General features: G+C 39.5%; 97 protein-coding genes, 1 tRNA gene and 2 pseudogenes (1 of these 100 running past the window's edge). 38 read left to right on the forward strand and 62 right to left on the reverse strand.

The genetic code is table 11. The features are described from left to right. Positions 1-15 precede the first annotated feature (15 nt). Complete coding sequence (locus J8L73_RS06915; RefSeq protein ID WP_247659595.1) at positions 16-2,166, reverse strand: cellulase family glycosylhydrolase; 2,151 nt, start codon at positions 2,164-2,166, stop codon at positions 16-18. A 980-nt stretch (positions 2,167-3,146) separates the two neighbouring features. On the opposite strand from J8L73_RS06915, the gene J8L73_RS06920 reads away from it, so the two are divergent. Further along, positions 3,147-4,349 carry an RICIN domain-containing protein gene (locus J8L73_RS06920; protein ID WP_211015670.1) on the forward strand — a complete coding sequence of 401 codons (1,203 nt, stop codon included), beginning with the start codon at positions 3,147-3,149 and terminating at the stop codon, positions 4,347-4,349. A 554-nt stretch (positions 4,350-4,903) separates the two neighbouring features. After that, positions 4,904-6,853 (forward strand): putative glycoside hydrolase, encoded by a 1,950-nt coding sequence (locus J8L73_RS06925; RefSeq protein WP_211015672.1) that lies wholly within the window; start codon positions 4,904-4,906, stop codon positions 6,851-6,853. 113 nt (positions 6,854-6,966) lie between these two features. Here J8L73_RS06925 and J8L73_RS19485 read toward each other — a convergent pair. The 4 genes and pseudogenes from J8L73_RS19485 to J8L73_RS06940 form a co-directional block, all read right to left on the reverse strand. Then, a pseudogene (locus J8L73_RS19485) lies at positions 6,967-7,123 on the reverse strand (transposase); the annotation flags it as partial. A 27-nt stretch (positions 7,124-7,150) separates the two neighbouring features. After that, positions 7,151-7,711, reverse strand: coding sequence for a transposase (locus J8L73_RS06930; RefSeq protein WP_247659596.1), 561 nt, complete (start codon positions 7,709-7,711; stop codon positions 7,151-7,153). Between the two features lie 313 nt (positions 7,712-8,024). Continuing rightward, positions 8,025-8,852 carry a helix-turn-helix domain-containing protein gene (locus tag J8L73_RS06935; RefSeq protein WP_247655192.1) on the reverse strand — a complete coding sequence of 276 codons (828 nt, stop codon included), beginning with the start codon at positions 8,850-8,852 and terminating at the stop codon, positions 8,025-8,027. Beyond that, positions 8,782-9,243: a carboxymuconolactone decarboxylase family protein gene (locus J8L73_RS06940; protein ID WP_211015674.1), complete on the reverse strand. Its 462-nt coding sequence runs from the start codon at positions 9,241-9,243 to the stop codon at positions 8,782-8,784. The genes J8L73_RS06935 and J8L73_RS06940 overlap by 71 nt, the downstream gene beginning before the upstream one ends. Before the next feature lie 217 nt (positions 9,244-9,460). On the opposite strand from J8L73_RS06940, the pseudogene J8L73_RS06945 reads away from it, so the two are divergent. After that, positions 9,461-10,617, forward strand: a pseudogene (locus tag J8L73_RS06945) (IS110 family transposase). A gap of 473 nt (positions 10,618-11,090) precedes the next feature. Here the strand turns inward: J8L73_RS06945 and J8L73_RS06950 are convergent. The 4 genes from J8L73_RS06950 to J8L73_RS06965 form a co-directional block, all read right to left on the reverse strand. Beyond that, positions 11,091-11,813, reverse strand: coding sequence for a hypothetical protein (locus J8L73_RS06950; protein ID WP_211015676.1), 723 nt, complete (start codon positions 11,811-11,813; stop codon positions 11,091-11,093). A 116-nt stretch (positions 11,814-11,929) separates the two neighbouring features. Beyond that, positions 11,930-12,436, reverse strand: a complete 507-nt coding sequence (locus J8L73_RS06955) for an AAA family ATPase (RefSeq protein ID WP_211015678.1) — start codon at positions 12,434-12,436, stop codon at positions 11,930-11,932. Positions 12,437-12,558: 122 nt separating this feature from the next. Then, complete coding sequence (locus J8L73_RS06960) at positions 12,559-13,011, reverse strand: hypothetical protein (protein ID WP_211015680.1); 453 nt, start codon at positions 13,009-13,011, stop codon at positions 12,559-12,561. Positions 13,012-13,085: 74 nt separating this feature from the next. Then, positions 13,086-13,964, reverse strand: coding sequence for a hypothetical protein (locus J8L73_RS06965; RefSeq protein WP_211015682.1), 879 nt, complete (start codon positions 13,962-13,964; stop codon positions 13,086-13,088). Positions 13,965-14,163: 199 nt separating this feature from the next. Here J8L73_RS06965 and J8L73_RS06970 point away from each other — a divergent pair, with 199 nt between their 5' ends. Then, positions 14,164-14,709 (forward strand): phage integrase N-terminal SAM-like domain-containing protein, encoded by a 546-nt coding sequence (locus tag J8L73_RS06970; protein ID WP_211015684.1) that lies wholly within the window; start codon positions 14,164-14,166, stop codon positions 14,707-14,709. Between the two features lie 329 nt (positions 14,710-15,038). On the opposite strand, the gene J8L73_RS06975 is transcribed toward J8L73_RS06970, so the two are convergent. The 7 genes from J8L73_RS06975 to J8L73_RS07005 form a co-directional block, all read right to left on the reverse strand. Next, a complete protein-coding gene (locus J8L73_RS06975; protein ID WP_138613437.1) occupies positions 15,039-15,809 on the reverse strand; it encodes an SDR family oxidoreductase in 771 nt (256 codons plus the stop codon). 9 nt (positions 15,810-15,818) lie between these two features. Continuing rightward, a complete protein-coding gene (gene mmsB, locus J8L73_RS06980) occupies positions 15,819-16,718 on the reverse strand; it encodes a 3-hydroxyisobutyrate dehydrogenase (protein ID WP_211015686.1) in 900 nt (299 codons plus the stop codon). A gap of 10 nt (positions 16,719-16,728) precedes the next feature. After that, the gene (locus J8L73_RS06985; protein ID WP_211015688.1) at positions 16,729-17,880 is read right to left on the reverse strand and encodes an enoyl-CoA hydratase/isomerase family protein; all 1,152 of its coding nucleotides are present in this window, start codon (positions 17,878-17,880) and stop codon (positions 16,729-16,731) included. Then, positions 17,880-18,665: an enoyl-CoA hydratase gene (locus tag J8L73_RS06990; protein ID WP_211015690.1), complete on the reverse strand. Its 786-nt coding sequence runs from the start codon at positions 18,663-18,665 to the stop codon at positions 17,880-17,882. Before J8L73_RS06990 ends, J8L73_RS06985 begins: the two co-directional genes overlap by 1 nt. 10 nt (positions 18,666-18,675) lie before the next feature. Continuing rightward, on the reverse strand, positions 18,676-19,833 hold the full coding sequence (locus J8L73_RS06995) for an acyl-CoA dehydrogenase family protein (protein WP_211015692.1): 1,158 nt from the start codon (positions 19,831-19,833) through the stop codon (positions 18,676-18,678). A gap of 141 nt (positions 19,834-19,974) precedes the next feature. Continuing rightward, entirely contained in the window at positions 19,975-21,465 is a 1,491-nt protein-coding gene (locus J8L73_RS07000; RefSeq protein WP_211015694.1) for a CoA-acylating methylmalonate-semialdehyde dehydrogenase, read from the reverse strand. Between the two features lie 103 nt (positions 21,466-21,568). Next, positions 21,569-22,750, reverse strand: a complete 1,182-nt coding sequence (locus J8L73_RS07005) for an acetyl-CoA C-acyltransferase (RefSeq protein WP_211015695.1) — start codon at positions 22,748-22,750, stop codon at positions 21,569-21,571. 330 nt (positions 22,751-23,080) lie between these two features. Between J8L73_RS07005 and J8L73_RS07010 the strand changes: the two genes are divergently transcribed. The 9 genes from J8L73_RS07010 to J8L73_RS07050 all read left to right on the forward strand — a co-directional run bounded on the left by J8L73_RS07010 (position 23,081) and on the right by J8L73_RS07050 (position 32,693). Beyond that, the gene (locus J8L73_RS07010; RefSeq protein ID WP_089347611.1) at positions 23,081-23,515 is read left to right on the forward strand and encodes a MerR family DNA-binding transcriptional regulator; all 435 of its coding nucleotides are present in this window, start codon (positions 23,081-23,083) and stop codon (positions 23,513-23,515) included. Positions 23,516-23,569: 54 nt separating this feature from the next. Continuing rightward, entirely contained in the window at positions 23,570-24,745 is a 1,176-nt protein-coding gene (locus tag J8L73_RS07015) for an isovaleryl-CoA dehydrogenase (protein WP_211015698.1), read from the forward strand. A 10-nt stretch (positions 24,746-24,755) separates the two neighbouring features. After that, entirely contained in the window at positions 24,756-26,375 is a 1,620-nt protein-coding gene (locus J8L73_RS07020; RefSeq protein WP_211015700.1) for a carboxyl transferase domain-containing protein, read from the forward strand. A gap of 13 nt (positions 26,376-26,388) precedes the next feature. Continuing rightward, complete coding sequence (locus J8L73_RS07025; RefSeq protein ID WP_211015702.1) at positions 26,389-27,159, forward strand: enoyl-CoA hydratase/isomerase family protein; 771 nt, start codon at positions 26,389-26,391, stop codon at positions 27,157-27,159. Positions 27,160-27,167: 8 nt separating this feature from the next. Further along, positions 27,168-29,159: an acetyl/propionyl/methylcrotonyl-CoA carboxylase subunit alpha gene (locus J8L73_RS07030; RefSeq protein ID WP_211015704.1), complete on the forward strand. Its 1,992-nt coding sequence runs from the start codon at positions 27,168-27,170 to the stop codon at positions 29,157-29,159. Next, the gene (locus J8L73_RS07035; protein ID WP_211015706.1) at positions 29,159-30,061 is read left to right on the forward strand and encodes a hydroxymethylglutaryl-CoA lyase; all 903 of its coding nucleotides are present in this window, start codon (positions 29,159-29,161) and stop codon (positions 30,059-30,061) included. The genes J8L73_RS07030 and J8L73_RS07035 overlap by 1 nt, the downstream gene beginning before the upstream one ends. Before the next feature lie 45 nt (positions 30,062-30,106). Continuing rightward, the gene (locus tag J8L73_RS07040) at positions 30,107-30,805 is read left to right on the forward strand and encodes a CoA transferase subunit A (protein ID WP_211015708.1); all 699 of its coding nucleotides are present in this window, start codon (positions 30,107-30,109) and stop codon (positions 30,803-30,805) included. 14 nt (positions 30,806-30,819) lie between these two features. Further along, on the forward strand, positions 30,820-31,476 hold the full coding sequence (locus J8L73_RS07045) for a CoA transferase subunit B (protein ID WP_211015710.1): 657 nt from the start codon (positions 30,820-30,822) through the stop codon (positions 31,474-31,476). 335 nt (positions 31,477-31,811) lie between these two features. Further along, positions 31,812-32,693 (forward strand): LysR family transcriptional regulator, encoded by an 882-nt coding sequence (locus tag J8L73_RS07050; protein WP_211000117.1) that lies wholly within the window; start codon positions 31,812-31,814, stop codon positions 32,691-32,693. Positions 32,694-33,246: 553 nt separating this feature from the next. On the opposite strand, the gene J8L73_RS07055 is transcribed toward J8L73_RS07050, so the two are convergent. Both J8L73_RS07055 and msrA read right to left on the reverse strand, forming a co-directional pair. Further along, positions 33,247-33,981 (reverse strand): amino acid ABC transporter substrate-binding protein, encoded by a 735-nt coding sequence (locus tag J8L73_RS07055; RefSeq protein WP_211015712.1) that lies wholly within the window; start codon positions 33,979-33,981, stop codon positions 33,247-33,249. 241 nt (positions 33,982-34,222) lie between these two features. Continuing rightward, complete coding sequence (msrA, locus tag J8L73_RS07060) at positions 34,223-35,512, reverse strand: peptide-methionine (S)-S-oxide reductase MsrA (RefSeq protein WP_211015714.1); 1,290 nt, start codon at positions 35,510-35,512, stop codon at positions 34,223-34,225. A 195-nt stretch (positions 35,513-35,707) separates the two neighbouring features. Here msrA and pxpB point away from each other — a divergent pair, with 195 nt between their 5' ends. The 4 genes from pxpB to J8L73_RS07080 all read left to right on the forward strand — a co-directional run bounded on the left by pxpB (position 35,708) and on the right by J8L73_RS07080 (position 40,348). Then, entirely contained in the window at positions 35,708-36,376 is a 669-nt protein-coding gene (pxpB, locus tag J8L73_RS07065) for a 5-oxoprolinase subunit PxpB (RefSeq protein ID WP_211015716.1), read from the forward strand. Continuing rightward, the gene (locus J8L73_RS07070) at positions 36,369-37,301 is read left to right on the forward strand and encodes a biotin-dependent carboxyltransferase family protein (protein WP_211015718.1); all 933 of its coding nucleotides are present in this window, start codon (positions 36,369-36,371) and stop codon (positions 37,299-37,301) included. The genes pxpB and J8L73_RS07070 overlap by 8 nt, the downstream gene beginning before the upstream one ends. Before the next feature lie 550 nt (positions 37,302-37,851). Beyond that, the gene (gene asnB / locus J8L73_RS07075; RefSeq protein ID WP_211000122.1) at positions 37,852-39,525 is read left to right on the forward strand and encodes an asparagine synthase B; all 1,674 of its coding nucleotides are present in this window, start codon (positions 37,852-37,854) and stop codon (positions 39,523-39,525) included. A 37-nt stretch (positions 39,526-39,562) separates the two neighbouring features. Beyond that, the gene (locus J8L73_RS07080; protein ID WP_348771968.1) at positions 39,563-40,348 is read left to right on the forward strand and encodes a PhzF family phenazine biosynthesis protein; all 786 of its coding nucleotides are present in this window, start codon (positions 39,563-39,565) and stop codon (positions 40,346-40,348) included. A 6-nt stretch (positions 40,349-40,354) separates the two neighbouring features. Here the strand turns inward: J8L73_RS07080 and egtD are convergent, their stop codons facing one another. Continuing rightward, on the reverse strand, positions 40,355-41,329 hold the full coding sequence (egtD, locus tag J8L73_RS07085) for an L-histidine N(alpha)-methyltransferase (RefSeq protein ID WP_211015722.1): 975 nt from the start codon (positions 41,327-41,329) through the stop codon (positions 40,355-40,357). Next, positions 41,326-42,597 carry an ergothioneine biosynthesis protein EgtB gene (gene egtB / locus J8L73_RS07090; protein ID WP_211015724.1) on the reverse strand — a complete coding sequence of 424 codons (1,272 nt, stop codon included), beginning with the start codon at positions 42,595-42,597 and terminating at the stop codon, positions 41,326-41,328. Before egtB ends, egtD begins: the two co-directional genes overlap by 4 nt. 463 nt (positions 42,598-43,060) lie before the next feature. Here egtB and J8L73_RS07095 point away from each other — a divergent pair, with 463 nt between their 5' ends. Next, positions 43,061-44,644, forward strand: coding sequence for a BCCT family transporter (locus tag J8L73_RS07095; RefSeq protein ID WP_211000126.1), 1,584 nt, complete (start codon positions 43,061-43,063; stop codon positions 44,642-44,644). Positions 44,645-44,833: 189 nt separating this feature from the next. On the opposite strand, the gene J8L73_RS07100 is transcribed toward J8L73_RS07095, so the two are convergent. The 5 genes from J8L73_RS07100 to J8L73_RS07120 form a co-directional block, all read right to left on the reverse strand. Continuing rightward, a complete protein-coding gene (locus J8L73_RS07100) occupies positions 44,834-45,544 on the reverse strand; it encodes a 3'-5' exonuclease (protein ID WP_211015726.1) in 711 nt (236 codons plus the stop codon). Next, positions 45,544-47,442, reverse strand: a complete 1,899-nt coding sequence (locus J8L73_RS07105) for a DUF294 nucleotidyltransferase-like domain-containing protein (protein WP_211000128.1) — start codon at positions 47,440-47,442, stop codon at positions 45,544-45,546. Before J8L73_RS07105 ends, J8L73_RS07100 begins: the two co-directional genes overlap by 1 nt. A gap of 142 nt (positions 47,443-47,584) precedes the next feature. Then, positions 47,585-50,665, reverse strand: coding sequence for an efflux RND transporter permease subunit (locus J8L73_RS07110; protein ID WP_211015728.1), 3,081 nt, complete (start codon positions 50,663-50,665; stop codon positions 47,585-47,587). A 2-nt stretch (positions 50,666-50,667) separates the two neighbouring features. After that, positions 50,668-51,678, reverse strand: coding sequence for an efflux RND transporter periplasmic adaptor subunit (locus J8L73_RS07115; RefSeq protein WP_211015729.1), 1,011 nt, complete (start codon positions 51,676-51,678; stop codon positions 50,668-50,670). Between the two features lie 214 nt (positions 51,679-51,892). Continuing rightward, positions 51,893-52,900, reverse strand: coding sequence for a rhodanese-related sulfurtransferase (locus J8L73_RS07120; RefSeq protein WP_211000131.1), 1,008 nt, complete (start codon positions 52,898-52,900; stop codon positions 51,893-51,895). A 199-nt stretch (positions 52,901-53,099) separates the two neighbouring features. Here J8L73_RS07120 and J8L73_RS07125 point away from each other — a divergent pair, with 199 nt between their 5' ends. After that, positions 53,100-54,422, forward strand: a complete 1,323-nt coding sequence (locus J8L73_RS07125) for a DEAD/DEAH box helicase (protein WP_211015731.1) — start codon at positions 53,100-53,102, stop codon at positions 54,420-54,422. A gap of 2 nt (positions 54,423-54,424) precedes the next feature. Further along, positions 54,425-55,258, forward strand: coding sequence for a S1-like domain-containing RNA-binding protein (locus J8L73_RS07130; protein WP_211000133.1), 834 nt, complete (start codon positions 54,425-54,427; stop codon positions 55,256-55,258). A 26-nt stretch (positions 55,259-55,284) separates the two neighbouring features. On the opposite strand, the gene J8L73_RS07135 is transcribed toward J8L73_RS07130, so the two are convergent. From J8L73_RS07135 to gyrA, 10 genes are all read right to left on the reverse strand, one after another. Further along, positions 55,285-55,659: a hypothetical protein gene (locus J8L73_RS07135; protein ID WP_211015733.1), complete on the reverse strand. Its 375-nt coding sequence runs from the start codon at positions 55,657-55,659 to the stop codon at positions 55,285-55,287. 90 nt (positions 55,660-55,749) lie between these two features. Beyond that, entirely contained in the window at positions 55,750-56,454 is a 705-nt protein-coding gene (pyrF, locus tag J8L73_RS07140; RefSeq protein WP_211015735.1) for an orotidine-5'-phosphate decarboxylase, read from the reverse strand. 46 nt (positions 56,455-56,500) lie between these two features. Further along, a complete protein-coding gene (gene lapB, locus J8L73_RS07145) occupies positions 56,501-57,637 on the reverse strand; it encodes a lipopolysaccharide assembly protein LapB (protein WP_211000136.1) in 1,137 nt (378 codons plus the stop codon). A 2-nt stretch (positions 57,638-57,639) separates the two neighbouring features. After that, the gene (locus J8L73_RS07150; protein ID WP_211000137.1) at positions 57,640-57,921 is read right to left on the reverse strand and encodes a LapA family protein; all 282 of its coding nucleotides are present in this window, start codon (positions 57,919-57,921) and stop codon (positions 57,640-57,642) included. A 22-nt stretch (positions 57,922-57,943) separates the two neighbouring features. Then, entirely contained in the window at positions 57,944-58,231 is a 288-nt protein-coding gene (gene ihfB, locus J8L73_RS07155; RefSeq protein ID WP_007583054.1) for an integration host factor subunit beta, read from the reverse strand. A 66-nt stretch (positions 58,232-58,297) separates the two neighbouring features. Continuing rightward, positions 58,298-59,965: a 30S ribosomal protein S1 gene (rpsA, locus tag J8L73_RS07160; protein ID WP_058549119.1), complete on the reverse strand. Its 1,668-nt coding sequence runs from the start codon at positions 59,963-59,965 to the stop codon at positions 58,298-58,300. 95 nt (positions 59,966-60,060) lie between these two features. Further along, complete coding sequence (gene cmk / locus J8L73_RS07165) at positions 60,061-60,771, reverse strand: (d)CMP kinase (RefSeq protein WP_211015737.1); 711 nt, start codon at positions 60,769-60,771, stop codon at positions 60,061-60,063. A gap of 107 nt (positions 60,772-60,878) precedes the next feature. Further along, positions 60,879-62,156, reverse strand: a complete 1,278-nt coding sequence (aroA, locus tag J8L73_RS07170) for a 3-phosphoshikimate 1-carboxyvinyltransferase (RefSeq protein WP_211015739.1) — start codon at positions 62,154-62,156, stop codon at positions 60,879-60,881. Continuing rightward, positions 62,156-63,238, reverse strand: coding sequence for a 3-phosphoserine/phosphohydroxythreonine transaminase (gene serC / locus J8L73_RS07175; RefSeq protein ID WP_211015741.1), 1,083 nt, complete (start codon positions 63,236-63,238; stop codon positions 62,156-62,158). Before serC ends, aroA begins: the two co-directional genes overlap by 1 nt. Positions 63,239-63,352: 114 nt before the next feature. Continuing rightward, positions 63,353-66,052 (reverse strand): DNA topoisomerase (ATP-hydrolyzing) subunit A, encoded by a 2,700-nt coding sequence (gene gyrA, locus J8L73_RS07180; protein WP_211015743.1) that lies wholly within the window; start codon positions 66,050-66,052, stop codon positions 63,353-63,355. Between the two features lie 178 nt (positions 66,053-66,230). On the opposite strand from gyrA, the gene ubiG reads away from it, so the two are divergent. From ubiG to yfaE, 5 genes are all read left to right on the forward strand, one after another. Continuing rightward, a complete protein-coding gene (ubiG, locus tag J8L73_RS07185; protein ID WP_211000142.1) occupies positions 66,231-66,941 on the forward strand; it encodes a bifunctional 2-polyprenyl-6-hydroxyphenol methylase/3-demethylubiquinol 3-O-methyltransferase UbiG in 711 nt (236 codons plus the stop codon). Then, positions 66,941-67,621, forward strand: coding sequence for an HAD-IA family hydrolase (locus tag J8L73_RS07190; protein ID WP_211000143.1), 681 nt, complete (start codon positions 66,941-66,943; stop codon positions 67,619-67,621). The genes ubiG and J8L73_RS07190 overlap by 1 nt, the downstream gene beginning before the upstream one ends. Before the next feature lie 1,064 nt (positions 67,622-68,685). Beyond that, on the forward strand, positions 68,686-70,968 hold the full coding sequence (gene nrdA, locus J8L73_RS07195; RefSeq protein WP_211000144.1) for a class 1a ribonucleoside-diphosphate reductase subunit alpha: 2,283 nt from the start codon (positions 68,686-68,688) through the stop codon (positions 70,966-70,968). A 66-nt stretch (positions 70,969-71,034) separates the two neighbouring features. Next, positions 71,035-72,165 carry a class Ia ribonucleoside-diphosphate reductase subunit beta gene (gene nrdB, locus J8L73_RS07200; RefSeq protein ID WP_211000145.1) on the forward strand — a complete coding sequence of 377 codons (1,131 nt, stop codon included), beginning with the start codon at positions 71,035-71,037 and terminating at the stop codon, positions 72,163-72,165. Beyond that, positions 72,165-72,437: a class I ribonucleotide reductase maintenance protein YfaE gene (gene yfaE, locus J8L73_RS07205; RefSeq protein WP_211015745.1), complete on the forward strand. Its 273-nt coding sequence runs from the start codon at positions 72,165-72,167 to the stop codon at positions 72,435-72,437. Before nrdB ends, yfaE begins: the two co-directional genes overlap by 1 nt. A 66-nt stretch (positions 72,438-72,503) precedes the next feature. Here yfaE and J8L73_RS07210 read toward each other — a convergent pair whose 3' ends face one another. Then, a complete protein-coding gene (locus J8L73_RS07210; RefSeq protein WP_211015747.1) occupies positions 72,504-73,094 on the reverse strand; it encodes a DUF1287 domain-containing protein in 591 nt (196 codons plus the stop codon). Between the two features lie 551 nt (positions 73,095-73,645). On the opposite strand from J8L73_RS07210, the gene J8L73_RS07215 reads away from it, so the two are divergent. Continuing rightward, positions 73,646-74,656, forward strand: a complete 1,011-nt coding sequence (locus J8L73_RS07215; RefSeq protein WP_211015749.1) for an alpha/beta hydrolase — start codon at positions 73,646-73,648, stop codon at positions 74,654-74,656. A 96-nt stretch (positions 74,657-74,752) separates the two neighbouring features. Here J8L73_RS07215 and J8L73_RS07220 read toward each other — a convergent pair whose 3' ends face one another. Next, the gene (locus J8L73_RS07220; protein ID WP_211015751.1) at positions 74,753-75,181 is read right to left on the reverse strand and encodes a tetratricopeptide repeat protein; all 429 of its coding nucleotides are present in this window, start codon (positions 75,179-75,181) and stop codon (positions 74,753-74,755) included. A 230-nt stretch (positions 75,182-75,411) separates the two neighbouring features. On the opposite strand from J8L73_RS07220, the gene J8L73_RS07225 reads away from it, so the two are divergent. Both J8L73_RS07225 and J8L73_RS07230 read left to right on the forward strand, forming a co-directional pair. After that, on the forward strand, positions 75,412-75,798 hold the full coding sequence (locus J8L73_RS07225; protein WP_211000149.1) for a YkgJ family cysteine cluster protein: 387 nt from the start codon (positions 75,412-75,414) through the stop codon (positions 75,796-75,798). 178 nt (positions 75,799-75,976) lie between these two features. Next, entirely contained in the window at positions 75,977-78,358 is a 2,382-nt protein-coding gene (locus J8L73_RS07230) for a TonB-dependent receptor (protein ID WP_211015753.1), read from the forward strand. Positions 78,359-78,578: 220 nt separating this feature from the next. On the opposite strand, the gene J8L73_RS07235 is transcribed toward J8L73_RS07230, so the two are convergent. The 7 genes from J8L73_RS07235 to J8L73_RS07265 all read right to left on the reverse strand — a co-directional run bounded on the left by J8L73_RS07235 (position 78,579) and on the right by J8L73_RS07265 (position 84,046). Continuing rightward, complete coding sequence (locus J8L73_RS07235; RefSeq protein WP_089347571.1) at positions 78,579-79,199, reverse strand: FKBP-type peptidyl-prolyl cis-trans isomerase; 621 nt, start codon at positions 79,197-79,199, stop codon at positions 78,579-78,581. A gap of 69 nt (positions 79,200-79,268) precedes the next feature. Further along, positions 79,269-79,655, reverse strand: coding sequence for a hypothetical protein (locus J8L73_RS07240; RefSeq protein WP_211015755.1), 387 nt, complete (start codon positions 79,653-79,655; stop codon positions 79,269-79,271). A gap of 52 nt (positions 79,656-79,707) precedes the next feature. Next, a tRNA-Ser gene (locus tag J8L73_RS07245) sits at positions 79,708-79,798 on the reverse strand. Between the two features lie 148 nt (positions 79,799-79,946). Next, the gene (locus J8L73_RS07250; RefSeq protein ID WP_211000152.1) at positions 79,947-80,324 is read right to left on the reverse strand and encodes a hypothetical protein; all 378 of its coding nucleotides are present in this window, start codon (positions 80,322-80,324) and stop codon (positions 79,947-79,949) included. Positions 80,325-80,522: 198 nt separating this feature from the next. Then, positions 80,523-81,071, reverse strand: a complete 549-nt coding sequence (locus J8L73_RS07255) for an NAD(P)H nitroreductase (protein WP_211015757.1) — start codon at positions 81,069-81,071, stop codon at positions 80,523-80,525. Between the two features lie 237 nt (positions 81,072-81,308). Then, positions 81,309-81,992 carry a DoxX family protein gene (locus J8L73_RS07260; RefSeq protein ID WP_211015759.1) on the reverse strand — a complete coding sequence of 228 codons (684 nt, stop codon included), beginning with the start codon at positions 81,990-81,992 and terminating at the stop codon, positions 81,309-81,311. Positions 81,993-82,084: 92 nt separating this feature from the next. After that, positions 82,085-84,046 (reverse strand): NADPH-dependent 2,4-dienoyl-CoA reductase, encoded by a 1,962-nt coding sequence (locus J8L73_RS07265; RefSeq protein WP_211015761.1) that lies wholly within the window; start codon positions 84,044-84,046, stop codon positions 82,085-82,087. A gap of 219 nt (positions 84,047-84,265) precedes the next feature. On the opposite strand from J8L73_RS07265, the gene sppA reads away from it, so the two are divergent. Together sppA and ansA are read left to right on the forward strand one after the other, a co-directional pair. Continuing rightward, positions 84,266-86,131, forward strand: a complete 1,866-nt coding sequence (sppA, locus tag J8L73_RS07270) for a signal peptide peptidase SppA (protein WP_211015763.1) — start codon at positions 84,266-84,268, stop codon at positions 86,129-86,131. Between the two features lie 81 nt (positions 86,132-86,212). Next, positions 86,213-87,223, forward strand: a complete 1,011-nt coding sequence (ansA, locus tag J8L73_RS07275; RefSeq protein ID WP_138683616.1) for an asparaginase — start codon at positions 86,213-86,215, stop codon at positions 87,221-87,223. 81 nt (positions 87,224-87,304) lie between these two features. Here ansA and gndA read toward each other — a convergent pair whose 3' ends face one another. Beyond that, positions 87,305-88,678 carry an NADP-dependent phosphogluconate dehydrogenase gene (gene gndA, locus J8L73_RS07280; protein WP_211015765.1) on the reverse strand — a complete coding sequence of 458 codons (1,374 nt, stop codon included), beginning with the start codon at positions 88,676-88,678 and terminating at the stop codon, positions 87,305-87,307. A 378-nt stretch (positions 88,679-89,056) separates the two neighbouring features. On the opposite strand from gndA, the gene pyk reads away from it, so the two are divergent. Beyond that, entirely contained in the window at positions 89,057-90,493 is a 1,437-nt protein-coding gene (gene pyk / locus J8L73_RS07285; RefSeq protein WP_211015767.1) for a pyruvate kinase, read from the forward strand. 62 nt (positions 90,494-90,555) lie between these two features. Here pyk and J8L73_RS07290 read toward each other — a convergent pair whose 3' ends face one another. The 10 genes from J8L73_RS07290 to thrS all read right to left on the reverse strand — a co-directional run bounded on the left by J8L73_RS07290 (position 90,556) and on the right by thrS (position 101,092). Then, on the reverse strand, positions 90,556-91,380 hold the full coding sequence (locus J8L73_RS07290) for a LytTR family DNA-binding domain-containing protein (RefSeq protein WP_211000159.1): 825 nt from the start codon (positions 91,378-91,380) through the stop codon (positions 90,556-90,558). Beyond that, positions 91,377-92,450, reverse strand: coding sequence for a histidine kinase (locus J8L73_RS07295; RefSeq protein ID WP_058549093.1), 1,074 nt, complete (start codon positions 92,448-92,450; stop codon positions 91,377-91,379). The genes J8L73_RS07290 and J8L73_RS07295 overlap by 4 nt, the downstream gene beginning before the upstream one ends. A 231-nt stretch (positions 92,451-92,681) precedes the next feature. Next, on the reverse strand, positions 92,682-94,238 hold the full coding sequence (locus J8L73_RS07300) for a SulP family inorganic anion transporter (RefSeq protein ID WP_211000160.1): 1,557 nt from the start codon (positions 94,236-94,238) through the stop codon (positions 92,682-92,684). A 117-nt stretch (positions 94,239-94,355) separates the two neighbouring features. Continuing rightward, positions 94,356-94,814 carry an Lrp/AsnC family transcriptional regulator gene (locus J8L73_RS07305; protein WP_002960703.1) on the reverse strand — a complete coding sequence of 153 codons (459 nt, stop codon included), beginning with the start codon at positions 94,812-94,814 and terminating at the stop codon, positions 94,356-94,358. A gap of 108 nt (positions 94,815-94,922) precedes the next feature. Next, the gene (locus tag J8L73_RS07310) at positions 94,923-95,564 is read right to left on the reverse strand and encodes an MBL fold metallo-hydrolase (RefSeq protein ID WP_211015769.1); all 642 of its coding nucleotides are present in this window, start codon (positions 95,562-95,564) and stop codon (positions 94,923-94,925) included. A 1-nt stretch (position 95,565) separates the two neighbouring features. Further along, positions 95,566-97,383: a M14 family metallopeptidase gene (locus J8L73_RS07315; protein WP_211015770.1), complete on the reverse strand. Its 1,818-nt coding sequence runs from the start codon at positions 97,381-97,383 to the stop codon at positions 95,566-95,568. A gap of 385 nt (positions 97,384-97,768) precedes the next feature. Continuing rightward, positions 97,769-98,131, reverse strand: a complete 363-nt coding sequence (gene rplT, locus J8L73_RS07320; RefSeq protein ID WP_004587841.1) for a 50S ribosomal protein L20 — start codon at positions 98,129-98,131, stop codon at positions 97,769-97,771. Positions 98,132-98,146: 15 nt separating this feature from the next. Further along, complete coding sequence (rpmI, locus tag J8L73_RS07325) at positions 98,147-98,347, reverse strand: 50S ribosomal protein L35 (protein ID WP_002960713.1); 201 nt, start codon at positions 98,345-98,347, stop codon at positions 98,147-98,149. 211 nt (positions 98,348-98,558) lie between these two features. Then, positions 98,559-99,119 (reverse strand): translation initiation factor IF-3, encoded by a 561-nt coding sequence (gene infC / locus J8L73_RS07330; RefSeq protein ID WP_008466946.1) that lies wholly within the window; start codon positions 99,117-99,119, stop codon positions 98,559-98,561. 62 nt (positions 99,120-99,181) lie between these two features. Continuing rightward, positions 99,182-101,092, reverse strand: coding sequence for a threonine--tRNA ligase (thrS, locus tag J8L73_RS07335; protein ID WP_211015772.1), 1,911 nt, complete (start codon positions 101,090-101,092; stop codon positions 99,182-99,184). A gap of 380 nt (positions 101,093-101,472) precedes the next feature. Between thrS and J8L73_RS07340 the strand changes: the two genes are divergently transcribed. Both J8L73_RS07340 and J8L73_RS07345 read left to right on the forward strand, forming a co-directional pair. Beyond that, positions 101,473-101,919, forward strand: coding sequence for a DUF3010 family protein (locus J8L73_RS07340; protein ID WP_058403926.1), 447 nt, complete (start codon positions 101,473-101,475; stop codon positions 101,917-101,919). Positions 101,920-102,105: 186 nt separating this feature from the next. Further along, positions 102,106-103,839 carry an AMP-binding protein gene (locus tag J8L73_RS07345; protein WP_211015774.1) on the forward strand — a complete coding sequence of 578 codons (1,734 nt, stop codon included), beginning with the start codon at positions 102,106-102,108 and terminating at the stop codon, positions 103,837-103,839. A gap of 59 nt (positions 103,840-103,898) precedes the next feature. Here the strand turns inward: J8L73_RS07345 and J8L73_RS07350 are convergent, their stop codons facing one another. From J8L73_RS07350 to J8L73_RS07370, 5 genes are all read right to left on the reverse strand, one after another. Continuing rightward, on the reverse strand, positions 103,899-104,363 hold the full coding sequence (locus tag J8L73_RS07350; protein WP_211000165.1) for a DUF1456 family protein: 465 nt from the start codon (positions 104,361-104,363) through the stop codon (positions 103,899-103,901). Positions 104,364-104,469: 106 nt separating this feature from the next. Further along, entirely contained in the window at positions 104,470-105,714 is a 1,245-nt protein-coding gene (locus J8L73_RS07355) for a lipoprotein-releasing ABC transporter permease subunit (protein ID WP_211015776.1), read from the reverse strand. Beyond that, on the reverse strand, positions 105,704-106,402 hold the full coding sequence (gene lolD, locus J8L73_RS07360; RefSeq protein ID WP_211015778.1) for a lipoprotein-releasing ABC transporter ATP-binding protein LolD: 699 nt from the start codon (positions 106,400-106,402) through the stop codon (positions 105,704-105,706). The genes J8L73_RS07355 and lolD overlap by 11 nt, the downstream gene beginning before the upstream one ends. Beyond that, on the reverse strand, positions 106,395-107,612 hold the full coding sequence (locus tag J8L73_RS07365; protein WP_211015780.1) for a lipoprotein-releasing ABC transporter permease subunit: 1,218 nt from the start codon (positions 107,610-107,612) through the stop codon (positions 106,395-106,397). The genes lolD and J8L73_RS07365 overlap by 8 nt, the downstream gene beginning before the upstream one ends. 137 nt (positions 107,613-107,749) lie before the next feature. Next, positions 107,750-108,622 (reverse strand): LysR family transcriptional regulator, encoded by an 873-nt coding sequence (locus J8L73_RS07370; RefSeq protein ID WP_211015782.1) that lies wholly within the window; start codon positions 108,620-108,622, stop codon positions 107,750-107,752. Between the two features lie 131 nt (positions 108,623-108,753). Between J8L73_RS07370 and J8L73_RS07375 the strand changes: the two genes are divergently transcribed. Continuing rightward, positions 108,754-109,875, forward strand: a complete 1,122-nt coding sequence (locus J8L73_RS07375; RefSeq protein ID WP_211000170.1) for an S-(hydroxymethyl)glutathione dehydrogenase/class III alcohol dehydrogenase — start codon at positions 108,754-108,756, stop codon at positions 109,873-109,875. A 64-nt stretch (positions 109,876-109,939) separates the two neighbouring features. Further along, positions 109,940-110,782 carry an S-formylglutathione hydrolase gene (gene fghA / locus J8L73_RS07380; RefSeq protein WP_211015783.1) on the forward strand — a complete coding sequence of 281 codons (843 nt, stop codon included), beginning with the start codon at positions 109,940-109,942 and terminating at the stop codon, positions 110,780-110,782. On the opposite strand, the gene J8L73_RS07385 is transcribed toward fghA, so the two are convergent. Then, a complete protein-coding gene (locus tag J8L73_RS07385; protein WP_211015785.1) occupies positions 110,736-111,110 on the reverse strand; it encodes a hypothetical protein in 375 nt (124 codons plus the stop codon). The genes fghA and J8L73_RS07385 overlap by 47 nt on opposite strands. Positions 111,111-111,431: 321 nt before the next feature. Between J8L73_RS07385 and J8L73_RS07390 the strand changes: the two genes are divergently transcribed. After that, positions 111,432-111,848: an MgtC/SapB family protein gene (locus tag J8L73_RS07390; RefSeq protein ID WP_211000173.1), complete on the forward strand. Its 417-nt coding sequence runs from the start codon at positions 111,432-111,434 to the stop codon at positions 111,846-111,848. Positions 111,849-111,992: 144 nt separating this feature from the next. Further along, complete coding sequence (locus tag J8L73_RS07395; RefSeq protein ID WP_211015787.1) at positions 111,993-113,177, forward strand: heparan-alpha-glucosaminide N-acetyltransferase domain-containing protein; 1,185 nt, start codon at positions 111,993-111,995, stop codon at positions 113,175-113,177. 77 nt (positions 113,178-113,254) lie between these two features. On the opposite strand, the gene J8L73_RS07400 is transcribed toward J8L73_RS07395, so the two are convergent. Continuing rightward, complete coding sequence (locus J8L73_RS07400; protein ID WP_211015789.1) at positions 113,255-115,162, reverse strand: beta-ketoacyl synthase; 1,908 nt, start codon at positions 115,160-115,162, stop codon at positions 113,255-113,257. A gap of 124 nt (positions 115,163-115,286) precedes the next feature. Here J8L73_RS07400 and J8L73_RS07405 point away from each other — a divergent pair, with 124 nt between their 5' ends. Continuing rightward, positions 115,287-115,343, forward strand: the beginning of a protein-coding gene (locus J8L73_RS07405) for a helix-turn-helix domain-containing protein (RefSeq protein ID WP_211015791.1). The gene runs 954 nt beyond the window's last position; the window shows 57 of its 1,011 coding nt (coding positions 1-57); the start codon lies at positions 115,287-115,289; the stop codon falls past the right edge of the window.

Genomic DNA, 115,343 nt, shown 5'->3' on the forward strand with positions numbered 1-115,343 from the left:
TACAAACGAAGTATTTTAGTTTACTGTACAGGTTGGTGCTAACAATTCACCACTGTAACTTGCTTGCATACCAAAGATAGTTGTTTGACCTGCAGCCAACATACCGTTGTAATCTAAGTTTGTAACTGTAAACGTGCTATTCGCACCTTCAAAGTGACCGCTCCAGCCAGAAACGAAATCTACAGCACTGTTAAATTTCAATTCAACAGACCATGTATTTACGGCTTCACTACCGTTATTTTTTACAGCAATATTGCTAATAGTAAAGCCAGAGTCCCACGCGTTAATTTCACCAACAGAACATGTTAATTCACTAGGCTCGATAACAGGTGCCGTTACAATTAAGTCAATAGAGTCGCTGGCATTAAGTGGTTTGTTACTCTTATCAAGAGCAGTAACAGTAAGAGTATATACACCAGGCTCAGTTGGCGCTGTAATAACACCTGTGCTACCAGAGAATAAACTCGTTAAACCATTAAAGGTCACTTCAAATCCAGTGGCATCAGTTAAATCAACACTTACATTAATTTCACTGTTAGTTTCAACACTGGAATCGCTTAATGGCGCTGATACCGAAATTTTTGGTTCAAGTACGATTTCATTAACTGCCGTGAGTGTAATTTCGTCCGTGATAGCCAGTTCATTACCTGTTTCATCAACACCAACAAGGTTAACTACAAAGTCACCTTCTTCTATTGGCGCTTTAAAAACAGCAGTACCCGACGTTTCAGCTTGTTGCTCAACAAGTACACTATTAACGTACACGTTTACTGAGTTTATTTGGCTTAATGAATAAAATAAGTTTATATCACTGCCTGTAAGTACAACTGAACCTTCAACTGGTGACGTTATGTTAACCGAGGGCGTTAAATCAGCAAAGTATTCGTTAAGGCTAACACCGGTTTCGTCACTACCTAAGGCTACTTGGTGATCTAAACTAACGAACTTACCTTCATTATTTGTCCAAAGTGAAGGTTTGAATAAGTCGTATTTTTCTTCATCCCACGTAACCCAATCATTATTTAACAAACCACCGGTATCACCTGAGTTAGGATTTATGCACCAAAAAGTGTGGTGTAATTTATTTTCAGTGATCAGGTCTCGTATTGCATACATCCATGCTTCATTATCACCACCATCCATAAATCCACCCCACTCGCCAATAAGTAAAGGTGAAATATTTTCTTCATGAATGAACATCCAATTGTCTTTCCAAACATCTTTATAAAGCGTTTCTTTATCGAACCCTTCATAAAACCAACCCTGGGCAAATACTAAAGGACCGTAATCATGTGGTGAATACATAAACTGTGATTGGCGCTCACCTAAATCAATAGGAAAATCTTTAACACCACGTAAGTTACCGCCCCACCAGTTATTGTGGTAATCGTTTTTATCTTTGCTTGTCCAAGTAATACCATCAACAGGGAAGGACTCGATACCTTCACACGTAATTAGCATATTAGGGTTTGCATCTAAAACTCGGTTAGCAGCTGTTTCACATGCATATTTCCAGTTATTTTCGTCTGTAGAATTATCCCACTTTGCAAAATCGTTGTCTGCCCATGGCTTACCATGTGGTTCGTTTTCTAAGTCAAATGCAATAATCGTATCGTCATTTGCATAACGAGCTGCAACCCACTCCCAGGCAGAATAAAAGTCTTCTGAAGTTATATCACCTTTGTACCACATTTTTTCGATATGACCTGAGTTATCAGCCTCAGCACTGTGTACGTCAAGTAATACTTTAATACCTATTTTTTTTGAGTGCGCTAAAAAGGCATCAAACACTTCAAGCGAAGTAGCCCCCACTAAATCTGGGTTGGCAGCAGTATTTACACTAACACGTTTGTAAATACCATTTTGCCATTCTTTAAGTAGCTCTGTTGAAATAGGAACACGCAGAATATTAATACCGCGAGCTGCAATGCTATCAAGTGTTGACTCTAAATTAACAGACCATAAACCATGAAAAACACGCTCTGTAGCATTAAAACCAAACCAATTAGCACCGGTTAACCATACTGAATTCCCATTAGTATCAACTATTTGATTACCTTCAACGTGTAACCAGTCATCGTTATTTAAAGGAGTGCCAGCGACACTAAGTGTGCTTAATGTCGACATTACTGTTGCAATTAACGTCTTTTTAAACTTCAGTTTCATTTTACGCTTATATACGTTCATATTTTCTATATCACTCTCATAGTAATTAAATTTAAAAGAGGCTAAGCGCTCTACCATATAAGCAAACATCAACACAAAGACTCAAACTAAGAACATTAATCATTCTATTAGCTAACCGCTGAGTTGGTTTTCAATTAACTTATAGAGCAACATTTATGCTCTTACCTAGTTAAAATATTTAGCTTTTAACAAATCTTAAACAACTGCAGATTTATTAAGCGAAAGAGGATAGCGGAGTTCCTATAATAGGTCAATTATTACTAGTGAATTAGATTTTTATAGTTATATAGCATTGGTTTTTAGCGAGTAATATAAAAAATAATGCATCCAGTTACTACTAATTAACAATTAGTATTGTAAAAAAACTTAATACTCTTTACTAAAGTGAAAAATATTAGTATTAAAAATCCTAATTTATACTTTGTTCGTCATTTTTATTTATTAAAGGCTAGATCAAATTTGCGACTCGGTATCTCAATAGTTGACAGATATTAAAAACAGTTCAAAATCCTTTTTTAGTTTCTGTAATCGGGATTTGTAAATTGTTAATCTTACTAAGTAACACCAATTGATTTACAAAATAAAACCCATAACCACAAACTATTAACAAATCCTTAGTTTGTTTTAGTGCTATTAGTCTTTAGTTTCTGTCTTTTGATTAGACAATCACATCAGACTCTAACTATCAGTTTTATAGTAAATTTAAATCCCTCTATGGATAATAAAAACAAGTTACCGCCTAGCTATAAGCGACCTATTTATACAGCTCATCACTAAGCGGTTTGTAACCACAACTTAAAAAGTCGTCAAAATTCAATTTGTTTATATAACGCTATGATTAAAATTAATTTAATCTCATTAAATATAAAAAGGCTTTTAATTCATATTCTTGACGCTTTGCGGCAAAGATTAAATGTAACGATAACCTATTGAATTGGAATATAAAAAAAGGAAAAGCAATGTCATTTTTAACTTTCAAAATAAAAATAATTATTTTAGGTTTATTTGTATTTAACAATGTGTATGCAAATGATTCACTCAGCCACGATTTTAACGACGGAACACTAGGATCTTATTTTGAATGCACCTCAAAAGCGCCTAATTTCACTCGAGTTGAGAGCGGCCGCGTAATTACTCATTGGTATGAAAAGGGCTATGATGGAACAAGGACCTCAAAAGGAACTGAAGCTTGTGCTCCCTTAGATGACTTTAAATCCACCAAAGAAACATGGCTTGGATTCACAATAAATATTGAAGAAAATCATACTACTGATACTGAATCAGGTATCGCTCAAATTTTTCAGTTTGTGGACAATTCAGACATATTTACATGGGCAGGTATGCTTAAATATGAACAAGGAGACCTGACTTTTGTTCGCCGTAGTGCCAATAACACAAGTTCACAAGTCCAAAGAGTTGTTGAAGCGAATTTTACAAAAGGGGAAGATCACCAAATCATTATTCATTACATTTTGTCTGCTAATAATACCGGTAAGATTGAGATATGGGTTGATAACGTACTAAAGTACGGACATTACAATATCAATTTTGGCTTTGGTAACTTTAATCATAATGATAGTCAATATGACGACACATATGTTGAGTTAAAGTTTGGTCAATATAACTACGCTGTTGACGAATATAGAAATAATGAAGAACGGATCATCTATTATGACAACATGACCTGGTACAACGGCACTGACGGTTATTCGGTAGTTGATCCTTCCCCTTCTAAATTGTTCCATATTACAAAGTTTAATGCCTCTGAATTTGCTATTGACGGAAACAACGACTCTGAAAATGGTCAAAATGTATACCTTTGGTCTAGCCGAACTACAAATAACAACCAAAAATGGTACGAAATTGATCGCGGTAATGGCTACTATTCATACCAAAAATATAAAACTGGCTATTGCCTAGATGGAGGTAATGGAGCAGACAATGGACAAAACATCTATTTATGGCAGTGCGAAGACAACAACCAGAATCAGCATTGGAAAAAAGTATATGTAAAAGCAAATACATACCACCTAACTAAGCGAAACGCCCCTCTTTATGCTATTGACGGAAACAATACTGGCAATGATGGCCAAAACATTTATTTATGGAAAGCGAGAGATACAAATCAAAACCAACAATGGGTATTTAAAGAACTAGATTAAAGTTTAAATTATCGTATTAATTGATAATAAAAATTAACAAGTGTGAGTGATTGTGAAGTTGCTTACACTTGATATTTGATAGTAGTAGATCCCGTTCAATTGTGGTTTGGTCAAAAGTATGTGTATAGCCATCACTACGCTAAAAAGTTGACTTATATCTATAAATTTTGAATTACTGTCTATGCCAAACCTTACAGTAAACACCATTATTTAAGAGCAAATTTATTATAGAAAAGTGGCTTTTTGTTTAAGTCTTCACTCTAACAAGTGAATACAAGTAGTCTACTTCGCTATACCTTTTCATTACCTTAATCAGGTCCAAAGTAAGGAATAAAAACCATCTCTACGTTAAAAAAATAGTACTAAGCAAATATAAAAATAGTTATTTACTCCTTCCCGTTATCGGCTATTCAAATGAAAGGCTTAGATTATTTCACTGTGAAAAATAGGGTTGAGAGCACTTTAAATATTATTTTTATGTATCAAAGCTGCGAATGTAAACATTTTTACAAGATAAGAAAAGTAAGAGTTAAAATTTCAAAAAGGATAATACAATGAAGCTACAAACACGCTTTTGCAGGTTATTAATGCTGCTGAGCGCCATCACAACTTGGAATAATCATGCCATAACGCCAAACAAAGAAAATAACAACAGTTATCAAAGTGAAGCATGGTTTTCTTTTAGTGCACAAGCTTGTCATGGTGGTAATCACCAAGCATTAAAGATTAATAACGGCAGTATTATAGCTAATCAAAGTATGAGTGAGCTTAGTTGCTCTATTACTCGCATTGATCACACACTTGTTTATAGCATTCAATGGACAGGCGATGACTTCGACCATGACGGCATAAATGACACGTTATCGTTTAATGTGAATGTTGAAGGGTTTAGTGACAGTACCTTTACTAACAGTAGTACTAATGTTGAAGCGTCGATGACGCGTTTAGGTACTTCCGATGAAGTTAATGTTTGGATTAATCCTGATAATACAGAGCAAAGCGTATGGGATATCGCCAATGATAGCAGCGAAGGACAAGGTGAAGGCCAAAGTTTGCGAGTTACAATTAGTAATCTCGAAGTAAAGGTAGATGACTACCAAGCACATTTTAATGGTTTTAACTTCGTACAGCTTTTAGAAACAAATGGTGGTTACGCCCACCAATATATGCTAGGAAAAGGCACTGGGCTCAATCCGCAATCTTTTAATACGCCTACATCAGATATTCATTTTGATACCGTTGACGAGTTTGTTATCACCGGTGCAGGCGATGCATTCGATAGCCGCTCCTGGGGTGTTGCAGAAATGCAATTTTCACTTTCTATCAATAACCCTACAAGTACTCCGGTATGGGAAGCGTCAGATTTATCTTTGCATGGGACTGGGCCTACATACAGTGAAGTTTATCCCGCTGAAAAAAAATCCCGACAAGCATTATTCCCTAATTTCTCGTGGGACACCGTACCGCGTTGGTTAGCTGTACGTAATCATGCGCCTTATACCGATGAACAAATTGCATCGATTGCCGATCATTACCAACTAGTTATGTTAGAAAAAGCAAATAAGGCAGGATTTAATAGTGTTGACGAAGGCATAAAAGATACAGCCGCACGCTTAAAGCAACTTAATCCTAATATCAAAACCTTATTTTATTGGAACACGCAAATTCATTACACTGGTTATAGTAGTGATAATAACTATGAAGAAAATAAACTATCTTGGAGTAAATTATTAGAAAATAGTGAGCTTTACCTATTTAAAGATCTCTATTATTGGTATGACGAAAACAATAAAGAGCTAAGAGATTGGTGGGTTAATTTTCCTGTTGAAGTTGCTTCAGATGACAACATTGATGGTGTTTTTATTGATAAAATGCCAAAAGCAGCTGTGGATACACTGTTTGTAAACAAAGAGCCAGTAAGTGATTATGTGCGTATGATCAGTCAACTTTGGGAAAGTTTGCCTGAAGACAAAATATTAATTGGCAATAACTTGCGTGGTGAACGTCATAATGCAAGCCGAGCTTTTATGGAAATTCTCGATGGCTCGTATTTAGAGCGCTGGGACTATACACTAGACTATGACTTCCCGTCGCAAACCACCGCAGACGCTATTAGTTTATCCATGCAACTAATGCGTGAAGCATTGGCACAAGGAAAGATTATTAATTTCCAAACCAACCCAGATACCGATGAACCAGTACCTGACACTTATGAAGAAAAGCAAAAATATATGGCAAAACATGTAGATTTCCCATTAGCTATCTTCTTGATTATTGCAGAAGAGAATGCCTTCTTTAGTTATCAGCTTGGTGTTAATGCCACTCCTGCAGCGGAAAATATATGGGACACAAGTTATATTCCTGAATTTAACCGACCTCTTGGAGAGCCTTTAGGAGCGCCCGTAAAAAACAATTATATATTTACTCGTTCCTATGAATATGTTGATGTGTGGGTGGATGTTAAATCTCAAAAAGCCGTTTTAACATGGCGTGATGCACTGTAAAATATAGCATAGGGATTTCTTGCCTCAATAGCGATATTTCATCGGTATTGAGGCGAAGCTGTTTTAAGCTACAACTAACACTTTATTAAAATATTAAACGAATTGAAATCGAACAAGCTTTCACGGTATTGATTGAGGAAGATGATTTCAACTTTACTTAACTTCTCACCTTGTACAGAGTATGTGCCAGATAATAACTATCACTATATCATTAAGCCTGTTTACTATTTTATCATCTATGTACAGCACTGAATGGGTGTGATTACCCATCACGGCGTTGCTAAGAATACGGTGATTTTATCTGCCTTTTATCGAGCTTGGACTTCCCAGCTTTCCTTTTTGTCTTAAATCGTGTGTTATAAGCTCTTTGCTCAGGCTATCGTGTGATTGGTGGCGTGCAATAATGCGTTTACTTGCACGTTCTAGTTTTGCTTTTTTACGGACTAACTCATCGAATGTGCCGCTCCACTCTTTACTCGCATTGGACTTTAATTTACACCCATCAATGGCAAACATATTGCGGCCTATCAAGCCTTCTTCATCACATATCATCAGCACTTGCGTAAAAAGTGGTTCAATCTGTTCATGCATTTTAGCCACGAAGCCCGCTATTGATGTGTAATGCGGCTGGATATTACCCGACACACTCATAAATAAAATATTACGCTCGCAAGCTTTTGCAATCCGACGGCTACTGATAAACCCATGTGCATAGCCCAGTAAAATAATCTTTAACATTACCGAGGGCGGATACGCCGCCGCACCCGTTTTGTCATTGTTGTACCACGCGTCAAATCCCGATAAATCGAGTTTATTTTCGCCGATATAGCAAAGGGCATACTCAAAAGTGCCTCGCAAAATTTGCTCAGCGAAATTAATAGGAATTAATTTATTTTGACCGGATAAGTCAGGCTTGACTTCTCAGCCAAAGAAAGTGCTATGACAGTTTACCGAGCGAACGAATGGGTTCAAGGTTAAAAAGCAATCAACCAAAAATAGTTGAATAAGTACCTAAAAAGTAACTCTACAGCCTCAACGCCTCAAACACCGGCGCAGCTTTTATGCGGCCGAGTGCTTTGACTTGTTAAATGAGCCTTGGCTCGGGCTTAAGTTTATTAGGCTAACTACAGAACGTTTATCGATTGAACTAATATCCGAAAGCCAGTGATTCTTATACTTCCCCTGGTGTTATACATGCAATAGTACGAAACTCTCGTGTCATATGAGCTTGATCACTGAATCCGAATTGTTGAGAAACATCCGCCAGATTTACGTTTGTATGCAACCTTAAAAAACGGATTGCATTTTTAACCCTTAAAATGCGCTGATAATGTTTGGGTGTCATTCCCAGCCAATGTTTAAAAATTCGCTCGATTTGTCGCTGGCTCAACTCAATACTTTCGCTGAGTTGCCCCGGTGCTTCGTCTTGCGCTATACAATCCAATGCTTTTTCCAGAGAGTCTGGGATCACATTGGTAAAACCCAGATTAGTTTCTGCCCACATATACAGAGCTTCAACCTGCCCTTCCTTGTTTTTTTGCATCCGAAGGTCAGAATAAATCTGGTAGAGGCTATACAGTTGATCTTGTTCTGGAATTAATAACGTTGGCTTATCATAGTGCTGCCCCAATACACCATAACCCATTGCCGGATGGAAGCGGATGCCTGCAAGTTGCGCCCCAGAAGCCAGAACAATGTTTTCCGTCTGTTTATTTATCGGAAGCATGATGACACCTTCCGGCAGCACTTCATTCCCAATCTTCACGTCACCAACAAGATTAAAAATAATGCCACTGCCCGCATCAGAATACAGTGGCCTCATTACCGAATCCGATTTAAGTACAGATGCTGACCATATTCCTTGTACAAACGCAGACAGTTGTCCCGATGGTTGAGACAGCAGAAAGTTGAATGCTTGTTTAAGTGATTTATTGTGGTTTATAGCTGCCCACCTCTGGTTTAAATGTTTTGGCAATTCGGTTCCAGCTGTTGATTGCATTAATTGCAATGGTTAAATCAACAACGGTTTGTTCACCTAATACCTGTACCACTTTCTTATAGTTTTCATCGTCCGCTGGTTTACCTGCGGTCAAATACTCTGCCCAATCTAGTGCTACGAGTTCTATCTCTGAGTACAGGGGCATATCACGCCATGCGCTTAAGCCAAGTATACGTTCCAGAGTTTCACCCTGACTCAGCGCATCTTTGCTGTGCATATCGATACAGAAAGCACACTGGTTGATCTGGGACACTCTCAGTTTAACCAATTCCCAAACCTGAGTTGTCACTGTTTCTGAAACGCTAAATTGCTCACGTAAATAGCTTTCCTGATTCATGAGAATCTGCATTGCTTTGGATGCGAGATCCAAGTAGTTTGCACGTAAAGTCATATCTTATCTCCTCAATAGTTATTGGAGCAAAGATAGCTTATGTCTTAAGCCTAGTATTGAATATTTTCGACACGTATTCAGCTCAAATTGGGACTGATTGAGGCCATTTAGACATAATGACTCCCACACGGTGTTAGCCTCCGCTTTTCGTGGGTTAGCTTAATTCTAAGCCAGAGCCATACTTAGTTTGTCAATTAGCTAAACAGCAGAGGCTAAAATGAATAAACATAGCATACTTTTTATCGGTCTTGATACACATAAAGAATTCAATGAAGTCGCCTATATTGAAGAACATAGAGGTGCGAAACCCGTTCATCTTGGCCGAGTTTCGTCTTCCAAAGTGGCCGTTCAAAAGCTTGTTCGTCAGTTTGAATCTAAAGACCCTGGCGCAACGCTACACTGTGTTTATGAAGCTGGCCCATGTGGTTATTGGATTTACCGATTAATCACAAGCCTTGGCCATTGCTGTTATGTGGTTGCACCGTCTCTTATTCCTAAAAAACCAGGCGAGAAGATTAAAACCGATAAACGTGATGCCCTTAAGCTTGCTAAATTACTTAAGTCTGAAGATTTAACACCTATCTATGTTCCCGAGCCTGAAGATGAAGCCGTACGCGATTTATCTCGTGCGCGCGAAGTGGCAATGAAGGATTTAAAAGATGCTAAATATCAATTAAATGGCACTGCTGCTTCGCAATAATATTAATTAAAGAGGCACTGCAAATTGGTCACAAAAACATTTACGTTGGCTCACTGAGCTTGTGTTGCCACATCCCGCGCAGCACATCGTCTTACAAGAGTTTTTACACACAATTAATGAACGAATAAGCCGACTTGAACGGCTAGACAATGAGCTAACACACCATGTTCACCAGTGGCGTTATTATCCTGTAGTAAAAGCAATACAAGCTATGCGTGGCGTTCGTTTGTTGGTCGCCACCGGCGTTGTTGCTGAGCTTGGCGATTTATCGCGCTTCGACCCCCCCCCGCAAATTAATGAGTTATCTTGGACTTGTACCTAGTAAGCACTCGAGTGGTGGCAAACGCCATATTGGCGCCATCACAAAATTCGGAAACGGCCTAGCGAGGCGCCTTCTAGTTGAAGGCACACACACTTATCGGTATGCGGCAAATATATCGACAGATATGCAAAAACGACAAGAAGGTTTACCAAAGGACATTATTGATATTGCGTGGAAAGCACAACTTAGGCTCTGCAAGTGCTATAAAAAAATGATAGCCAAAGGGAAACATTACAACCTGGTTGTCACCGCCATTGCCCGAGAAATGATTGCATACATATGGGCAATTGCAAAAGAAGTGGTACTAACGCCAGTAAATACAAAACTTAGATTGGCAAGAGTACCTGCATGATAAACGAATTAGAGTTAATGCATAGGATCAAGCATCGGGAGTGGCACAACCACCGACGGCGTTAGGATGGCAATGCAGCTAACGCTTCATTGAACCACGAACATAGACTGAAGACAGGTGCCATCGGTGAACGCCACGGGGCGAACTAAGTAAGGTCGCTCTGTTACTAGAAATAGTAATAACCAACGACAAAATTGTCAGGAACAATTTTGAACAGCGTAGCTGATTCACGAAAGGCAGGACGCCTGTAGTCATATCAGCAAGATAACCGACGACATTACTTGCTTCATCCTATGTATTAACTCGCTCTAATTCGAGCCAAAGTAATTATGGCTTAAAAAGTGAAGCAAGGATCAGTGTGCTTAACTTGATAGTGGGAGTCATACCAACGCCTAAATAAGAGGCTAAATATAGTGGGCTAAAATGGAGCGAAGCGGACAGCCCGCTGTATTTAATCCTGCTTAATTCTCTTGTTATGCGTACTCTTCGAGTATGCCATATAAACCTGCAAACCTAATATTCAAAGTATCGTTGTGTTTTAATACGACTTTGAGTTCATTTTGATCATACATAATAGGATTTGCTTGAATAGAGCCAGTCCAAGATTTCATTAACAAAATTTCCGAAGTTGGAACATCTATTCCCCACCAATTCTCTACGAGTTTATTTAAAAAATTAACAAGAGACTTTAATGCAATTAGAGAATCTTCTGGGCAGTAATTCGATGAGTTCAGCGACATTTTTGTAATCTTACACTTTTCAGTAGAATCAGAGTCATCTGCTTTATGGTAATAAGCGACAGCATCATCACCTGGCGAGGTTACTACATCTTGTTTTATTACTTTTACTTTTGGGTGTACTAATTGATTACGTTGCTCAATTAACTTTTTTACTATTTGTGTTTCACTATCACCTCGCGGCAAAGAAATACCTTTGTGCCACTGAAGAATAAAATCAAATTTATCTAGTGTTGAAAATCTATCCACTTGAGCACTAATTTTGGAGTTTATATCAATAGATTTTAGAAAAGAATTTGCAGCAGCGTCCAATGCATAATTTACAGACAAAATGGAAGATGTAGATAAAGTTCTACGAACATGCTCATTACTTTCCGATGAAGCAAGATCATAAAGTAAAACAGCATCGGAAAATATTGAAAAAAAACTATTGTCCGTAATTTCGACTGAACGCTTCATAACACTCCTTGTACGCATAACTTTTCAATAACGGGCGCAGGCACGTAGGGCATAATGGCAAAGCCGCCCTGCGTGTATGTGTCCCAGCGAACGAAGTAAGTGAGTTTATTGAGTTGTTATGTTTCATTGCTTCTACGAAGAAACTCACTCAGCTCTTTTTTACTTTGTTCCGGCGTTTTTCCCGCTGTATCGATGACAATACGTACTGTTTTCCACAAATGATAATCCCTTGAAGTCACACTTTCCCACGACGGAAGTAAAAGGTTAGGAATATCCGTTTGCCTTTTTTCGACGCGCTCTCTGTGTTCATTTTCATTAGAGCAGATGACTTCGATTTCTGTGAAGGGCGATGAGGCTTTATTTGCAACGCTTATCCACGCTTCACGAGATTCTAAAACTGGATTGGTTGAGTCTGCCACTACAGAAAGGCCGTTTTTTAGGTTCTCTAGCGCGAGAGCAAAAGCAATCTTATAACCCTCGTCATATAACTTGTTAAATCCACAGCTTTTCAATTCTTGTTCGATAGTGTCGATGCGAATATGGACTGCACCCAATGAGGAAGATAAATACTTTGAAAGTTCAGTTTTGCCTGTCGCGGGCAGACCGCCAAGTATATACAACATAAGAGTTTATTGATTCCTACTCGAAACATAACGCCTAAATAACAGGCTAAGTAATGGTTGGCTAAAATTGTGTAGCGAAGCGAAACGTAGCCAACTGTTACGTGTCCTTGTTGATTTTCTTGTTATGTTGATGTTTGTAAACACATCCGAACTAAATGCCAAGAGATATAAACTAATGCGCCAAGCAATAAAGTATACATTTGTAACCTCCCCCAAAATCCCATGCGGGTTTGATGTATTTCAAACGATTCATTAAATTTTGTGTGTGTTAGACTTTCTAGTTCTTTAGCCTCAGTTTCCTCGAAGTTTTTCAGCTCATTAAGGCTCCTAACATATGCCACGTTTTTAAATTTAACACTGTTACCGTTCATAGTAAGTCTGATTCCAGCCCAAAAACTAACCGACCAAACCAAGACAGCAAAAAGCCAAATTAAATGATGTAAAACTAAAGCTTCCGTTTTAGTTTGTGATATGGCAAAGCCTATACCAGAAGCAGCAGCCGCCATTAAAAAGTATGTAATCTTATCTTGCGCCGCATTAGATATTTTTACTAATTCAAATTCACGATTTGACACGGATACTCCTAATCAACATAACGCCGCATTAAGCGGACTAAAATAGTGGGTTAAAATGTGTAGCGAAGCGAAACCTAACCCACTGTTTTAGTTCCGTTTAAATGCCTTGTTATGGTACTTGCCGTATCGTCATCGAAGTCATTTAATTTTATTTTTCCACCACTTAAAGATGCAATGAACCCATTTTTTTTTTGAACTTTTTTAGCATCCATATATACATGTAAATAACCAAGATACACACCCAACACAGATACTGATACTAGTAATCGGTCACTTTCGTAAGAAGGAATAAATGCAATTGTTGTTTCATCCGGAAAGTGATCATGTATGACAGACATAAAATGTATTAAAAATGAGTTATTATTCAAAACGAGCGTTTCGAACTTCACTGAAAAAACATCATCAAAGCTCCAATCATTGAGGTTGTCATGTAGCAACATATACCTCAACTGGTCGCACGAAACAGCATCTTCGAAATCGTCAGACCAAAAATAATATCCCGCTGACAAAGTAACTTTAGCAATAAACTTAATATCCAATGTAGCGTCCTTTTTGGCCGATAACGTTACGCTTTCAGGATATACATCAGCCTTTAACCTGGGATCATATATATGGAGTTGATTGTTCGGAAAAGATAATGATATAGGGTTATTATTACCTTCAATTGTGGCTTTAGTTATTTTAGGCACTACTGGTTTGCCACTATGCCCTTTTGCCTTTAACCTGCCCCTAGCAAGTTGGATTATGAAATCATTACTCAGTTTTCCATCAATCTGAGATCCTATAATCTTGTTGATTTCAGCATCCACTGGAATTTCGAAACCATTAACTCCTCCAAGTGACAACGGAATTATATGTTCACTAGAACAATTATCTTCATGTACTTTTTTGCCAAGATAAGGACAAAAGTGCATATTTACTCCTAGTACCATAACAACTTTATCAGAGGACACTTTCCTCTTTTTATGAGTAATGTATGTCCTCTTAATTACTTTTAATATAAATAACAAATCCTGTAACACATTGCCAGCTTTAAACTTTAAGTCGGCTGTTCTTTTTTTAAAATGAAGAAAAGAGGAAAACGTCCTCATTTCTTGACTTAGGAGGAAAAACACCAACACTGTATATAAATACAGGTGAATAGGGTTTGAAATGAAAACTAAGTCCGCTTTCCTTAATAGTATTATCAACTATATGTATAGCCATCATTATGCTAAAAAATCCATTGAAACTTATGTCTTTTGGATTACTGCCTATATCCATTTTCATAATAAGCGACACCCTACCAGTATGGGCAATAATGAAGTAGAAGTATTTTTAAATCACTTAACAGTTACTAAAAAAGTGGCAGCGAGAACACAAGCAACCGCTTTAAATGCACTTGCTTTTTTATATAAACATATTATCAAGAATGAGCTTTCATTCGATTTAAATTTCATTAAAAGTAGCCGCCAACAGAAACTTCCTGTCGTACTTACACAAACTGAGGTATCGCTACTTTTTAGAAATATAAATAAGCGACATTATTTGATAGCAAGCCTGCTATATGGAAGTGGTTTACGGCTGATGGAAGCAGTAAAAATAAGAGTTCAAGATATTGACTTCGACTATAAAAACATACGCATTTGGAACAGTAAGGGTAATAAAGCTACGCACTTGCTGCAAAGCGGCGCTGATATACGCACAGTACAAACTTAGTTAGACTACAGTGACATACGTACTATGCACATAATTCCCGCTGTATTGAATTAGTGAACAATTATAGCGATAGATAAATAGCTCAGTAACAAGGCAAATACTTAGTTATATAGTTTATCTATATGAGAAGTTTTTAACGCAGTTAATGAGTTATTTAGAACGCTAAAATGTTCAACGTTTTAATTCAGCGGGTATCCTACGCATGTTTTACAACAAGGTGCTAACGGGGTTGTTAGCCCTTTTTCAAGATTATAAACCTCCCCTATTTAAAACAAAAAAGCACAACTCGCTTGAGCTGTGCTTTTAATAATTAAATGAGAGCTGACAAGTTACAAACGAATACCGCCGTCTATTTCTACCACGCGGCCGGTAAAAAAGTCGTTTTCGATTATGTACTGTGCAGTATGGGCAATTTCGTCGCTTTCGCCTAAGCGCCCTACGGGCGTTACAGCGAGCATACGTTGTTTGGCTTCGGGTTTCATGGCATCGGTCATGGCGGTGCTTATTACACCTGGTGCAATAGCGCCTACGCGTATACCAAAGCGGCCAAGCTCTTTAGCCCATGTGGTGGTAAGTGCCACTACGCCAGCTTTTGATGCTGCGTAGTTTGTTTGGCCTATGTTACCTGCGCGCGCTACGCTTGACATATTCACAATTACACCGCCTTTGCCTGATTCAATCATGTGGCTTGCAGCTTCTCGCCCTGCTAAAAATACGCCAGTAAGGTTTACATCAATCACCGATTGAAATTGCTCAAGGGACATTTTTTTAACCACTTTGCCGTCTTTAGCTTTAATAAACATGCCATCGCGTAAAATGCCGGCGTTGTTTATAAGCACACCAATGTGGCCAAAATCGCTATTAATGGTATTAAATACGTTTTCTACTTCGCTCTCAACAGTTACGTTTGCAGCGTAACCTTTAATAGTGCCTGATACACCTTCAAGCTGTGTTAGTTGCTCGCACGCTGTGTTTAATAACTCTTGCGCCATATCTATAAGTGCAATGTTAGCGCCCATAAGGGCAAACTTTTGTGCCATTGCAAAGCCTAAACCTTGTGCACCACCGGTTATTACTACCGTGTTATTTTTAATTTCCACGCCTTGCTCCTACTTAGAAAAAAGTTTAAAAATGGCACTAAAATCATCACTGCCTGCACCTTGGTGTTGTAGCATAGTGTATAAATTTTTAGCCATTGACCCCATTGGGGTTGATGAATTACTTTGCTGCGCGGATTCCATGGCAAGGCCTAAATCTTTAGCCATTAAATCGACCATAAAGCCTGGTTTGTAATCGTTACTTGCAGGGGCTGTATCCATTACGCCTGGGCATGGGTTGTAAAGTTCAAGCGTCCAGTTACGGCCAGAGCTTGCTGTCATAATGTCGCTAAGTACTTTAGGGTCTAAGCCATTATTAATACCCATTTGCAGTGCTTCGCTGGTACCTGCCATTAAAATGCTAAGTAGCATGTTGTTACATATTTTTGCAACTTGCCCTGCGCCAATGTCGCCTGCATGGAATATGTTTTTACCCATATCATTAAGCACAGGTTGTGCGGTATTAAACGCAGCTTTACTACCCCCTACAATAAACGTAAGCGTGCCAGCTGCTGCGCCCGCAACGCCGCCCGATACCGGTGCATCTACAAAGCTAATACCCTGCTCGCCAAGTGCGCTGCCAACCACACGCGCCGATTCGGCATCTATTGTTGAGCAATCTATCACTAAGGTGTTTTTGCTCAGCACATTAATTAGGCCGCTGTCGTCGTTATTACTTAAATAAAGCGATTTAACATGTTTGCCTGCTGGCAACATACTAATAAGTATATCGGCATTGGTTGCACATGTTTTTGCATTTTCAGCTGCGTGTGCACCTTTGCTTGCAAGTTCATTTAAGACCGACTGGTTTAAATCGAATGCCGTAACACTGTGGCCGGCTTTAATTAAGTTAGCCGCCATTGGGCCGCCCATATTACCTAAGCCGATAAAACCAATGTTGAGTTTAGTCATCGTCTTTCCTTTATGTGTGTGATGGCGTGTGTAAGCCATTGAGTGGGTGATTTTCGCCAAAGCGATTAGCAAAAAAGCTATCTATTATTGTTTGTGGTACATCGCTCAGTGTTTTGTATTGCCAATTAGGCGCGCCGTCTTTATCTATTAATAGTGCTCTTACGCCTTCTTGAAATTCACCTACTTCGCCAGCGCGTACCGACATACCCAGCTCCATTTTAAAACACGTTAATAAGCTTTTGCCTTTACTGGCTTTTAATTGCTCACTTACAAGTGCACAACTTAGTGGGCAGCCATGCTTGAGTGACTTTTGGGCGCGTTGCAGCCATTTATCGTCAGTAGTTAGGCCTAAAATATAATCAACTTGTTCTTGTAGCGTATTAAATTCAGCTAATTTTTGAATGGTTGCTAAGTTAGCTTTAATATTACCTTTTGGCATACGCGCAGATTGGTTATCTAAATCGGTTAATAATTTAGTTAAACGCTCATGATTTAAGCTTGCAGTTTTGCCCCACTTAGCAGCTAAAATTTGCGCTAGCATGTCATCATATTTAGTGCTGTCGATAAAGTGATCGGCAAGCGATACAAAGCATGCATCTTCACAATTAATAGAAGCCGACGTTAGCCCTAAAAATAGCCCCACACCTTGTGGCATTTTATGTAAAAAGTAACTGCCGCCTACATCTGGGTATAAGCCAATGGTTTGCTCTGGCATAGCAATGCGCGATGTTTCGGTTACTACCCGGTGGCTAGCACCGGCCATTAGGCCTAAACCGCCACCCATTACTATGCCGTTACCCCAAACTAGAATTGGTTTATCAAAGGTATGAATAAGGTAATCAAGCTGGTACTCAAGAGTAAAAAACTCTTCAACAAGGCTTGTGGGTTTACCTTGCGCCATTGCATGATGCAGGCTAACTACATCGCCACCAGCGCAAAAGGCTTTATCGCCTGCGCCTTTTAAAATAACCATTGCAATTGCATCATCGTCTTGCCAAGCGCGCAGGTGCGGCTCTAATAATTTGATCATGTCAAAATTGAGTGCGTTTAATGCTTTTGGTACGTTAAGTGTAATAAGCCCAATTAAGCTGCCGTTTGCTGCGGTTGCCGTTTCAAATAGCACGGGGTCGTCTGCATTATTTAATAACGTTAAATTACTCATTAGCCGTTTACCCAGTTAGCGCGGCGTTTTTCTAAAAAGGCACTTACACCCTCTTGTTGATCTTGTGTATCAAACAAACCAACAAACAATTCACGCTCAAGTGGTAATACACTTGCCATAGGTTGATGGCGGCCTTTTTGTATAAGCGTTTTACATGCAGCTACCGAGCTTGGGCTTTGTTCGCTTACTTGATTGGCAAGTTTTAACGCCGCTGCAAAGCTTTCACCTTGTGGGACTACTTCTTCTACTAAGCCAATTTGCAAGGCTTTATCGGCTTTTAAGCGCTCGCCGCATAAAATCATGCGTTTTGCCCAGCCTTCACCTACAAGCCATGCTAAATTTTGTGTGCCACCCGCGCACGGTAATAAACCCACTTTTGCCTCTGGCAGTGCCATTTGTGCTTGCTCTTCTGCTATGCGTATATCACACGCAAGCGCCACTTCTAGCCCGCCGCCCATGGCATAACCATTAATGGCCGCAACCGACACCCCTGTAAAATTAGTCAGTGCTTCAAATGCTTCGCCAAATACACGCGACATATCAGCGGCAACGCCTTTATCGCCACTGGCAAATACGTTCAAATCGGCACCGGCGCTAAAAAATTTCTCGCCTTCGCCGGTAAGTACTAAGGCATAAATATTTTTGTTGTTATTAAGCTCGTTAACTTTGTTTTTTAAGTCAATTAAGGTGTCTTTTGTCCAGGTATTAGCTGGCGGGTTACACATAGTTAAAATAGCAACATGGCCTTCGGTTGTTAATTCAATACACGGCTTTGATTGTGACATAACTTGCTCCTTATAAAACGTCGCTTGCAGATTCAGCTAAAATACGGCGCGCTATTATTACGCGCATAATTTCGTTTGTGCCTTCTAAAATTTGATGAACGCGCACATCACGTACATGGCGCTCAAGCGGGTATTCTTTTATGTAACCGTAACCACCATGAATTTGCAGTGCATCGTTACACACGTTAAAGCCAACATCGGTCGCAAAGCGTTTAGCCATGGCGCAGTAGGTTGTTTTTTCAGCGTCGTTATTATCAAGTTTAAATGCCGCAAGCCTTACCATTTGGCGTGCTGCTACAAGTTCGGTATTCATATCTGCAATTTTAAATTGTAGTGCTTGAAACGCAGCCAGTGGCTTACCAAATTGAGTGCGCTCTTTTAAGTACCTTTTTGCCGTGTTTAGCGCGGCTTGTGCTGTACCAATTGAGCACGTTGCAATATTAATGCGCCCGCCATCTAAGCCTTGCATTGCAAATTTAAAGCCTTCACCTTCTTTACCTAATAAGTTGTGCGCAGGTATACGCACATCTTCAAAACTAATTAAGCGTGTTGGTTGTGCATTCCAACCCATTTTTTCTTCTGCTTTTCCGTATTCAACACCTTTAGCATCGGCCGGTACTACAAATGCCGAAATACCCGCTGCGCCTTCACCACCAGTGCGCGCCATTACCACTAATACTTCGGTTTCGCCCGCGCCCGATATAAACATTTTTGAGCCGTCAATAACGTACTCATTACCCTCAAGTACGGCTTTTGTTTTTAGTGATGCCGCATCTGAGCCTGAGCCTGGCTCTGTTAAACAATAAGAGGCAAGTAGCTCGCCCATTACTAATTGTTCTACGTATGTGTCTTTAACTGCGTCGGTACCAAAACTTGCCACCATCCAGGTCGCCATATTATGTATGGTTAACATGGCCGTTGTTGCAGTACAGCCCATAGCAAGCTGCTCAAATATAATGCTTGAATCTAAACGAGATAACCCAAGGCCGCCGGCTTCCTCTGGCGTGTATAAACCACAAAAACCAAGCTCGCCTGCGGCTTTAATCGACTCTTTAGGAAAAATATGCTCGCGATCCCACTTTGCTGCATGTGGGGCAAGCTCTGATTCGGCAAATTGGCGTGCTGTTTCTGCAAAGGCGTGTTGATCTTCTGATAAGTTAAAGTCCATGTTAGACCTCTTTAATTGTGTGTTGTTAGTGTGCCCTATTGGGATAGGTGTGAAGAGCGGCAAAGGCTGATGTGTGTGTTCTAGTTGCTTGTCAGCGAGTTTAGCCTTTGCGCTCTTCTTTATTATTATTTTTGAGTGTGTTTATTTTAAATTAATGCTCATGTTTGGACCTGAAGCAATGTCGTCTTCAAACCAACGTGAGGTAATGGTTTTAGTTTCTGTGTAAAAACGTATACCTTGCTTCCCGTAGGTGTGAGTATCGCCATAAAACGAGCCTTTCCAACCTGTAAACGAGAAAAACGGCAGCGGCACCGGAATAGGCACATTAATACCCACTTGCCCTACTTCTATTTCGTGTTGAAATTTACGAGCAACAGCACCACTTGAAGTAAATAGTGATGTACCGTTACCGTATGGGCTTTCGTTAATAAGGGCAATTGCCTCATCTAGCGTATCTACAAACATACAGGCAAGCACAGGACCAAAAATTTCTTCTTTGTATAAATCCATCTCTTTGGTTACATCGGTAAATAGTGTTGGGCCAACCCAGTTTCCTTGCTCAAAGCCTTCTACAGTAAAGTGTGAACCATCTATTAAACAAGTTGCGCCTTGCTCTTTACCGCTTGCTATAAGCGATAAAATACGCTCTTTTGCGGCTTTTGATGTTTGTGGGCCGTAGGCTGCGTTTTTATCATCCCATACGCCTGGGCGTACGTTTTCAAAGCCTGCTTTTATTTCATCTACCCACTCGCTTGCTTGGCCTACAAACACAGCAACCGAAATACCCATACAGCGCTGGCCTGCGGCACCAACTGAGGCGCCAACTAGGTTATTTACAACATGTGACTTACTCGCATCTGGCATAATAACCATGTGGTTTTTAGCACCCACACACGCTTGCACGCGCTTAAGGTTTTGTGTGCCTTTAGAATAAATATAAGCACCTACGCCACACGAACCTACAAACGAAATTGCACGCACGGCTTTATCTTCTAGTAGGCGGTCTACTTGTGGTTTTGTACCGTGAACAATTTGTAATACGCCTTTTGGTGCGCCGGCTTCAATAAATAGCTCAGCTAAACGCATGGGAGTGAGCGGGTCTTGCTCAGAGGGTTTTAAAATAAAGGTGTTACCACACACAATAGCTAGCGGAAACATCCAAAGTGGGATCATCGCCGGAAAGTTAAACGGAGTAATGCCTGCACAAACGCCTAGAGGCTGCATGTAAGAATAGGTATCTATTTTACGGGCAACGTTTTCCATTGTTTCGCCCATCATTAATGACGGTGCGTTAGCTGCTTGTTCTACTACTTCAATACCGCGCCATACATCGCCTTTAGCATCTTCAAACGTTTTACCTAGTTCGTGGCAAATAATAGTTGCAAGCTCATCGTGGTGCTCTTTTAATAGCGCCGCGTATTTCATCATAATGCGGGCACGCTCGGTAATTGGCACGTTTTTCCACGTTTTAAATGTTTCTGAGGCCGAGGCAATAGCTGCATCCATTTCTGAGTCGGTAGTACATGGAACTTGTGCAAGTACTTCTTGATTTGCGGGGTTAATTACATCAATAAGCTCTTTAGAAGCCGACTGAACAAATTCGCCATTTATAAGTAGTGGAACTTGGTGCATGTGTAAATCCTGTTGTTAGTGTGTTCTTTTAAAAAATGGCACCGTTTTGTTATTAGTATAAGTACGGTGCATTTTAGTTGCTGTTAGTTAATTAACTGCTTTGTTAGTAAGCCTCTACAGCCATGGCTACGGCTTCGCCGCCACCAATACATAAAGACGCAATGCCTTTTTTAAGGCCACGGTTTTTAAGTGCGTGAATAAGCGTGACTAAAATTCGCGCGCCGCTGGCACCAATTGGGTGGCCAAGTGCACACGCGCCACCATTTACGTTTACTATGCTCTCATCAAGCTTTAATTCGTTAATAGCAAGCATGGTAACCATTGCAAAGGCTTCGTTAATTTCCCACAGGTCTACATCAGCGGTAGTCCAACCTGCTTTTTCAAGCACGCTGTTCATTGCGCCCACAGGTGCTACTGTAAATTCACTTGGTTTTTGAGAGTGCGTGCTGTGCGCTACAATTTTACAAAGCGGTGTTAAGCCTTGCGCTTTTGCTTTTGATTCGCTCATTAATATAAGCGCTGCGCCACCATCAGAAATTGACGATGAATTAGCCGCCGTAATGGTGCCGTCTTTTTTAAAGGCAGCACGCAGGCTTGGTATTTTTTCTGGGCGGGCATTACCGGGTTGCTCATCAACCGATACGGTTACATCGCCTTTACGGGTTTTGATGGTGTGCGGCGCAATTTCGTTCTCAAAGCTGCCGTTTTCAATTGCTGTATTAGCTTTACTTAACGAGCCCAGGGCAAACTCATCCATTTGCTCACGGCCAATGCCGTACTCATCGGCGATGTATTGTGCAAAACAGCCCATTGCTTTGTTATCGTAAGCATCTTCTAGGCCGTCGCTCATCATGTGATCTTTAATTTCACCGTGGCCCATTCGCATACCACCACGCGCCTTAGGTATAAAGTAAGGTGCATTACTCATGCTTTCCATACCGCCGGCAATTGCGCTGCTAATTGAGCCCGCTTTAATTAAGTCGTTTGCTAGCATGGCTGCTTTTAAACCAGAACCACATACTTTATTAATGGTAGTGGCACCGGTACCCAGAGCAAGGCCTGCTTTTAACATGGCTTGGCGAGCAGGCGCTTGTCCAAGGCCTGCTGGCAAAACACAGCCCATAATTACTTCATCTATTGCATCATTAGCTAAACCAGTTTGTGCCAGTGCACTTGCAATGGCGGTAGCGCCAAGCTCGGTAGATTGTGCATCGGTTAATGCGCCCATAAAGCCGCCCATAGGCGTACGCTTAGCTGCTACAATTACCACTGATTCTAAAGTCATAACTAACTCCGTTGTATTTCTATGCAAATAGTTGTTAGAATATTTGCTCTATTAATTTAGTATTCATTTATTATTTAATACCCATACACAATACTAACGTTTACGCTAACGTCAACTAAAAAGCGCTTAATTTTTAGTTTTAAAAGTGTAAGGTTTATTTTCCAGTAGTACGGTTAATCAATGCAAATAAAAATAAACCACTGAATATTAATAATTAAATTTAACATTTCACGCCAACACTCCTTTATAAATAGTTTCATACCACACTGAGCTTTACCTTTACGTAAACTTCACTTATATTGGAGTTATTCGAATGAGGTAAACACAACTATGAAACCAGATAACCAAACAAACTTCGCAAGTTCAGCCAACGTACCTGGCAGTAACGAACAAACCTTTAGCATTAGCGATTTAGCTAAAGAGTTTGATATTACTACCCGCTCTATTCGTTTTTACGAAGACCAAGGCTTAGTAAGCCCAGAGCGTAACGGCCAAACCCGTATTTATTCAAAGCGCGACAAAGTTCGCTTAAAACTTATATTACGCGGTAAACGCTTAGGCTTTACGCTTGCTGAAACAGGCCGTTTGTTTGAACTGTACGACGCCGATAAATCAAGCGCTAAACAGCTGGTGACTATGCTCGACTTAATAGCTGAGAAAAAAGCCGACCTTTCTCAACAAATGGACGATATAAAAGTTGTGCTTATGGAATTAGTGACAGCGGAGCGCCGCTGCAGAGACACACTCAATAAAATAGACGAGTAGCCTATTTTAATAATAAAAACACACTGACAACACACACTCACACAGGAATGAATCATGAGCACTATTTCACTTTATAAAGAGATGAACTTTGGCCTAGGCGAAACCGCCGATATGATCCGCGACCATGTAAATAGCTTTGCAAGCCAAGAAATAGCACCGCTTGCAGAACAAACCGATATGGAAAACGCGTTTCCTAATCAGCTTTGGCCGCAAATGGGCGAAATGGGTGTACTGGGCATGACCGTTTCTGAAGACTTTGGCGGTGCAGGCTTAGGTTACTTAGAGCATGTAATTGCAATGGAAGAAATTAGCCGTGCTAGTGCCTCAATTGGCTTAAGCTATGGTGCGCATTCAAACTTGTGTGTAAATCAAATTAACCGTAACGGTAATCAAGCACAAAAAGAAAAATACCTACCTAAGCTTATTAGCGGCGAACATATTGGTGCCCTTGCCATGAGCGAGCCTAATGCAGGCTCTGACGTGGTATCGATGAAACTTAAAGCCGAAAAAAAAGGCGATAAGTACATTTTAAATGGTAATAAAATGTGGATCACCAATGGCCCCGACGCACACACATTTGTTATTTACGCAAAAACAGATTTAAACGCCGGCGCTAAAGGCATTACCGCTTTTATTGTACAAAGCAGCTTTGCTGGGTTTTCTACTGCGCAAAAGCTCGACAAACTTGGCATGCGTGGCTCTAACACCTGTGAACTGGTGTTTGAAAACTGCGAAGTACCCGAAGAAAACATTTTAGGTAACTTAAACGAAGGCGTTAAGGTACTAATGAGCGGCCTTGATTACGAGCGTGTGGTACTTGCTGCAGGCCCACTTGGCATTATGCAAGCGTGTATGGATATAGTTGTGCCGTACATTCATGAGCGTAAACAGTTTGACACCCCTATTGGGCAATTTCAGTTAATTCAAGGCAAAGTAGCCGACATGTATACGCAAATGAATGCAGCGCGCTCATACGTTTATACGGTTGCAAAAGCCTGCGACCGCGGGGAAACCACTCGTAAAGATGCCGCTGGTGCTATTTTATATGCCGCTGAGCTTGCCACCAAAATGGCGCTAGATGCCATTCAAATTTTAGGTGGTAACGGCTACATAAACGAATACGCCACAGGGCGCTTACTACGTGATGCCAAATTATACGAAATTGGCGCTGGTACATCAGAAATTCGCCGCATGCTAATTGGCCGCGAACTATTCACTGAAAGCCGTTAAGGATTAAGTTATGACGATATTAAAATCGAGCGTTAATCCTCACGATCCTACTTTTGTGCAAAATCACAAAAATATGGCGGCTTTAGTTGATGATTTACATAATAAAGTGGCCACTATTAGCTTAGGCGGTGGTGCTGCATTAAAGGAGCGCCACGAAGGCCGGGGTAAATTATTTGTACGCGACCGCATTAGTACTTTATTAGATGAAGGCTCACCGTTTTTAGAAATTTCGCAATTTGCAGCCTTTGGTGTGTACGAACAAGAAATTGCCTGTGCAGGTGTAGTGGCAGGTATTGGCCGAGTTAAAGGCATTGAGTGCATGATCATCGCAAACGATGCCACTGTAAAAGGCGGTACGTACTTTCCACTTACTGTTAAAAAGCATTTACGCGCACAAGACATAGCTGAGCGCTGCCACTTACCGTGTATTTATTTGGTTGACTCGGGCGGTGCTAACCTGCCTGAGCAAGACGATGTATTTCCTGATAAATCGCATTTTGGCCGCATTTTTTACAATCAAGCACGTATGTCGGGTAAAGGTATTCCTCAAATTGCTGTGGTAATGGGTTTATGTACCGCTGGTGGCGCATACGTACCCGCAATGGCCGATGAAAGCATAATTGTAAAAGAGCAAGGCACTATATTTTTAGCAGGCCCGCCGCTTGTAAAAGCAGCCACAGGTGAAGTAGTAAGCGCTGAAGAATTAGGCGGTGCGGATGTGCATTGTAAAATATCAGGGGTTGCTGATCACTTTGCTGAAAACGACGTGCATGCGCTGTCTATTGCGCGCCAATGTATTGAGCGTATTAACTACACGCGCCCTACAGCGCCGTTACTTAAACAAGAGCTAGAGGATATTAAACCGCCACGTTACGATATAAACGAGCTTTACGGCATTGTAGGCACCGACCTTAAAAAGCCGTTTGATGTACGCGAAGTAATAGCGCGCACAGTGGACGACTCATCATTTGATGAATTTAAACGTTACTTTGGTGAAACGCTCGTCACCGGTTTTGCCAGCATTTATGGCAACCCGGTTGGCATAGTGGCTAATAACGGCATTTTATTTAGTGAGTCGGCGCAAAAAGGCGCGCACTTTATTCAGCTGTGTGCTCAGCGCAATATTCCTTTAGTGTTTTTACAAAATATTACCGGCTTTATGGTGGGTAAAAAATACGAAGCTGAAGGCATAGCAAAGCACGGCGCTAAAATGGTGATGGCGGTTTCGTGTGCCGATGTGCCTAAATTTACGGTGCTAATTGGTGGCTCTTACGGCGCGGGTAACTACGGTATGTGTGGCCGCGCATTTGAACCAACCATGATGTGGATGTGGCCCAATGCCCGTATTTCAGTAATGGGCGGTGAGCAAGCCGCAGGTGTAATGGCGCAAGTTAAGCAAGATGGTTTAGCACGTAAAGGCCATAGCATGAGCGAGCAAGAAGTTAGCGATTTTAAAAAGCCAATTATTGATCAATACGAAGAGCAAGGCCATCCGTATTACGCAAGTGCGCGCTTGTGGGACGACGGCATTATTGACCCTGCCGATACGCGTAACGTATTAGGCCTTGCCTTAAGTGCAGCTAAAAATGCACCCGAGCAAGACTCTAAGTTTGGCGTATTTAGAATGTAACCGGAGCGCAAAAATGTCAGTAACACTACAAATAACAAAATCTAATGTGGCTGTACTTGTTTTAAGCCGAGTTGAAAAACGTAACGCATTTAATAGTGAAGTAATACACGAGCTGATTCAGTGCATAGAGCATGCAAATACGCTCGATATTCGCGCTTTGGTTTTAAAAACTGAAGGAAAGCATTTTTCTGCAGGTGCCGATTTAGCCTGGATGAAATCAATGGCTGATAACAATTACGACGATAATCTTGCCGACTCTATGCAGCTCGCTAAATTAATGCAGGTGTTAGCGACCTCCCCTCATCCAACCATATGTGCTGTACAAGGCGCTGCGTTTGGCGGAGCGTTAGGCTTAATTGCATGTTGCGATATTGCCCTAAGTAAAGATGATGCCCAGTTTTGCTTAAGTGAAGTAAAGCTGGGGCTTATTCCTGCGGTAATTAGCCCCTATGTAATTAAAGCCATTGGTGAGCGCGCTGCGCGTCGCTACTTTTTAACCGCCGAGGTGTTTGATGCCCACACAGCAAAACAACTTGGTTTGGTTCATCAGGTAACCGGTAATTTAGATTGTGCGCTTGATAACATGCTGCAAACATTAATCGATAACGGCCCTGTCGCTGTAAAAGCCGCTAAGTCATTAATTAATGATGTAGCAAATAAGCCAATTAACGATGAACTTATTGAGCTCACGGCCGAACGTATTGCAAAAATTCGTGTATCTGATGAAGGCCAGGAAGGGCTAAGTGCCTTTTTTGATAAACGCCCTCCCGCTTGGCAACTGTAGGATTAACTATGAACACACACAATTTAAAAAAGATATTAATTGCCAACCGTGGTGAAATTGCATGCCGTATAATGCGAAGTGCAAAACAAATGGGCCTAACGACGGTGGCTGTTTATTCTGACGCCGACAAACATGCACAACATGTAAAAATCGCTGATGAGGCCTACCACATTGGCCCAGCACCCAGTAAAGACTCATACCTAGTCGCCGACAAAATTTTGCAAGTAGCTAAAAATGCAGGCGCTGACTGTATTCACCCAGGTTATGGGTTTTTATCTGAAAACAGCGAATTTGCTAAATCCTGTGAAGCTAACAATATTGCGTTTATTGGCCCACTTGCAAGCAGCATAGAGGCTATGGGCTCTAAAACCCGCGCTAAAGAAATAATGGCCGCTGCCAATGTGCCGCTAGTGCCTGGGTATTATGGTGATAATCAAGACCCTGCTTTTTTACAATCTGAGGCTGAAAAAATTGGCTACCCCGTGCTAATTAAAGCGGCCTTTGGTGGTGGCGGTAAAGGCATGCGCGTTGTTGAGCAAGCCAAAGACTTTATAACTGCACTTGAGGGCGCACAGCGTGAAGCAATAGCTGGTTTTGGTAACGACTTAGTACTGCTTGAACGCTACGTTAACCAGCCTCGCCATGTAGAAGTGCAAGTATTTGCCGATAACCACGGTAACTGTGTGTATTTAGGTGATCGGGATTGTTCCCTGCAGCGCCGTCATCAAAAAGTAATTGAAGAAGCCCCTGCGCCTGGTTTAAGCGATGAACTACGCAAAGAAATGGGTGAAGCCGCAGTACGCTGTGCCCTGGCAATAAATTACAGAGGTGCAGGTACGGTTGAGTTTTTGCTGTGCGGAGATGAGTTTTTCTTTATGGAAATGAACACGCGCCTGCAAGTAGAACACCCAGTAACCGAAATGGTAACTGGTGTAGATTTAGTTAATTGGCAAATTAATATTGCCGCTGGGCAAACGCTGCCACTAACACAAAGTGATATTCAATTACTGGGTCATAGTTTTGAAGCGCGTATTTATGCAGAAGATCCAAGTAACGACTTTATTCCCTGCTCTGGCACAATAGAAGCGTTAAGCACACCACTTAATAGTGAATTTGTACGTATTGATACCGGTATTGCACAAGGCGATGAAATAAGCCCGTTTTACGACCCTATGATTGCAAAGCTGATTGTGCATGATGATAACCGAGAACAAGCATTATCGCGTTTACGCCAAGCACTTGAGCAATTTCACTTAGCGGGTTTTAGCACTAACATTGGCTTTTTACATAACTTAGCAAGCCACCCTACGTTTGCTCAAGGTGCGCCAAGTACCCACTTTATCGCTGAGCAAGGTGAAGCATTAGTGAGTGTTGATAGTATCGAACTTGAAAAAGCACACGTAATTGCAGCCTTTGCTTACCTTGAATCGCTTAGCGCTAAAAACGAAGCAAAGCAAAGTGCAAGCCCTTGGCAACAATTAAGTGGTTTTACGCTTAATGCACCGCAAAAAGTGGATGTTCCATTTACAGATTTACCTATAAACGCCGTTAAAACTAAAGCGGGTTATGTCATTAACCATAATGAAAAACCGTTTGAGGTAACGGGTGAAATAATCCAAAACGTATACAGCGTGTTTATTAATGGCGAAAAATTTACCGCCCATGTAAGCCATGTTGATAACAGTATTAGCGTGATGTTTGGTGCGCTGCAAATCAAGCTTGCTTTAAATACTAAACATTACATTAGCAGCCATGAAAATGACGCACTGCCACTTGCTGCGCCACTTAATGGCACAGTCGTTAAGCATTTAGTTGAAGTAGGAAGCACTTTAACCAAAGGCGATGCGGTTGTTATTATTGAAGCCATGAAAATGGAATACACACTGAGCGCTCCACACGATGGTATTTTACAAAGTTATTGTTTTGCCGAGGGCGAACTTGTAACCCATGGTGCCCTACTTGCAATTGTAGAAGATACCACGGCGCAGGAGGCATCGTAATGTCCGCCTTTCCTAAAAAAGTGCGTATTGTAGAAATGGGTGCCCGCGATGGTCTGCAAAACGAAAAAGCGGTGTCTTCAAAAGATAAAATCACCTTAATTAATGCACTCAGTGATGCAGGCTTAAAAGATATAGAAGCAGGCGCATTTGTATCACCTAAATGGGTGCCACAAATGGCCGACTCAGCCGACGTGATAAAAGCACTTGATTTACCCCATGTAAATTTAAGTGCCCTTACGCCTAATTTAAAAGGTGCTCAAGCTGCCCTAGATGCAGGTGTTAGAGAATTTGCTATTTTTACTGCTGCAAGCGAATCGTTTTGCCAAAAAAACATAAACTGCAGCATTGATGAGAGTATTGAGCGCTTTAGTGAAGTAATGGCGTTTGCAAAAGCCAATAACATACGCGTGCGTGGTTATGTAAGCTGCATTGCTGGTTGCCCGTATGAAGGTGACATAGCGCCACAAAAAGTGCTTGAAGTAACACAAAAGCTACTTGCACTTGGCTGTTATGAGGTAAGCCTTGGCGATACCGTAGGAGTTGGTACCGCCAATAAAATTACCGAGGTGTTATCTTTATTATTACAACACATAGATAAAGCTAAATTAGCGGTTCACTTTCATGATACTTATGGCCAAGCGCTCACTAATATTTACGCAGCACTTAGCTTAGGAATAGCAACGGTTGATGCCGCTGTTGCAGGCCTTGGCGGCTGCCCTTATGCAAAGGGTGCGTCAGGAAATGTTGCCACTGAAGATGTTGTTTACTTACTCAATGGGCTTGGCATTGAACATGGAATTGATTTACAAAGGTTAAGTAACGCAGGTTGGCAAATTACGCAAGCACTTGGCAAAGCCCCTGTAAGCAAAGTGGCAATTGCAATGCACAACACACAAAAATAATAGTTTGACTCGCCAAATGGCAGTTAACACAATGAGGAGAGTCTCATGGCCGGTTTTGATAAAGTGGTTTCTAGTTACGAAGCTGCAATGGCAGGTTTAAAAGATGGCGATACCGTAATTGCTGGTGGTTTTGGCTTATGCGGCATTCCTGAGGGCTTAATTAAACACATTAAGCACATGAAAACTAAAGAGCTAACGGTAGTGTCTAATAACTGCGGTGTAGATGACTTTGGGTTGGGTATTTTACTCAAAGACAAACAAATAAAAAAAGTGATTGCCTCATACGTTGGCGAAAATGCCCTATTTGAGGAACAACTTCTTAGTGGCGAAATTGATGTAGAGCTTACCCCGCAAGGCACGCTTGCTGAAAAAATGCGTGCAGGCGGTGCAGGTATCCCGGCGTTTTATACCGCTACAGGTTACGGTACCCCTGTTGCTGAGGGTAAAGAGGTTAAAGAGTTTGACGGTCGCCCTTATATTTTAGAAGAGTCTATAACGGGTGAGTTTGCCATTGTAAAAGCATGGAAAGCCGACCGATACGGTAATTTAGTGTTTAGACACACCGCTATGAACTTTAACCCTATGGCGGCAACAGCAGGTAAAATTACCGTTGCCGAAGTAGAGGAAATTGTAGAACCCGGTGAGCTTGAGCCCAGCCAAATTCATACCCCAGGTATTTTTGTAAATCGCGTTATTAAGGGTAACTTTGAAAAACGCATTGAACGTGTAACAACACGAGATTAAGCAGGAGCACAGTTATGGCATTATCACGTGAACAAGTTGCAATGCGCGTTGCACAAGAACTACAAGACGGCTACTACGTCAATTTAGGCATAGGAATTCCGACACTCGTCGCAAACTATGTACCTGATGGCATAGAAGTTATGTTACAGTCCGAAAATGGTCTGTTAGGCATGGGACCATACCCTACTAAAGAAGAATTAGACGCCGATATGATCAACGCGGGTAAAGAAACCGTGACAGCTGCAACAGGCGCAGCCATATTTAATAGTGCAGATAGTTTTGCCATGATACGGGGTGGTCATGTAGACTTAACCGTTCTGGGTGCATTTGAAGTAGACCAGAACGGCAACATTGCGTCGTGGATGATCCCTAAAAAGCTGATTAAAGGCATGGGTGGCGCGATGGACTTAGTCGCTGGCGCGAAAAATATTGTTGTTACTATGACCCATGCAAGTAAGCATGGTGACTCTAAATTGCTAGAAAACTGCTCTTTACCGCTTACAGGCGTTAATTGCGTTAAAAAAATAGTAACAGATTTAGCCGTATTAGAAGTTAAAGACGGCGCATTTCATTTATTAGAACGTGCTCCTGGCGTATCAGTTGATGAAATCATTAGTAAAACAGCAGGTAAACTACTTGTTGACGGTGAAGTACCAGAAATGGTTTTTTAAATAATGTTGCTGATCATAAAATTTAAATAGCTTTACCATGTACCGACCTCATTCCCAGTGCCAATGGCGCTGAGTTACCCAAAATCCCTCGCAAGAGGGATTTTTTTTGCCTATTACTGTCTTATTCATACATCTGTAGTAAATTTATATCTATAATAGCGTTATAAATAAAATGTAAGCGCTTAGATTAATTGCACTAATTTGTAGATAGTCTGCACCTTTTTTGTGAACTAGCGCCAGTTTTATTTTTAACTATATGATATTATTATATTAAATAGTTGGTTCGATTTTTGCCTTACATAGGCGTCTTAATAAATTAAATAATACTGGAAAACATGCAAACTCCTATACGTGGCCTCCGCTCTTTTTGCTTTGCAGCAAGAAGTTTAAGTTTTAAGCATGCAGCCAATGAGCTGTATTTAACGCCGTCTGCGGTAAGCCATCAAATAAAACAACTTGAGGAACAACTTGGAATAGAGCTATTCCAACGTAAAACACGCTCTATTAGTTTAACTACAGCAGGTAAAAACTTTTTTGATGCTATATCGCCCATTATTAGCACTCTAGAGGGCACTATTAATGAATTTAGCCAAATGCAACAAAATACTAATTTAACAATTACGTTGCCTGAATTTTTTGCTAGCGAATTGCTCATGCCAAAGCTAAGTGAGTGGACATCAGAGCATCCTAATATAAACTTGCAAATGGATACGCTAAAGACTCGCAAAGAGTTAACCCGTCATAGCGATTTATCTATTGTTTTATCATCGAGTAAACCCACCGAAGGCTTAGCTACAGAGCTATTTAATCTTGAATATATACCTGCTTGTAATGAAAAGCTTTTAAAGCAATGGAAAGATGATCATTGCCAAGCGCTTAATCAAGTACCACTTATTCTGCATAAAGCACGCCCATGGGCATGGCATCAATGGGCAGAAAAAGCAGGGATTGATGACTTCTCGCCTTCACAAATCATTCAAATAGACAGCATGTTTGGTGTTGCCCGTGCAGCGCAGCAAGGTATCGGTATTTCACTTATTCCATTACCCATTAGCCAAAGCTGGCTTGATGAACAATGGTTATATAAATTATTTGAACGACCACTTACCACTAAAGATAAATATTACTTAGTACAGCATGAAACTAACACACCTAATCCTGCGCTAGATCTGTTTGCTAAATGGGTGGTATCTACATTTCGAAAAATCCAAAATTAACTTATACAGGGCGGCGAGCGCTTAAAATACGCAATACTACTTTTTAGTTATTTTAAAATAGTTGCCTAATCTTCGCCCTTCTCTCCTCGTTAAATAAACTTTTATTATACTTATAAAAATCATCACTATAGCCTCGCGAGTTAGACTAAAGTCTATAGCTTAATTTTTTTCACTTATTAGTTTTATTTTTATCGTTTGTCGAGCTGCTACGTTTATTTTAAAGTTAATTTATCGAAAGCAAATAATTAAATACTTTAATTTTATTTATTGTTTTGCTCCAAATAAATGCAACCTTTTTGGATGTGATAGCTCTAACTAGGTAAGAAAAGAATCTTATATTGTGTGTGTAAGATGTTGTCAGTGTGAAAAAGCAGTTCAGGTCAGGTGGTGACTTGGTTTGGACTGTTTTTTATTCCACCAGCACCATGCAATAAATAAATTAGCTACTGTGTAGCAAACCAAATCTTATATTGTGTGTGTAAGATGTTGTCAGTGTGAAAGACGGTTCATATGGGGTGGTGACCTTATATGGGCCGTTTTTATTTTTGGCTTATTATTCCATCATTATGTGGTGTCGACGTTTTAATTCATTAATCTCTTCTGTATTTTCTTTTAAAAAAATATCAAATTTGTGAACTACTTCAGGGTAATTAACACTCGATAGCTTATAAGCTTGCTTAGCTATAGGTAGATGATGCTGAAAATACACAGGATCAACCACGTCAAAAAATTCTTTGATGTTGTAGGTAAGCACGTTATGTGAAATATAGATGCAATTAATACGCTTTTTATAAAGTAAATAAATCATATCAAGTACACTTTCAGACTCTACAATACGCACATTAGCTTTATTAGTTAAACTAGGGATACCTTGTAAGGTAAACCCCCTCACTTTGCCAATAATTTTGCAATCGCCTAAGCTGATATTTTCTTTTAATGAAGCAATGCCAGTATGCGGAACAATTAAATCCTGTGAATAATTGATACTAACCTGCTGTTTTAATTTATAAGATTTTTGCCAGTTAGGATTATCAGGATATTTAAAATCTACACGTTGGTGTTCAACAAATTCTTTGTAAAGCCTTGGGATAGGTAACGTATAAAACTCAAACTGTATATTGTTTTGTTTAGCAAACAACTCTAAAAGTGCACGACTAAAACCCGTATATACTTGCATGGTGGTCATACTGCCATCATAAAATGGCAGATACTCGATATTCTCCACACCAACCACATATTTCTTTTTAGGCTCTGCAATAGTATTACCGCAAGCTAGTATAGTGGTCATAGAAAGTAAAAACGTGAGTGTTTTAATAATTCACCATTATCGAAGATTTTATATTAGTTTAGGTTTACTTACCGTTACCTGCCAACTTGAATAACTAAATTTATTAACTCATATGTAATTATAGGTATTTGACATCATTTAACAGCTTCTAGTTTATTACAGATTGTAAAATCACCATTTGATCACGGTAATAAAGAGCTTGGTATTAGCATGAGTAAATACCAAGCTCTTTTACAATTACTTAAGAATTATCACGAGGGACAAATTCTAGCACTGTCGCATTTATACAGTAACGGTCTGTGCCTCTTGGCCCCTCTCCAGGGAATAAATGCCCAAGGTGAATACCTGTGCTTTTAGATTTGAGTTCTATGCGCTGCATACCCCAACTACTATCATCATGCTGAGTGACACTATTTTTTACTGGATGTTTAAATGATAACCAACCTGTACCTGAGTTAAATCTATCTCGTGTATCAAATAATGGCTCTCCACTTAACTTATCTACAAATACACCATCCGGCGTATTTTTAAACGCTTTATATTCCTTGCAGTAAGGTCGATCCGTTCTTGCATTAAATGCCACTCTATATGCATCACTTTTACCCAGTTTGAAAGCACCTAGCGCTTTATAAAACTCTTCTGGGCTTGCATAACCTTGACGGCTATATACTTCTTCACCATTTTCTAAAAAAAGTATCGTAGGCGTAGCCCACGTCGCCGATTTAATCTTTAAACCTTCAAGCTGATCTGCATGACGAAACGACATAGGCACTGTGCCTTTATAATCATTAGCCACTGTATTTTTAAACTTTTCACAGTATGGGCAGTACTCTCGTGAATCAAGAACAACAATTTGCTTGCCTGTTAATAACATAGCGTTATCAACTTTTTCGGTTGGTTTTTTATTAAAAACAACACCGGTAGAATGATCGGGGCAATAACCATTTGGGTTCTTTTCAAGGTAATTTTGGTGATACTCTTCAGCTGATACAAACCCTTCAAGCGGTTTAATTTGTGTGGTAATTTTGCCATAACTAGCGTCTGTTAATAGTTGCTGATACTGCGACTTAACTTGCTTAGCAATTTCGGCTTGTTTATCTGAAGTAGTTAAAATAATTGAGCGATACTGTGTACCTACGTCGTTACCTTGACGATTTTTTTGCGTTGGGTCGTGACTTTCAAAGTAAGTTTTAAGTAAATCCTCTGATGAAATAATATTGCTGTTATACATAACTTGTACAACTTCAGCGTAATTATTTTCGTCAAACCGTCGTGATTGATCAGTTATGTTTTTATACGTTGCTTTAAAGCCATTTCCATCGGCATAACCCGACTCTGCATTAATAACACCATTTAGCGCTTCGTAACGCTTTTCAGCCCCCCAAAAACACCCTGAGCCTAGTACTATGGTTTCAACATGCGTTGTGGCTTCTAAATTACTGTGTTCTACTTTTTCCATCGATAAAGCAAAACTGCCTGCGCTAAATATAATAGCAGCGCCTGATAAATATAATAAATGCTGGTGTTTCATAAAATGCCTCTTAAACATGTACGTGCTAAGTAAGACCTCCTTATCGTGTTTTTAATTTCATCTATACGTTTATAAGTACACAGAGTTCAGGTTAGCTTGCAAGATTTATTTATGCCTATTCATTCATCGCAACACTATGAACTAATTAATTTATCTGTGTTAGCGTTAGAATATGTTGTTTTTATCAGGTTATTTATGAGTCAGATCCCTTCCCTTTTTGCATTAAGTAACAGCTCATTACTCTTTGATGCATCGCATTTAGAACCAAATAACGTACTCTCTATCCAAAAAAAAATTTGGACACTAGCAGAATATTGCAAGCAAAGCGGCGATTTTACTGATTTAGTACCCGCGATGAATTCTCTTACTTTGTATTTAAAAAACGCCCAAAATTTAAATAAATGGCAAAAAACACTATTAACTATTTGGGATGACGTAAAAAGCACATCTTTTAAATCCCAGCATCATAAAATTAATACTGTTTATAACGGCGAAGATTTAGCCTACGTCGCACAATATAATAATTTAACCACTGAAGATGTTGTCAACATCCATAGTAAAACCCATTACCACGTTTTATTTTTAGGTTTTCAACCCGGATTTGCTTACTTACATGGCCTTGATGAACGTTTACACACGCCTAGGCGCAAAGAGCCCCGCACAAAGGTGCCAAAAGGTTCTGTAGCCATTGGAGCTGACAAAACAGCTATTTACCCTGCCGACACTCCTGGTGGTTGGCATATTATTGGCCAAACTAGCACTCAATTATTCGACCACACTTTACAAACACCTTGTTTAATTAATCCCGGTGATACGCTTGAGTTTGTTCCGTGTAGTTTAAGTGAGGATATTACCCATGATTAAAGTGATAAAGCCAGGCGTGCAATTAAGCATACAAGATCTTGGTCGAACAGGTTATAGGCACTTAGGGGTAAGTAAAACAGGCAGTTTAGATCCCTACGCACAAGTGATTGCTAATCGTTTGATAAATAATAACGACAATGACGCAGTACTTGAGATTACTGTTGGCTTATGCGAGTTGGCGTTTTTATGCAGCACCGAAATAGCACTTCATGGTGCCGACTTACAAGCAAGCATAGATGGTAAACCAATTTACCCAGGCTGGAGTTATAAAGTTAGGGCCAACCAAACTATATGCTTTAATACAGGACGCGCAGGATTGAGAGCCTATTTAGCGGTTAAAGGTGGTATTAAAACACCGGTAATTATGGATTCGCGCGCTACTGATTTAAATGCTTCTTTTGGCGGGCTTAATGGCAAAGCGCTAAGCGCAGGCGTTATTTTACCAATAGACGAATACATTAATAATAACTTTAAACAAACAGGTGCGTTAGCCCCCCCTAAACGACAAATAATTAGAGTTTACGCAAGCCCACATACCCACATTCTTGGGAATGTTATTGCGGATGTTTTTATAAATACACGCTTTAAGGTGTCTTATAATAGCAACCGCATGGGAGTCAAGCTGGAAAATGCAGTCAACTCACTGACACATACTCACTCACTACCATCAATTGGCGTTAGCCCAGGTAGCATACAATTACCACCAAATGGTGATCCTATTGTATTACTAAATGACGCTCAAACTACTGGTGGCTATCCTTTACTTGGGACTGTGATAGAAGCAGATCTTCATCAATTTGCACAATTTAGACCGGGTGATTTAGTAAAGTTTGAATACGTTACTATTGAAGATGCAGCTAAAGCGAAGCACAAATTGAGTGGCCATTTAGAACAATTAAAAATTGCACTAAAAAATAAAAAGTAACTTGTCTTGAAAGTGCCTCATGTTTAATTTGAGTTATTGGCTGCTTAATAACATATATTTTGTAATTGGCTTTACAAAATATATGTTTGAACTATATAACCAAGGCACTTTTAATTAAAGGTCACAGCATAAGCCTTGCCCATTAAGTGGTATTTGGAATGCACAGCGAATACTAGAACCCATAAATAGCTCCTTGTAAGTAAGCTTTAATATTATTAATGCACACTTTTTAGATTTAAATTTGATGGTTAATTTGTATTTGCCTTCTATACATCATGCACCACAATGGTGCTGAAATTATGTGTAAATATCCCATATAAACACGCTCAAGCTCACGATAGCTCAAGCTTTGAACAGCAATAATGGTGTAAAAACAATCATTGCAACCACGTTTTAACCTTTTTGGTGCACTCAACTCTGCCTTGGTGCATAAATTATTCTCAATTAATTGTAAAAGCAGTGTGACTTGAGTAATTATTTCTGATAAAACAAGGTTTCGCAGCATCGCAAAGTTGCCTTGCCGCACACATAATAGGAATGAGGAGTTACTATGTGTTCAATTTTTGGTGTATTAGATATTAAATCTAACGCCGCTCAGTTGCGAACCCAAGCAATTGAAATGTCAAAGCTACTTAGGCATCGAGGCCCTGATTGGTCTGGTGTTTATTCATCTGAAAAAGCGATTTTAGTGCATGAACGCTTAGCCATTGTTGGCGTATCAAGCGGCGCACAGCCTTTATACAACCCAGAAAAAACAAATATTTTAGCGGTTAACGGCGAAATTTATAATCACAAAGAACTGGCAGCAGAATTAGAGGTTGATTTTAAATTTCAGACTCAATCAGACTGTGAAGTTATTTTAGCGTTATATAAACAAAAAGGTCCTGAGTTTTTAGATGATCTAAATGGTATTTTTGCATTTTGTTTATACGATGAAGAAAATGATGCTTACTTAATTGGCCGTGACCACATTGGTATTATTCCACTTTACACAGGCCACGATGAGCACGGTAACTTTTATGTTGCCTCTGAGCTTAAAGCACTTTCGCCAATCTGTAAGCACATTGAAGAATTCCCTCCTGGTCATTACCTTTACAGCAAAGATGGTGAGCTTAAACCTTATTACAAACGTGACTGGGAAACTTTCGACGCAGTTAAAGATAACAGCGCAGAAGCTCAAGATGTTAAAGAAGCATTAGAAGCGGCAGTTAAACGCCAGCTAATGTGTGATGTACCATACGGTGTATTGCTTTCTGGTGGTTTAGACTCATCTGTTATTTCGGCTATTACACAGCGATTTGCTGCAAAACGTATTGAAGATAATGATGAAAGCGATGCATGGTGGCCTAAGCTTCATTCATTCTCTGTTGGTCTTGAAGGTTCACCTGATTTGGCGGCTGCACAAAAAGTGGCTGATATGATCGGTACTGTTCACCACCCTATCATTTTTACTATTCAAGAAGGTATTGACGCACTACGTGAAGTTATTTACCACATTGAAACGTACGATGTAACCACTATTCGCGCATCAACCCCTATGTATTTAATGGCTCGTCAAATTAAAGCAATGGGTATTAAAATGGTGCTTTCGGGTGAAGGCGCAGATGAACTATTTGGCGGTTACTTGTACTTCCATAAAGCGCCAAACGCACAAGAGTTTCATGAAGAGTTAAACCGCAAAGTGTCAAAACTACATATGTTTGACTGTTTACGTGCTAATAAATCAATGGCGGCATGGGGCGTTGAAGCACGTGTACCGTTCCTTGATAAAGAATTTGTTGATGTAGCAATGCGCATTAACCCTGAAGCTAAAATGTGTAAAGATGGCAAGATCGAAAAAGACATTTTACGTGCAGGCTTTGACGGCTACCTACCAGAAGAAGTGTTATGGCGCCAAAAAGAGCAGTTTTCAGATGGTGTTGGCTACAGCTGGATTGATACATTAAAAGAGTTTGTAAACGAGCAAGTAAGTGACCAAGAGCTTGCAAATGCTAAGTTTAAATACCCTATTAATACACCAGACTCAAAAGAAGCGTACTACTACCGTACAATTTTTGAAGAGCATTTCCCAGGTGATGCATCAGCTAAGTGTGTACCTCATGGTAAGTCAGTGGCGTGTTCTACCCCTGAAGCACTTGCATGGGATGCATCATTTCAAAATAATGCAGATCCTTCTGGTCGAGCTGCTGGCGTTCATAACGACGCATATGCAAGCAAAGGCTAATCGCACTTGTTTAACGCAGCATAGGCCCTTTTGGCTTATGCTGCGCTTTATTAAACACACCTTCACCGAATCTGTTTTTTATAGCCATAAACATAACTTATTAGGCTCAAGCGCCTTAATCGTTATTTATAAAAATGGGCTTACCTCTAAAATGATGCAGCTCATAGCATCAAAGTCTAAACACCCAGCCACCGTATTTTTAAACTTAAATGAAATAACCAAACCTAGGTGTAAAATTCGCTGGTTTAATCAAACAAACGAAATTAAACGTTGCGGTCACGGGTCGTTAGCAGCCGCTAAATGCTTAACAAGTCACTTCAATTACTGCCCTAATGTATTTGTGTCATCCTCAGATGAAGAATTTAATATAAATATTAAAAGGCAAAAAGCACATCTCAAACTACAAACACTCAGGATGTATAAAACAAATTATAAAAAAGAACTAGCCGCTCTGTTTTCTCTTCCTATTAAAGCGACGTACAGTAGTGCAAACGAAAATGGTTATACGATTTTGCTGTTTGACTCAAAAGAAAATTTAGAAAGCTTACAGGTTGATTTTGACAGCTTAGCTAAAGCTCATAACAATGCAGTTATTGCACTGTGCATCCCCCGTTATAACAGCGATAAAGCAGTAGCGCATTTTAGGTATTTTGCACCGCAATTTGGCGTAAATGAAGATGCAGCCACAGGCTCTGCGGTATCAGTTATTGCGCCAATTTTATTTAAACTAACTGGTTTAAATAAAGTTCAGTTAGAACAAAAATCAAGTAATGGCGCGTTGTTAGAGTTTATATATAACCACGGCCATGTTGAAGTGAGTTAAATAAGCTTATTGCGGCCTTAATAAGCAAAGTGCAAAGTAGTTGTTATCATCCTGCCATGTTTGCTCTAAGTTTAAGTTAGCCTGCCCTGCAAGTTGTTTAAACGACTCAAGAGTATACTTATGTGAATTTTCAGTATGGATGCTTTCACCTTTTATAAAATCTACTTGTTGGTTATTTATAACCACACTTTGGTCGCACTTACTCACTAAGTGCATTTCTATACGACTATGATGTTCGTTAAAGCGTGATTCGTGACTAAAGTTATCCAAATCAAAAGTACCGTTAAGCTCGTTATTAATTCTTTGTAGTAAGTTTTTATTAAACGCAGCGGTGATACCTGCGCCGTCGTCGTAAGCATCGAGCAATACTTGACGCTCTTTTACTAAATCGATGCCAATTAATACATAACCATTTACACCACATAAGCGATGAAAGTTATTCATAATTTCAATGGCTTTTACGGGTGCAAAATTCCCAAGTGTAGAGCCTGGGAAATAAACTAAGTTTGTTTGGCTATCTAGGGATGTATCTTTTGTTAACTGCTTTACCATTTGGCTATGAGTGAAATCGCCAAGTAGCGGCGAAATAGATAACTCAGGAAATAGCGGCGATAAATGCGCCAGTGAGTAGTTAAGCATTTCTGAGGATATTTCAAAAGGAACAAACGTTTTAACATTGCTCATGTGAGCGAGTAAATACGCTACCTTTTTACCCGACCCACAGCCTGGCTCTATAATTGATAGGTTTTCAGGAAGCATATTTGCAATTGCTTTTGAATAATCTTCTAAAATTGCCAGTTCTGTACGTGTCACGTAATACTCTTTTAGTGACGTTATTTGCTCAAATAATGCAGCGCCTTTGTCATCATAAAAATACTTACATGGCAGTGTTTTTTGTTGTTGGGCGAGCCCGCTTAATACATCGTTTAAAAACTCGGTATCGGTTATGCTGCACTGCTTTATTGCTGTTAGTTGGCTCATAGTATGTCCTTTGCTAGTCGAATTCCGCTGCACATCCACGCTTGGTGTGGGTAATAAAAATTTCGGTAGGTTTGTCGCAGGTGATTATTTGGGGTAAGTACACACCCGCCACGCAACACCATTTGATTGTTCATGAACTTGCCATTGTATTCACCTGCCACCCCTTCAATAGGTTTGAAGCCGGGATAAGGTAAATACGCGCTATTAGTCCATTGCCAACATGCATCACTTAATTGTTCTATGTTTGCCTCACCTTTTGCTGGCGCCGGCATTGAGTTGTCATCAATCGTTTTATTTGTCGCACTATTTTGAGCCGCATATTCCCATTCAAACTCAGTTGGCAAACGTGCTTTTACAAAATTAGCGTAAGCACTGGCCTCAAAATAACTAATATGGCAAATGGGTGCATTTAAATTAAGTGGCTGTAGGCCATAATGTGTAAATTCATACCACTGTCCATTAATACACTGCCAATATAGCGGTTGCGTTAACTCATTCGCTTGAATATTTGCCCAGCCATCACTTAGCCAATAATCGGCGGTGTTATAACCGCCCGCATTAATAAAGGCCAAATATTCGCCATTGGTAACTAACCTGTTTGCAAAGCTAAATGGATGAATGAGTACTTGATGCTTTGGCTGTTCGTTATCATATGCAAATTCAGTTTCTGCATTTGTGCCTATATTAATAATTGCTTGATCAAACTCTATAAACTCCATAGCTTCAATATCGGCTTGTTTGTCTGTGTAGAGCTGTGATGGACTAAGGTACTGTGGATATAAAGGGTTAACAGAAAAATTATATTTAATGTCCATGAGCATCAGTTCTTGATGTTGTTGCTCATGATTTAAGCCAAGTTCAATGATGTTTTTAATATCATCACTAAGCGAGGTATTTAGTAATTGAGTCACATGCTTATCTACGTAGTCTCTATAAGCTATTACTTCATCAAGCGCTGGCCTTGATAAACTTGCGCGGTTTGCGCGCTTAAACTGCTCCCCTATGCCGTTATAGTAAGAGTTAAATAACATTTTAAAATGCGGATTAAATACACTGTACTGCTCATCGTGAGCACTTAATAAAAAAGTTTCGAAAAACCATGTAGTGTGCGCTAAATGCCATTTAGTGGGGCTTGCATCTGCCATCGCTTGTAACTGGCAGTCTTCAGCACTCAAAGAAGCAATAATATTTAAACTGTTGCTTCTTATACCTATAAAACGTTTAACCAGCTCATTGTTATGGGAGGTGCTTACAGCGCTCTGACTCATAATAGTATTAATCCTTTGCCTATTTACTTAAAATATAGTCTAGACCTTGAGTAGTGTTAAATCATATTCATATTACAACTTGATTAAAGCAAAACATCAGCCTATAAAATAATGACTACTCTCACTAGTCAGTATTAAATAATCAAAAAAATATGATCTTTATTTGTTTAATCAAGTACCATAATGCTTTTAATACCAAACTAATTTTTAACGCTAACTGAACTTATCGATTTTTACTCAAACATTGCTAAATCATAATTTTGGCCATATAAACAGCGTTTTAAATACAAATTCATTTACATTTAATATTTAACTCATACACTAGTAGCTGTATGATCACTCTTCAAATTAGTTAGTCTTCAAATAATTACAGTATTACTTTTTACTTGATATTTAAAGGCCAATGTAATTCGATATAACGCCGATTTATTTCGGTTTGTTAGGACAACAATAGAGGTATTGCATGAAGGAAAATCATGACAAATATAGTATCGACAACACGGACTACACCGTAGGTCAGGATAATGTACAAAAATGGGGCTTTGATATACATAACCCTGTTTTTGGTATCAGTGCAGGCCTGATTGTCGTTTTTTTAATCGCCATTTTAGTTACTGAGCCGCAAACTGCAAAAGCCGCACTCGACGGCGTTAAGCTCGATATTATTAATAATTTTGATGCTTTATTTATGTGGGCAGCAAACTTTTTTGTATTATTTTGCTTGGCATTAATTGTATCTCCTTACGGTAACATCCGCTTAGGTGGCGATGATGCTAAACCATCACATTCTCGTATCTCTTGGCTCGCTATGTTATTTGCTGCTGGCATGGGTATTGGTCTTATGTTTTGGGGCGTTGCAGAACCTGTAGCCTATTTTACTGGCTGGTATGAAACACCACTTAACGTAACGGCTAATACACCTGAGGCTGCAAAGCTTGCTATGGGTGCAACCATGTTCCATTGGGGATTACACCCATGGGCAATTTACGCAGTAGTTGCGCTTTCTTTAGCATTTTTTACCTACAATAAAGGGTTACCTCTTTCAATCCGTTCTATTTTCTACCCAATATTGGGCGACAAAGCTTGGGGTTGGCCTGGTCACGTAATTGATATTTTAGCCGTGCTTGCCACCTTGTTTGGTCTAGCAACCTCATTAGGTTTAGGTGCTCAACAAGCATCTGCTGGTATTAACCATGTGTTTGGAACAGATGGTGGTGTTGGCTCTCAAATATTAGTAATAGTGGGTGTAACCCTGCTAGCTATTATTTCTGTTGTGCGTGGAATTGATGGTGGCGTAAAACTTTTAAGTAACATTAATATGCTAATTGCTTTTGCCTTATTAGTGTTTGTTTGCTTAGTAGGTTTTGCTGTTGCTATGGGTAATGTTCCTAATACGATTATGGGTTATGTAGAAAACATAATTCCGCTCAGCAACCCTCATGGTCGTGAAGACGAAACATGGATGCACGGCTGGACTGTATTTTACTGGGCTTGGTGGATTTCGTGGTCACCGTTTGTAGGTATGTTTATAGCACGCGTATCACGTGGTCGTACAATTCGTGAATTTTTGGTAGCGGTATTATTAATTCCTACATTAGTCACTGTTTTATGGATGTCGATTTACGGCGGTATTGCGATAGACCAAGTAGTTCAGGGGGTTGGTAGCTTAGGCACTAACGGTTTAACTGATGTACCTTTAGCCATGTTCCAAATGTTTGACGAGCTACCTATGGCTAATATTCTATCGTTTATTGCTATTGTGTTAGTGCTGGTCTTTTTTATTACTTCGTCAGACTCTGGCTCGCTTGTAATAGACTCTATTACAGCAGGCGGTAAAATTGATGCACCCGTGCCACAGCGTATTTTTTGGGCATCGGTAGAGGGTGCAATAGCAGCAGCTCTACTTTGGATTGGTGGCACAGAGGCTATTCAGGCACTTCAAGCTGGTGCGGTATCAACTGGCTTACCATTCACCATTGTATTATTACTAATGTGTGTAAGCTTATTATTAGGTTTACGTACTGAGCCACGCTCACTAAGTAAATAAGTAATATATTTTAAACGTTAAAACGCCGCATAATTGCGGCGTTTTTTATGTTTGAAGTTAAGCCCTGTTGGCTCTTGTAAATTAAAACTTGTTTATAAGAGAGTAACCGCATTACTTAAAACCAGTTGTACATAAGTGCTTAACGTAATGCTAAAAATTCAAAATCAAAATGTATCTCTTTTTAAGCCGTTAGCTTAAAATTTCACTAAGCGGCGTATCGCTTCTGTAGTGATATTGAATCTGCGCCATTAACAGCTCTGCCGTTGCTAATGCGTCAATTAACGCATTGTGATTATGATAAGCCGGCAGTGAATAGCGTTTTCTACAATCATTTAACCTTACTGAGCCCAACTTACTCTTAAATAACCGCCCTAGTAAGCCTTGTCTTGCATGTAGTGCTTTTCGTTCTATTTCCATGGTATCGACTAATGCAAACTCAATACCTTCGCTTATACGTGCTAATAAAGCATTATTTAAAAAATGACGTTCAATGGCTGCATAATGCACAACAACAATTTTACCACTAAGTGCATTTAACAGAGGCCCTAAAATAGAGGCTAAATCGGGTGCTTCATCTACTTCTGAGTGTGTAATACCATGAATAACAATAGACTCTTCACTTAAGCTCTTTCGAGGTTGTACAACCCAGTGTTTACTTTGCTTGCAGTACACTCGCTCTAAACTAAATGGTACTAAACCAACACTCACAATATCATCCACTTCGCTATTTAGACCGGTCGTCTCAAAATCTAACGCTACAAAAGGAACATCTTTTAGAGGAGTTTTAATATCACTAAACGCATGAGTATAAAAATGCCTTAAAAAAGTATTTTTAGTTTTAGAGGCATTTTGCTTGTATTTTTTTTCCCAATTAGCGTTATAGTACGAGCACTTACCCATCAGTGTTTTACACCAACATTGGCAGAGTAACTAAACTTTAAGTAGCTTTGTGCTTTTTCAAGTATTGCAAACGCCTCTTTTAAATTGCGCTGCTCAAACGGCGATAATAGATGTGGGTCTAGATCATTATCTGGCTCTTCGCCTTGCTCGATTTGCCACGCCTGATGACGTATCCGCATCATGGCGATGTACTCTAGTGAATCTCGTAAATCTTGTGCTTTTCCCTCAGGTAGTAACTTGGCCTCTATAATATCCTCTAAGCGCTCAAACGAGTTTTGCTTACGTGAGCCAATGGCTAATGCATGGACTCTTATTACATCTGAAAGAGGTGCTGTTCCTCTACGCTTTAGGTTCATAGAGCGTTTGTGTTGGCCATTATGCTCAAGCACAAACCCTTTAAAAAAGCCCAGAGGTGGTGTTCTATTACGTGCGTTTGAAGCCATGTTTGCTAAAAACACCCTATTCGTTTTACTTTGCTTAGCAATAAATTTTTTAAGCTCTTCAGCCCACTTGGTTTTGCCCCATACGCCATCTAAATCAAAAAATATTGAGCTATTTAATAACGCTTGCGGCTTAGGCTGCTCAATCCACTGTGTAAATTGATCAAACCACTGTGAGCGTGTTTTACGCCATTTTTTAAATGACGCCATAATTTCACCATCACAATAGGTATAGCCACATTGCGCTAAGCCATCACAGACAAAATCAGAAATATTTTGGAAGTAATCATCGTGTTTATCGTCATCGTAACTGTCATCTAAAATAAGCGCGTTATCTTGATCGGTTACAATTAGCTGCTCGTCGCGTGCCATTGAGCCAAGGGCTATAAAGCAATACGGTACAGGTGGCGGGCCAAATTTTTCTTCGGCTAAGACTAATAAACGTTGCTTAAATGTGCGCCCTATTACGGCCATAGCCGTGCCGACCATATGCGAATTGGCATCTTCATTTACCATACGTACAAATACGTTGGGTAATTGGCGCGCATAGTGCGCTAAATCTTCAATTGTTTGTTGCGCTAATATTCCACGTACTAGCAATAAGCTACTTTGCGACTCGTAGCGTAAAATATCAGAAAGAGAAATAACCCCAATTGGGCGGCGTTTTTGTACTACAGGCAAATGGTGTAAGTTGTCGCGAAGCATGGCTAGTACCGCTTCAAACACGTATGCGTTTGCATCTAGCAATACCAAATTAGTTGACATAATTTGCTCCGCTTTTACGTTAAGCGCTAAGCCCTGTGCAACTACTTTAGTTCTGAGGTCTCTGTCGGTAATAATGCCTGCAATTTGGCCGTCATCTTCTTCTGGGTCATCACTTATTGGCTTATTAGCGTCGGTAACTAATACTGACGATACAGCTTCTTCTGTCATGATTTTAGCTACATCTTGTACCGTGGTTTGTGTATCAACAGTCACCACATCACGATGAATTAAGGATTTTACTTTTGCAGTGGTTAAGTCGTTCCCGTCTGCTTGCTCAACAATTGCTTGGCGAAGGCGTACATTACCATCTTCTTCAAAGTAATCTGCAAACGAGTCAAATTCATCACAATAGCGATTAAATATGTCAACGTTAATACAATAAACAAGCGTGTCTTCTAATGCTTTAGCAGGAAAACGCACTTTGCGATTCATTAGCAGGCCCATTTGACCAAATATCCCGCCAACCTCTAATCGATTATAGAGTTCGTTATTACGACGGTATATTTCGACAGAGCCACTTCTAATAACAAATAGATCTGCTATATCTTGGCCAAGCGTTAAAATATCGGTTTGTGATCGGTAATAAGCGACTTCAACTTGTTGAGCAAGCTCGTTTAGGGCGTTAGTTGGTAAATCATCAAATGGTGGGTGCTGCGCCAAAAACTGCGCTATTTCAACTTGTTCAGCTTGCATTGGGGATTCCTTGTGAGCACTCAATAAGGCATGTATATGCTTAAGTGGCTATCTTAACAAACAAATATAGCCAAGCAAGATTTAACTAATAGCCTCACCATTTTAAAAATAAAAGTGGTGAGGCTATAACTATAATTGCACTTTAAGTTAGCTTTTCAAGTTCTTGTTCTAGCTCTTTAGATTCGTCCCCTCGAGGGGTTGTAAAGCGTGCTAAGCCTAAGTAAATAACAGGCGTTAAATAAAGCGTAAATAATACAGCCAGTGCGAGACCGCCAAACACCACCCAGCCAATAGCATTACGTGCTTCAGCACCTGCCCCTGTAGACAAAATTAATGGTAACGCACCTAACAAGGTTGATATAAGGGTCATGGTAATTGGTCTTAAACGCACTAATGCGGCTTTCTCTACTGCATTTCTTACTGATAACCCTTGGTCGCGTAATTGATCTGCAAATTCAACCAGTAGTATGGCGTTTTTAGCGATTAAGCCAATTAGCATAACTAGGCCAATTTGAGAGTAAATGTTTAACGATGTTCCCGTTAAATAAAGCGCTAAAATTGCAGAAGTAATCCCAAAAGGAACTGTTATCATAACTACAATCGCGCTGTTTACATTTTCAAACTGCGCAGCCAGCACTAAAAATACAATCAAAAAAGCCAGTACATAAGTAATAAGTACTTCGCTGGATGTTTCTTCATAGGTCAGTGCTTCACCTTTAAACGCAAGGGCGATACCAGGCGCTAAAGAGTCTTCAGACACTTGCTTAATTTGCTCAACCAACGATGCAATCGTTAATCCTTCAGGCAGTTCCATACTAAGCTCTATAGAGCGGCGCTGCGCATGTCGCTCTAGTTCAGCTGCTACGCCTTCTTCAGAAATATATGCCACGCTACTCAAAGGTACTAAACTATTATTACCTGCCCTTATGTATAAATTGGCTAAATCGCTTGGATCGTTTATTGTTTGATTTTGCGCTTGCAACATTATGGGAACCGACTGATCACCTATGTTTAAATCTTCAATATCGTCGCCGTTAATGGCCGCTCTTAGTGTAATAGCAATGTCGCTGAGCGCAACACCAAGCTCTTGAGCGCGTCGCCTGTCTATATTGACTCTAAGCTGTGGTTGCGAAGGCTGATAAGAAATACGCACGGGAGCAACTTCGGGTACTGCTTTTTCAAGGGCTGCTGAAAACTGTTGAGCGGCTTTAAATATTTGCAGGTAATCTTGCCCTAGTAAGGCAATCTCCACACCACCGCCTTGTCCTCGTAAATTTAAACTATTGGCACCGCCTGGAAATGCAGGAGCACCGGGAATATTGCCCAAAGGCTCGCGAATTTTATTAATTATTTCTTGTTGGCTAAAGTGCCTTTCATCCCAGTGCTTTAATGGCACAGTAATAAATACAATATTTGGATCCCACTGGCCAACTACGGTGTAAATTGATTCTATTTCGCCACTATCAATAAAGGGTAATAAAATATCTTCCATTTTTATGGCTTGTCTATCCATAAAATTAAGCCCTACACCATCGGGTCCCCGTGCAAATATGCGTATTTTCCCGCGATCTTCACTCGGCAATAATTCACTGTCTAAACTCGTATATAAAGCGCCAGACCCACCTGCAACTAATAAACAAGCTATAAACGTAAGCCATGCATGATCAAGCACCTTATAAATTGATTTTGTATAAATACCACCAAGCCAGTGGCCTAGCTTTGCAAATGGATGAAAACCACCCTGCTTTAACTTTAATTTAGAAGTAAGTGCAGGCACTAAAGATAGCGCTACAAAACTAGATATAATAACCGCGCCTGCAAGTACACCACCAAATTCTCTAAATAATCGCCCTGCAGTGGACGGTAAAAATGCAATAGGTATAAATACTGCAGCCAACACAGCTGTAGTTGCCACTACTGCAAAAAACACTTCTCGAGTGCCTATTACTGCAGCAGCACGTCTACCTAGCCCTAAACCTCGTTGTCGCTGAATGTTTTCGCTTACTACAATGGCGTCATCAACAATTAAGCCAGTAGCAAGTACAAGGGCGAGTAATGTTAAAATATTAATCGAAAATCCAAGTGCCCAAATAAGTGCTAGCGAGCCAATTAAGGCCACTGGAATTGCAAAAGCCGGTACGAGTGTGGCGCGCCAAGAGCCGATAAAAACCCACAGTGTAATCACTACTAATAGTACGGTAAGCACTAAAGAGTAAATGACCTCATCAACTGAGCTTCTTATAAACTGTGCATCATCAGAGGTAAGGGTAAACTCCATTTCAGGAAAACGTGTTTGCATACTGTTGATGAGCTTTAACACTTCGTCAGATATTTCAATTGTATTTGATTGTGCTTGGCGAATTATTTCCATACCTATAACAGGTTTACCGTTGAGTCTTACCATAGAGCGCGGATCGGCAGGTCCAAAGTAAATAGCCGCAACATCGCTAATACGAGTATCGCCTTGAATTATTATATCGCCCACTTGCTCAGGGGTTATTGATGTAGCATCAGCTCGCACAATTATTTGCTGATCGTTTGCCTTTAAACTACCAGCTGGCACGTCAAACGGCGCTTGGCTAAGTACTTGTGCTACATCTGGAATAGTTAAATTAAAGCTGCTTAATTTAAGCGGGTCGATTCGTACTCGAAGTACTCGCGCTCTATCACCATTTAAACGTACATCAGCAACACCCGGTATAGTTAAAAATTGTGGTGCTAAATCAACATCAACTCGCTCAGTTAGTACCTCAAGCGATAAACTATCGCTAGCGACTGTTAATGAGACAACGGCTTCTGCATCATTATCGGCTTTTATAATTGATACTCGCTCAACTTCTTCAGGGAGATCGCGTTGAACGCGCGCTACCGATTCTCGCGTTTCATTTGCGGCATCGTCTAAATTAATACCTGGTCTAAACTCAACGACAATACGCGAGTTTCCTTCTTCACTTTGCGCTCGTATAGATTTAACACCACTTACGCGAGCTACTGCACCTTCTAATTTGCTGGTTACTTCCGTGTCTACCGTTTCTGGGGAGCCACCGGGAAATGGAGCGGAAACGGTAATACGCGGCCTATCTACATCAGGAAGCTCTCTAACCTCAACCCCTGCAATAGCTGCAATGCCAGCAATAATAATAAGTAAGTTAAGTACAACAATGAGTACTGGGCGGCGAATCGCCATTGAAGGTAAGTCTTGCATCATAGGTTGCAGTTTCATACTTACTCCTGCGTATCTGCAGTGGTGAAGCTTAGAACTTGCTGAGCACGCAAGCGCTGTACGCCTTCAATAACTAAAATATCACCCTTTTTTAATGAGCCTGATACTAATAAACGTCCCGAAAGACGCTGCTCTATTTTTACATCAACCCGTGTCGCTTTGTTATCAACACTTGTCCACACGTACGGCCCTGTTGCTCCCCACAGTAATGCGGCTTCTGGTATTGCGGCATAATTATTACCTAACACTTCAATATGAACTCTAAAGCTCATACCCGGTAAAAACTGCTGATTGGCGTTGTTTAGCTTTGCCTTAACTCGTAAAGTGCGAGTTTGCGGGTTAATTCGAGAGTCTAAGTAAGCAATTTCAGCCTTAATTGGGTTTTCTGATTGCCACGGGAATACTGTTATATTGCTCTTATTACGGAGCATGGATATCGCTGACTCTGGCGCATTAAAATTAATATATAAATCACTGGTGTCATCAATACTCGCTATTTCAGTAAGCTCAGAAATTCTATCACCAACCTCAACATCTGTAAGACCCATAATTCCACTTATAGGTGCGATAACTTTCCTATCTTCAAGCTCAGTTTGTGCTTGAGTTAAAGTAACTTTTGCAAGTTCAACAACGGTTTTAGCATCATCTACATCACTTTTTGGCACAGCCCCTTTAGCTTGGCTTTGCTGTAATCGTTCTAAAATTCGTTGCGTATCGGCAAGTTTAATTTTAGCCTCACTAAGTGCGGCTTTTTGTCTACGTGAATCAAGTTCGAGTAAAATATCGCCCTTTTTTACTTTATCGCCAGGTTTAAAGTATACAGCGGTTACCCTATCACCCACCGCTGGGTATAACATAACCGAATGAATCGCTTCTGTATTACCAACAGCTTGAACTTGTTGCTTAGCACGCTCTAATGTTATTTTTTGCGCGACAACGTTTGCGCTCAATACTGGTAATGTCACAAATACTAAAGCAGTTAATATGCTTGTTAAAAAAATATGCGATTTCAAAGTAACACCTTAATTAATTATTATTTACATTACCTTACGAAGTTTAACAGCTGTGTGATCAATAAGAAGGTTAGAACGATAAATTGGCAGAACAATGAGATGAAATAGCACTTGTAATACCAATTTAATCATAATATAAACCAGTGTACTTATGTGGTAGCTAAAACAAAAAAGCCCAGCAAAAGCTGGGCTAATAAAACGTAATATATAAATATTATTTACCGCGCTGAGCATCCTTTTGCGCTTTTTTAGCCTCTTTACGTTGCTGTAAAACAGCTTGGGCTTCATTGCCAATGTGGCCTTCGCCACGGGCTTGTGCAAGCTCTATTTGCTTTTGGCGCTCAGCAAAACGAGCGCGTTGCTCATCAGTAACATCATCAATACAGTGGTGACAAGATACACCTTCCATATACTCTGGTTTTTGCTTTTCTTCTTCAGTGATTGGCATACGGCACGCATGACACTGATCGTATGAACCTTTTTGTAAATCATGATTTACCGCAACACGGTTATCAAATACAAAACATTCGCCTTCCCACATGGTTTCTTCTTTTGGGACTTCTTCTAGGTATTTTAAAATACCCCCTTCTAAGTGATAAACCTCGTCAAAACCTTGCTCTTTCATGTAGGCAGTCGATTTTTCGCAGCGAATACCACCGGTACAAAACATAGCCACTTTTTTGTGTTTTTCGGGGTCTAAATTTTCTTTAGCCCACTGCGGGAACTCACGGAAAGTTTTTGTGTTAGGGTCGACTGCATTTTGAAAAGTCCCAATTTCTATTTCGTAATCGTTACGTGTATCAATTAGGATAACTTCAGGGTCAGAAATAAGGTCGTTCCATTCATTAGGCTTTACATAACTCCCTACCACTTTAAGAGGATCGACACCTTCAACACCCATAGTAACAATTTCGTTTTTAAGCTTTACTTTTGTGCGGTAAAACGGGCATTCGTCATCGTATGATTCTTTAGTAACTATATTTTTTAGGTTGTCTTGGGTATCTAACCACGCGAGTAAATTATCTATACCTTCGCGTTTTGCCGACACAGTACCGTTAATACCTTCAGCTGCAAGTAATAAAGTGCCACGTACTTCGTTAGCTTCCATTACTTCTAGAAGTGGTTTACGCAGTGCTTCAAAATTTGGTAAGCCTACAAACTTGTACATTGCACATACAACAAAGTGCTCGTTTGTTACATTATCTTTATGAACGACAGTCATTTTTATTTCCTATTTTGCTTTGATAGCCTTAAGTGGCGTTTACCGAATCGTAAATCCGGCGCATATGGGGCGCGTATTTTACGCTTTTTATAATTAATTGCAAAAAATAGCGCGTTAGAATGGTTTTTACTGTCGGCATAACCCTTGTGTGGGCTATAATGCGGCCATTAATTTAAGTTGCACATTGGAGAACACGACTTTGCACTTTACTGATCTTGGGATTGATACTCGCCTTGAAACACAATTAGCTCATCAAGGGATCACCCAGCCCACAGATATTCAAGCACATGCAGTGCCTACCGCACTTGCAGGGCATGACATTTTTGCTCAGTCTAAAACTGGGTCGGGCAAAACATTAGCGTTTTTATTACCTGCTGTTCAGCGAGTTATGAAGCAAAAAGCGCTCAGTAAACGCGATCCTCGTGTACTTATCGTTGCACCTACCCGTGAGCTTGCAACGCAAGTATTTACTCAATTACGCTTATTAATTGCCGGCACAAATATCAAAGCTGTAAAAATATTAGGCGGTGAGAACTTTAATGATCAAATTAAAGCGCTTCGTAACGACCCTCACTTTGTTGTTGCGACACCTGGGCGTTTGGCCGATCACATCACAAAACGCTCATTACAATTAAGTGGTTTAGAGCTATTAATTTTTGATGAAGCCGACCGCATCCTAGATTTAGGTTTTACTGAACAGCTTAAAATGATTAATGAGCAAGCAAACCACCGTTTGCGTCAAACATTATTGTTTTCGGCTACACTCGATCATGCACAAGTAGATGCTCTTTCGCGTAACTTATTAAAAAAACCAAAACAGATTACGCTTAGCGCAGCAAACGAGCAGCACAGTGATATTAAACAAACGCTTTATCTAGCTGATCACCTTGATCACAAAGAAGCGTTACTTGAACACTTTTTAAAGCAAGACGATGTTGGTCAATGTATTATTTTTACAGCAACCCGTGCCGATACCAGTCGTTTAAGTGAAGCTTTAAATGAAAAAGGGTTTAAATCGGTCGCGCTCGCTGGCGATTTAACACAAAGTAAGCGCCTTGAGATCATGGACTCGTTTAGCCGTGAAAACTTTAAAATACTAATTACCACTGATGTTGCTTCACGCGGCTTAGATTTATTAAGTGTAACGCACGTAATTAACTTTGATTTACCAAAACACGCAGAAGAATATGTACACCGTATAGGCCGTACAGGCCGCGCTGGTTTTAAAGGTAACGCGTTATCACTTGTGGGCCCTAAAGACTGGGCTAGCTATTTAGCAATAAAATCGTTTTTGAACGATGAGCTTGTATTTGCAAGTGTTGAAGGTTTAAAAGCCAAATTTAAAGGTATTAAAGAGAAAAAACCTGCTGTAGTTGTAAAAACTAAAAAAGTAACGCAGGTCAAAAAGCCACTCGTTAAACGCAAAGCAAAACCTAAAAAGCCAGTGGCACCAATTAAAGCCCCTATGAATATCGATGGCGATTCACCAATGCGCCGCAAAAAAAAGCCTGAGCAGGAATAATTATGAGTTACCTAGGAACAACACAAACCCTATTTGTAAAAGAAGTAAGTAACGAAGGTGCTTACCTTGACGGCCATGACTTAGGTGAAGTTTTTTTACCAAAACAAGAAATTAAACATGAGCTCGAAGCGGGTGATAGCATTAGTGTATTTATTTATTTAGATAATGCTAACTTACCTACTGCGACCATAAAAAAGCCGTATGCTCAAGTAGGAGAATATGCCCTTCTTCGTGTTAAAGAAATAAATAGCATTGGTGCCTTTATAGATTGGGGGCTTGATAAAGACGTACTCGTTCCGTTTAATGAACAAAAGCCACGTATGCAAGAAGGCCATTCGTACCTTGTGCGTTTATATCTAGATAATGCAAGTCAGCGTATATGCGCATCGAATAACTTTAATCGCTTTTTATCAAAAGAAGAACCTAATTATTCGCATCTTCAAGAAGTTGATTTAATAGTTGCGGGTAAAACAGACATTGGATACAAAGTTTTAATTGAAGAATCTCACTTTGGTGTTGTGTTTTATAACATGGTATTCAAAAATTTATTTGTTGGGCAAAAACTTAAAGGGTTTGTTCAAAAGGTACGTGAAGATGGTAAAATTGACGTTGTACTTGAAAAGCCTGGCATGGGTAAAGTAAGTGATCTTAGTGAAAAGATTTTAGAGAAACTCAAGCAAGAAGGTGGAATACTTGCCATTGGTGATAAGTCAGACCCTGAGCTTATCAAAAAGGTTTTCTCAACGAGTAAGGCTAACTACAAAAAAGCAATTGGTGGGTTATTTAAACAAGAGTTGATAGAAATTGAAGCTAAATCTATTCGTTTAAAATCTTAATATAAAATATACCCACTGAGTTAGTTCTAACCTAAAATATATTTATAAGGCAATGTACATTTCGTGTATTGCCTTGAATAATCTAACACTTCAACTTCAGTTTCTAGATTAAGTGGTGCTAAGCGGAACACTTTCTTCTCACACTCTAGCTTTTTATTTTCATACTGCGACAAGCACTCCTTAACAGTGACATTTTGCGTATTAAGCGTTGCCTCATTTTTATAGCACAAGTGATGTGCATAACCTTCCATTGCTTTTTTAAAATCAAATATATTAACAGGATAAACAGAAATAACATCTGTAACTGCAGTCACGCCATCGTATGCTCTACTAGAAAACACATACTTATTAATTGAAAAACCAGCAGCGATAATTAATATAGAACCTAAAAGTAACTTCAAAATAAACCCCTACACATTCAGATTTTAGTAATGTAACACAAAATGTACATAAGATAAGGGTTTAGTACTAAATAACTGGCTTTTGTTAAATCAAGCTATTGATCTGTTAACATTTTCCAATACTTTTACTGGATTGTCAGCTTTAGTAATTGGCCTGCCAACAACTAGATAATCACTACCGGCATCAACAGCCTGTTTAGGCGTCATAATCCGTTTTTGATCGCCAGCATCACTGCCTTCAGGCCTTATACCTGGAGTAACTAATTTAAAGTTATTACCTAGTTCAGCTTTTAAAATTTTAGCTTCTTGGGCTGAGCAAACAACACCATCAAGTCCTGCCTCTTTTGCTAACTTAGCAAGGTGCATAACTTGTTGTTGTGCTGTTTTTTCTATACCTAAACGTTGTAGCTCCACTTCATCCATACTTGTTAGTACCGTTACAGCAATTAACAGTGGCGCTTTATCACCAAATTTTTCGAGTGCTTGTTTGGCCCTATTCATCATTTCAAAACCGCCAGATGCATGCACATTTACCATCCACACACCCATATTTGCCGCTGCAGTAACTGCTTTAGCAACCGTGTTAGGGATATCATGAAATTTTAAATCTAAAAATACATCAAAGCCTAAATCAATTAACTCTTTTACAAATGCAGGCCCAAAATAAGTAAACATCTCTTTGCCTACTTTTAGTCGGCAAGTATCAGGAGAGAGTTGCTTTACAAAACTAAGGGCGGCTTCTTGAGAGTCATAATCTAGGGCAATAAGAATTTTTTTTGAATGTTCGAAAGACATAGCTATCCTAATGAATGGCAGTAAAGTTATAAATAGTTAGGGGTTATTAAAATCCGTCTAAGCCTCTACTTGGTACAATGGTTTCCCAATGTTTACAAGATGGGCAGTTCCAATAAATTGTGTGACTGGTAAATCCACAGTGCTGACATTGAAAATCAGGTTTTGTGGCTATATACGAGGTTACAAGCTTATCAATTTCATTGAGTACTTCTTTTGTATCTTTATTTTGATTACCCATAAGTTGCAGTAAAAAGCTAAAGCCACGAATAGTAGGTTGGCGCTTTAAACTATCAGTTAAAAAATCAAATGCTTGCTTAGTATGTCCCTGCTCTAATAAAGCTTGGCAATGTTTTATTTTTATTAGCACACCACCCTTATCTAAAAGGTCGTTTAATAAATCATGAAATTGATGCGTTAAGTTCAATTGTTTATAACTATGTGCTAGCTCATCAATAAATAGAGGGGCAAACAACGTAAACTGGCAAACAAGCTCTCGCCAGTAATAAATAGCTTTAACGTAATCCTCGCTTGTATAAGCTGTTAAACCTAATTCGTAAAGCGGACGGATAGCTTTATAGTTTAAACCAATCGCTTTACGCATTAATTGAGGGTTATCATCGCTCAGTGCCAATTCACAATAAAAGTTAGCAATGGCTTTAAAATGCTGCTCTTTAGAAAATAGCTCGCTATGGGCTTCAAACATATTGATGCCCTTTTCCCACTCTCGCGTTTGCGAATAAAGAGTAATAATGGGATCGAGTGCCTCGGATTCTCCTGCTTTAACAAGCCACACTAAATGCTCTTCAGCACTGTCAAGTAACCCGGCCATAATGTAATCTTCGGCAAGTTCTAAACGTGTTGTTGCGGATTCTTTTTCGCTTAAGCTAGGATGCTTTAATAGGAGTTCGTGAATTTTTATAGCGCGGTCTAGTTCACCTCGTCGGCGAAACATAGTAGCTAAAGTAGAATAATGTTCAACAGAGTCAGCGGCCACTTCGAGTAAGTTGATTAAATGCTCTAGGCCCTGATCTTCTTCTCTATCAAGTAAAAATTTTAAACCTTTACTGTATTCAGAAGTAATTTGTCTGTTAAGTTGATGAGCTTGGTTTTTAGCACTATTTTTACCCATTATCCAGCCGTAACCAGCAGCTACAGGCAGTAGTAAAAACAAAAGCTCAATCATAATTAGGCGTCTTTATTAGCAGCAAGCTTGTTTTTTTCTTTTTCAGGCGCTAATTGTTTTTTTAAACGGTAATTTTGCCACTTTAACTTTGAAAATATTTTAAAGCTTATAAAGCAACCAATTACAACACCTATTAAAAAGCAGATACTTATTATTACAGCTAAAGGTAATGTATTACTGGCAATAATATAATTAATTTGTACTAATTGTGGATTTTGAGAACCCAATACAAATGCGCATATAAGTAAAAACGCAACCAGAATAATTTTTAATACCTTAAACAAGTAACTACTCCAATGAGTTTAACTAGGCGATACTCTCGTTTACGCGGTCGCGTAACTCTTTGCCTGGTTTAAAATGAGGTACATGCTTTCCTTCAAGCTCTACTGTATCACCAGTCTTAGGATTACGACCTGTGCGAGGAGCGCGGAAATGCAAAGAGAAACTACCAAAACCTCTGATCTCAATACGATCTGAAGTAGATAATGAGCCGGCCATTTGTTCAAGAATTTCTTTTACTGCATTTTCAACATCTTTCACTGGAACGTGTGCGTGTTGTTCCGCAAGTGTTTCTATCAATTCTGACTTAGTCATAGCGTTTCCTTAATAAGAGATATAGGAAGGGCAAAAATGCCCTTCCAACTAAAAACTAATTATATATTAGTCTTTTTGTGCATTTGCGAAAGCAGCTGCCATTGCGTTTTCAAACACTGGCTCTTCTTTCTTAAGCTTCTCAAGTACTTCTTTCTCTTCTGCTTCGAAAAGAGCTTTAACTGATAAGCTTAAAGTGCGGTTCTTACGATCAACACCAACGTATTTAACTTCAATCTCGTCGCCAACAGAAACAACAGTAGTTGCATCTTCAACGCGCTCTTGAGCGATATCAGCTACACGGATGTAACCTTCAACGCCTTCGATAAGTTCAACAGTTGCGCCTTTCGCATCAACTTCAGTCACTTTACCTTTAACAATAGCACCTTTCTTGTTTGCATCAAGGTAGTTATTGAACGGGTCAGCTTCGATTTGCTTAACACCTAGAGAGATACGTTCACGCTCTGGGTCAACTTGCAATACGATAGCAGTGATTTCGTCGCCTTTCTTGAATTCACGTACAGCTTCTTCGCCAGGTGTATTCCAAGAAATGTCTGAAAGGTGTACAAGACCATCAATACCACCGTCAAGACCGATAAAGATACCGAAGTCAGTGATTGATTTGATCTTACCAGTAACTTGGTCGCCTTTGTTTTGAAGACGAGCAAATTCCTGCCAAGGATTAGCAATACATTGCTTAAGACCAAGAGAAATACGACGACGTTCTTCGTCGATTTCAAGAACCATAACTTCAACGTTGTCGCCAAGGCTTACAACTTTAGAAGGATGGATGTTCTTGTTAGTCCAATCCATTTCAGAAACGTGTACTAGACCTTCAACGCCTTCTTCGATTTCTACGAAGCAACCGTAATCAGTAAGGTTAGTTACACGACCAGAAAGTTTAGAACCTTCTGGGTAACGACCAGCGATAGCTGCCCATGGATCTTCGCCAAGCTGTTTAAGGCCTAGAGATACACGAGTTTTATCTTTGTCGAATTTAAGAACTTTAACTGCGATTTCGTCACCAACATTAACGATCTCTGAAGGGTGCTTAACACGCTTCCAAGCCATATCTGTAATGTGTAGTAGACCATCAACACCACCAAGGTCAACGAACGCACCGTAGTCAGTAAGGTTCTTAACGATACCTTTAACTTCTTGGCCTTCAACAAGGTTAGCAAGAAGCTCTTCACGTTCTTGTGAGTTTTCAGATTCGATAACTGCACGACGTGAAACAACAACGTTGTTACGTTTTTGGTCAAGCTTGATTACTTTAAATTCAAGCTCTTTGCCTTCAAGGTGAGTTGTGTCACGTACTGGACGAACATCAACAAGTGAACCAGGTAGGAAAGCACGGATTGAATCAACTTCAACTGTGAAACCGCCTTTAACTTTACCGTTGATAACACCAGTAACAGTTTCTTGCTCTTCACATGCTTTCTCAAGACGGATCCACGCTTCGTGACGCTTCGCTTTCTCACGAGAAAGGATAGTTTCACCGAAACCGTCTTCAATTGCATCTAGTGCAACATCTACTTCGTCGCCTACAGCAACTTCTAGTTCACCAGCAGCATTTTTGAACTGCTCTGCAGGGATAGCACTTTCTGATTTAAGACCAGCATCTACAAGTACAATGTTATTCTCGATAGAGATTACTGTACCTTTAACAATAGAGCCTTGCTCTGCTTCAAAACCCTTTAAGCTTTCTTCAAATAACTGCGCAAAATTTTCTGACATACGAATATACGTCTCATATATTAATACCAATAAGCAACCATGCTGCATGGGGTTGTTAAAATAGCACTGGCATCCTGCTGGCGCATAAAATGTGTTTAGCTTCGTTTAGGAAGCTTTCCTTCAGATATTGCAATATCAACTAAAGTTATAACTTTATCAAACACTTGCTGAGCATTAAGCTCGCTAGTGTCTATCTCGATAGCATCTCCTGCAGGTACAAGCGGAGCAACGGCACGATTCATATCGCGCTCATCACGAGCTTGAATATCCTGTAATAGACCACTTAGTGTAACATCATGGCCACGCTCATTCAACTCAACAAAGCGTCTACGAGCGCGTTCTTCTGCACTAGCCGTTAAATATATTTTTAATGGCGCATCTTGAAATACCACAGTGCCCATATCTCTGCCATCGGCGATTAAGCCATTTTCAGTGCGAAACGCACGCTGACGACGTAATAGAGCTTCACGAACGCGAGGTAAAGCAGCCACTTTTGATGCTGCGGCTCCCACTTCTTCATTACGAATAGTGGTTGTTACGTCTTCGCCTTCTAAAATAACTTTTCCTGCATTAGTTTGGCTATCTACCAAAAACTGCACATCTAAGTTTGCAGCAAGCGGGACTAACCCTTCTTCATTGTCTAATGCGATTTGGTGATGAAGTGCAGCTAAAGATAAAACACGATAAATCGCACCGCTATCTAACACATCCCACCCTAACTTGTCGGCTAACAAGCGACAAACAGTTCCTTTACCTGAACCACTTGGGCCATCAACGGTGATCACGGGCATTAATAACGCCTGCATTTAAAACCTCCTGCAATGCACACCTAAATAATCCGCGACATTATACGTCAGTTATTAAAATATATCTGCTATAAGTGTGTAACTTTTTATAAATAGTTATGAACGTGCTATTCACTCACCGACGCTAAAACATTGAAAAAAGTAGGAAATGTTTTATAAGTACACTTAGGATCATTAATAGTTATGGGCTTGCCACCTACGGCAACCATTGAAAAACACATAGCAATACGGTGATCGTCATAAGTATCAATAGCTACATCATTAAATGTTTCTGGTGGTGTGATTTCTATAAAATCTTCGCCTTCTACTACATACGCACCGACTTTACGAAGCTCGGTAGCCATTGCATATAAACGATCTGTTTCTTTTACGCGCCAATTATATATATTGCGAATAGCGGTTGGGCCTTTGGCAAAAAGTGCAACGGTTGCAAGTGTCATTGCAGCATCAGGGATAGCATTAGCGTCAATATCCACGCCTTTTAAGTCACCTTTGCGAACCACTAGATGCTCATCATACCAATCTATTTTAGCACCTACTTGCTCCATTACTTTTGCAAAACCAATATCACCTTGCACCGATTTAGCGCCAACACCTTTAATTTCAATCTCGCCACCAGCAATGGCTGCTGCTGCAACAAAATAAGACGCCGACGATGCATCACCTTCAACCATTATACGTTCAGGTGATTGGTACTGCTGACCACCTTTTACTTTAAAAGTTGTATAATCACTGTGCTGAACATTAATTCCAAAGCGGGCCATAACACCTAAAGTAATATCAATATAAGGCTTAGAGACTAAAGTACCTTTTATTGTTATCTGTGTATCACCACTAAATAAAGGAGCAGCCATTAATAATGCAGTTAAAAATTGACTTGAAATACTGCCATCAATTTCAACTTCACCGCCATTTATCTGCCCACCGACTATTTTAAGTGGTGGGTAATCTTTATGTTTAGTGTAAGAAATGTCACCGCCTAGTGCTTGCAGTGCATCAACTAAGTGCCCTATTGGGCGCTCTTCCATGCGTGGCTCACCTATTAACTCATATTCGCCACTAACAGCAGCAAGCACTGCTGTTAAAGGGCGATATGCAGTCCCCGCATTACCTAAAAATAAAGGCTCGCTAGGTGTTTTGAAAACACCACCCACACCAGTTACAGTCGCTACGGTGCGCTCTTCGTTAAGTGTTACATCTACACCTAAAAGCTTTAAAGCACCCAACATATGACGAATATCATCACTATCGAGTAAGTTCTCTACAACGGTTGTGCCATTAGCAAGTGCTGCTAATAATAAAATACGGTTTGATAAGCTTTTTGACCCAGGTAAAGTGACTGTTCCATTTACACGAGCAATAGGCTCTAAGCGAAGTTGCTTCATTAGCTATTCTCCTTTGCAAAGCTAGCCATAAAATCCACAAGCGCCTGAACACCTTCAAGCGGCATTGCGTTATAAATACTTGCACGCATACCGCCCACAATTCTGTGGCCCTCAAGTGCTAACAAACCTGCATCTTTAGATTGCGACACAAATTTTTCATTTAAGCTTTCATCGTTAAGCCAAAATGGAACATTCATTCGTGAACGACAATGCTTAGCTACTTTATTGGTATAAAAAGACGATTCATCAATAAAGTCATAAAGTAACTGCGCTTTTGCAATATTTTGCGCTTCCATTGCTTTAACGCCGCCATTACTTTCAAGCCATTCAAATACTTCAGCAGCTAAATACCATGCAAAAGTAGGTGGTGTGTTAAACATGCTGCCCTGTTTTGCTTCAAGGGCGTAATCTAAAATCCCTGGCTTTGCTAAACCTTCACGATCGAGTAATGTTTTACGAACAATAACGATTGAAATACCCGATGGACCAATATTTTTTTGTGCACCAGCATAGATTAAATCAAATTTATTAACGTCGATCTCGCGTGATAAAATAGTCGATGACATATCTGCGACAATTGGCGCCGTTGGGTGTGTTGGTACTTCAAAAATTTCTAGTCCATCTACCGTTTCATTAGGACAGTAGTGAATGTACGATGCATCAGCAGGTAGAACCCAGTCAGCTACCTGTTTGATTGAAAACTCGCCATTAGCATCATTACGTACATCAATAGAGGTTGCTTTAGTAAACTTATTAGCTTCATCCGTTGCACTTTTAGACCACACACCATTTTCGCAGTAAACCGCAGCTTTACCTTCTTGGTGCAAGTTTAAAGGGACGGCACTAAATTGACCGCGACCACCACCGTGCATAAATAGCACTTCAAACTCATCGCTAATGTTCATTAATCGACGAAGGCTGGCTTCGCATTTAGCTGTGAGTGCTAAAAAGTCTTTACTGCGATGGCTTATTTCCATCACAGACACACCTAAATCTTGCCAATCTAAGAATTCTTTTTGTGCTTTTTGCATAACCGCTTGCGGAAGCATAGCTGGCCCCGCACAAAAATTGTATTTACTCATTACCTTTGCCTCATTCCAGTAATTTAACTACTGAGCATGAATAAAAATTGATGCTCTATTAATTTTTTTCAACAACATTAAAAAAAGCGGCCTTAGCCGCTTTTTCAATTTCAATTATTCAGAAGGAGGATTGTCATCCACGGCTTCGTCTATAACTGTATCAACTGTTTCAACGTCTTCAATATCAATTAAGTCACTTTCTGTAACTTCAATCTCTTCGATACGTTGTAAACCAACTACTTGCTCTTCGTCAATAGTTCTGATCAAAATAACACCTTGGGTGTTACGGCCAACCGTAGAAACTTCATTAACGCGAGTACGTACTAAGGTACCACGATTAGAAATAATCATTATTTCATCGTTGTCGTCAACTTGTACAGCACCTACAACAGCACCGTTACGCTCACTCACCTTAATAGATACAACACCTTGTGTTGCACGGCTCTTAGATGGGTAATCTTCAAGTTGAGTACGTTTACCGTAACCGTTTTCAGTTACCGTTAAAATTGCACCATCCGTTTTTGGCACAATTAAAGATACTACACGTTGATCATCGGCCATTTTAATACCACGAACACCTGTAGCAGTACGACCCATAGGACGTACACCTTTGAAACGAATTTCTGGGTTACCCTCTTCATCTAGAACCGGGTTACCGTCTTCATCAACTACCGCTGATTCTTCAGCTTCTTTAAAGCGTACAACTTTACCTGCATCAGTAAACAACATAATTTCGTTGCTACCATCGGTAATATCAACACCAATTAGGCTATCGCCTTCATTTAGGTTAACAGCAATAATACCACTCGCACGTTGACGACTGTATGCTGTTAGTGGTGTTTTCTTCACTGTACCAAATGCTGTAGCCATAAAGATGTATTTATCTTCTTCGTACTCGCGTACAGGTAAGATAGCAGTGATACGCTCATCATCTTCAAGTGGCAATAAGTTAACAATTGGCTTGCCACGCGCAGAACGACTTGCAAGTGGTAACTGGTAAACTTTAAGCCAGTATAGACGGCCCGCAGTTGAGAAACACAATATTGTATCGTGCGTGTTTGCCACTAATAGACGCTCAATGAAATCTTCATCTTTCATCTTCGTTGCAGATTTACCTTTACCACCACGACGTTGCGCTTCGTAATCAGACAATGCCTGATACTTAACGTAACCTTCGTGAGAAAGCGTAACAACAACGTTTTCTTCAGTAATTAAATCTTCTAAGCTAATATCGTGTGCAGCAGCGTTAATTTCAGTACGACGCTCATCACCATATTGCTCTTTTATTTCAACTAGCTCATCACGAATAACTTCCATTAAACGCTCAGGTGTAGCCAAAATGTATAATAGTTCAGCGATTAAATCTAAAAGCGCTTGATATTCAGTTAAGATCTTCTCATGTTCAAGACCTGTTAACTTGTGTAAGCGTAAATCAAGAATCGCTTGTGCTTGTTGCTCAGAAATATAGTACTGACCATCACGAATACCTAACTCCGCAGCTAACCAATCAGGACGAGCTACATTGTCTTCGCCGGCTTTTTCAAGCATCGCTTGTACATTACCTAATTCCCACGGACGCGCTGTTAAAGCAACTTTAGCTTCAGCAGGTGTTGGAGATTTACGAATAAGTTCGATTATTGGGTCAATATTAGCAAGTGCAATTGCTAAGCCTTCAAGCGTGTGAGCTCGGTCGCGGGCTTTTCGTAAATCAAATACTGTACGGCGAGTTACTACTTCACGGCGGTGAATAATAAACTCTTCAAGCATTTCTTTTAAGTTAAAACACTTAGGTTGATTATTAATTAACGCAACCATATTCATACCAAACACAGTTTGTAACTGAGTTTGCGAATATAAGTTGTTTAATATAACTTCGCCTACATCACCACGTTTGATCTCTATAACGATACGCATACCGTCTTTATCAGATTCATCACGTAATGCGCTAATGCCTTCAATTTTCTTATCTTTGACAAGCTCAGCTATTTTTTCAATTAAGCGTGCTTTATTCACCTGATAAGGAATTTCGTGAACGATGATTGTTTCGCGACCCGTTTTTTCATCGGTTTCGATGTCGGCACGTGCACGCATGTACACTTTACCACGGCCTGTTAAATAGGCTTGTTCAATGCCTTTTTTACCGTTGATAATTGCAGCCGTTGGGAAATCTGGGCCTGGGATATAGTCCATTAACTCATGAATAGTTAAATCAGGATTTTGAATAAGTGCTAAACAACCATTAACCACTTCAGTTAAGTTATGTGGAGGGATGTTTGTTGCCATGCCTACCGCAATACCTGATGAACCATTCACTAATAAATTAGGGATTTTCGTTGGTAAAACGTCAGGAATTTGCTCTGTGCCATCGTAGTTAGGTACGAAATCAACCGTTTCTTTTTCAAGATCGGCCAATAACTCATGCGACATTTTAGCCATACGAACTTCTGTATAACGCATTGCCGCTGCTGAATCACCATCAACCGAACCAAAGTTACCTTGGCCATCTACAAGCATATAACGCAAAGAGAATGGCTGTGCCATACGAACTATTGTGTCATAAACTGCACTGTCGCCGTGTGGGTGGTATTTACCGATTACATCACCGACCACACGGGCCGATTTTTTGTAAGGCTTGTTCCAATCATTACTAAGCTCGTTCATTGCAAACAAAACGCGGCGGTGAACTGGTTTTAAACCATCACGTACGTCTGGTAGTGCACGTCCTACAATTACACTCATCGCATAATCTAAGTAGGAATTTTTTAACTCGTCTTCAATATTGACTGGCAGAATTTCATTGGCGAGATCAGTCATTTGATATCACATTCCTTCAGTATCAGCTCTTTGCAACCCGGTATTAGGCGCTAAGAGTGTTTGTTATTATTTCTAAGTGACCATGCTATCACAATTAATTTAGATTTACAGGCGCAAAACTTTGCGATTTATCAATTTAGCCCTATATAATGGCCTCAGATTGACGAGGAAGTATTTTATGACCGAACATCAAAATGTAGATAACGCAGAAATAGCAAAATTTGAAGCCATCGCAGAGCGTTGGTGGGACCAAGACGGAGAGTTTAAACCTCTTCACGAAATTAACCCATTACGATTAGACTTTATAGCTAACAAAACACAGGGCCTATTTGACAAAGAAAGCCTTGATGTAGGTTGCGGTGGCGGCATACTCAGTGAAAGTATGGCACGTATGGGTGCACACGTAACGGGCATCGATATGGGGCAAGAGCCCTTAACCGTTGCTAAGTTGCACAGCTTAGAAACAGGTGTAAATGTAGATTATATAAAAGTACCTGCAGAAGAATTTGCTTCACAGTATCCTGAGCGTTTCGATGTAATAACGTGTATGGAAATGTTAGAGCATGTTCCCGACCCTGCTTCTATCATTCATGCAGTAGCAAAGCTTGCAAAACCAGGTGCGGACGTTTTTTTCTCTACTCTTAATAAAACCCCAAAATCGTACTTGTATGCCATTGTTGGCGCAGAAAAGCTGCTTAAAATGGTTCCTGAAGGTACGCACGATCATAAAAAGTTTATTAAGCCTGCGCAATTAATCGCATGGGCAGAGCAAGCTGGATTAAAAGTACGTGCAAGTGCTGGATTAACGTATAATCCGTTTTCAAAGCAATACACACTAAATACAGATGTAAGCGTTAATTACATCCTTCATTTTGAGAAGTTAGCTTAATGGCTGGCTCTCAAATCCATACTTCACTTGTAAATTACGATGCGTTTTTATTTGACTTAGACGGAACCCTTCTTGATACCGCAGATGATTTAGGCGCAGCTTTAAATGCTGTACTTCGCTCGCAAGGCGTAGATGAAGTAACCAGCGATGTATATCGCCCTGCTGCCTCTAACGGTGCTGGTGCGTTACTAGAAGCTGGTTTTAAAACGTTATGGCCTGAGCAAGCACAAAGCACACTTATAAAGCAGCTTGTTGATGAGTATGCTGCAAACATAGCAAATCAAACCGTTTGTTTTCCTGGTGTAGAACCACTACTTATTGCGCTTTCGCATAAAAAGATCAAATGGGGGATCATGACTAACAAACCCGGCTTTTTAACTGATCCTTTAGTGGCTGCTATTCCCGCTTTAAAAGATGCAAGTGTTGTGATCAGTGGCGATACTTTAGCTGAGGCTAAACCCTCGCCTTTACCACTTATACATAGTGCAAAGCTGATGGGGGTAGACCCTAAACGCTGCTTGTACATTGGCGATGCACAGCGTGACATTCAAGCAGGCAAAGCTGCAGGTATGCATACCGCCACTGCACTTTGGGGCTATGTACCTAGCATTGACGAAGCTGTTAGCTGGAATGCCAACTTTAACTGGCAAAGCCCGATTGACGGATTTAACCATATATAGTGCTATGTTAATTAATAAACACTATATATTGTGATTGTGTTAGTTTTCACACAAAGCTTGATGATAAAAAAACCAGTCAAAATTTATTTTCAAAATGCGTAAATTTAGCAGATCATTAGTTTACTTTTTAAACGCCTTTAGTTAAATGCTCGTTTAAGTGTGAGCGTCTACTAACATAAATGCGTTATCCCAAAGTTATCCACAAATAGGGGAAATTATGTCCCTTGCAAATCAACTCAGACCACATTAAAGTTTTATTAACACTTTGATGGAATTGATATTTCAACTAGGTGGAGGGGCTAACATCATACCCAAGGTTTGAATATGATGTTAGCAAAGACACTTGCTAAAATTTTAGGAAAGCGCCTAAGTGTGGAATTTGAGCGTAACTTATTCTTATATTCTCAGCAAGTGGTTAACTCAGATTTAGGATAACTAAAGTTGAAGTTCAGTTTATCTATAGAAATATCAGAAAGTGTAATAATAGGTATTTTTAAAATTATTACACTGAGCAGCATGCTCTTTGTATAAATTTAAATGGGCTATCTTTTAGCCCATTTCTATATCTTACCTCTAATTATGCTTTTTATTTATAAAAGCGTTCTACCATGAACACTAAACAATTCACTTAGATAGTGCACTGAAACCATATATAGTGCTATGTTAATTAATAAACACTATATATTGTGATTGTGTTAGTTTTTACACAAAGCTTGATGATAAAAAAACCAGTCGAAATTTATTTTCAAAATGCGTAAATTTAGCAGATCATTAGTTGATTTTTACATATTTCAACTTAAATGATTGTTCGAAGGTGAGTGTCTACTAACACAATTACGTTATCCCAAAGTTATCCACAAACAGGGGCAATTATGTCCCTTGCAAAACAACTCAGACCACACTATCTTGTGATCTCTAAATTGAACAACACCAGATATTGTGGCCAAATGTTATTCAATTAAATTCGCCAATACGGTGAAACTTATAATAAACGAGTATGTACCTTGCTATCGCGAGGTATAAAGCATTGGTCAAAATACATAATCCCCAAGGAATACAGGCAAATGAACCAACAGTTATCTGTAAGCAAGCGTGACGGGCGTAAAGAGCCTCTTGATCTGGATAAGATCCATCGCGTTATTGAATGGGCCGCCGAAGGTTTAAATAACGTATCGGTTTCGCAAGTTGAATTAAAATCACACATTCAGTTTTATGACGGTATTCGTACTAAAGACATTCACGAAACCATTATTAAAGCTGCTGCAGATCAGATTTCTAAAGAATCGCCTGATTACCAGTATTTAGCCGCACGTTTAGCTGTATTCCATTTACGTAAAAAAGCCTATGGCCAATTTGAGCCACCACGTTTATTTGACCATGTAACAAAAATGGTTGAAGACAAACGCTACGACGCTCATTTGCTTGTAGATTACACAGAGCAGGAGCTTGACGAGCTAGATGCATACCTAGATCATTCTCGCGATCTTAACTTTAGCTACGCAGCAGTAAAGCAGCTTGAAGGTAAATATTTAGTTCAAAACCGTGTATCGGGTGAAATTTACGAAAGTGCACAGTTTTTATATATTTTAGTAGCCGCGAGCTTGTTCTCTGACTACCCACGTGAAACACGTACTGATTACATCAAACGTTTTTACGATGCAGTATCAATGTTCAAAATATCTTTGCCTACGCCTATTATGTCGGGTGTACGTACGCCTACTCGTCAATTTAGCTCGTGTGTACTTATTGAATGTGGCGACAGCCTTGATTCAATCAATGCCACGTCGTCAGCTATTGTAAAATACGTTTCTCAACGTGCGGGTATCGGTATTAACGCTGGTCGTATTCGTGCTTTAGGTAGCCATATTCGTAACGGCGAAGCATACCACACCGGTTGTATTCCATTTTACAAGCACTTTCAAACAGCAGTTAAAAGCTGTTCGCAAGGTGGTGTACGCGGTGGCGCAGCTACCCTATTCTACCCGCTTTGGCACTTAGAAGTAGAAAACCTACTCGTACTTAAAAATAACCGTGGTGTAGATGACAACCGTGTTCGTCACTTAGATTACGGCGTACAATTTAATAAATTAATGTATTCTCGTTTAATTAAAGACGACTACATTACGTTATTTAGCCCATCAGACGTGCCAGGCCTTTACGACGCATTCTTTGAAGACCAAGACGAGTTTGACGCGTTATACATTAAATACGAACAAGACGAGTCTATTCGTAAAAAGCGTATTAAAGCGATTGAGCTTTTCTCAATGTTTGCTCAAGAGCGTGCAAGCACAGGTCGTATTTACTTACAAAATGTGGATCACTGTAATACACACAGCCCGTTTATTTCTAAAGTGGCGCCAATTCGCCAATCTAACTTATGTTTAGAAATTGCATTGCCAACTAAGCCATTAAATAACGTGAACGACGAAGAAGGCGAAATTGCACTTTGTACGTTATCAGCATTCAACTTAGGTGCTATTGAGTCACTTGATGAGCTTGAAGAACTCGCTGAGCTTGCAGTTCGCGCACTTGATAACCTACTTGATTTCCAAGACTACCCAGTACCGGCTGCACGTAATGCCACTATGGGTCGTCGTACGCTGGGAATAGGCGTAATCAACTACGCATACTACTTAGCTAAAAACGGTAAGCGTTACTCAGATGGCAGCGCAAACGCACTGACTCACAAAACATTTGAAGCGATTCAATACTACTTAATGAAAGCGTCGAATGAACTTGCTAAAGAGCGTGGTGCGTGTCCTAAGTTTAACGAAACAACGTACTCTCAAGGTATTATGCCAACAGATACGTATAAACGTGACCTAGACAAAATTTGTGATGAACCTCTTCACCTTGATTGGGATTCACTTCGTGCGAGCATTCAAGAGCACGGTATGCGTAACTCAACACTAAGTGCGTTAATGCCATCAGAAACATCGTCGCAAATTTCTAACGCAACTAACGGTATTGAGCCACCACGTGGTCACATTAGTGTTAAAGCGAGTAAAGACGGTATTTTAAAACAAGTTGTGCCTGAGTACGAACGTTTGAAAGATAACTATGAGCTACTGTGGGATATTCCATCAAACGATGGTTACTTACAACTTGTAGGCATAATGCAAAAATTTATTGACCAAACTATCTCGGCCAATACTAATTATGATCCAAATAAATTCGAAGGCGGTAAAGTACCTATGAAAGTCTTGTTAAAAGACTTACTAGGCGCCTACAAATTAGGTGTTAAAACCTTGTACTACCATAACACCCGCGATGGTGCATCTGATTCTCAAGACGACACTCCAGAAGTCGAAGATGACGATTGTGCAGGCGGCGCGTGTAAAATATAGTTACTGATTTTAATTTTAAGCGGGCGCATAGCCCGCTTTGTTCTGATAGTTTTTTGAGTGATAAACATGTCTTATACTACTTTTAGCCGTAATCATAATAACCAAATGCAAGAGCCGATGTTTTTTGGCCAAACTGTAAACGTATCGCGCTACGATCAACAAAAATACCCTATTTTCGAAAAGCTGATTGAAAAGCAACTGTCTTTCTTCTGGCGTCCTGAGGAAGTAGATGTCAGTAAAGACCGTTTAGACTTTCAAGCATTACCAGATCACGAAAAGCACATTTTTTTAAGTAACTTAAAATATCAAACACTGCTTGATAGTGTTCAAGGGCGCTCGCCTAACGTTGCCCTACTTCCTATTGTATCTATTCCAGAGCTAGAAACGTGGATAGAAACATGGGCATTTAGTGAGACTATTCACAGCCGTTCATACACGCATATCATTCGTAACGTAACGCAATCACCAGAGCTTATTTTTGATGACATTGTAAGCAACGACAAAATTAGCGAACGTGCTGATGCCGTAACAACGTACTACGATGATTTAATCAATTCTGTATCGCTTTATAACTTATACGGTGAAGGCAAACACGAGATTAACGGTAAAACTGTTATTGTTAATTTATTCGAACTTAAAAAGAAACTTTACCTTGCTATGATGTCGGTAAACATTCTTGAAGCAATTCGTTTTTACGTAAGCTTTGCATGTTCGTTTGCGTTTGCTGAGCGTGAATTAATGGAAGGTAATGCTAAAATCATTAAGCTAATCGCACGTGATGAAGCCCTTCACCTTTCGGGTACTCAGCATATTTTAAACATTATGCAAGATGGCAAAGATGACCCTGAAATGGCGATTGTTGCTGCGCAGTGCCGCGATGAAGCCATTAAAATGTTTGTAGAAGCCGCTGAGCAAGAAAAAGAGTGGGCCGAGTACTTATTCAAAGATGGCTCTATGATTGGCTTAAATAAACATATTTTATGTCAGTATGTTGAATACATTACTAATGCACGTATGACTGCAATTGGCCTACCTGCACAATTTGAAAACAACAGTAACCCGATTCCATGGATCAACTCATGGCTTGTATCAGACAACGTGCAAGTAGCTCCACAAGAAGCTGAAATTAGTTCATACCTTGTTGGTCAAATTGACTCTCAGGTTGATGCTTCAGAATTTGGTGACTTTGATTTATAATGAACGACAAACCCACTGCAAGTATAACGCTTGCAGATAACAGCCAGTGTATTGAGTTTAGCACTGGCTGCCCTTCTGTTTTACATTGCTTAGAATCACAAAAAATAGACGTAGCATATCAATGTCGCGAAGGCTATTGTGGAGCGTGTAGAGCGACCTTACTCACAGGTAATGTTGAATACAACGAAGAGCCTTTAGCCTTTGTACGCGAAGGCGAAATCCTGCTGTGCTGTTGTAAACCCAATGGTAATATAAGTATTAATTTAAAATAAGCGTTTTTAAATTAATACTTGAGGAAATTTATAGTACAGAGTGTAGGTTAAATATTAATGCCTTGGCTAAAACCCTTCTGGTACAAATCGATAATGCCCTGTAATTTTATAATTAAAAAGCATATCGCTTTTTTGGGGCCCTCGACCAATATTGTGAACTATAGACGGATTACCTGTCTTTTTTGAGTGCTCATCAATCACCATACCAATATGCGGTAAATTGCCCGGTAACATCCACGTAACTAAATCACCAGCTTCATAATCTGCTGGGTTAGCAGACATACTCAAAATATGCCCATGTCTTTTAAAATAAGTTTGTAAATTAGGTACTCTTCGGTGGTCTATATTTTTATCCGGCTTAGTTAAACCCCATATACGTTTAGAAGGATACAATGCAAAATTTTGCAACATATCTTCGTGTACACGTTTTTGTAAATCTATACCTAATTTTCTGTAACTTCTGATTATAACGTCGGTACATACTCCAATATTTTCAGGCACATCACCACCTGGGTATTCAATTGAGTGATAAGCCCCGTCGTAGGTAATATTGTGTTTAGTTCGCTCGAGTAAGGCTGATACTATACTTTTCTCAAACGTTACAGCTTGTGCATTAATACACATTAAAGTTAAAAAGCATCCTAACGTTTTGTTCATATAAATTCCTTTAAATTTCAGCGCTAATTACAGAGTATGAGCTACATATTTTGGCACATCTATTTTTTACCACGACTAGCACATTGCTCGTCAAGCACATATGCCATCTTTTCGAGCGGAGCAAGGTGATATCCCACACGTTGAATTTCACTAATGTAACGAAGCATAAATGCGTCAGCGTCTAGCTCAAGCCACTGCGCAACCTGAACAAGTTCATGAAAATGAACCCTTAAATTAGTAGCGACGTGGGGAAGTATGTAATAAATATTTTTTTACGTTATACCCGCCGCGTCCATATCGACAAAATCACCTAGGCCCATTTCTAGTAGACCCGCAAAGTTTGGCTTTGGCATTTGGTCTACAACAACGAAATATGTGTTTTTAGAAAACTTGCATCCTTGTACACTATTATTACACTTCAAAAGCGCAGATATTATTGCTATGTACTAATTAGAAATAACAACTCATACACTATTAACCTGAATAAAATGGTGTAAATAACAGGTCTAGTAGATCAATAAAGCGTTATTACAAAAATCACGAGTTTAGTTATGCATCCAAATGTACAAAAATACCTTAAAATAAAACCAGCTCATATCATTTCATTCATTGTGCTTTTACTAGTTTCTATGTCTACGCTAACCGCCAAAGTGTATGCAGCTGATGCTGTATGGCCTTCAAAAACCACTTACAAATATGCAATCGTCAATGGTAAAAAAATCTTCTATCGAGAAGCGGGTACGCAACATGAACAAACCATTGTGTTGTTACATGGTTATCCATCGTCGTCACATAGCTACCGAGAACTAATTCCTCTTTTATCTGGACGCTACCACGTGATAGCGCCTGACTATTTAGGTTCTGGTTATAGCGCACGCCCAAGCCCTGATAAACAAAAATACACGTTTGATTTACTTGCTAAATTTGTAGATGGGTTACTCAATAAGCTTGAGATAAAAAACTATAGCCTTTACATACAAGACTTCGGAGCACCAGTAGGGTTTAGAATGCTTTTAAATAACCCTGATAAACTCGATGCACTTATCGTACAAAATGGTAATGCGTATTTGGAAGGTTTAACACCTGCAAGACAAGCATTTTTTAAAGCAGCAAATAAAGATAAGTCAAAAGAGCAACAGGCTAAGCTTTACTCATTTACATCAGAGCAAGCCATTATTAATAAACAATATTTGCGTGATGTGCAAAATAAGACACAAATAATGAACCCAGACAGTTGGACTCACGACCTAAGTTTTTTACAAACAAAAAGCGATCGATTAATTCAAGTGCAACTATTTCAAGACTATTATAATAACTTGCTAGACTACCCAAAATGGCAAGCTTACTTGAGAAAGCATCAGCCACCTACGTTAATTGTATGGGGTAAAAACGATCCAGCATTTATAGCCGCAGGCGCTAAAGCGTATTTAAAAGATGTACCAAACGCCGAACTACACTTACTTGATTCTGGGCACTTTACTGTTGAAGAAAAACCCGTTGAAGTTGCAAAGTATATCGTCAATTTTATGGATAAATTGGCTCTTAAAAACACACAAAAGTAATTAATTTTGTAATGCACATACAAAAGCGCTGGGGTATAAACTGCCAGCGCTTTTTTATTGATTAATTTTAAGGTTAATACCGCTAATAAAATGGACTTAACCTTCTTCTTCGACAAGCGGCTCGAGTAAATCATGTATCTCGGCTTTAAGTTCTTTATCTGTAATTTTATTTGCGCTAACTTTAGCGTTTTGAAGATTTTTAATAGCCTCATCTTTTTGACCAAGCTCAAGCTGCAGGGTTGCCATAGAAAAAGCAATCGATGACATATGATCTTTATTATTTATCGAAATAGCTTTTACTAATGCCTTTTTATAAATTGTGATTGCATCTTCTAACTCCTCAGTGAAATCGGCTAGAGTTTCCCACTGCACCGGATGATCTTTAGGCGTGTTTTCGTTTTCGTCGCATATACTTTTAAGCTGCTGAAGTAAAACATCGAACTTTTTTTGATCATTTTTATTCGCAGCCATCATCAGCTTTTCTGCTAAATCATGTACTGCTTTATATACTTTTGTGTTCATCATCACGTAATACCTACTGATATAACTAAATAAAATTCAGTTAATTAAACTATTTTACTATAACCACATGAAATACAGATCAGTGGTTAAGTCTTTTATAACGCAATAATACATGAATTAGCGTCATACGTTTTACTTAAAGACCGTCATAAAGGATAAATTTAAAAGATATTAAATATAGCTACGGTGCTAAACTCATTAATTACTAACAGACATAACTTAACAGCTAGATTATGAAAGAATGCAATCAGTGCGGTAAATGCTGCATTAAATATGGCGGTGGAGACTTAAATGCCTCAAAAGAAGAAATAGATTTATGGGAGCTTTTTAATCCCGAAATTTTTGTGTACGTCAAAAATAACGAAATTTGGTTTGATCCAAATTCGGGTCTAAGATTAGCAACGTGTCCGTTTTTAGAAATTGCCCCTAAAAAAGACCCTCTCGATAAAAATATGTATACCTGCAGTATCTACCTAGACAGACCTGAGGACTGTCGCCACTACCCTAGTCTAATCCCCGAAATGATTAGAGATGAGTGTGAAATGATAGAGCCAATAGATGTAACCAATCAGGTCAGAGCACAAAATAAACTTGATGTCATAATGATTGATAGTCGGTAAGAATTAATGAGGACATACTACATATGAATAATAAAAAGCTGTTTAGTACTTAAAACCAATAATCTTACATACGTGTTTATCTGTCGCAAAATGCTAAGCTATAGTATAACATTGTTGATAAGTCAATAATGCGGTGTTATATTATATCACAACATTATTACCACATATTTTTATAATTATGACAAAGTTAACTTTAATCTCCTCTGCAGTATTTTCTGTTTTATGTTCTCATTCAGCACTGGCTGCCACAGTATCGGGTAAAATTACAGACGATAAAAACCAACCCATTGAAAATGCAGCTGTACATGTCCATGGTAAAAGTCAGGGTGTAAAAACAAATGCACTTGGTGAGTTTTCAATTGAAGTAGACTCGCAGAGTCAATTACATGTAAGTAAAGATAACTTTGTTGATTCACGTATACCGGTAAGCGAGAATTCAAACAACGTCACAGTTTCTCTTATACCGACCTCTGTTGAAACAGTAGTTGTGTATACATCAGCTCTACATAAAAACAGTTTAGAAATGATCTCGCCTGTGAGTGTTTTATCAGGTGACGAGCTTAAAAATAAATCCAAACCAACACTTGGGGAAACACTTAAAGGTTTGCCTGGTGTTAATGCTAGTTACTTTGGCCCCGTTTCATCAAGCCCAATTATTCGTGGCTTAGATGGCCCACGTGTTAAAATTACACAAAACGGCTTAGATGCAAGTGACGCATCGCGTATTGGTCCTGACCATGCAACATCGAGCGACAGTTTATCAGCTGAACAAATTGAAGTTTTACGTGGTCCTAGTACCCTACTTTATGGCTCCGGTGCTATCGGTGGTGTTGTAAACGTAGTAGATAATCGCATTCCTACAAGCAATATTGACGATTTAACCGGTGCGGCAGAATACAGCCACGACACGGTATCCAATTCAAACACTGTTGCTGCAAAGCTTGAAACAGGTAACGAAGGCTTTAACTTTCATTTTGATGGCACAAAGCGTAGCGGCGACGATTACCAAACTCCAACATTTACTATCACCGATGACGATGGTGATGTTGAAACAGAAAACTCTGTAGAAAATACCTTTATTGATAGTGAAACACTCAATTTCGGTACTAGTTATGTGGGCGATCATCTAACAGTTGGTTTTTCTTACGGTAGCATAGACACCGATTATGGTATCCCTGGCCATGAGCATCATCACGAGCATGAAGATGAAACCGAAGAAGAGCATGATGAACACGAAGATGAAGAAGCAGAAGAAGCTGTTTATGCTAAGTTAGAGCAAGACCGTTGGCAGGGCTTAATTAGCTATGCTGTAGATAATAGCTGGGTAGAAAATATTAACCTTCGTGTAGGTTACACAGATTACTCGCACAGCGAAATTGAAGATGGTGAAGTCGGTACAACCTTTAAAAATGAAACCACAGAAACACGTTTAAATGTTGAGCATAAATTAGGCCAATGGCACGGTATGATTGGCTATCATTATAGTGACTCAGATTACGATGCGATTGGCGAAGAAGCATTTACGCCAGCAAGTGTAACAACGACTCATGCGTTATATTTACTTGAAGAACGACAGTTTGGCGATGTAACTATTGAGCTTGGTGCGCGTATTGAAGATTATAAGATTGAAAGCAACATTACTGAAGGTGAGCATCACCACGATCATGATGAAGAAGAGGAAGATCATGACGAGGAAGAAGCGCAAAGTATTGCATACAGTGAAAGCTTCACAAACGTAAGTGCATCAGTCGGTGGTATTTGGCAATACACCCCAGGAGAAAGCGTAGCACTTAGTTTGTCTCATTCAGAGCGAGCACCGCTTTCAGCAGAGCTGTTGTCGAATGGTTTACACATTGCTACAGGTACCTATGAGCTTGGGTTAGGGTATCATATAGAAGATAACGAAGCCCATTTTGAACCAGAAGACATCGAGCAAGAAAAATCTACAAACATCGATTTAAGTTTTAGACGTTTCAGTGGCGATTTTGGCTACACAGTTAACTTTTTCTATAACGATATTAAAAACTTTTACTTCCAAGAAAATACAGGTTTAGTTTTCGATGAAGAAGATGGCTTAGAATCTGCTGTTGGGGCTCATGATGATGCTGTTGCGGTTTATCAATTTAGAAGCAAAGACGCTGAGCTTTACGGTATTGAATTTGACGCTCATTACCAAATAACGTCAAGTGCTATGGTTAAAGTTTTTGGTGATTCGACACGTGCAAAACTAAAAGACGATGAAGGTAACCTTCCTCGTATACCGGCTAATAAACTGGGTTCTGAGTTACAATACGACTTAGGTGATCTACAACTTACGCTTACTGGTACTCATTATTTTGAGCAAGATGATATAACCGCGTTTGAAACCAAAACAGACGGATATACGTTATTTGATGCCCAAGCTAATTACCAGTTAGGGCTTGGCGCCATAGATGCACAGCTTTATTTAAACGTAGATAACATTACCGATGAGTTAGGTTTTGTTCACAGCTCATTTATTAAAAATAAAGCACCACTACCTGGTAGAAATTTCCGCTTTGGTATTCGTGGCTACTTTTAATAACAATATGACGCTTAAAGCTTAACGTTGAAGATCGTTAACTCTCTCTAAAACCGCATTTAGTAAATGCGGTTTTTTTATACCATTTCATTAATAAAGCGCCCTGTTTTAATATACGAAATACTATTGATATTGGTCTTATCGCTAATTAGTGTAATAAATACAAAAAAGCCGTGTTCAAATTGAACACGGCTTTTTAAATTCTTAATTAATATTTAAATTAAGAAAGGATTTCGTGTAACTCAACGTCAAATACAAGCGTTGAGAACGGTGCAATTGCAGCACCTGCGCCACGTTCGCCATAAGCAAGCTCATGAGGAACATAGATGCGCCATTTAGTACCTACTGGCATCATTTGTAATGCTTCAGTCCAGCCTTTGATCACGCCACCAACTGGGAATTCAGCAGGTTGACCACGCTCATAAGAGCTATCAAAAACAGTACCGTTAATTAGTGTACCGTGGTAATCAACACGTACTGTAGACTCAGCAGTTGGCTTTTCGCCTTCGCCAGTTGCTAATACTTCATATTGAAGACCAGACTCAGTAACAGTGATTTCAGGACGTTTAGCGTTTTCTTCTAAGAAGGCAATACCTTCTGCAGAAAGTACTTTAGACTCTTCTTCACGACGAGCTTGAATCTCTTCGTTAATTTTTTCGAATGCAGCTTGGATCTCAGGGATCTCAACTTGAAAAGCGCTACCAGCGTACGCATCTTTCATGCCTTCAAATACTGAATTTAGGTTTAAGCCTTCAAAAGGATTAGACTTAAGTTGCTCACCCATTTGTAAGCCAATACCGTAACTTGCTTTTTCAGCATCTGTAGTAAAATTATCTGACATAATGTGTATTTCACGTTTTGTTAGTTAAAAGACGCGTACATGCTAACACAAAATAAAAGCCGTTTGGGGCTAGTTTTTGCTGAGTTTTACCTTAATTAGGCCAACAATATAACTACAAAGCGGCAAACTGAATAAAATTCCAACAAGTAAAGGTGTAGCAATTAAACCCGACTCACCAAAGAGCATGAATGGTACTGCAATCAGCCCTACAAAACCGATAAATGCAGCTGCAATTACAGGCCAAACCGTATCGTATTTTGTAATTAAGTGAGCAGTCAAAATATTAAAACCCAATCCATAAATAAGTGCCGTTAGCATTGGGTAGTCTGGCTGCGCATCTGATGCCATTTTGACTAATAAATTAACAGCACTTTGATAACAATAACCAAACACAGTCCATAATAAAATATGCTTAATTAATCGCTGTGAGGTTGATAGATTTTTTGTGTTTTTCATTTATTAAACTCCACATAGCAAAAAACCGCCCATAAGGCGGTTTTTTAAATAATGGTGGAGAGATAGGGATTTGAACCCTAGATGGGCTATAAACCCATGCCGGTTTTCAAGACCAGTGCATTCGACCACTCTGCCATCTCTCCGTACGGCGCGAATAATATGGCTAAACGCATTATTTGTAAAGACCTAAATATAAATTTACATAAAATAATAGTTAACTGGTGAGAATATGCCCAGCCTGCTCTTTAATTAATCCATATTTGTATTAATTGGTTAATGGGTTACCGATTACTAGTAGTATTGTTTTGGTCTGCGAGCAATCCATGAGCATATTAAACAAGCTAATAAGCTTAATGCAGTAAAGGTGACGCTTTGAAAAATTAAGTCAAAACGATTTAAATCATCACTGGGGACAACAACAAACATAAAAGCAGGTAAAATGCTGAGTAACAGTACATAGCAACACACTTTAAAAGCACGTCCAAAGTCAAACCGTTTAGTTTGCTGCATCCACACTGTAAGTAATGCCAACATTCCCATCGCTGAGAAAACCATAAAATGAGATGCATTTGTGCTCATTGCAACATATAAAGTAACAAAAGCACCTATAATTCCCCAAATTGACCACGCTAGCCAATTTTCTTTCTCACGTAAAAATAAGTTTCCCATAGTTTTCGTCTTCTTTATCGTTGTTTTTATTAAGACTTTCCATAATGTATCAAAAAACAACCGATTAAAAAACAAACTGAAGAAGAATTAATTTGATGCTTCCGAGCGCTTCTCACAGCAACGCGATTAACTTTTAATACTACTATTCATAACCTTAATGAAATATGACTATGCAAACTTCAAAAAGTTCATACTATTTCACAAAGAGGTAAAATAATTCTCAGGCTTATGGCGCGCAGGCTTTTTGCAATCAACCTCTGGAGTGCCTATGTAAAGGTAGCCAACAATTTCGTCTTTCTCATTTAGTTTTAGCGCTTGTTTAACACCTTGGCTTTGCGCGAAATAACCTGTGCGCCATACGCCCCCTAAACCTTGTGCAAACGCGGCTTGCTGCATTGCAAGCACACTACACCCAGCGCTTTGCACTTGCTCAATACGCGGCACTTTTGGATGTTCTTCGTATTTAGCAATAGCAATTACAATCATTGGTGCTCGAAGAGGAAGTTCTTTGGCTCGGTTAATTACTTTTTCTGGTTGTTGCTCTGCCACGGCGCATTGATGATATATTTCACCTAGTTTATGGCGGGCGTTACCCTGCACAATAATAAACTGCCACGGTGCAATACAACCATGGTCGGGTACACGCAGTGCTGCTTGCTTTATTATGTCGAGTTGCTCAGGTGATGGGCCAGGCTCAGTAAGTTTAGAGTCTGATTGGCGAGTAAGTAAAAGCTCGATAGCATTCATAATAATGTCTCAAAATTCAAAACGCTAGAATAGCATTTAAAACCTTAATATTACCAATCTGCTTACATTCCCCTCGTATTAGGCTGCTTTTTTAAATACGTTTAATAAAGCTAAAGATAATTTAACCTATAAAATGGTTCAGCAGGTAAAAATAAAATGGGTATAAAACTAAGAGTATAAAATACAAGCGGTAGTACAGAATATATTTGTACTACCGCTTTACTATTTTACACCGCACTACTGTTTAATGGCTGATCGCTTTAACCAATAATCAACACTTACGAAGCGCCCTCCACCTACAAAAAATAAGCTTAGCAACATCGCAAAATATATGGCCGAAAACTCTATGCCATTGTTTAAAATTGATGGTTTGCCTTTTTCATACAAGTAATCAGGAAAGCCATGCTCTTCAACTAACCCGCGAATTTTGCCTATGCGATCTTGTACTTCAAGTGAATTTTCGAGACTTTCTTTTGCACCAGGGATAGATAACCAATCAAGAACTTGTGCTGCACTCGTGTCGGGGTTAGTCGGTGCAATGGCAAACCAACCGTTATGCCAATGTACAGATGTTGCAGCTACAACCATTGTAAACATTAGCGGGATACTGACTAAGCGAGTAAATAGACCGATTAATAAGAACCAACCACCTAAAAACTCACTCCAACCAGCTAAAAAAGCCAGTAAATCTGGAAATGGCAAGCCCAAGCCCCATTCACTATTTCCAAACCATTGCACAACATCTGGTGACGCTAATAGGTTATTAAAAAAGCCTTGGGTATCACCACTTATAGCTAGCTTGTTATAACCTGCGATGATCATAACAGGAGCTAAAATAAGGCGAAATAGTAAAGCTGGCAAACCATCTAAAAACGATAATTTACCAATAGCTAAATGATATAGGTGGGTTAGTTTTTTCATGCGTGTCCTGTGTGTTCAAAGTTTATTAAGTTATAGACTATAAACAGCAAAGACCGCATGAATTAGGGCATTATTTCATTTTATTTACCAATTTAAATGTTTCTCGCTATTTGCAATGCTTCAAAAATAGCCCGTTTAGCATCAATAGCAGCAGCAAGTTTAGCACCGCCAATAACATGTACTTTAGCGTTTTCGACCTGTGATTTTAATACTTCATCATTAGAAACTTGACCAATACATGCAATAACCGTATCAACCGCAAGTACTTGTGTTTCTCCTGCTACCGTTATAGTTAAACCATTATTATCAAAGCTTTGATACTGACAGTCAGCAATTTGTTTAACACCGTGCTGCTTTGCTACTTGACGGTGAATCCAACCTGTTGTTTTGCCAAGTTCACTACCAAACCGACCAGAACTTCTTTTAAGCATAAACAATTGGCGTTCGTCTTTGTGCGGTTGTGGCTTACACTCAATACCCCATTGCGATTTAAAGTCACTAATAGTTTGTGATTTATGCTCGCTTAAAAATGCCACCATATCAAAGCCGATACCGCCAGCCCCTAAAATAGCAATGGACTTACCGAGCTCCACTTCACCACGTATTACTTCATCATAAGCAAACACTCGTTTGCCATCACTACACTTAATTGATGCTTCACGAGGGCGCACACCTGTTGCAAACACAATGTCATCGTAGTTGTTCAACATCGAGTCGTCATACGCTTTGCCTAGTTCAACATTTACCTTTAATCGCTCAAGCTCATTGGTAAAGTATGCCAATGTATGATTAAAATCTTCTTTACCAGGTATTTGCATTGCTAAGTTAAATTGACCACCCATTTGGTTTTTTTGATCAATTAACGTAACGTTATGCCCTTTTTGTGCCAAATAACAGCTAGCCGATAACCCAGCGGGGCCTGCTCCTACAACCAGTACATTTTTAGCTTTAGTGGCTTTTTCCAATGGGTAATCAAGTTCAAACGCAGCTTGAGGATTTACCAAACATGTAGCACGTTTATTTTTAAATACATGATCAAGGCAACCTTGGTTACAACCAATACAAATATTAATTTGCTTTGATTGCTGATTAGCATACTTATTAAAAAACTCAGGATCTGCAAGTAATGGCCTCGCCATTGAAATTAGATCAGCTTCACCGGCACTTAAAATATCATTTGCTATATCAGGGGTATTAATACGGTTTACCGCTATCACCGGAACATCCACTACATCTTTTAAACGTTTTGATGCTTCTTTAAATGCGCCCGGCGGTACCATACTCGCAATTGTTGGTACTCGTGCTTCGTGCCAACCAATGCCCGTATTAAAAATATCAACACCTGCTTTTTCAAGTTCAGTAGCTTGAATAACGACTTCATCTGGCGTTGAGCCATCTGGAATTAAATCGATTACCGATAGTCTAAAAATGATTAAAAACTTTTCAGAAACTTTTGCTCTAACCGCTTTAACTATTTCAAGAGCTAAACGCATTCTGTTTTCTAGGCTTCCACCAAATTCATCAGTGCGCTTATTTGTATGCGGAGCCATAAACTCATTGATTAAATACCCTTCTGAACCCATAACCTCTACGCCATCGTAGCCTGCTTTCTCAGCCATGTAAGCTGAGTGAGCAAAGTCTTTTATGGTTTTTTTAACCGAGCTAAGTGACATAGCTTTAGGTTTATAAGGATTAATAGGTGCTTTTATTGCACTAGGTGCTTGATTGAATGGATGATACGCGTAGCGACCAGCATGTAGTAACTGCAAACAAATTTTACCACCATGCTGATGTACAGCGTCTGTGTACGCACGGTGTTTAAATACATCGTAGTAGCTATTAAAAGAAGATGATACAGGCGTTAATTTGCCACGTAGATTAGGGCTGTAACCACCTGTAATAAGCATAGCAGTGCCACCTTTGGCGCGAGCTTCATAAAAAGCGCGTAGACGTTTACGGTTATGCCACCCTTCTTCTAAGCCGGTATGCATTGACCCCATTACTAAGCGGTTACGTAATTGTGTGTGTTTTAATTGTAGTTGTTGTTCTAACATCCTGTGCCTCGTTAACTGGTCTAACCTGTATACATTAACTAATTCTGCTTTAATGGCAAGTAATAAGCAATATGTGCCAGCATTTAATTAAAAATTGTAGTCGAAACTTACATTTATAGCCTCTCATAAACACTTCGTTACGATTTAGCAGTTAAATTTATTTTTATTCTAGGCTAAGATGGAACTAATGTATTAGCTGTACCAAATTAAGGAGCTATTTTGATAGCAAAGGTATTTAAAGGTATTTGGGCTGGAATAAACTTTTCTCGCCGTTTGATACTCAACATTTTGTTTTTATTACTGGTCATCGTTTTTTTTGTTTCACTATCAAGTGATGACGATGAAATAATTATAGAAAACGGCTCTGTGCTTAGGCTTAACCTCAATGGCCCCATTGTTGAAGAAAAAACATATGTTGATCCAGTAGAAGCAGCACTAAACGATGCAACTTCTGGCTCTGAGGCACCAAGCGAAATTCTACTCGACGATGTTGTCGAAGTAATAAATGAAGCAACCAATGATGACCGTATTACTGTCATGCTGCTTGATTTACAAGAAATGCCTAAAGCGCATTTAAATAAACTCAAGCAAATTACTAATGCTATCGATGCATTTAAACAAGCAGGTAAAAAAGTTATTGCATCTGGGTATTACTATACTCAAGCGCAGTATTATATAGCATCGCACGCTGATGAAGTTGCAATGCACCCTTATGGAAGTGTAGCTATAGAAGGCTACGGCATGTATCCACTTTACTTTAAAGATGCTCTAGAAAAACTAGAAGTAACGCAGCATATTTTCCGTGTTGGTACATTTAAATCTGCGGTAGAGCCGTTTATCCGTAATGATATGTCTGATGCAGCTAAAGAAGCTAATAGTGTATGGTTAGGAGCGCTTTGGAGCGAGTACAAACACGATGTTTCAGCAGTACGCCCTTTTGATGAGTCTAACTTTGATGAAACAATGGATGTTTACCTTGCAAAAATGAAAGCAGCCGGTGGCGATGCAGGTAAATATGCACTTGATCACCAGTGGGTTGATTCATTAAAAACAAATCAACAAGTTCGTCAACAATTAATAGAGTTAGTGGGCGCACAAGAAGATGGAAAAACATTTAAGCAAGTATCATTTCGTGAGTACTTAAGCTTAGTTAAACCGCCTATCGAATTTGATAATCCAATTACCGAAAAAGTGGCTGTAGTGGTTGCTAAAGGCACTATTGTAGATGGCGAACGTAAAGCAGGTGAAATTGGTGGTGATTCTACCGCTGCTCTACTTCGTAAAGCTCGCCTTGATGATAAAGTTAAAGCTGTTGTTCTTCGTATAGATTCAGGTGGCGGCAGCATGTTTGCGTCTGAAGTCATTCGCGCAGAAGTACTTGCATTAAAAGCAGCTGGTAAACCAGTTATTGCATCTATGAGCTCTGTTGCCGCTTCAGGCGGCTATTGGATTGCCTCAGCAGCTAACGAAATCTGGGCAGCACCAAGCACAATCACCGGTTCTATTGGTGTATTTGGTACATTTATGACATTTGAAAACACCCTGTCTAAAATTGGTGTTTATTCAGACGGCGTTGCTACAACCGAAATGGCTGGCTTTTCGATTACGCGTCCATTAAATGAAAAAATGGCAGAAGTTATTCAAATGAGTGTTGAAGAAGCTTACGGCCGTTTTTTAGCTGTGGTTGCCGATGCACGTAACATGACCCCGGAGCAAGTAGATAAAATTGCTCAAGGTCGAGTTTGGATTGCTTCTAAAGCGCAAGAGCTTGGCTTGGTTGATAAACTAGGTGATAAGCAAGACGCAATAAAAGCAGCCGCTGCACTTGCCAAGCTTAATCATTATGAAGTTAAAACAATCAAACAAGATTTAAGCCCGCAAGAGAAAATGATTCAAGATATTTTTGGTAACGCGTCAATTAAATCAATGCTTGGATTACAAACACAAAAAGCGTCGGTGTTAGCTACACAGGCTAATTTACAAAGTGTTATTAACCAATTAAGCACAGAAGTAGAAAACCTTAAAGATTATAACGATCCACAAGGCGTATACGCTCGCTGTTTAGTGTGTCGTGTTGCACAATAAAAGTGCACCTACGTTCCTAAGTAGCTGTATTTAGAGCTGCTTAACGCTATACTAAGCCCAGTTTTTTTACTGGGCTTTTTTATGAAACGTAAACGCATTTATATCGCTTACACTGGCGGTACTATAGGGATGAAAAAATCGAGCCGTGGATACATTCCGGCTGAAGGCTTTTTAACTGAAACTGTAGTTAATAACGCAGAATTTAATCGTGAAGAAATGCCTTTATTTGATATTCACGAATACTGCCCTCTTATCGACTCCTCCGATATGTCACCTGAGCATTGGCAACTTATTGCTAACGATATCAAAAGCAAATATCAAGATTATGATGGCTTTGTTGTGCTTCATGGCACAGATACAATGGCATACACTGCATCGGCACTGTCGTTTATGTTCGAGAACTTAACTAAACCCGTTATTGTTACTGGCTCACAAATACCGTTGTCTCAGCTGCGATCTGACGGGCAAGTGAACTTACTAAATGCAATGTATTTAGCTGCTAATTACCCTATCGCTGAAGTTAGCTTATTTTTTAATAATCAGTTATTTAGAGGTAATCGAGCAACCAAAGCACATGCAGATGGCTTTAATGCGTTTACATCGCCTAACCTTGAGCCTTTAGCATTATCTGGTATTAATATTCAGCTTATTAAAGGTCAGCTTAGCCCGTATGTTGAAAACGAGTTACAGGTAACCTCAATTACACCACAGCCAATTGGTGTACTTTATTTATACCCAGGTATAAGTAAAGAAGTGGTGGAAAGCCTAGTTAACGGCAGCATAAAAGCATTAGTATTACTCAGTTTTGGCGTAGGTAATGCCCCGCAAGATCCAGCTTTTTTAGCCATACTTGAGCAAGCGAGTAAACGTGGTGTAGTTATTATTAATTTAACCCAGTGCTTGAAAGGCCATGTAAATATGGGCGGCTATGCAACCGGCAATGCACTTTTAAATATTGGTGTAATTAGTGGTTACGATATGACTTTAGAGGCATGTTTGACTAAATTACATTACTTACTTAGCCAAAAGCTTGAAGTAGAAACTATACGCCATTTAATGCAAGACAATTTACGCGGTGAATTAAGCAGGTAACTTTTTTTACCAAAAAGCAAAAGGCACGCTATTTAGCGTGCCTTTAGTGTGTTACGTAACCAAATTTTGATTACGTAATAATTATCTAACTTTAGCGTCTAAATCGACTAAGTCAGTTAAGTGACAAGCCTCGCCACTGTGAGTTTTTACACCATGCTCACCAAAGTAATCACGCTGGGCTTGTACTAAATGCCCATTACTAGGTGTGGTAAGTGTTGCTAAATACGTTTGCGTAGCGCCTAATACCGGAAATGCTAAACCAGTCATTACGGCTTGGCCAGTAATTTTGCGTAAAGAGTTTGACTCTTTGTCAAGAGTATCAATAAATTCAACACCTTGTGCAACACTATCTAAGTAGTCAGCACGGATAATACAACCCGCACGCCACGTTTGAAGTGTCTTAGATAAATCAACTTTCCACTGGTGAGTACGCGATGCGCCTTTGATAAGTGCTAAGCCTTGGCGGTAAGCTAACAAACTTGCAAGTAAAAATGCGTCTTTTAACTCTCCTAAATCAATATCAACATTATTAGTAGATTTAGCTGCGTACGACATTTCTTGTGCAGCAGTTGTGTTACACGCGTTTGTTAAATGACGCGCCTGCACTGCAGCTACAAGTGATGGTACCGCAATACCTAGTTCTAATGCATTTTGTGCAGTCCAAAGACCGGTGCCCTTGGCGCCTACTTTATTATCAATTAAGTCAGCAAGAGGCACGTTATTTTGATTTTCAAGTGATAAAATATGGCTAGAAATAGACAATAAGTAGCTATTTAATTGACCCTGAGACCAATCATTAAAAATTTCAGCAACTTCTTTAGGTGAACGGCCCGTGCCAATACGAAGTAGTTGATATACTTCGGCAATAAGCTGCATCAAGGCATATTCAATACCATTGTGAACCATTTTTACAAAGTGACCACTGGCAGATTGGCCAACGCGTGCAAAACACGATTCACCATTAAAACTCGCAGCTGCTTTTTCAAACCACGGTTCAATTCTTCCCCAACCACCTTCAGAACCACTAGCCATCATAGCAGGGCCATGGCGAGCGCCTTCTGCCCCACCTGAGATACCCATAGTGGCAAATTCAAATTTGTTTTGGTATTTAAGTTTACGCGTTATACCATCTTTATAATTACTGTTACCGCAATCTACAATGATATCGTTACACTCTACGCCCGCCTCTACTAGTTCACTACACACGGTATCGACTAGTTCTCCAGCAGGAACAAGTAATAAAATAGAACGAGGTGCTTCTAAACGCCTTACCATGTCTCTTAAATCAGAAACAATGTGAAGTCGTTCAGCCATGCCTTGAGATTTAGCACAGCTTAATAACTCTTCACCCGCATGTGGGTTTTTGTCATACGCAACGAGCGTTATCCCTTTTTCAATCAAGTTTAGGGCAAGATTTTTCCCCATAACGCCTAACCCTACTAATGCAACTTGCATTTAGTGTCCTCCTCGGTAACAACTATTTGGTTAGAAAATTCAGTGTATAAATTAAATAATACCGCGTGCATTATACTCATGCAGTTATAAAATACTAACCACGAGTCAAAACAACATGCTTTTTTATTACAGATAAATAAGCTACGTAATTATATCAAACATCAATGCCCTAAGGGTGACTAAAAGCAAGCTATTTGAAATTAAGATCATTGACGCATTCTGACACCGGTGTCATAATGATGACACAATAGTTTTGTATAAAATAGTGGTAAACCCTTGATGTTTGCCTACAACTAAAAACGTTTTATTCTAATATAGATATTTTTAGTAAACAAAATAACAGTCAACCTGCTTTCACCAAGCACACAGGAGAAATTGATGCTAAGACGCACAAAAATAGTCGCTACCCTTGGGCCTGCTACCGATAGAGATAACAACCTAGAAAAAATAATTATCGCTGGAGCCAATGTAGTACGTTTAAACTTCTCACATGGTGTTGCCCAAGATCATAAAGACCGTGCACAAGCAGTACGTGATATCGCCAAAAAATTAGGTAAGCACATTGCAATTCTTGCAGACCTTCAAGGCCCTAAAATCCGTGTCTCTACTTTTAAAGAAGGTAAAGTAAACCTTGCAGTGGGTGCAAAATTTACTCTTGATGCAAAAATGGAAAAAGGCGAAGGCGATGTAAACGCTGTGGGTATTGATTATAAAGAATTACCACAAGATGTAACGCCAGGTGATTTACTACTGTTAAATGATGGTTTAATCCAACTTACTGTTGAAGAAGTTGATGGTCATTTAGTGCACTGTAGCGTAACTGTCGGCGGCGTATTATCTAACAATAAAGGCATTAACCGTTTAGGTGGTGGCTTAACTGCACCTGCATTTACTGAAAAAGATAAAGAAGATTTAATAACTGCGGCTGAAATTGACGTAGATTATATTGCAGTATCATTCCCTCGTAGTGGTGACGATATGCGCTATGTACGCTCACTTGCTGAAGCTGCAGGCTCAAAAGCACAACTACTTGCAAAAATTGAACGTGCAGAAGCAGTTGAAACTCAAGAAGCTGTTGATGATATCGTTTTAGCGTCTGACGCTGTAATGGTTGCTCGTGGTGATTTAGGTGTTGAAATTGGTGATGCTGCTCTTATGGGTAAGCAAAAACTCATTATTCGTCGTGCTCGTTCATTAAACCGTACTGTTGTAACCGCAACACAAATGATGGAATCAATGATCGATAACCCTATGCCAACACGTGCAGAAGTTATGGATGTTGCAAATGCGGTACTTGATGGTACTGATGCGGTTATGCTTTCAGCTGAAACAGCTGCAGGCGATTACCCTGAAGAAACAGTAGCTACAATGGCACGTGTTTGTTTAGGTGCTGAATCTCAAAAAGAAACGCACGTATCTAAGCACCGTTTAGACAGCCGTTTTTCTAATAACGCAGAGTCAATTGCCCTTTCAGCTATGTATGCAGCTAACCACTTAGACTCTGTGAAAGCGATTGTTACGCTTACTGAGTCAGGTAGCACAGCTAAATTAATGTCGCGCATAAGCTCTGGTTTACCAATCTACTCGCTTTCACGTCACGCAAGTACACTTGGTCAAACAGCACTTTACCGTGGTGTTTACCCTGTGCTTTTTGATTCAACAAAAACTGAAAAAGACGGCATGGTTAAAGCTGCACTTGATACGCTTGTAGCTCAAGGGTCATTACAGTCTGGCGATACAGTTATTATAACTCACGGTGATTCTATGGAAACTGTGGGCGCTACTAACACAATGAAAATTGTAACCGTAGCGTAATTTCTGCTTTGTATAAAAAATGCGAGCTAAGCTCGCATTTTTTATGTCTTTAAAATATCACACTAGCTCGCGAGTGCTGCTTTTACCTTGTCACGGTAGCTTCGGCTCACTTTAAGCTCTTGCCCGTTTTCAAGTACTAATAAATACTCACCACTTACTTGCGTAACCAGTTTACTTATTTGTTTTGTATTAACGATTGCACTGCGGTGTACGCGAACAAATAAATGAGGATCGAGCTCTTGCTCAAGTTCCTTCATTGTTTTTCGTAGTATGTGTGTTTGCCCGTCTTGGCAATGTAAACACATATAGTCACCGGCAGCATCTACCCACTGAATAGTGGCCACTGGCACACGTATTATTTCACCTTGCTCTTTTACAGCCAATGATTCTGGGTAACGTCTATCTGTTAGCGTATCGCCTGTGGCTAATTTTTTTAATATTTCTTCGCAATTATTACCAGTAATTCCGGCTACAAAACTCGCTAGTTTTTTCTTATGGACGTTGTCTTGCTGCGTTTTTAAATAGGTATGCACTTTTTCTACCGCCTGTTTTAGTCTGTTATCATCAACGGGTTTTAAAATGTAATCTAGCGCATGAATTTCGAACGCTTTAACAGCAAACTGATCAAAGGCAGTTACAAATACAATCGCAGGTAATGCTTTTGTACTTTCGCTTAGCGCTCTTGCTACTTCAAAACCATTCATGCCTGGCATTTGAATATCTAAAAATACTAAATCTATTTGTTCACTTTGACACATTTCAATTGCATCTGCGCCTGAGCTGCACAATTTTATCACTTCAATATCAGCAAAATCTTCAAGTCTTACTGCTAAACCTTTTCTTGCTAAGGGTTCGTCATCAACGATAAGTGTTTTTATTTTAGTCATTTCTTCACAGCCTTTTCAAACGGTACTCGCAGATTAACTTTTAATCCACTTGGCGTATTATGTGATAATACAAACGAATAATTATTTTCATACAACGTTTTTAATCTATCTTTGGTGTTAGCAACCCCTACCCCTTGGGCATTTACTAATTGGCCATCAAGTATTTCAGTGCCAGGGCCATTATCGCCAACTTCTAATAATAATTCGTTTGCAAATACTTGTGCTTTTATATCTATCACACCACCTTGCGCTAAATGGGCAATAGCGTATTTAATTGCGTTTTCAATTATTGGTTGCAAAATTAAGCTTGGCACTAATGCCTCTTTAGCTTGCTCGCTTATATCTACATTTACTTTTAATCGTTCGTCAAAACGTACCCGCTCTATTTCAAGGTAGAGCATTAATGCATGTAACTCTTGCTCAAGTGGTACTTTTTTAATTGGATCAGTATTTAGTGTATAGCGTAAGAAGTCACTTAGTCTTGCTACCATTAAGTTAGCATCTTTGTTTTCTTTCACCAAAATTAATGTAGAAATAGCGTTTAGTGTATTGAATAGAAAATGAGGGTTAAGCTGATACCTAAGCATTTTTAATTGCGCTTCATGTGCCATAGTCGTGGCTTTTAGCGCTTTTTGTCGTTCACTTTGTAATAGCTGGTAATATTTAACGCCAAAGTACAGACCACTCCAACATAGAATAATATAAACAGAATCTAAGCCTTGTTGTAGGTAATAAAACCACTCTTCGGGCCTATAACCATGGCGGTATATTTCCCATAAATTAAACTTTTGAACAACCGCCCATAAAGTGCCCGTTATATACGAAGCACCAAATACAACAATCATTAACACCCAAGGCGAGGCGTTCCAAATTTTACGATAAATGTACCTAAGTGGCACTGTCATTAAACAGCCTGCATACGCATTAAGTAAAATAACAAATACGTATATGTCGCGCATTTCAAATACTTTAGAGCCAATGTAATTTACTAACGCATAACCAATCCAACCTGCAATTTGCAAAAGCCAAAAAAAGCGTTGTCTGTTATCGACTAAGGATTGCCAGTTCAAAATTTACATTTACTCCGTATAGTTAAGTACTAACTTTATATTAGGTGCGTTTATTTTTATTTATTGCTTATTGTTTAAAGTCAGCTTTCATTATTATATAGATTTATCCGTATGCTTAGCAGTACCACCTATCTTGCTTTATGCGAGTCTTACCGCAAACTTTTATCATCGCACTAAAAAAGCGAAAGGTTTTGGCCTTTCGCTTTTTGAATTAAGGGCGCTTAGTACAGGTTAAGCAAGTTTATCTGATGCAACTTTGTATGTTGGATCTTCAATCACATTAACTTCAACTAAATCACGCGCTTTATGTAATAACTGTGTACAGTCTTTACTTAAGTGGCGTAAATGAAGTTGTTTGCCTGCTTTAGTGTATTTATCTGCAAGGCTGTCTATTGCTTCTATTGCACTATGATCAGAAACACGACTGTGTTTAAACTCGACTATCACGTCTTTAGGGTCGTTTTTAACATCAAATAGCTCCGCAAAGTTTTTGACTGAGCCGAAAAATAACGGCCCGTGAAGCTCATATACTTTAGCGCCCTGTTCATCGATATAGTTTGTAGTATAGATGTGTTTTGCATGCTGCCAAGCAAACACTAATGCAGATACAATTACACCTACACACACTGCAATTGCTAAGTCAGTTACAACTGTTACACCTGATACAAGCACAATAACAAATGCGTCAGATAGCGGTACACGCTTCATCATCTTAAAGCTTGCCCACTCAAATGTACCTAACACAACCATAAACATAACACCCACCAAGGCAGCAAGTGGGATCATTTCAATTAAGCTCGAGGCAAAAATAATAAAGGCTAGTAACATTAATGCGGCGCTAATACCTGATAAACGCGAGCGACCACCAGAATTAATATTGATCATTGATTGACCAATCATTGCACAGCCACCCATCGCACCAAAAAAACCACACGTTACATTTGCAGCACCTTGGCCTATACATTCTTTGTTAGAATGACCGCGAGTTTCAGTAATTTCATCTATTAAGCTCAGTGTTAATAATGATTCGATTAGGCCAATAGCTGCTAAAATAAGCGCATATGGAAAAATAATATAGAGGGTATCTAGAGTAAACGGTACCATAGGGATGTGAAATTCAGGTAGGCCACCGGCAATGGTTGCGGCTTCATTTCCAGTCATACCTTTTAAGAAATCAAGTACGGTGTGTGCTTCTAAATCAAAACCAATTACTAAGCCTGTTACGGTTACAATAGCTACCAATGAAGAAGGCACAGCAGTAGTTAATTTTGGTAAAAAATGAATTATAGCCATAGTCAATGCAACTAAGCCAAGCATGATATAAAGCGGATTGCCTGTCATCCATTGCTGTCCACCGGCACCATCAGGCACTTTAAATTGTCCTAACTGCGCTAAAAATATCACTATAGCTAAACCGTTTACAAAACCGAGCATTACCGGATGAGGAACCATACGAATAAATTTACCGAGCTTGAAGACCCCCGCGAGAATTTGCAGTATTCCCATGAGTAATACGGTTGCAAACAGGTACTCAACACCATGATCAAGTACTAAACTTACCATTACAACAGCAAGTGCACCGGTAGCACCTGAAATCATCCCAGGACGGCCACCAAATATTGCCGTAATTAAACCAACGATAAACGCGGCATATAGACCAACTAAAGGTTCTACATTTGCAACAAAGGCAAACGCAACAGCTTCTGGTACCAAGGCAAGTGCCACGGTTAAACCAGATAGAATATCGTTTTTAGCAGAGCTTGGGGCTCTACTGAGTAAGTTAAACATCGAGTTCCTCAGGTGTTATAGGTATCAAAAAAAGCGCTAAATTCTATCAAATTAGCGCTCAGTTAACAATTGTCATTATGTGGTTAAGCTAAGATTTAGCCTAACAAGAAGTGCTTTTTATAAAGGAAGAGAAGTACTGCGTTTTACACACGTCATTGTTACGTTTGAATGAACTTCTTGTACGTATTCTAAGCTTAATAGGTTATCGCGTACAAAATGCTCGTAGCCTTCAATGCCTTGAGAAATTATGCGTAACATAAAGTCCATAGTGCCGGCCATTGTGTAGCATTCAGTTACTTCATCGTAACTCATAATTAGTTTTTCAAACTCAGCAAGGTTCTTTTTACCATGATTAGATAAGCGAACATGTGCATAAACAAGCATATCAAAGCCAAGCTTTTTCTCATCTAAAAGAGCAACTTTACTTTTTATATAACCATCTTGCTCAAGCTTAGCAATTCGGCGCCAGCATGGAGACTGAGACAAACCTACTTTATCGGCAATTTCTGCAGTTGATAAACTAGCATCTTGTTGTAAAAGTGCCAATATTTGGCGATCTACGTGATTTAGAGACATTTTATTTCTTATTTATCAAATAAACTGGTTAAATTATACAGCTATTTTAAAAAACAGTCTGCATATTTTTAATTTTTTATAACCATTTTAAGCATTAGGTGACGCTATTTAGCCAAATTTACCGCTTACAAAAGGGTTTGTTTGTTTTTCAAAACCCACAGTGGTGTCGCTTCCATGTCCTGATAAAATTTTTGTGTTATCTGGTAAGGTAAGAATGTGTGCTTTTATCGACTCTATAAGTTGCTTACTATCCCCTTTAGGAAAGTCTGTACGCCCTACTGAGCCTTTAAATATGACATCTCCGACAACCACAGTTTCGTGTTGTGGTTGGTAAAAAACAATATGCCCTGGCGTGTGTCCTGGGCAATGTTTAACAACAAAGCTAAGCTTACCTACACTTACAACATCGTCATGATTTAGCCATATGTCAGGGTAAAACGGGGTAATTTGTGCAAAGCCAAACATTTGAGCTTGCATTGGTAAGTTTTCAAACCAGAAGTCTTCATCTTTCTGAGGACCAATTATTTGTACATTAAAGTACTTGCGCAGTGCATCGGCGCCACCAACATGATCTAAGTGCCCATGCGTTAACCAAATAGCTTTTAAATCTAACTGCCTGTCATTGAGTGCTGTAATTATCTTATCAGTATCGCCACCTGGATCTATAACCACTGCTTGATTGGTTTGCGTACATATAACAATTCGACTATTTTGAGCAAATGGGGTAACTGGTATAGTAATAACTTGCATGTTATATCTCTTTACTCTTTTGATCTGGAATAACAACAGGCTCTTCAAATGACATAAGTATTGGGTATTTTAAATATGCTTGGTCGTAAAATGGGCTTTGTTCATATAGCCAATTTAAGCGTGCATCAGCATCCTCAGAAAATGACTTATCCTTTAATTTTTCGTCAAATTTAAGTGCTAACTTTGGATTATCTTTAAGCATTTGGCGAGCAAAGGGTATAAGTGCATAATTTTCCATGTATTCGGTTCGCTGAAAAATAGTATTAAACTCGCCCCACGCAAAAAATGAATCCGGCGCTTCTGGGTGTAATAGATGAACTGCCAACTCACCGGCCTTTTGCTGTGTATTAACTTGATACCATCCATCTAAATCAACATTTATCGCAGGGACATAATCAAAACTTGCCGACACCCTAAAGCGTCCTTCAAATGGTGCTTTATCAAATGCATAGTCAATAACCTTAGCCTTTTTTAAAGGCTGTGTATTAGCCCCTTCTAGCTTATTAACTGATACGCCATGTAACTTTAGCTTTTCAATAATATCGCTATATACTGGTGGAATAAAAAACGCCTTTGGCACTTCTACTGTGCTGATGACTTCTTTTTGCCAATATATTGGTAAATCTGAATAAGTGTGGGCTTTTCCTAAATACTTAACCTCATTTTGCCCTGAGAGCGCGCTCATAGTAGTAGAATACTCAATACCTTTAAATTCACTTATAAAATCTGCTTGCTTTGAATAACCACGTTTAACAATTAGCTGTTTAGGTACAAATTCTTGTTCTTTTTTAACTGCATTCGCTAGTTCATGGCTATGTTTTGATAACGCACTAATTGCACCATCTAAAAATACATAAGTACCTAAAACGCGTTGTTTGTAAGGTTTTAATGAATGGTTTTCGACTAATATTGTTGGTAATGACTTTAAATCTCCCCACCCATTTGAAAAGCGAGGCGTTGCTACCCAGCCCGCGAGGCCTTTTTTGAAATCGCGTTTATCCATAACAAATACAAGCTGCCCTGGGGTATGCCCCTGCCCGGCAAGCTTTTCATCTATTAACGGCTTAAAGTAGTGATTTAAAGTATCTGATACTGCGGGAGACTCACTCGCAAATACAGGGTTATACCCGTACGTCACATCGTACTGGTAATCAGCGCCATCAGTTACGTGAACATCAACATATAAATTTGGGTTATAGGCATTAATAACTTTTAAAACACTTTTGACTTCGGGGGTATCTAGTTTAGTAAAATCACGATTTAAATTAAGGTTATTAGCATTCGTACGAAAACCCATTTTTGCAGGGCCGCGCTGATTTATGCGATTAAACGCACTGCTACGCTCGTGCCCATCGACATTTAAAATAGGAATAAATAATATATTTACCTTTTTTAATATATCGCGGCGTTTTCCTGTTGCAATATCACGTAGCAACATAAACATAGCATCTTTACCATCTATCTCACCGGCATGAATACCAGCTTGAATAAAAATAGTCGGTTTAGTGCTATTGGCCATTTGCCCAGCGTCAAAAAAGCCTTGCTCGCTTGCAACCAACATCTTTATTGCACGCTTACTATTGCTGTAACCTATAGTTTGAGATTTGAATTGAGTGGGGTTTGCTGCCACTAGCCTATCTACAAATGCCATCGTGTCTTCGTAGTTTGGTGATATTTCACCTGCGGATAGTTCAAAGTCTGTTGTTAACGGACCTTCTTTTTGTAGTAACTCACTACTTTGACCTTGCCACTGTATGAGTGGTGGTAAATGTGCGTCATACGCCACACTTGCAGACAACACTAAAAGACTTGCAATCATATTATTCTCAACCTAACGCCTCAATAGCAAAATTATATCAATTAAACTTTTTTATATTATAAAACTGCGGTGATTCAACAAAAATACACAGCCAGTAACCGTAATTTATTGAACCTATCGCTCTGAATTCATTAAAACAAGTTTGCATGCTGATTTTATATAATAAAAAATATATTTCACTACTCAAAATAACAGACCGTAAATCTAAAGATGATTAACTAATTTATTGAAATATATTACTTTAATTGGCTATTTTTAATGAGGGCAAGTTTACTGACGTGTCAATAAAACACCTCATGTCATGAATTTAAGCTAATCAAAGCTAAAAAATTCAGGCACAAAAAAAGGAGCCAAAGGCTCCTTTTTAATACTTATATGAAAAAACTTAAGCTGCCGCTAGGCCTTCTTTTGCTTTTTCTACAAGCGCTGCAAATGCAACTTGGTCGTAAACAGCGATATCTGCAAGGATCTTACGATCGATTTCTACAGACGTCTTTTTAAGACCATTGATAAAACGGCTGTAAGACAGACCATTTTGACGTGAAGCTGCATTGATACGTGCAATCCATAATTGACGGAAAGTACGTTTCTTCGCACGGCGGTCACGGTAAGCGTATTGACCCGCTTTAGTAACAGCCTGGAAAGCTACGCGGTAAACACGTGAACGTGCTCCGTAGTAACCTTTCGCTTGTTTTAAAACTTTTTTGTGACGTGCACGTGCGACAACGCCGCGTTTAACTCTTGCCATTTCTAAAAACCCCTATTAAGCGAATGGTAACATACGTGAAACTAGACCATGGTCATTCTTATGAACCATCATCTTAGGACGTAGGTGTAACTTACGCTTAGAAGTTTTCTTAGTCAGAATATGACGAAGATGCGCTTGTTTACGCTTGAAACCGCCAGAAGCAGTCTTTTTGAAACGCTTAGCAGCGCCACTGTGACTTTTTAGCTTATAAGCCATTGCAATAACTCCAAATGTATTGCTTTAAAATTAGTAAGCAGGCGTGAGATATATTTCTATAGCTCCACTTTTAGGCCTAACTTACTGCCATATTCCGGTGAAAACCCAGCATAAATGCCGCAATTTTACTTTAAAACCGGTTAGCACAGGTGAATATTTGCATATTACTTGAGTACCTGAACTAAATTCGGTGCGTATTATCGCTTAAAAATTATTTTTTAGCAACAGGCGCCATCATCATAACCATTTGGCGGCCTTCAACACGATTTGGGAAAGACTCAACTACTGCTAACTCTTCTAAATCGGTTTTGATACGGTTTAATAATTCTATACCAATTTCTTGGTGAGCCATTTCGCGACCACGGAAGCGGATCGTAATTTTAGCTTTATCGCCAGCTTCTAAGAACTTACGTAAGTTGCGCAGCTTAACCTGATAGTCACCTTCATCCGTGCCAGGACGGAATTTGATTTCTTTAATCTGGATTTGCTTTTGCTTCTTCTTCTGCTCTTTTAGTTCTTTGCTTTTTTCAAAGATGAACTTACCGTAGTCCATAACCTTACAAACAGGCGGCTCAGCATTTGGGCTAATCTCTACCAGATCAACACCCGCTGCATCAGCCATAGCTTGTGCGTCTTTTAATGACTGAATTCCAGCTTGTTCGCCGTCGATGTCGATTAAACGAACTTCTTGAGCTGTAATTTCTTCGTTAATACGATTTTTTTGAGCTGTTTGTTGCCCTTTCTTGCCGCCTCTAATAGTACGTTCCTCCAAGAATATCAATAATATAAGTGTGTAGTTTGGCTGTTTGTATATGCCCTACACACTCGATTTTTTTACTGTCGATTTTTAATTTCTTCGCTGATCTTAGCTACAAAATCATCAACATTAAATTTGCCTAGGTCTTCACCTGTGCGAGTACGTACTGCTACTTCTTGTTGCTCAACTTCTTTATCGCCAACAACCAGTAAGTAAGGAATACGCTTAAGTGTATGTTCTCGGATTTTAAAGCCAATCTTCTCATTTCTCAAGTCAGCAGCGGCTCTAATTCCAAGTTTATTTAATTTTTGTACAATTTCATGCACGTAATCTGCTTGTTTATCGGTAATATTCATAATTACCACTTGCTTTGGTGCAAGCCACGTTGGGAATAAACCAGCATACTCTTCAGTTAAAATACCAATAAAGCGCTCAATTGAGCCTAATATAGCACGGTGTATCATAACAGGAGTGCGTCGTTCGTTGTTTTCAGCTACATAAGTAGCCCCTAAACGACCCGGTAATGCAAAATCTAGTTGCACTGTACCACACTGCCACGCTCTGTCTAAACAATCGTACAAAGTAAATTCAATCTTAGGGCCATAAAACGCCCCTTCACCCGGAAGGTAATCAAATTCAATGTCGTTTGCTTTAAGAGCATCAGCTAATGCAAGCTCAGCTTTATCCCACACGTCATCGTCGCCAATGCGTTGTTCTGGGCGAGTTGAAAGCTTAACTACAATCTTTTCAAAACCGAACGTCTCATATGTATCATAAACCATCTTAATACACGCTGACACTTCGTCCATTACTTGTTCTTCAGTACAGAAAACGTGAGCGTCATCTTGTGTAAAGCCACGTACACGCATTAAGCCATGTAGTGCACCAGATGGTTCATTTCGGTGACAACAGCCAAACTCAGCCATACGTAGTGGTAAATCACGGTACGATTTTAAACCTTGGTTAAATATTTGAACGTGACCAGGGCAGTTCATTGGTTTAATTGCATATTCACGCTTTTCAGACTCAGTGGTAAACATGGCGTCTGAATATTTTTCCCAGTGACCTGATTTTTCCCATAATGAACGGTCCATCATCATTGGACCTTTTACTTCTTCGTAGCTGTATTCACGTAACTTTTCACGTACAAACTCTTCAAGCTCACGGTAGATGCTCCAACCATCGTTGTGCCAAAATACCATGCCTGGCGCTTCTTCTTGCCAGTGCCATAAATCAAGCGCTTTACCAATACGGCGGTGATCACGTTTTTCAGCTTCTTCTAAACGCTTTAAGTACGCTTTAAGTTGCTTTTTATCGCCCCACGCTGTGCCATATATGCGTTGTAGCATCTTGTTTTCAGAATCACCACGCCAGTAGGCGCCTGCCACTTTCATTATTTTGAAGTTTTGGCAGAATTTCATGTTTGGTACGTGAGGTCCACGACACATGTCTACATATTCTTCGTGATGATATAATCCTGGACGGTCATCTTTTGCAATGTTCTCGTCCAAAATTTCAATTTTGTATATTTCGCCACGCGCTTCAAATGTATCGCGAGCTTCTTGCCAGCTTACTGTTTTTTTCACTACGTCGTAGTTTGTTTTTGCAAGTTGAAGCATACGCTTTTCAATGGCGTCTAAGTCATCTTGTGACAAAGAATGTTCCATATCGATATCGTAGTAAAAACCGTTATCAATAGTTGGGCCGATAGCCATTTTAGCTTCAGGGAAAAGTTGCTTAACTGCATGTCCAATCAAGTGAGCACATGAGTGGCGAATAATTTCTAGGCCGTCGTCATCTTTAGCGGTAATGATTTCAAGGCGAGAGTCTTCGCTAATTAGGTCACACGCATCAACACGATCGCCATTAACACGACCAGCGATGGTCGCCTTAGCTAGACCAGGGCCAATATCGTTTGCTACATCAAGAGTACTTACAGGTTTTTCGAAACTACGCTGACTGCCGTCAGGGAGAGTAATAACTGGCATTATAAATCCTTACATACAGTGGTGACACCTACAATGTATCACGTGTATTTTCTAATAAAATTAAATGAGAATGACTCGACAACGCTCTTACGAATAAGCATTGACTATTTTTCGCCTTAGTTGGCTATGTAGATGCTGAGTCTGCTCAACTACAAAAAAGATATTGTCGCGTGATAGAGTAACAATTACAAGTTTAAAGCGCCTACATCAGTGTTATTTTACCTTATTAAGCTATTTTTAGTGCTGCGTTACGTAATTTAAATCAATAATGTGACAATTTTAAATATCGCATTAATTAAACAACAGTTAATTGCTTGTCCTCGCAATTTAATAGAGGTTGGGTATAATACGTGGCAATTAAGTTATATTAGAGAACAGCAATGAGAACATGTGGTGTAGAAATTACCGGTAGTGACGTACTACTTTGTATTTTAAGTAAAGATAATGACGTATTTGATATTCGCGATGTGCGCCAAACACGTTTTACCTTAGGTAATGGCAATGACACTGAAGTAATGCGCAAATTTCAATTTGATTTTGCAAAACTAATGCAAGATTACCAAATTGACTCTGTAGCCATTCGCGAACGCCAGCCAAAAGGTAAATTTGCAGGCAGCGCTAAAGGTTTCAAAATGGAAACTGCTATTCAGTTAATTGAAAACTTAGATGTTCGCGTGTTCTCAACAACCGAGATTAAAGAGCAGGTTAAGCGTAACCCTATCCCTATTGCTTTTGAAGAAACCGGCCTTAAAAAATATCAAGAAAATGCATTTGTTAATGCCTACGTATACATAATGAAAAAAACGTACCGTAGCGACGAAATGTAATTTAAGGCTTTAAAAAGCTTAGCAGTAAAAACGTGCCCAAGTGGCGCGTTTTTTTGTATCTACTAAATAACGACTAAGAAGCGCCGCCCTAAGACATTAGTCTAAACACCCTTCTCCTTGTCGACAATATGTGTTTATTTAAACTTTAGTTTATGTACTTCACACACATCGACACGGAGAAAACACATGCACACACAACATAGAGCGGTTAAAGAAGTAGAACTAATAAATACGTTGCCGTTGTCAAAAAGCTACTTTAAAGGCTCACAAAACACACCATTAAAAAATAAAACCATCGGGGCGTACTTTGATCTTATTGTCGACAAAAACCCTAATTCACTCGCGGTAGTAGTAAATCATCAAAACATTCGTTTAACCTATAAGGAGTTTCAAAAAGAAGTAAATCAACTCGCTATGGGGTTATTAGCCATAGGCGTTAAACCAGGAGAACGGGTAGGAATATGGTCACCAAATAATATTCAGTGGTGCTTAACTCAATTTGCTACCGCAAAAATTGGTGCCATTATGGTATGCATCAACCCAGCCTATCGGCCAAACGAGCTTCAATTTGCATTAAATAGCGTTGAGTGCTCAACACTCATTACAGCTTCACAATTTAAAGGCAGCAACTATATAGACATGCTAAATAGTTTAGCGCCAGAACTTAAACATTGTGAAAATGGCAAACTTTCAGCTCAAGCCTTACCCAGTCTTAAAAATGTGATCCGTATTGGTGATGAGGCAAGCGCCGGTATGTTTTCGTTTTCAGATATTATGAAGATGGCCACTCCTGCTCAAGAGCTTGAACTTAATGCTATTGCAGCAAATTTAAATGCCGATCAAGACATAAATATTCAATTTACTTCGGGCACAACAGGTAACCCAAAAGGCGCAACACTTACTCATAAAAACATATTAAACAATGCGCTATTTGTAGCAGAATCTATGCATTTTACAGAGCAAGACAAGTTATGTATTCCCATTCCTTTATATCACTGCTTTGCAATGGTGCTTGGCAGTTTGTTATGTGTTGCCAAAGGAGCTGCAGCTATTTATCCAAGTGATTCGTTTGATGCAAAAACAACGCTTGATGTAATTGAACAAGAAGGCTGTACAGCACTGCACGGTGTTCCCACTATGTTTATTAGTCAACTTGAGCTCAGCACATTTAATGAATATGACTTAAGGTCACTTAGAACGGGGGTTATGGCAGGCTCTACTTGCCCTGAGCAAATCATGCGTAAAGTTCAAACCCAGATGAATATGCATCAGGTTTTAATTGCATATGGGCAAACAGAATGCAGCCCTATAAATAATATAACTGAAACAGACTCATCAATAGAGCGCCAAGTAACCACCGTTGGGCGCGCCCTTGCACATACTGAGGTTAAAATTATTGATGAACTGGGTAATATTCAAAAAATAGGGTTCCCCGGTGAAGTATGCTCTAAAGGCGCAGGCATAATGCGCTGCTATTGGAATGACAAAGAAAAAACAAAAGCCACAATAGATAGTGACGGCTGGCTTCATTCAGGCGATTTAGGTGTTATGGATAGCGAAGGGTTTGTAAGTATCGTTGGGCGAATTAAAGACATGATTATTCGTGGTGGTGAAAACGTCTACCCTCGAGAAATAGAAGAGGTCCTTTATACGTACCCTGGTATACAAGACGCCGCTATATTTGGTATTAGCGATGAAAAATACGGTGAAGAAGTGTGTGCGTGGATTCAACCAAAAGAAGATGCAATACTTGATGAGCAAGCAATTCGTGCGTTTTTAAAAGACAAACTAGCCTACTTTAAAATGCCTAGATATATTCGTTTTGTAGAGAGCTACCCAATGACAGTAACAGGCAAACTACAAAAATTCAAAATGCGTGAGCAAATGCAAGAAGAACTCTCAGACAAAGCCTTCTCTTAAAAACAGTCTCTAAACACCAAAAAGCTCAGCATTTGCTGAGCTTTTTGGTGTTTTTTCATTTACTCTGCAGGGCGGTATTGCTGCTGAACGCCTGTTAAAAACAAACGCAGTATTTGATCGTTACACACTCGGTAATGCTTGTTTTCTACCTTACGAGAAAACGCACTTAATTCGTGTTTACTTAAATCAAAGTCAACTAATGCAAGCGTTGCTATTACATCTTCTGCTTTCATGTTTAGCGCAATACGCAGCTTCATAAAAATAATATTATTATTTAGCTTACTTTCTGGTATTGGTTGCTCACCGTCACGCTTACCACGTTTGGTATTAATAAATCCGTTTAAGAACGTTGCAAACTCAGTGTCTGAAATTTTAACAAACTCTTGCTCACCCTCTTTTGTTAACCATGCAATGACTTGCTCTGTGGTTACTGTGGCCTCTGCTGCAGCAAAAATATCAACCATGGCAGTATCTGTTAAATTAAAGGTGTAGCGAAGACGGCGTAAAATATCGTTATTTGTCAAAGTAATTTCCTGAGTAAGGGGTTGTAAGGCTAACCAATAGCGCTCAACATTTTATAAGCGCGCAGTTTAACAGCTTTACAAACCCGACCCTATTATTTTAGTAAGGTTAATTGCCAAGTACCTTGGCGGGATCAACACGTGTAGCTTGCCAAGCAGGGTAAATAGTAGCAAAAATTGCTAATACAAAAGTGACTATTACAGTTATACCAATATCACTAAGTACTAATTTACTTGGTAAAAACTCAATAAAGTACACGCCTTCAAGCGGGTTAGCACCAAATAATTGGCTTAACCAAGTAAATAGTTCACTGATATTTAATGCAAGTACTACCCCAACTAAAGTACCGAGAAGCACACCAACTAAAGCCTGCGTTAAACCTTGCATTACAAAGGTAGCTAAAATAGTGCTGTCTTTAGCGCCCATGGTTTTTAAAATAGCTATATTGCCTTGTTTTTCGCGTACTTCCATGACAAGCGACGACACAATATTAAAACTCGCTACAGCAATTATTAAAAACACCACAATATAAACAATAGTGCGCACCATTTGAATATCTTGATACAAGCTGCCTTGCGTTCTAAACCAACTAGACACATAAACATAATCACTAATACTTTGCCCTACTTTGAGCGCAATTTGATGAGCCGAAAACACATCATCAACACTCAAGCGAAGCCCAGTGACTTGGCTGCTATCGTAACCTAAAACGCTTTGTGCTTTATTTAAATGAATAAACGCAGCAGTGCTATCTATTGGCCCGCCCATTTCTACTATGCCAGCTAAAGTAAGCGTTACGCGTTTAGGTGCAAGTAGTGATTGCCCTTTTTGACTTATTTGAGGAATTAATAAAGTGACATTATCGCCAATGTGAGCATCAAGCTGCACAGCTATTTGCTTACCTAAAATCACATCGTCTAGGCCAAGCTGACTTACTAAAGTACCGTGTGAAAACTGATTAACAGCCGATACATTTCCTTCGAGTGATGGTTCCACACCTCTTATTTCAACTGCTTTTAATTGGCTTTTATATTGTGCCATACCATTTACAGCTATAAATGGGGCAGCGCCTGTTACATGTGGCTGCTGCTCTAATCGCTCAACTTTTTCAGACCAATTGGCAATTGGCCTGCTTGGCGCTACATACTCAACTTGCGGCACAACACTTAATAAGCGATGCACTAATTGCTGCTCAAAGCCATTTATTACCGACAGTGAAACAATTAAAACCGCAACCCCTAGTAAGATCCCCACGGTAGAGGCTTTAGCTATGAAACTAACAAACCCGTTTTTTTCGTCTTTATGGCCTGAATATGCTCTAAAGCGTTCACTTAAAAATGCACTAAGCAACATGCTGCGACTCTTTAATTAATAATTTTCCATCGTCTAAATATGCTATTTTTCCAAGCTTATCAGCGAGTTCTAAATCATGTGTTACAACCACAAAACTGGTATTTAAGCTCTGGTTTAGCTCATTAATTAAATCGTAAATTTTAATCGCATTTTGTTTATCTAAATTACCAGTAGGTTCATCTGCAAGTACTAATGCAGGTTTAGTTACCAAAGCACGTGCTATAGCAACGCGTTGACGCTCACCACCAGAAAGTGCTGAAGGTTTATGCGCACTTCTGTGTGCAAGGCCTACTTTATCTAGCATCTCCAGCGCTTGTACTTTTGCAGCCTTTGCGCTTAACCCTTTAATAAGCAGTGGCATTGCTACGTTTTCTACGGCACTAAACTCCATTAATAAATGATGGAACTGATAAATAAAGCCTAAGTTTTGATTTCTAAATGCGGCTTGTTGCGTGCGGGAGAGCTTAGCGACCTCTTGATTTTTAATTTTTGCACTGCCTGATGTAGCGCTATCAAGGGTGCCTAAAATATGCAACAACGTACTTTTACCAGAGCCGGAGCTGCCTACAATAGCGAGCATTTCTCCTTGCTGTAGTGCTAAATCAACACCTTTTAAAACTTCAACTTGGTTGCTGCCATCTTGATAAACTTTACTTAAATTTTCGCAGCTAATAACTAAATCATTCATAACGCAGTACCTCTGCTGGTTTTACTTTTGCGGCTTTACGCGCAGGATATAAAGTAGCTAAAAAGCTCATTGCAATACTACCTAATGCAATAATAGTAAGACTTAATACATTAAATTTAACCGGAAGCTCAACCCCCGCTAATAAATTCAAGCCTACAAAAGCCAGTAGTTCGTTAATATATAAACTAAGTAGCACACCTAAAAAAGCGCCAATAGCAGTGCCTATTACACCGTTATATAAACCTTGTACCATAAATACTTTTTGCACTTGTGAGGGCGTTAAACCAAGGGTTTGTAAAATAGCGACTTCACCTTGTTTTTCGCTCACCATCATTGTAAGCGCCGAAACAATATTAAACACAGCCACGAGGACTATAAGCCCAAGCAACATAGTCATAATACGTTTTTCCATTGCTACAGCAGCAAAAAGTGTTCCTTGGGTGCTGCGCCAATCGGTATAGGTATACTCTTTTAAAATAAACTGGCTTGCTTTAATAAATTCATCAAGCTCAAAAGGCTCGTACAGCGATACGCTTAAATTAGGCGCAGTATTTGTACCTAACTTTAAAACCCGTTGTAACGATGCACCGCTTGTAAATGCAAGGGCCATGTCTATTTCAGAACCGGTTTCGTAAATAGCAGCCACTTTAAATAAACGTTGGCTAGGCACACGACCAAGGGGCGTATATGTTGAGGCATTAGGCATAATTACACGAAGCTTCTCGCCTACTCCTACCCCTAATTTTCGGCTCAAGTAACGGCTAATTGCAATGTTGTAATTACTGTTCACAACGCTTTGCCAATCACCTTGAACTATTTTATCCGTCACTTTATAAATCGAGCCGTTGTCGTCAAATAAACCTTGTAATAACACACCATGAAGGTCGTTGTTAGTTTGCAATATAGCTTCGCCGTGCCTATAAAGGCTGACATGATTTACATAAGGAGATTGCTCTAGGCTTGATTTAAGCTCTGTCATTTGTGCGTTGGTGTGTTTGTTTGCTTGAACCTCTACGTGCGGTATAAGCCCAAGCATGTTTGTTTTAAGGCTATTCTCAAAGCCATTCATTACACTACTTACAGTAAACAAAGCCATTAAACCAATAGCAATACCGGCAATAGAAAAAAACGAAATAAACGATATAAACGCGTTCCCTTTTGAGGAGCGGCTGTATCTAAGTCCTATGAATAAGCTAACCGGTTGAAACATATTATTTAAAACATTTATGTTAAAAGTGTGCGGCTATAGTAGCACGAAGTTAGCGCCATTGAATATGAACATAAATGTAAGAAATAATTTATAAATCTGAGGCTTGGCTGATTTTCCAGCAATCTATTTAGCCTATCTTATTCTTTGAGGCCGGCAACTAAATAATCCAGTAATACACGTACATTAGTAGCTACAAATTGACGCGGCGGATAAACGCCCCACACACCTTCTTGCTTAGGTTGATATGACGTTAAAATAGGCACAAGCTCCCCACTGTTAATCTCGCCCCCTATGTAGTAGTCAGGCAGTTGCACAATTCCTAAGCCTTTTTTAGCACCATCAACAAGTGCCCACCCACTATTGCACTGAAGCCTGCCAGCAATTTTAATGTGTTTTTCACGCTCACTTTCGTGTACGCGCCAATAACTGCTATTACCTATTAAGCACTGGTGATTATTTAATTCTCCCAACGTATGTGGCTCACCAAAGCGCCTTAAATACGAAGGTGATGCACACATAATAAAGCGCCGAGCACTTAGCCTTCGTGCTTTTAAACTTGAATCTTTTAAATGCCCTAAACGTATTGCTAAATCAAACCCCCCTTCTAGTAAATCTTCTTGTTCGTTACTTAGGGTGGCAATCACTTCTACTTCAGGGTGATCGTGCATAAAATTGTGCACAATAGGCATAATAAATGTCTCCCCATACATAACAGGGGCCGTTAACTTAATTTTTCCTTTAGGCGCAGTTTGATGTGTTGCAAGGCCTTGCGTAGCATCGTCCATTGCATGCTGTAAATGCTTTATTTGATGTAAAAAAATCTCACCTTCTTTTGTAAGAACAACTTTTCGGGTTGTACGCGTTAAAAGCTGGGTATTTAAACGTTGCTCAAGGGCGGTTACATGCCGGCTAATATGCGCAACCGAAAGTCCTAGCGTTTTTGCCGCAGCAGTAAAGCTCCCTTCTTCACCGACTGCTATAAATTCATCAATCCCGTCCCAACGCGCCATTATTACCATACTGTAAAAGTGTTTTAATAAATCAAAGATTATCATTATATGAGAAACAAATACAATGGTCGCATCACCCAAACAAATTGGGTCTACAATTGATATTTAATACCACTACAAAGGATAAACACATGTCTGAATTTATAAAATCAAAAGCAGCGATTGCTTGGGGCCCTAACCAACCTTTAAGCGTTGAAGAAGTTGATGTGATGATGCCTAAAAAAGGCGAAGTAATGGTAAAAATTTCTGCTACTGGTGTTTGTCATACCGATGCATTTACCTTATCAGGTGAAGATCCTGAAGGTATATTCCCCGCTATTTTAGGCCATGAAGGCGCAGGCGTTGTATATGCAGTTGGCGAAGGCGTAACAAGTGTTGAAGTGGGCGATCATGTTATTCCTTTATACACAGCTGAATGTGGCGAATGTAAAATGTGTACATCTGGCAAAACTAACTTGTGTTCAGCAGTACGTGAAACACAAGGTAAAGGCTTAATGCCAGACGGCACAACGCGCTTTTTTAAAGACGGCCAACCAATCTATCATTACATGGGCACGTCTACATTTTCTGAGTACACAGTACTGCCAGAAATTTCATTAGCTAAAGTAAACAAAGAAGCATCGCTTGAAGAAATTTGTTTACTAGGGTGTGGTGTAACAACGGGTATGGGGGCTGTAACAAACACGGCCAAAGTTAAGGCAGGCGACACAGTGGCTATATTTGGCCTTGGCGGTATTGGTTTATCAGCTATTATTGGCGCAAAAATGGCAGGCGCTAGTCGTATTATTGGTGTTGATATTAACACCAGTAAATTTGACCTTGCGACGAAACTTGGCGCAACAGATTTAATAAACCCAAAAGATTTCGACAAGCCAATTCAAGAAGTAATTGTAGAAATGACTGACGGTGGCGTTGACTACTCGTTTGAATGTATTGGTAACGTTGATGTAATGCGATCTGCTCTTGAGTGTTGTCATAAAGGTTGGGGTGAGTCAGTAATTATTGGTGTAGCCGGTGCTGGCCAAGAAATTTCTACACGTCCTTTCCAACTTGTTACTGGCCGTGTATGGCGTGGTAGTGCATTTGGTGGCGTTAAAGGTCGCTCACAACTCCCTGAAATTGTTGAACGCTACATGGCGGGTGAATTTGCCCTAAACGACTTTATTACACATACAATGAGCCTTGAAGAAATTAACGACGCGTTTGATTTAATGCACGAAGGTAAAAGTATTCGTACAGTAATTCATTACTAATACATATTACGTCACAACTCATAAGAGCCGCAAATTTAAAGGTTTGCGGCTTTTAAGGATTTTTATGTTAGAGAATATCTCAAGTACAAAAGTAGCCGGTGGTTGGCATAAGCAATATACCCATGCTGCAACAAGTACACATTGCACTATGCGCTTTGCAGTATATTTACCACCAGGTGCAAGTGAAACAAACAAAGTACCCGTGCTTTATTGGCTATCAGGTTTAACCTGTACCGACGAAAATTTTATGCAAAAAGCCGGTGCATTTAAAAAAGCTGCCGAGCTGGGTATTGCAATAGTTGCACCTGATACAAGCCCGCGTGGCGATAACGTACCAAATGAAGACAGCTACGACTTTGCACAAGGCGCAGGCTTTTACGTAAATGCCACGCAAGCACCTTACAACACACATTTTAATATGTACGACTATGTAGTTGATGAGCTACCAGCGCTTATTGAACAGCATTTTCCAATAACAAGTACAAAATCAATTAGTGGTCACTCTATGGGCGGGCACGGTGCATTAATGGTTGCACTTAAAAACCCAAAAGCCTATGTAAGTGCCTCGGCTTTTAGCCCTATTGTAAATCCGATTGAATGCCCTTGGGGTGTAAAAGCATTTACTGGTTATTTAGGAAATGATAAAGCACTTTGGGCACAATATGACAGCTGCGAGCTGATGAAAAATGCAGAGCAAGCTAATTACTTACCTATGTTAGTAAGCCAAGGCGATGCCGATGGCTTTTTACAAGAGCAACTTAAGCCAGAAAACTTAGTCGCTATTGCTGATAAAAAAGGCTACCCGCTTACACTTGAAATGCAAGCAGGCTACGATCATAGCTACTTTTTTATAAGCAGCTTTATTGACCAACACTTATTATTTCATAGTCAGTTTTTGACTGCGTAGTCTCTTTAGTGTGTAGTTCTGACTTATCTACTTCTACACACTCTTTTAATACTCTACTCACTTGCCTACATACTTGTACAGTATCACCCTCACCTTTTACTAAATCGATTAGTAATGAATCTATTTTCAACCCTACATCGGTAAAATTAAACCCATTTTTATCTGTAGGTATAGGTTCGAGTGGATTTTTATAAGGCTCTGAACGAGCAGAAATACTGCTATATTGATTTTCACGTGCATTTGACTGTGCTTGCCCGTCAATTATGGCGCCAGCCACAGTGCAACCACTTAGGTAAATAATACATAAAAATATAATTAGCGTTCTCATAATTCATCCAGGTCAAAGCATTACCTAAATTATATACAACTTTGAAAGCAGCATTGTAAGAATATGTAATATTAAACATTTTACATATCGTGACTTAGGTATTTTGACGCAACTAGACTCAAATTTATTTCTTAAAATAAGTCGCTGTTTTTCACATAACTATAATGGTAAATATTGAAAATAAGTGTAAATGGCTATGTAAACTTTTCAGACTTCAATAATCCAACTTGTCAAAAATCATTTAAGCAATTGATTTATAGCAATTTAAATTTTGGCTTGTCCTTTGCTATAAGTTTTCATACTTTAGCAATAGGAATCGTTATGGAAATTGATTTACAGTGGAACGAAATCATCGATAATTTAATTCACCTAGGGATAGCCTATTTGCTCGCCCTACCTATGGCTTACGATAGAGAGCGTAGCCACGATGGTGCAGGATTAAGAACCTTCCCTTTAGTTGCCGTAGCATCGTGTGGCTATGCCGTAATAGCTATGTCGGTACTAGAAGGTGCAGAGGCGCAATCTAAAATGCTGCAAGGCATAATAACAGGTATTGGCTTTATTGGCGGTGGTGCAATTTTAAAAAATAACAAATCTACGTCAGGCACGGCTACTGCAGCCAGTATTTGGAATATGGGTTTAATTGGTATAGCTGTCGCATATAACCGTTATGAAATCGCCATTGTGTTAGCTGTCATTAATTTTATCACTCTTAGATACGTTAAAAAGTTTAAGTAATCGAACATATTAATAATCGAGCAAATAACTTGTTTTAAAAAATCATCCTGTAGGTGATATAAAGTTTGTTATACCCATACTCGCGTGACGTTATTATATAACATATAATACCGGCAAATTTTTAACGCCTGTTTGAGCTCAGTAATGTCAACCCTAAACTCAACGCCTCGATTACATCACATTGATTTACTTCGAGGTATTATCATTATTTTTATGGTCATAGATCATGGCATGTATTACTGCCTAAACTATTCAGTGACCGATCCGATGACTATTCCGGGAACCGATCCGCTAACCTTTTTCACCCGTTTTGTTTCACACTTTTGTGCGCCGCTTTTTGTATTTTTAGCGGGCCTTTCGGCAGCCATAACCGAACATAAGTACGTCTCAACTAAAGCGTTTGCACATAACTTAATTGTTCGAGGGCTAGTGCTTATAATATTCGAATTTACAATCGTCTCATGGTCGTGGAGCTTTAATCCATTATTTCCAATGTTATACGCACAAGTTATTTGGGCTATTGGTTGGGGCTTTGTAATGCTGGGGCTGCTTCGTTTAGTTGGCTTATATTCTGTATTTATAGCGGGTTTGCTATTAGTGTTTGGCCACAATATGTTTGATGATGTAAGTTTTGAGCCAAATACTCTAGCAAATACGCTTTGGTCTATAGCTCATCAAAAAAATGTACTCGAACTGCCTTTTGGCTTTAAAATAAGAACAACCTACCCTGTAGCTCCCATTGTAGGCTTAATGGCGCTTGCTTATTGCGCTGGCGCTTATTACAAAGCAAAACAATACAGTGCAAAAGCAATGAACCACGCAGCTTTACTCGGTGCAAGTTGCTTAGCGTTATATGCAGTGCTACGCGGGTTTAATTTATACGGTGATACATCAACATTTACTATTCACAGTAATACTTTTGACACCATTATGTCGTTTTTAAACCCAACCAAATACCCGCTATCATTACAGTTTATGCTGTTAACGGTGGGCTTGGGGCTTATAGCACTTAAGCTTTTAAATAATGTTAAAGCTGACTTTTCACGTGGATTTTTACAAGTACTTGGCAAAACAAGTATGTTTTCATACCTTGTACATTTGTATTTGTTGCATGCACTAGCGTGGTTGCTTATCCCTGTTTTAGGGCTTAATTTTAGCGATATGACCTACGGTGAAACTCTTGTTGGTTTACCGCGAGGGTATGGAATGAGCTACGTAGCTACACTTACTTTTATAGCCGTTGTTATTGGGCTTACCACTTTACTTGCTAAACGCTACATTATTTGGAAACGAAATAACAAACACAGCTTAATTGCCAAATATATATAGAAATTACTTCTCTAAGTAGTAAATTATAGACATGAAAAAGGCGCTTTAAAAGCGCCTTGGGATTCAAGTATGTGTGCTTAAAACATATCTTGATAGGAATGGTTTGCACTAAACGAAATTGCTTTCTCAAAACCTGGAAGCTCAATACCATCTTCGCCTATTACAATGTCGTTATCGTCAATGGCGCCATCACCAAAACGATATACTAATTCGTACTTACCAAGGTCAGCCTGTGCTTTATAGGTATTTTGCGAAGCAGCAACAGATCTATTTTTATCTGCATAATTACTCATAACCTCATCACCGTGGCGTTTAGCAAGCATTTGCATTGTTACTTTAGCGCTAAGTACAGTGGCTGTGGCGTTATTACCGCCAAAGCCTTTTGAGTTTATAAAGGCTATGTCCATATCGCCGCAATCGTAATGACTGTTACGTATATCTAAGTGATCTGCATAAACATCGTCAGCAACTTTATCAATAGTCGTAATGCCCGGCATAATATTATGGCTAAATACACCCAGCGCAATCGCCAGCTGATCGCCACTAGCAGGTGCAATTGTATGCCCTACATAAGCTTTTGGCGCTGTGACTTTCCAGCTATCAATAGCAAAGGTTTGCGCTACTTTATGATAAATAAGTGACTCGGTTACTCTGTTTTGTGGTGTGCTAGAACCATGCGCTAAAATAAAGCTGCGGTTTTGTAGTGCGTCTTTACCTAATAAGCTTGTTGCCAATGCCGCAGATTTAGCCATGGTAATGTAATTACCCGGGCCCGGTGAGGTGATTGATTTTTTAATGCCATCGGCATTTACAAATACATCAGGTACTGAGCCCATAATATCTGCACCAAGCTCCAGTGCTAATGCATCATCCATTAAAATAGTCACTTGTGCACCTTCACCTAATGTAAAACCACAGTTTTCGCCAAATGGGCGGCTGCTTTTACGGTAATCGGGCTCTTGTTCACTGCTTAAGTTATCTAAACGGCGCAGACCTTCAACATTTGCAAGGGCGCTCATATTACCAAAGCCTTCAACTACTTCAGGCGTTATAGCGCATTCAACACTTGCAACAACCGCAACACGGGTGCGCCCTGCTTGAATATCGTTTACTGCAGCGCGTAAGTTATATAAAAATGTTGCACATGCCCCCGAGGTAGAAAACGTAGTACCTACATTTCCTGTAACGTACGCGTTTATAAAATCAGTCGACATCGTGTTTAAACCAAGCGCTAATTGCTTAGTACTAACGCGATCGCCCTGCTGACGCGCTTTAACTAAACCACCTAATCCTTTATCGTCCATTTGGCCAATAACCGAGGCTGAATAAGTGCCAATTTTATCTGGCTCTACGCTATTCATTATGCGTTGCCAGTCAAGTCCAGTAGACTTGATAGCGTCGTTTGCTGCAAATATAGTGGCTTGCAAACCGCGTGGCTGATAACGGCTGTTATACATAATTGATGGATCAAACCCCGTAGGAAACTGCCCCGCCGATTTAATTGGGTTATCACGTGTAGAATCAAGCTTTACGTCTAGCTCTGCGGCTATCGTTACTTTTACTTTTTTGCCCTCAAGCTCTTGTACACTCCAGCTTGCAGGCACAGGAGTTGGTAAATCACGAGCGCGAGTTTCAAATACAATTGCGTTTTCGTCAGACGACTTTAACGTCATTTTTTGCTGCCAAGGCGTGGCATCTGCATCAAAATGTCCTTTTTCAATTTTACGAATAAGCGTCCCAGCAATAATTTGCTCACCAAAGCGTGCTTCTATGTCGCTTTGCTCAACATTATTACCGTTTGTATCTTGTAATTGACCATCAACAACGCTTACCAAGTTCATTAATGTGGCGAGGCCTAAAAATGTTTCACTGCGATCTTGTGCGTTTAATGCATCTAACACGATACGGCGGTAACCTTGATGGAAAGAAGTTCGGCCTGCAGCGTTTATACCGCCCATGCCTACAATTACAGGTAATGCTGTCATAATTAACCTTTAAAGCGTGTTATTGGAGAAGCACACAGTTTAAATGGATTAACCACAGCGCTTTGTGCTTTAATAGCCAAATATTCAGCATTAAAGGCCAAAAAGTACTGGTCGGAGCTTTGAGATGAATAAAAATTTGCTTAATCCCGCATTAAATATTGCAATTAGTGTGTACCCACAC

It is taken from the genome of Pseudoalteromonas sp. MMG006 (genome assembly GCF_018101025.1).
GTDB lineage: Bacteria > Pseudomonadota > Gammaproteobacteria > Enterobacterales > Alteromonadaceae > Pseudoalteromonas.

What these genes read in the sequence shown, in the direction of transcription:
- J8L73_RS06915 (WP_247659595.1), bottom strand. Translation starts at nt 2,166, where the DNA reads ATGAAACTGAAGTTTAAAAAGACGTTAATTGCAACAGTAATGTCGACA.
- J8L73_RS06920 (WP_211015670.1), top strand. Translation starts at nt 3,147, where the DNA reads ATGTCATTTTTAACTTTCAAAATAAAAATAATTATTTTAGGTTTATTT.
- J8L73_RS06925 (WP_211015672.1), top strand. Translation starts at nt 4,904, where the DNA reads ATGAAGCTACAAACACGCTTTTGCAGGTTATTAATGCTGCTGAGCGCC.
- J8L73_RS06935 (WP_247655192.1), bottom strand. Translation starts at nt 8,852, where the DNA reads ATGCAATCAACAGCTGGAACCGAATTGCCAAAACATTTAAACCAGAGG.
- J8L73_RS06940 (WP_211015674.1), bottom strand. Translation starts at nt 9,243, where the DNA reads ATGACTTTACGTGCAAACTACTTGGATCTCGCATCCAAAGCAATGCAG.
- J8L73_RS06950 (WP_211015676.1), bottom strand. Translation starts at nt 11,813, where the DNA reads ATGAAGCGTTCAGTCGAAATTACGGACAATAGTTTTTTTTCAATATTT.
- J8L73_RS06955 (WP_211015678.1), bottom strand. Translation starts at nt 12,436, where the DNA reads ATGTTGTATATACTTGGCGGTCTGCCCGCGACAGGCAAAACTGAACTT.
- J8L73_RS06970 (WP_211015684.1), top strand. Translation starts at nt 14,164, where the DNA reads ATGAAAACTAAGTCCGCTTTCCTTAATAGTATTATCAACTATATGTAT.
- mmsB (WP_211015686.1), bottom strand. Translation starts at nt 16,718, where the DNA reads ATGACTAAACTCAACATTGGTTTTATCGGCTTAGGTAATATGGGCGGC.
- J8L73_RS06985 (WP_211015688.1), bottom strand. Translation starts at nt 17,880, where the DNA reads ATGAGTAATTTAACGTTATTAAATAATGCAGACGACCCCGTGCTATTT.
- J8L73_RS06990 (WP_211015690.1), bottom strand. Translation starts at nt 18,665, where the DNA reads ATGTCACAATCAAAGCCGTGTATTGAATTAACAACCGAAGGCCATGTT.
- J8L73_RS06995 (WP_211015692.1), bottom strand. Translation starts at nt 19,833, where the DNA reads ATGGACTTTAACTTATCAGAAGATCAACACGCCTTTGCAGAAACAGCA.
- J8L73_RS07000 (WP_211015694.1), bottom strand. Translation starts at nt 21,465, where the DNA reads ATGCACCAAGTTCCACTACTTATAAATGGCGAATTTGTTCAGTCGGCT.
- J8L73_RS07005 (WP_211015695.1), bottom strand. Translation starts at nt 22,750, where the DNA reads ATGACTTTAGAATCAGTGGTAATTGTAGCAGCTAAGCGTACGCCTATG.
- J8L73_RS07010 (WP_089347611.1), top strand. Translation starts at nt 23,081, where the DNA reads ATGAAACCAGATAACCAAACAAACTTCGCAAGTTCAGCCAACGTACCT.
- J8L73_RS07015 (WP_211015698.1), top strand. Translation starts at nt 23,570, where the DNA reads ATGAGCACTATTTCACTTTATAAAGAGATGAACTTTGGCCTAGGCGAA.
- J8L73_RS07020 (WP_211015700.1), top strand. Translation starts at nt 24,756, where the DNA reads ATGACGATATTAAAATCGAGCGTTAATCCTCACGATCCTACTTTTGTG.
- J8L73_RS07025 (WP_211015702.1), top strand. Translation starts at nt 26,389, where the DNA reads ATGTCAGTAACACTACAAATAACAAAATCTAATGTGGCTGTACTTGTT.
- J8L73_RS07030 (WP_211015704.1), top strand. Translation starts at nt 27,168, where the DNA reads ATGAACACACACAATTTAAAAAAGATATTAATTGCCAACCGTGGTGAA.
- J8L73_RS07035 (WP_211015706.1), top strand. Translation starts at nt 29,159, where the DNA reads ATGTCCGCCTTTCCTAAAAAAGTGCGTATTGTAGAAATGGGTGCCCGC.
- J8L73_RS07040 (WP_211015708.1), top strand. Translation starts at nt 30,107, where the DNA reads ATGGCCGGTTTTGATAAAGTGGTTTCTAGTTACGAAGCTGCAATGGCA.
- J8L73_RS07045 (WP_211015710.1), top strand. Translation starts at nt 30,820, where the DNA reads ATGGCATTATCACGTGAACAAGTTGCAATGCGCGTTGCACAAGAACTA.
- J8L73_RS07050 (WP_211000117.1), top strand. Translation starts at nt 31,812, where the DNA reads ATGCAAACTCCTATACGTGGCCTCCGCTCTTTTTGCTTTGCAGCAAGA.
- J8L73_RS07055 (WP_211015712.1), bottom strand. Translation starts at nt 33,981, where the DNA reads ATGACCACTATACTAGCTTGCGGTAATACTATTGCAGAGCCTAAAAAG.
- msrA (WP_211015714.1), bottom strand. Translation starts at nt 35,512, where the DNA reads ATGAAACACCAGCATTTATTATATTTATCAGGCGCTGCTATTATATTT.
- pxpB (WP_211015716.1), top strand. Translation starts at nt 35,708, where the DNA reads ATGAGTCAGATCCCTTCCCTTTTTGCATTAAGTAACAGCTCATTACTC.
- J8L73_RS07070 (WP_211015718.1), top strand. Translation starts at nt 36,369, where the DNA reads ATGATTAAAGTGATAAAGCCAGGCGTGCAATTAAGCATACAAGATCTT.
- asnB (WP_211000122.1), top strand. Translation starts at nt 37,852, where the DNA reads ATGTGTTCAATTTTTGGTGTATTAGATATTAAATCTAACGCCGCTCAG.
- J8L73_RS07080 (WP_348771968.1), top strand. Translation starts at nt 39,563, where the DNA reads ATGCTGCGCTTTATTAAACACACCTTCACCGAATCTGTTTTTTATAGC.
- egtD (WP_211015722.1), bottom strand. Translation starts at nt 41,329, where the DNA reads ATGAGCCAACTAACAGCAATAAAGCAGTGCAGCATAACCGATACCGAG.
- egtB (WP_211015724.1), bottom strand. Translation starts at nt 42,597, where the DNA reads ATGAGTCAGAGCGCTGTAAGCACCTCCCATAACAATGAGCTGGTTAAA.
- J8L73_RS07095 (WP_211000126.1), top strand. Translation starts at nt 43,061, where the DNA reads ATGAAGGAAAATCATGACAAATATAGTATCGACAACACGGACTACACC.
- J8L73_RS07100 (WP_211015726.1), bottom strand. Translation starts at nt 45,544, where the DNA reads ATGGGTAAGTGCTCGTACTATAACGCTAATTGGGAAAAAAAATACAAG.
- J8L73_RS07105 (WP_211000128.1), bottom strand. Translation starts at nt 47,442, where the DNA reads ATGCAAGCTGAACAAGTTGAAATAGCGCAGTTTTTGGCGCAGCACCCA.
- J8L73_RS07110 (WP_211015728.1), bottom strand. Translation starts at nt 50,665, where the DNA reads ATGAAACTGCAACCTATGATGCAAGACTTACCTTCAATGGCGATTCGC.
- J8L73_RS07120 (WP_211000131.1), bottom strand. Translation starts at nt 52,900, where the DNA reads ATGACTGTCGTTCATAAAGATAATGTAACAAACGAGCACTTTGTTGTA.
- J8L73_RS07130 (WP_211000133.1), top strand. Translation starts at nt 54,425, where the DNA reads ATGAGTTACCTAGGAACAACACAAACCCTATTTGTAAAAGAAGTAAGT.
- pyrF (WP_211015735.1), bottom strand. Translation starts at nt 56,454, where the DNA reads ATGTCTTTCGAACATTCAAAAAAAATTCTTATTGCCCTAGATTATGAC.
- lapB (WP_211000136.1), bottom strand. Translation starts at nt 57,637, where the DNA reads ATGATTGAGCTTTTGTTTTTACTACTGCCTGTAGCTGCTGGTTACGGC.
- ihfB (WP_007583054.1), bottom strand. Translation starts at nt 58,231, where the DNA reads ATGACTAAGTCAGAATTGATAGAAACACTTGCGGAACAACACGCACAC.
- rpsA (WP_058549119.1), bottom strand. Translation starts at nt 59,965, where the DNA reads ATGTCAGAAAATTTTGCGCAGTTATTTGAAGAAAGCTTAAAGGGTTTT.
- cmk (WP_211015737.1), bottom strand. Translation starts at nt 60,771, where the DNA reads ATGCAGGCGTTATTAATGCCCGTGATCACCGTTGATGGCCCAAGTGGT.
- aroA (WP_211015739.1), bottom strand. Translation starts at nt 62,156, where the DNA reads ATGAAGCAACTTCGCTTAGAGCCTATTGCTCGTGTAAATGGAACAGTC.
- serC (WP_211015741.1), bottom strand. Translation starts at nt 63,238, where the DNA reads ATGAGTAAATACAATTTTTGTGCGGGGCCAGCTATGCTTCCGCAAGCG.
- gyrA (WP_211015743.1), bottom strand. Translation starts at nt 66,052, where the DNA reads ATGACTGATCTCGCCAATGAAATTCTGCCAGTCAATATTGAAGACGAG.
- ubiG (WP_211000142.1), top strand. Translation starts at nt 66,231, where the DNA reads ATGACCGAACATCAAAATGTAGATAACGCAGAAATAGCAAAATTTGAA.
- J8L73_RS07190 (WP_211000143.1), top strand. Translation starts at nt 66,941, where the DNA reads ATGGCTGGCTCTCAAATCCATACTTCACTTGTAAATTACGATGCGTTT.
- nrdA (WP_211000144.1), top strand. Translation starts at nt 68,686, where the DNA reads ATGAACCAACAGTTATCTGTAAGCAAGCGTGACGGGCGTAAAGAGCCT.
- nrdB (WP_211000145.1), top strand. Translation starts at nt 71,035, where the DNA reads ATGTCTTATACTACTTTTAGCCGTAATCATAATAACCAAATGCAAGAG.
- yfaE (WP_211015745.1), top strand. Translation starts at nt 72,165, where the DNA reads ATGAACGACAAACCCACTGCAAGTATAACGCTTGCAGATAACAGCCAG.
- J8L73_RS07210 (WP_211015747.1), bottom strand. Translation starts at nt 73,094, where the DNA reads ATGAACAAAACGTTAGGATGCTTTTTAACTTTAATGTGTATTAATGCA.
- J8L73_RS07215 (WP_211015749.1), top strand. Translation starts at nt 73,646, where the DNA reads ATGCATCCAAATGTACAAAAATACCTTAAAATAAAACCAGCTCATATC.
- J8L73_RS07220 (WP_211015751.1), bottom strand. Translation starts at nt 75,181, where the DNA reads ATGATGAACACAAAAGTATATAAAGCAGTACATGATTTAGCAGAAAAG.
- J8L73_RS07225 (WP_211000149.1), top strand. Translation starts at nt 75,412, where the DNA reads ATGAAAGAATGCAATCAGTGCGGTAAATGCTGCATTAAATATGGCGGT.
- J8L73_RS07230 (WP_211015753.1), top strand. Translation starts at nt 75,977, where the DNA reads ATGACAAAGTTAACTTTAATCTCCTCTGCAGTATTTTCTGTTTTATGT.
- J8L73_RS07235 (WP_089347571.1), bottom strand. Translation starts at nt 79,199, where the DNA reads ATGTCAGATAATTTTACTACAGATGCTGAAAAAGCAAGTTACGGTATT.
- J8L73_RS07240 (WP_211015755.1), bottom strand. Translation starts at nt 79,655, where the DNA reads ATGAAAAACACAAAAAATCTATCAACCTCACAGCGATTAATTAAGCAT.
- J8L73_RS07250 (WP_211000152.1), bottom strand. Translation starts at nt 80,324, where the DNA reads ATGGGAAACTTATTTTTACGTGAGAAAGAAAATTGGCTAGCGTGGTCA.
- J8L73_RS07255 (WP_211015757.1), bottom strand. Translation starts at nt 81,071, where the DNA reads ATGAATGCTATCGAGCTTTTACTTACTCGCCAATCAGACTCTAAACTT.
- J8L73_RS07260 (WP_211015759.1), bottom strand. Translation starts at nt 81,992, where the DNA reads ATGAAAAAACTAACCCACCTATATCATTTAGCTATTGGTAAATTATCG.
- J8L73_RS07265 (WP_211015761.1), bottom strand. Translation starts at nt 84,046, where the DNA reads ATGTTAGAACAACAACTACAATTAAAACACACACAATTACGTAACCGC.
- ansA (WP_138683616.1), top strand. Translation starts at nt 86,213, where the DNA reads ATGAAACGTAAACGCATTTATATCGCTTACACTGGCGGTACTATAGGG.
- gndA (WP_211015765.1), bottom strand. Translation starts at nt 88,678, where the DNA reads ATGCAAGTTGCATTAGTAGGGTTAGGCGTTATGGGGAAAAATCTTGCC.
- pyk (WP_211015767.1), top strand. Translation starts at nt 89,057, where the DNA reads ATGCTAAGACGCACAAAAATAGTCGCTACCCTTGGGCCTGCTACCGAT.
- J8L73_RS07290 (WP_211000159.1), bottom strand. Translation starts at nt 91,380, where the DNA reads ATGACTAAAATAAAAACACTTATCGTTGATGACGAACCCTTAGCAAGA.
- J8L73_RS07300 (WP_211000160.1), bottom strand. Translation starts at nt 94,238, where the DNA reads ATGTTTAACTTACTCAGTAGAGCCCCAAGCTCTGCTAAAAACGATATT.
- J8L73_RS07305 (WP_002960703.1), bottom strand. Translation starts at nt 94,814, where the DNA reads ATGTCTCTAAATCACGTAGATCGCCAAATATTGGCACTTTTACAACAA.
- J8L73_RS07310 (WP_211015769.1), bottom strand. Translation starts at nt 95,564, where the DNA reads ATGCAAGTTATTACTATACCAGTTACCCCATTTGCTCAAAATAGTCGA.
- J8L73_RS07315 (WP_211015770.1), bottom strand. Translation starts at nt 97,383, where the DNA reads ATGATTGCAAGTCTTTTAGTGTTGTCTGCAAGTGTGGCGTATGACGCA.
- rplT (WP_004587841.1), bottom strand. Translation starts at nt 98,131, where the DNA reads ATGGCAAGAGTTAAACGCGGCGTTGTCGCACGTGCACGTCACAAAAAA.
- rpmI (WP_002960713.1), bottom strand. Translation starts at nt 98,347, where the DNA reads ATGGCTTATAAGCTAAAAAGTCACAGTGGCGCTGCTAAGCGTTTCAAA.
- thrS (WP_211015772.1), bottom strand. Translation starts at nt 101,092, where the DNA reads ATGCCAGTTATTACTCTCCCTGACGGCAGTCAGCGTAGTTTCGAAAAA.
- J8L73_RS07340 (WP_058403926.1), top strand. Translation starts at nt 101,473, where the DNA reads ATGAGAACATGTGGTGTAGAAATTACCGGTAGTGACGTACTACTTTGT.
- J8L73_RS07345 (WP_211015774.1), top strand. Translation starts at nt 102,106, where the DNA reads ATGCACACACAACATAGAGCGGTTAAAGAAGTAGAACTAATAAATACG.
- J8L73_RS07355 (WP_211015776.1), bottom strand. Translation starts at nt 105,714, where the DNA reads ATGTTGCTTAGTGCATTTTTAAGTGAACGCTTTAGAGCATATTCAGGC.
- lolD (WP_211015778.1), bottom strand. Translation starts at nt 106,402, where the DNA reads ATGAATGATTTAGTTATTAGCTGCGAAAATTTAAGTAAAGTTTATCAA.
- J8L73_RS07365 (WP_211015780.1), bottom strand. Translation starts at nt 107,612, where the DNA reads ATGTTTCAACCGGTTAGCTTATTCATAGGACTTAGATACAGCCGCTCC.
- J8L73_RS07370 (WP_211015782.1), bottom strand. Translation starts at nt 108,622, where the DNA reads ATGGCGCGTTGGGACGGGATTGATGAATTTATAGCAGTCGGTGAAGAA.
- J8L73_RS07375 (WP_211000170.1), top strand. Translation starts at nt 108,754, where the DNA reads ATGTCTGAATTTATAAAATCAAAAGCAGCGATTGCTTGGGGCCCTAAC.
- fghA (WP_211015783.1), top strand. Translation starts at nt 109,940, where the DNA reads ATGTTAGAGAATATCTCAAGTACAAAAGTAGCCGGTGGTTGGCATAAG.
- J8L73_RS07385 (WP_211015785.1), bottom strand. Translation starts at nt 111,110, where the DNA reads ATGAGAACGCTAATTATATTTTTATGTATTATTTACCTAAGTGGTTGC.
- J8L73_RS07390 (WP_211000173.1), top strand. Translation starts at nt 111,432, where the DNA reads ATGGAAATTGATTTACAGTGGAACGAAATCATCGATAATTTAATTCAC.
- J8L73_RS07395 (WP_211015787.1), top strand. Translation starts at nt 111,993, where the DNA reads ATGTCAACCCTAAACTCAACGCCTCGATTACATCACATTGATTTACTT.
- J8L73_RS07400 (WP_211015789.1), bottom strand. Translation starts at nt 115,162, where the DNA reads ATGACAGCATTACCTGTAATTGTAGGCATGGGCGGTATAAACGCTGCA.